This window comes from Azospirillum agricola (genome assembly GCF_020005195.1).
GTDB classification, from domain to species: domain Bacteria; phylum Pseudomonadota; class Alphaproteobacteria; order Azospirillales; family Azospirillaceae; genus Azospirillum; species Azospirillum agricola.
On record NZ_JAIFZR010000005.1, the window covers coordinates 1659852 to 1772282 of the forward strand.

Here is a 112431-nt window from a genome sequence, read left to right on the forward strand (position 1 = left end):
ACGCCCATTCCGCCCTGTTCGGCTGGCGCGAGGCGCGCCGGGGCGGCGGACGCTTCCTGCTGCGCATCGAGGACATCGACCCGAACCGCTGCCGCCCGGAGTTCGAGCGGGACCTGATCGAGGATCTGTCCTGGCTTGGCCTGGAGTGGGATGGATCGGTGCGCCGCCAGTCGGAGCATCTCGACGAGTACCGCGCGGCGCTGGCCCGGCTGGCCGGGATGGGCGTCGCCTATCCGTGCTTCTGCACCCGCAAGGACATCGCCGCCGAGATCGCGCGGGCGGGGGCGGCCCCGCACGGGCCGGACGGCCCGCTCTACCCCGGCACCTGCCGTCATCTTTCCGAGAGCGTCCGTGCCGAACGGATCGCCGCGGGCGACGCCTGGGCGATGCGGCTCGACGTCGGCGCCGCGCTGCGGCTGACCGGGCCGCTGCGCTGGCACGACCGGGCGCAAGGCTGGCAGACGGCGACTCCGGAGCTGCTCGGCGACGTGGTGCTGGCGCGCAAGGACACGCCGACCAGCTATCATCTCAGCGTCACGCTGGACGACCATCTCCAGGGGGTGACGCTGGTGACGCGCGGCGAGGATCTGTTCGTCGCCACCCACACCCACCGGCTGCTCCAGGCGCTGTCCGGCTTCGAGCCGCCGGATTATCACCACCATGGCCTGCTGCGGAACGCGGCCGGCGAGCGGCTCGCCAAGCGCGACCGCGCGCAGTCGTTGCGCTCGCTGCGCGCAGAGGGGGCCAGCGCGGCGGCGGTGCGGGCGCTGGCCGGCTTCCCGGATGAATCCAAGGATTGACGGGCTATTGCCGCAGGCCGCAGGCGATCTCCAGATAGTCGGGCTCGTTCTCCGGGGTCAGGTGGCCGTGGCGGATCAGGAAGTCGGCGATCACCAGATTGACGTTGAACTTCCAGTCGCCGGTCGTCCGCACCGAGTGCGCGACGCGGTCGAGCGTCCACAGCGCGAACTCCTCGACCTCGCCGTCGGTGTTGACCGGGGTGATGTCCGCCGGAAGCTCCAGGTCGTAGACGAACAGGCGGTCGCGCTTCAGCCCGGCCTCCGTCTCCATGGTGTAGCGGATGGCACCGACCGGAACGGCCCGCCGCGCGGTGGCGGCGTCGAGACCGGCCTCCTCCTGGGCTTCCTTGACCAGATTCTCGCCCAGGCTCAGGCCGATGGGCTGACCGCCGGCGATCATGTTGTCGAGTTGGCCGGGGGCGATCTCGCGGTCGCGGGCGCGCCGGCCGATCCACAGGGACAGGGTGCCGTCGGCCCCGCGCTGGAAGCCGTTGACGTGCAGCCCGTAGGATTCGATGCCGAAGGCGGCCACCGCCGCGCGGTCCAGCCGCATCAGCGGCTCCGCCCCCCAGCGTGGCATCACCGCGTAATGCTCGCCGCGCAGGGCCTTCACCGTGCCGCGCTCGACCAGATAATGGGCGGCGTGGTCGAGCAGGGCGGAGCGCGCTTCGAAGTCGCGGATCTCCGGCGCGATGGTGACGCGGTCCGTGGTGGTGACGAAGCCGGGATCGACGCCCGGCAACTCCTGCGCCAGCGCGTGACGGATCCAGCCGAGATGGTGACCGTCCAGTTCGAAGGGCCGGAAGCCGGACAGGTCGTGCGCGTTGCAGGCGCGGATGTGGTCGAGGAAGCTCATGCCGTCCATCCAAGCAGTGTCCGGGCCGTCCCGCAACCGCGTCGTGCGGCGTTTCCGGGCGCGGCGCCGTCGTGGCGAGAGGCTTGCGCCGCGTCGAGTGCCATCCTACACAGCAGAACTTGGATGAGGTGCGGATGTTCCGCGGCGGAAAGGGGGCGGCCATGGCGGTGGATGACGGGTTCCGCGACCGTTCGGTGCTGGTCGTCGAGGACGAGGCCTTCACCCGCATGGTGCTCGTCCGCATGCTGTCCGGGATGGGGTTCGCCGCCGTCCACCAGGCGGCCGACGGGGCGGCGGGACTGGCCGCCGTTGCCGAACACAGGCCGGACCTGATCCTCTGCGACGTCGAGATGCAGCCGATGGACGGCTTCGCCTTCGTCCGCTCGCTGCGCGCCAAGGGGGACCGCGCGCTTGCCGTCCTGCCGGTCCTGTTCATGAGCGGACGCGCCGACGCCGAGCGTCTGGCCGAGGCGCGGGCGAGCGGCGCCGACGCGATCCTTCCCAAGCCGGCGACCCCCGACGCGCTGCGCCGGGCGCTGGCGGAGCGTCTGGCGGTGCGCGCCGCCGGCTGACCCCCGACCCCGCGTGGAGCGGGTGTCCACCGTTGCGCTTCTGTTACAATTTTTCACAGCCCTGTGGCAACGCTGCCAAGTCCCTGATTCGGCGGGAGCTTTGCCGTTTTTCCCGATTCCATGCGGCGTCTTTGCCTGGAAAAGGTCCAATTTCCGCCTTGTTGACCCGGTCCAATGCGCCGCAACATTCGTTTTGGGAATGGCAGGAGCGTGCGTGTCCCGATCGGGAGGCGCCGTGACGAACCACCCCGCCGGCGTCCGTAATGGGAGCCGGTCGGGGAGACGCCGCAACGCTCCTGCGAGGTTTTGTTAAGGTTTGGAGAGCAGCATCGAGGTGTAACCGCAACGTCGGGGCGATCCTGACGTTCCGTTGGTCACTGGAGGGCGATGGCGTGACAATGGGCACCCAGTCGATCCATACCGGGCGACTTTTCCCGACTGGACGGGCATCCCGCCGCGCCGCCGGGCTCCGGCTGGTTTCGGGCCCGACCCCACGCCTCTTCCTTGTGTCCGGGCAGCACCCGCAATCAAACGCTGAAACCGCAGGCGTCATCCCGCGCCAGCCCTTCCCTCTTCTTCCGTGGGACCTAGTTCCTACGGCCGAGGCCATCCCCCCCACGGGCTTTCCGGCTATCAAACCTGAACGCCTGGAAAGCTCTAGGTCGAGCATTACATTCACATACGATGTGTTCAAACGCCGCCGCGTCGACGGTGCGGCGGCAGGCGACTCCCCCAGGAGAATTTCAGGATCCGTCCCCAGGATCCCTGTGCTGGCTTGTTTCGGTGAGCGGGGGCAGGGCGGCTCCACGGAAGCCGCGTTGTCCCTTGGACTGTCCCATGATCGCGGCGTGCGCCGCCCCCGCCGTCCGGGTTCCCCGGCGGCGCCCCCGACGCATCGGACCCGATAAGACGGAGCGACGAATGTTCCCGGCCGACGAACTGTTCACGCGCTACACGCAATCGTACGAAGGTCGCCGCGAGACCGAGATGTCCCTGACGGACTATCTCCAGCTCTGCCGCGACGATCCCATGACCTACGCCTCGGCGGCCGAGCGCCTCCTGGCCGCCATCGGCGAGCCCGAGGTCGTCGACACCGCCCGCGACCCGCGGCAGGGCCGCATCTTCATGAACCGGACCATCAAGGTCTATCCCGCCTTCTCCGAATTCTACGGCATGGAGGAGACGATCGAGCGGATCGTCGGCTTCTTCCGCCACGCCGCGCAGGGTCTGGAGGAGCGCAAGCAGATCCTCTATCTGCTGGGTCCGGTCGGCGGCGGCAAATCCTCGCTCGCCGAGCGCCTGAAGGCGCTGGTCGAGAAATGCCCGATCTACGTCCTGAAGGCCGGCAAGGAGATCAGCCCGATCTTCGAGAGCCCGCTCGGCCTGTTCAACCCGGACGAGATGGGCGACGTGCTGGAGGAGCGCTACAACATCCCCAAGCGCCGCCTGACCGGGCTGATGAGCCCGTGGGCGGTCAAGCGGCTCGACGAGTTCGGCGGCGACATCTCCCGCTTCAAGGTCGTCAAGCTGCACCCCAGCAAGCTGCGCCAGATCGGCGTCACCAAGACCGAGCCGGGCGACGAGAACAACCAGGACATCTCCTCGCTGGTCGGCAAGGTCGACATCCGCAAGCTGGAGATCTACAGCCAGAACGACCCCGACGCCTACAGCTTCTCCGGCGGCCTCAACCGCTCGACCCAGGGCCTGCTCGAATTCGTCGAGATGTTCAAGGCCCCGATCAAGATGCTGCACCCCCTGCTGACCGCGACGCAGGAGGGCAACTATGTCGGGTCCGAGAACATCGGCGCCATCCCCTTCCAGGGCATGATCCTCGCCCACTCCAACGAGGCGGAGTGGCAGACCTTCAAGAACAACAAGAACAACGAAGCCTTCATCGACCGCATCTGCGTCATCAAGGTCCCCTACTGCCTGCGGGTCCAGGAAGAGCAGAAGATCTACGACAAGCTGGTCAAGGGCTCCGACCTGGCGACGGCGCCCTGCGCGCCCTCGACGCTGGAGATGCTGGCCCGCTTCTCGGTGCTGTCGCGGCTGCGCGAGCACCCGAACTCCAGCTACTACTCGAAGATGCGGGTCTATGACGGCGAGAGCGTCAAGGAGACCGACCCCAAGGCCAAGTCCATGCAGGAGTACAAGGACCAGGCCGGCGTCGACGAGGGCATGGGCGGCATCTCCACCCGCTTCGCCTTCAAGGTCCTCGCCTCGACCTTCAACTACGACTCGACCGAGATTTCCGCCGATCCGGTCCATCTGATGTATGTGCTGGAACAGGCGATCAAGCGCGAGCAGTTCCACGAGGAGACCGAGAAGAAGTACATCGAGTTCATCAAGGCCGAGCTGGCCCCGCGCTACGCCGAGTTCATCGGCAACGAGATCCAGAAGGCCTATCTGGAATCCTACTCGGATTACGGCCAGAACCTGTTCGACCGCTACGTCGACTACGCCGACGCGTGGATCGAGGACCAGGACTTCAAGGATCCCGACACCGGCCAGCTGATGAACCGGGAGCTTCTGAACCAGGAGCTGACCAAGATCGAGAAGCCGGCGGGCATCGCCAACCCGAAGGACTTCCGCAACGAGGTCGTCAAGTTCGCGCTGCGGGCGCGCGCCGCCAACGCCGGCCGCAACCCGTCCTGGACCAGCTACGAGAAGATCCGCGAAGTGATCGAGAAGCGGATGTTCTCCCAGGTCGAGGATCTGCTGCCGGTCATCAGCTTCGGCTCGAAGAAGGACGGCGAGACCGAGAAGAAGCACACCGAGTTCGTCTCGCGCATGATGACGCGCGGCTACACCGAGCGGCAGGTCCGCCGGCTGGTCGAATGGTACATGCGCGTCAAGCAGGCGGGCTGATCAAAAGGGGTGGTGCTGCGGCGGGCTGTTGCAACGCCCCGCCGCATCCCACTTCAATAGGGTGTGCGTGACGAACGAGCTGTGCGTGAAGCAACGGGGGGGAGGGCCAGCCTCTTGATGAACATCATCGACCGTCGCCTGAATCCGCAGGGCAAGAGCCTGGCCAACCGCCAGCGCTTCCTGCGGCGCGCCAAGGAACAGGTGGTCAAGGCGGTGCGCGACGCCTCGGGCAAGCGGGGCATCCAGGACATCGAGAACGGCGAGAAGGTGACGATCTCGGCCGGCGGCGTGCGGGAACCCTCCTTCCACCGCGCCAGCTCCGGCGGCGTGCGCGACTACGTCGTGCCCGGCAACAAGGAGTATGTCGAGGGCGACACCATCCAGCGCCCCGACGGCGGCGGCGGCGGTCGCGGCAGCGAGGGCAGCGCGGACGGCGACGGCGAGGACGATTTCCGCTTCGTCCTGTCGCGCGAGGAGTTCCTCGACATCTTCCTGGAGGATCTGGAGCTTCCCGATCTGGTGAAGCAGAAGGTCAAGCAGTCGGAATCGCATTCGCTGACGCGCGCCGGCTATTCGGTGTCGGGCTCGCCGGCCAACCTCAACCTGGTCCGCACCATGCGGAACAGCCTGTCGCGCCGCATGGCGCTGCGGCGCCCCAAGCCCGCCGAGATCCAGGAGCTGGAGGAGATGCTGCGCGAGGCCGAGGAGGCCGGCGAGGACGCGACGCAGATTCAGGCGCTGCGCGAGCAGCTGGAGCACATCGTCCTGCGTTCCAAGCGCATCCCCTTCATCGACCCGATCGACGTCCGCTACAACCGCTTCGAATCGGTGCCCAAGCCGATCGCCCAGGCGGTGATGTTCTGCCTGATGGACGTGTCCGGCTCGATGACCGAGCACATGAAGGACCTCGCCAAGCGTTTCTTCATGCTGCTGTTCCTGTTCCTCAAGCGGCGCTACCGCTCGGTCGACATCGTCTTCATCCGCCACACCCACGAGGCCAAGGAGGTCGACGAGGAAACCTTCTTCTACTCGGCCGAGACTGGCGGCACCGTGGTGTCGACGGCGCTGGAGGAGATGCAGAAGGTGGTGCGCGAGCGCTACCCGGCCGAGGAATGGAACATCTACGCCGCCCAGGCGTCGGACGGCGACAACATGTCGTCGGACAACGCCAAGTCGGTGACGCTGCTGCGCGACGCGATCCTGCCGCTGTGCCAGTATTTCGCCTACATCGAGGTGGCGGCGGAGCACAACATGGGGCTGTCGGCGCTCGGCCGCGAGACCGAGCTGTGGCGGACCTACAAGCAGGTGCAGAGCCCGGAACGCCCGCTGGCGATGCGCCGGGTGCGGTCGCGCCGCGAGATCTTCCCGGTGTTCCGCGAACTCTTCGCCCGCGAAAAGGCGACCGCGTAACCGACATCCATCACGGGGACGGTGCCGCGCCAAGAGCGGCGGTGCCGGTTTGACGCCTTCCGTGCGCGGAAGGCCGGGGGAGGCCGACGATGAGCGTTGTGATCACCAAGCCCGACACGCTGCTGTACGACGGCGTCGATTGGGACTACGACAAGGTCAAGCGCGTCTACGACGCCATCGAGCGCATCGCGCTGAAGGAGATGGGCCTCGACGTCTATCCCAACCAGATCGAGGTCATCACCGCCGAGCAGATGCTCGACGCCTATTCCTCGATCGGCATGCCGCTGATGTACAAGCACTGGTCCTTCGGCAAGCATTTCGCCCGCGACGAGATGCTCTACCGCAAGGGCTACCGTGGCTTGGCCTACGAGATCGTCATCAACTCCAGCCCCTGCATCAGCTACATCATGGAAGAGAACACCATGACGATGCAGACGCTGGTGATCGCCCACGCGGCCTTCGGCCACAACCATTTCTTCAAGAACAACCAGCTCTTCCAGCAATGGACGGACGCCGAGGGCATCCTCGACTATCTGGAGTTCGCCAAGACCTTCATCAGCCAGTGCGAGGAGCGCTACGGCCACGCCGCGGTGGAGCGGGTGCTCGACGCCGCCCACGCGCTGATGAACCAGGGCGTCCACAAATACCCGAAGAAGCGCTCGCTCGATCTGCGGCTCGAGCAGAAGCGCGAGCGCGAGCGGCAGGAATACCAGGACCAGACCTTCAACGACCTGTGGCGCACGGTGCCCAAGCCGGCCGCCGGCACCCGCCCGCCCAAGTCGGTGTCGGAGCGCAAGAAGCTGCTCGGCCTGCCGGAGGAGAACATCCTCTATTTCCTGGAGAAGAAGGCTCCCCGGCTGGAGCATTGGCAGCGCGAGCTGCTGCGCATCGTCCGCCACATCGCGCAGTATTTCTACCCGCAGAAACAGACCAAGGTGATGAACGAGGGCTGCGCGACCTATGTGCATTACCAGATCATGAGCCGGCTGCACGAGACCGGGCAGATCAGCGAGGGCGCCTTCCTGGAGTTCCTGCACTCGCACACCTCGGTGGTCTTCCAGCCGGAGTTCGACGACAAGCGCTTCTCGGGCATCAACCCCTACGCGCTGGGCTTCGCGATGATGCAGGACATCGTCCGCATCGCCGAGAAACCGACCGACGAGGACCGCCAGTGGTTTCCCGATCTGGCCGGGCGGGGCGACGGCATGGCGGCGGTGCGCGACGCCTGGGCGAACTACCGCGACGAGAGCTTCATCCTGCAATATCTCAGCCCGCACCTGATGCGGAAGCTGAAGATGTTCAGCGTGCGCGACGACGCCGAGGATCCCTATCTGCTGGTGGACCACATCCACAACGAGCGCGGCTACCGCTCGATCCGCAAGATGCTGGCGCGGCAGTACGACCTGGGTTTCCTGGAACCGGACATCCAGATCGTCGACGTCGACCTCGCCGGCGACCGCAAGCTGATCCTGCACCACCGCGTCACCAACGGCGTGCTGCTGGACGAGAGCGACGCCAAGGCCGTGCTGCGCCACATCGCCAACCTGTGGGGCTACGAGGTGCAGCTGGTCGAGGTGTCGTCGATCTCCGAGGCGATCCTCAAGGAGCACGCGGTGACCGCCCCGAGCGGGGGCGGGGCGTAACGGAGGCTGGCTGATCTCCCTCTCCCGTCCCGGGAGAGGGAAGGGACCCGCCGCGAAGCGGTGGGAAGGGTGAGGGGTGATTGGGACATGGATCAATCACACGCCCGATAGCCCCTCACCCTCCCCATGCTGCCGCATGGGTCCCCTCCCTCTCCCGGGGCGGGAGAGGGAAAGCATCACTCGGTGTAGTAACCGCTGCCGACGAGGTAGTCGCCCTCGCGCACGATGTAGGAGTGCTTGTGCTCCACCTTGTTGCTGGAGCGGTTCAGCCAGACATACTCGACCACGCCGGCCGGGTTGGCGGCTGTGGCCTTCTGCATTTCCTGGACGATCGGCTTGCCCTCGGCATCCGTCAATCCGGCCGCATCCTGACCGGTCAGGGACGGGTTGCCGCCGGAGGCGACGTAGCGGCCGCTCTTGTCGAACACGAAGACGTAGAGATCCTGCCGGACGAAGCCGCCCTTGGGGTCGTTGAAGGCCTTGGCGGCCTCCGCCGGCCCCTTGGCCTTCAGATAGGCGACGGCGTCCTGCACCAGGGCCTTGGCCTGGTCGGGCGTCGAGGGGGCGGCCAGCGCCGGAACGGCGGCGGTCGAAAGCAGCGCCGCCGCCAGAAGGGCGGCGCGGGTGAAGCGGCTATGCTCCATGATGCTGGTGTCCTTGTTTTTGACGAGTGGACCTATCGGGCAGCATCAGTTCTGGGTGGGCCGGTGGTCCGGCCTCGCCCGCGCTCTTCGGTTGGAGCGGGAACATCCTAGCGCATGACAGTGGTGGAGGAAGAGGCGCGATGCCGCACCTCCTCCCAAAGTCTTACAGCGCCCTCACAGGGCCTTGACCGCCTTCAGCACGGCGGCGACATGGCCGGTGACCTTCACCTTGCGCCACACCTGCCGCACCACCCCATCCTTGTCGATCAGGAAGGTGGCGCGCTCCAGCCCCATGTATTTGCGGCCGTACATGCTCTTCTCGACCCAGACGCCGTAGGCGTCCGACACGCTGCCGTCGGTGTCCGACGCCAGCGTGAAGGTCAGCGCGTGCTTGGCCTTGAACTTGTCGTGGCTGGCGACGCTGTCCTTCGAGACGCCGATGACGGTGGCGTCGACGGCGGAGAAGTCCGGCAACTGGTCGCGGAAGCCGCAGGCCTGCGACGTGCAGCCCGACGTGTCGTCCTTCGGGTAGAAATACAGCACCACCGGCTTGCCGCGCAGGGCCGACAGCGTGACGCTGCCGCCGCCGTCGGTCGGCATGGTGAAGTCGGGGGCGGTGGTTCCGATCTCGATCGGGGCGGGGGCGGTCATGGCAGCTTCGGATCCTGCTGGGAAGCGGGCGGGGTGAGGCGGGACGCCGGTTCCTCGACCAGCGCCCGGTAACGGGCGTGGGCGCGGGCGGCGATGGCGCGGATTCTGCTGTCCAGCGCGGCGAAGTCAACCGGCGCTTCCTCGTCCGGGAAGGCGGCGCGGGCGAGGCCGGCGAACAGGGTGGGCGACACCTGCTCGGGATCGAGCACGCCGGCGGTGGTCAGCCGCAGGAATCCCTGCACCCGCCGCCACAGCCGCAGGGTCGCTTCCAGCTCCGCCGCCACCTCCAGTTCCAGCGCGCCGGTGCGCGCCGCGCTCTGGAGCGCCTTGGCGGTGCCGATGTGGAGGATCTCGGGCCGCTCATGGGCGAATCGGAGCTGGAGATACTGGGCGATGAACTCGATGTCGATCAGCCCGCCGCGCGCGTACTTGACGTTCCACGGGTTGGGCGTGCCGAACTCCTTGTCGATCCGGCGGCGCATGTCGGCGACGTCCCACAGCAGCTTGTCCGGGTCGCGCGGCGCGGTCAGCGCGTCGCACACGGCTTTTGACACGCGCTCCGCCAGGGCCGGGTCGCCGCCGATGACGCGGGCGCGGGTCAGCGCCATCTGCTCCCAGGTCCAGGCGTCGCCGGCCTGGTACTTGACGAAGGCGTCGAGCGAGGTCGCCAGCGGCCCGGCGTTGCCCGATGGGCGCAGCCGCATGTCGACCTCGTAGAGCCGGCCGTCGGCCATCGGCGCGGTGATGGCGTTGGTCAGCCGCTGAGTCAGCTTGATGTAGTACTCGTTGGGCGACAGCGGCTTGGCGCCGTCCGACATGCGGGCGCCGCCCTGGATGTCGTAGATGACGATCAGGTCGATGTCCGACGTGACGGTGAGCTGCCGGCTGCCCAGCTTGCCCATCGCCACCACCACCCAGGCGCCGCCGGGGATGCGGCCATGGCGGGCGGCGAACTCCTCCTCCACCCGGCGGGCGAGGTCGGGAACCACGATGTCGGCGAGGTCGGACAGGAACAGGCCGCAGCGGTCGCCGTCGGTGATGCCGCGCAGGATGTGAGCGCCGGCGCGGAAGCGCTGGTCGTTGGTCCAGCGCCGCGACAGGGTCAGCGCGTCCTCGAAGTCGCGGGCGGCGGCGATGACGCGGGCGTGGTCCTCGGCCAGCCCCGCGTCCTTGGTCGGCAGCGGGTCGAAGAAGTCGGGGGAGATCACCGCGTCGAGCAGCGACGGGTTGCGCGACAGGGTGGCGGCGAGCTGCGGCGCGGTGCCGAGAATCTCGGCGACCAGCGCCAGCAGCCACGGGTTGGCGACGAACAGCGAGAACAGCCCGACCCCGGCCGGCAGCCGGGCGAGGAAGCCGTCGAAATTCATCAGCGCGGTGTCGGGGGCCGGCGTCTTCGCCAGATCGGCGAGCAGGGCGGGTGTCAGCTCGGTCAGCAGCTCGCGCGCGCGGGCCGAGCGGGTGGCGCGGTAGCGGCCCCGGTGCCAGGAGGACACCACCGCGATCACCCGGCTGGGGTCGGCGTAGCCCATGCCGCGCAGCGTCTCCACCGTGCCGGGGTCGTCGTCGGTGCCGGTGAAGACGAGGTTGCCGGGGCCGGACAGCGACGGCGCCTCCTCGAACAGCTCGGCGTAGCGGTCCTCGACGCGGCCGAGCCGGGCCAGCAGGTCGGCGCGGAAGTCGGCCGGGTCGTCGTAGCCGAGGAAGGTCGCCAGATGCGCCACGCCCTCGTCGTCGGCGGGGATGCGGTGGGTCTGCTGGTCGTTGGTCATCTGGATGCGGTGCTCGACCCGACGCAGGAAGCGGTAGGCCTCGGCCAGCTCCTCCACCGTCTGCGGCGGCACGCGGCCGATGCCGCACAGCGCCTCGTTGGCCAGCAGGGTCGGGGCGATGCGCACGCGGGTGTCGCGCCCGCCGAAGATGAGCTGCTGGGTCTGGGCGAAGAACTCGATCTCGCGGATGCCGCCGCGCCCGACCTTGATGTCGTGGCCGTTGACCGTCACCTCGCGGTGGCCCTTGTGGGCGTTGATCTGGCGCTTGATCGAGTGGATGTCCTGGATCGCCGCAAAATCCAGGTTGCGGCGCCAGATGAAGGGCTCCAGGAAGCGCAGGAAGCTGGCCCCGGCCTCCGGGTCGCCGGCGATGGCGCGGGCCTTGATCATGGCCGCGCGCTCCCAGTTCTGACCGACGCTGCCGTAATAAATTTCGGCCGCCGACACGGAAACCGCCAAGGGCGTGGCTCCGGGGTCGGGACGCAGCCGCAGGTCGGTGCGGAAGACGTAGCCGTCCTTGGTGTGTTCATCCATAATGCGCACAAGATCGCGCGCGATACGGATGAACGTACGGGCGAGGTTGTCCGGCTGGGGCGTCCGCACAACGGCGTCGTCGTATAGGACGATCAGGTCGATGTCGCTGGAGTAATTGAGTTCGCGCCCGCCAAGCTTGCCCATGCCGAGAACGATCAGGCCCGACCCCACCCACGGACGCTGCGGATCCGGCAGCGTCAGCGTCCCCGCCTCGCCGGCCCGCCGCAGCAGATGCGCCGCGGCCAGCCGCACGGCCGTCTCCGCCAGCTCGGACAGGGCGCCGGTGACCTGTTCCAGCGTCCAGGCCCCGGTGATGTCGGCCAGCGCGATCAGCAGCGCCGCCCGCCGCTTGGCCAGCCGCAGCCCGGTCATCAGCCGGTCCATGGCGCGCTCCCCGGCGTACTCCGCCGCCAGCGTCGCCAGCAGGGCGTCGAAGGTCGCCTCGAAGCCATCCTCGACGATGCGCCGGACGAAGGGCAGCTCGCGCGTCAGGCTGTGGCCGAGATACGGGCTGTTGCCGCACACCGCGTCGATCAGGGTCCGTCCGGGGCTTGTGGCGGCGAAGCCCTCGGCCCATGTCCGCAGTTCGGGGTCGGCGCTGGCGGCGGCCTGTTGCAGCCAGCGTTCCACCCCGAGCGCGGCCTGGGCGGCGTCGAAGGCTTTGGGAAGGGCGGCGGACAAGACGATGGGCATGGGACCGGGCTTTCCTGCTCAAATCATGGGCAAAAACCTGCACGGCTTGGGGGATTGCGTCAATCGGGCGATTGAGCGCCCCGCCTGCGGCGTGATGGTCCGGCGGACTCTCCCTTGATCCGCCGGACCGCGAAGATTCTCGCCGTGACGCTGGGCGGTGTCGCGGTGGTGGCGGTCGCCAGCGCCGGCCTGTTCGCGTGGCGGCTGTCGGAAGGCCCGATCGCGCTCGACCCGCTGACCCCCTACGTCGAACGCGCGCTCAGCGATCCGGAGGGGCGCTTCGGCGTGCAGGTCGGCGAGCTGGTGCTGTCGCTGGAGGCCGAGGAGGCGGTGGGCGACGTTGGCGCCGGACCGCGCCGGCTCGACCTGCGGGCGCGGCGGGTGCGGGCGGTGAACGCCGACGGCGAGGAGCTGGCGGCGGTGCCGGAGATGGGCATCGGCTTCTCCGTCCCGGCGCTGTTCCTGGGCAAGCTGTCGCCGACCCGGCTCGATCTGGTGCGGCCGCGCGTGCAGGTGCTGCGGCGCGCCGACGGCAGCCTCGCCTTCGACGTGCGCACCGACAGCGCGGGCGTCGCCGAATCCGCCGCGAAGGACGGCCGGCCGGATTTGTTGCAGGAGCTGGTGGCGAGCCTGCGCAGCCCGCCCGACGTCAACCGGCCGATGGGGTTGCTGCGCCGCCTGTCGGTGACCGGGGCCGACCTGACGGTGGTCAACCGCATGCTGGATCTGTCCTGGCACGCCAAGCGGGCCGACATCCTGCTGACCCGCGACGACCAGGGCACCCAGGCACGGGCGCGGGTGGCGCTCGACGCCTCGCGGCGCGACGACATCCGGCCGGTCACGGTGGAGGCCAGCGGCAGCTACCACAACGCCGACTCCACCACCGACCTGACGCTGGCCTTCGACCGGCTGCTGCCGGCGGAGCTGGCCGACATCGGGCCGGCGCTGGCGCCGCTGGCGGCGGTGTCGGTGCCGCTGGGCGGGCGGCTGGAGGCGCGGCTCGACGAGCGGTTCGAGCCGCTGCGCATCGGCTTCGATCTGAAGGGCGGGGCGGGGAGCGTGAGCCTGCCGGAGTTGCGGCCCGAGCCGGTCGCGGTCCTCGGCCTGTCGGCGCGCGGCAGCCTGGACGTCGCCGCCCGGCGCGGCGTGCTCGACGCGCTGGCCCTGCGGGTCGCCGCCCCCGACGGCGGGGAGCCGGTCGCCCTGACCGCGCGCGGCACGCTGACCGAACGCGACGACGGCCGTTCGGGGACCGCCACCCTGTCGCTGACGGCGGGAGGACACACGGCCGGGCTCGACATCGACGGCACGCAAGGGCCGGACGGGAGCGCGCGGGCGCGGCTGCGCCTGACCGGCGTGCAGCCCTCCGCCCTGGCGCCGCTCGCCCCGGCGCTGGCGCCGCTGGCCGCCGCCGCCGTGCCGCTGTCCGGCGAGGTGGAACTGGCGGTCGATTCCGCCCTGCACCCCACCGCGCTGCGCGCGGCGCTGACCGCCGGGGCGGGGCGGATCTCGCATCCCAAAATGTTCGACGAACCCGTGCCGCTGGCCTCGGCCGAGTTGCGGGTGCGGGGCGACCGCGCCAGCGGCCGGCTGGAGGTGGAGCGGTTCGCCCTGGCGCTTGGCGACGGCCCCGCCGGCCCGCGCATCGAGGGCAAGGCGACGGCGACCGAGCAGGCCGGGCAGGTGTCGGCCGAGGCGTCGGTCGTCGCGCGCGGCGTGCCGCTGGACGATCTGCGCCGCTACTGGCCGAAGACGCTCAGCCACAATTCACGGGCCTGGGTGACGGCCAACATCTCCCACGGCACGGTGACGGAGGCGACGGCGAACGCCGCGCTGTCCCTGCCGCTCGACAATCCCGCCGCGGCGAAGCTCGGCCAGTTCCACGCCCGCATCCAGGGCGAGAACGCCACCGTCCGTTACTTCCACGACCTGTCCCCCGTCACCGGCGCCGGGATGGACGCGACGAGCGACGGCAAGACCTTCACCATCCTGACCAAGGGCGGCCGCATCGGCGACATCGAGGTCGGCGACGGCAAGGCGGTGATCGGTGGACTCGACGTCGGCAAGGAGACGATGGACATCCGCGTCCCGGTGCAGGGGCCGGTGCGCTCGATCCTGACGCTGCTCGACACGCCGCCGCTGGGCTACCCGACCAAGCTGGAGCTGGACCCCAAGCGCACCCAGGGCACGGCCGAGGCGCAGCTCCACTTCGCCTTTCCGCTGCTGGCCGACCTGAAGGTCGAGGACCTGAATCTCGACGTCACCGGCAAGCTGCGCGGCGTCGGAGTGGAGAAGGTCGCGGCCGGCCTGAACGCCACCGACGGCGACCTGTCGCTGGCGCTCGACCTCAAGGCGATGTCGATCAAGGGCAACACCAGGCTGGACGGCATTCCGGTGTCGGTCGACTGGAAGGAGTCCTTCGATTCGGCCGCCAAGGGGCCGCGCACCCGCATCGCCGTGAAGGGCGACGTGACCGCCGACGACCTGCGCGCCCACGGCATCGACCTGGAGGAACGGGTGACCGGGCCGATGGGCGCCGACATCCTGTTCACGGTGGACCGCCGCCACAAGCTGGCGCTCGCCGCGACGATGAACCTGGAGAAGACCCGCCTGTCGATCGCCGAGCTGGGCTGGGAGAAGCCGCCCGGCCAGCCGGGAAGCGGCAAGCTGACCCTGGAGTTCGACAAGGACCGCCCGACCCGGATCAGCGGGCTGACGGTCGATGCGGGCGGGCTGAAGGCGCAGGCCAACCTGGAGCTGGCCGACGGCGGGCGGCGGGTGGCGCGCGTTGTCGTGCCGTCGCTGAAGCTCGGGCAGACCGACCTGCGCGCCGACCTGCTGGTGCGGCCGAAGACCGCGTCGGGCGCGCCCGGCGGCTACGCCGGCAGCATCACCGGCGAGAGCCTCGACGCCCGCCATCTGGCCGGCAAGCCCGACCCCGCGAAAGCGGCGGCCCCGCCCTCCGATCCGGCCAAGCCGGACCCCGGCGATGGCCGCAAGACCCCGCTGGATCTGGATCTGAAGCTGAATTCGGTGGTGTTCGGCGACGGGCGGCGGCTGCGTCAGGTCGCCGGCACCATGCGCCGCGATCCCATCGCCTGGACTTGGCTGGACGTCACCGGGCGCAGCGGGCCGGGTGGAGGCGTGGCCATCACCTACAAGCCGGGGCCGCGCGGGGTCTACGACCTCGCCATCCGCGCCGACGACCTCGGCGAGGCGTTGAAGGCGATGGATCTCAACGACCGGATGCAGGGCGGCCGGCTGCGTCTGACCGGCCGGACGGTGGAGCCGCGCGCCGATGCCGCCATCGAGGGCAAGACCGAGATCCTCGACTACACGCTGATCGACGTGCCGGTGCTGGCGCGCATCCTCAACGCCATCTCCCCCTCGGGCGTCGCCGAACTGCTGGGCGGCGGCAAGGGCGTCAATTTCGGGCGGATGTCGGCGGATTTCCGCAAGGAGGGGCGCCTGTTGACCCTGAAGGACCTGCGCACCTCCGGCTCGGCGCTCGGCCTGACGCTGGAGGGCGAGGTCGACATCGAGACCGACACCGCCAACCTGCGCGGCACCATCGTGCCCATCTATGGCCTGAACCGGCTGATCGGCCAGATTCCGCTGCTCGGCGACATCCTGAGCGGCGGCGAGGGGCAGGGCATCTTCTCCGCGACGTGGCATGTGCGCGGCCCGCTGTCCGATCCGGACGTGACCGTCAACCCGCTGGCCGTGCTGGCGCCCGGCTTCCTGCGCAACCTGTTCTTCCTGGGGGATGGGAAGTCCGCGCCACCCGTCCCGCCGGACAGCAGGCCGCCGCCGGACTCGCACATGCGGTAGAACACGTGCCCCCCCTCCAGTACGCGCCGACATAAGCCCCTCTCCCTGAGGGAGAGGGGTTGGGGTGAGGGGGCAGGCAAAGCAAGCTCTTCCGCCTCCGGCGGATCCCCCTCATCCCACCCCGCGAACCCATCGGACGCCTCTGGCGTCCTCCGGGATTCGCCCCGCAAGGGGAGAAGGGCTTGGCTGGCGCCTGTAGGAAAGCCGGGGCGGGGGTACGTGCTTGAGAGTTACACCACCTTGACCAGCACGTGCCGCTTCTTGCCGGCGCTCAGCTTCACCACGCTGTCGGCGTTCAGGTCTCCGGCGGTGGCCTTGGCGGTTTCGTCGGCGATGGCGCCGTCGTTCAGCTTGGCGCCGCCGCCCTTGATCAGGCGGCGCGCCTCGCCCTTCGACGCGGCCAGCCCGGCCGACACCAGCAGGTCGACCACGGCGATGCCGGCCTCCAGGTCGGCGCGGGCGACGTCGATGGTCGGCAGGCCCTCGGCGGCGGCACCTTCCTCGAAAGCGCGGCGGGCGGTCTCGGCGGCCTCCTTGGCGGCCTCCTCGCCATGGGCCAGGCGCGTCACCTCGTTGGCGAGGATCTTCTTGGCCTCGTTGATGCCGGCGCCCTCCAGCCTCTCCAGCCGGGCGACCTCGTCGAGCGGCAGCTCGGTGTAGAGGCGCAGGAAGCGGCCGACGTCGGCGTCCTCGGTGTTGCGCCAGTATTGCCAGAAATCATAGGCGCCGAGCTTGTCGGCGGTTAGCCAGACAGCACCCGCCGCCGTCTTGCCCATCTTGGCGCCCGACGAGGTGGTCAGCAGCGGCGTGGTCAGGCCGAACAGCTCCGCCCCGTCGGTGCGGCGGCCCAGCTCGACGCCGTTGATGATGTTGCCCCACTGGTCCGACCCGCCCATCTGGAGCGTGCAGCCGAGCCGCCGCTTCAGCTCGACGAAATCGTAGGCCTGGAGGATCATGTAGTTGAACTCCAGGAAGGTCAGCGGCTGCTCGCGCTCCAGCCGCAGCTTGACCGACTCGAAGCTCATCATGCGGTTGATGGTGAAGTGGCGGCCGATGTCGCGCAGCAGCGGGATGTATTTCAGCTCGTCCAGCCAGTCGCCGTTGTTGACCATCACCGCGTCGGTCGGCCCGTCCCCGAAGGTCAGGTAGCGGCCGAAGATGCGCTTGATGCCGGCCATGTTGGCGGCGATGACCTCGTCGGTCAGAAGCTGGCGCGCCTCGTCCTTGCCCGACGGGTCGCCGATCTTGGTGGTGCCGCCGCCCATCAGGACGATCGGCTTGTGCCCGGTCTTCTGGAGCCAGCGCAGCATCATGATGGGCAGCAGGCTGCCGACATGCAGGCTGTCCGCCGTGCAGTCGAAGCCGATGTAGGCGACGATCGGCCCCTTGGTCGCGCGCTCGTCGAGCGCCGCGAGGTCGGTGCACTGGTGGATGAAGCCGCGCTCCTGAAGGGTGCGCAGGAAATCCGAGGAGGGAGTCGTCGTCATGGGGCCGCAATCCGGCTGTCGTTGGGGACCAGAAGTCGGCGTCTGTTACCATGGAACGGCGGGAGCCTCAATCCGCGCGGCCGGCCCGCGTCAAAGGGCTCGTATCAAAGGGTCCGCGTCAAAGGGGTGGCGTCAAAGGGGTGACGGGACGCATCGCCTGTCGTAGGTTGAGCGCCCACGCCTTACGGCAACGACGAGCGGTCACGAGGACACCATGTGCGAACTCCTGGGCATGAGCGCCAACGTGCCCACGGACATCTGCTTCAGCTTCGCCGGGCTGATGCGGCGCGGCGGCCAGACCGGCCCGCACCGCGACGGCTGGGGCATCGCCTTCTACGAGGGCAAGGGCTGCCGCAGCTTCCACGACCCGGCCCCGAGCAGCGAATCGGAGATCGCGGCGCTGGTCAGTCGCTACTCCATCAAGTCCTGCACCGTGATCTCGCACATCCGCCGCGCCAACCGGGGCCGCGTGTCGCTGGAGAACACCCACCCCTTCACGCGCGAGCTGTGGGGGCGGCTGTGGACCTTCGCCCACAACGGCCAGCTCAAGGGCGTCAAGGACCGGCTGCTGACCTTCTACGAGCCGGTCGGCACCACCGACAGCGAGCACGCCTTCTGCTGGCTGCTCGACCAGATCCGCATGCAGTACCCGGAGCCGCCGCGCTCCACGGCCGGGCTGATGAAGCTGATCCGCCACCTGGCCGCCGACCTCGGCACGCTCGGCGTCTTCAACATGCTGCTCAGCGACGGCAAGAACCTGTGGTGCCACTGCTCGACCAATCTGGCGTGGCTGACCCGCAGGGCCCCCTTCGGCGCCGCCACCCTGCTGGACGCCGACATGAGCGTCGATTTCTCCAAGGAGACGACGCCGGACGACGTCGTCACCGTCGTCGCCACCCGGCCGCTGACCCGCGACGAGGCCTGGACCGTGATGAAGCCCGGCGAAATGGTGGTGTTCCGGTCGGGCTTGGTGGTAGGGCGCTGACGTCATTGTTGCGGATTCCGTGACGATCTTTCGTCAACCCGTTGGCTTCCCCTTGCATTGTCCATGGAGCATGTTCGTCGGCAGAGATTGACCGGCGCCGAGCGCCGGCCGCACCAACGAAAAGGCTTCGCGTCATGACCAGGATTTTGCAGATCGACTCCAGCCCGCTCGGCGCCGCGTCGGTCACCCGCCAGCTCACCGCCTCCATCGTCGAGGCCCTGCGCAAGGCCGATCCGGCCGCCGAGCTGGCCTATCGCGATGTCGCCGCCAACCCGCCGGACCACCTGTCGGGCGAGCTGTTGCAGGTCGTGAAATTCCGCAACCTGGACGGCCTGAACGACCGCCAGAAGGCCGAGCTGGCCCTGACCGACGAGCTGGTCGAGGAGTTCCTGGCCGCCGACGTCGTGGTCATCGGCGCGCCGATGTACAACTTCTCGATCCCGACTCAGCTCAAGGCGTGGATCGACCGTCTGGCCCAGGTCGGTCGCACCTTCCGCTACACCGAGAAGGGCCCCGAGGGTCTGGCCGGCGGTAAGCGCGTCATCGTCGCCTCGGGCCGCGGCGGCGTCTATTCGAGCAACCCGGCGCTGGCCGGCCTGGACCACCAGGAGGCCTACCTGCGCACGGTGCTCGGCTTCTTCGGCATCACCGACGTGAGCTTCGTCCGCGCCGAGGGCGTCGGCATGGGCCCGGACGCCAAGGCCGCCGCCTTCGCCAAGGCCGACGAGACGATCGAGAGCCTGTTCGCCGCCGCGTGAGGTTGAACTCCCTCTCCCGTGGCGGGAGAGGGACGTCTGGCCGTTACCCCAGCGCCTCCTGGATCATCTCCACCGCCACGTCGAGCGGCAGGTCGAGGCGCTGGATGCCGTGCTGGGCGAGGAAGCGCTCCTCGTTGCGCGACAGTTCGCCCTGGATCACCGCCCAGTGGCGGTCCGACGAGCGCTTGGCGATCTGGCGCGCGTAGGTGCGCTGGATCTCGTGGTCGAAGCGGCAGCCGAGATAGAGGAAGTGCCGCCCGGCGCGGCGCTCCTGCACCGACGGCGGGATCGGCGTCTGGATGTCGATCTCGGTCAGCAGCTCGACGAAGTCGCTGTCGGACACCAGATAGTTCCCGGCCGGAGCCACGGCGCCCGACGGCTTGTAGAGCAGGGTGTCCCAGCCGGCCGCCGCCTCGGCCGTCGTCTCGGCCCCGTCCAGTCCGTAATACTTCACCCATTCCCCGGTCGATTGCGGGTGTGACAGCCCCTGGATCTGTCCCCAGTTGCGGTCGCCGAGGCCGGTCAGCAGCGCGTCCAGCACGTTGTCGTACCAGACGTCGACGATCAGCGGCGGCGCCGGAATGGCGGCGACCAGTCGGTGGACCGGCGTCGGCGGCACCGTCTGGCGGAACAGCTCGTTGAGAATCGCGTCCAGCGTCTTGCGGTGGCGCCGCGTCTCGATGAACTGGGCGACCGCCGTCAGGTTGGTGCGGAAGCGCCCCGGCGCCGTCACCCTGGCGTTCAGCCGCTGGGTCAGCTCGGCCGAGTTGCGCGGGATCGGGCACTCCTCCGGCGGCAGCAGCGCGAAGGCCCCCGATCCAAGATAGGGCACCGCCTGCCGGGCCTTCAGCGCCGCGACGATGTCGGCGATGGCGGCGGCGGTGTCGGCCACCGTGACGGAATCGGCTTCGGTTCCGGAAGCGAGAGCGGTGTCGGTCATGGGAATTCCCCTTCAGAACCTGCGTCAGAGATAGATCGCGGCACCCGCCCCGGTGTTGACCGAGGCGTCCTTCAGCGTGTCGACGATGAAGCGGACCTGATCCTCGGTGATCCCGTGGTGCAGCGGCAATGCCAGCACCCGGTCGGCCGTCTTGGTGCAGACCGGGCAGTCGGAGCGGCCGGCGCCGCGCTCCAGGTAATATTGCTGGGTGTGCAGCGGCTGGCCGTAGTCGGAGGCGTCGATGCCCTGGCCGTCGAGATCCTCGATGATCGCCCGGCGGCCCGAGGCGGTGAAGCGCGTGCCGAGATGGACGCTGTAGACCATCGGATTGACGATCTCCGCTCCGGCGCCGCGGTAGGGCGGCTTGATGCCCTCGAAGCTCGCCATCGCCGCGTCGTACCAGCCGATCACCCGGTTGCGGCGGGCGACGATCTCCGGCAGCCGCTTCAACTGGACGAGGCCGAGCGCGGCGTTGAGGTCGCTCATCCCGGCGTTCCACGGAACGGTGCGGGTGATGACCACGGTGTTGCGGTGCTCCGGCTCGCGGCGGCGCAGGTAGCGCAGGCGGTGCGCCAGATCCTTGTCGTCGGTGACGATCATCCCGCCCTGGCCGGCCAGCAGGATGCCCGGTTCCGAGAAGTCGAAGACGGCGGCCTCGCCGAAGCTTCCCACCATCCGGCCCTTGTAGGTCGAGCCGATCGCCTCGGTCGAATCCTCCAGCAGGATCAGGCCGCGCGCCTTGGCCAGCGCGGTCAGCTCGTCCCAATGGGCGGGGTGGCCGTTGACGTTGCCGGCCAGGATGGCGCGGGTCGCCGGGGTGACCAGCGCCGCCGCCTTCTCCGGGTTGATGGTGTGCTGCCAATAGTCGATGTCGACCAGCACCGGCGTCGCGCCGCTGAGCGCCACCGCCTGCTGCGCCTGGTGCCAGCCGAAGGGGCTGCACAGCACCTCGTCGCCCGGCCCGATGCCGTAGGCCTTCAACAGCAGCAGCGTGGCGATCGAGCCGCCCGACACCGCCACCGCGTGGGCGCGGCCGACATAGGCCGCGAAGGCGGCCTCGAAGGCCCGCGTCATCCGCCCGTCGCTCAGCCCCCCCGAGCCGAGGACGCGGCCGAGGACCTCGATCTCGGCGCCCGAGATGTCGGGATCGGTCAGCGCGATGAAATCGTCGAGGTCGTCGTCGCCTTGGTCGCCGCCGTTCGGAGCCGTTTCCACTCCCGCCCGTGAGCCGTCCATTCAGTCGTCCTCGTCGCGTTGGGCGATCACGACGCCGGTGGCAAGCTCCGGCTTGTCGGTGATGAGCCAGCAGTGGTTGTTGCCGTCCACCAGATGCAGGTCGAACCCGCTCCCCTCGCGGAACGGATCCTCGGCCATCACCGCCGCGTGGGCGCCGGTGACGGTCTTCAGGTCGGGGTGTGCGTCGCGCACGGCGCGCACCACCGCGTCCAGCCGGCCGCCCTCGGCGAACAGCCGGCCGGCCAGCGTGGCGATGCTCTCGATCCGCTCGGGGGACAGGGCCATGACGATCACTCCGCGCCGCGTTTCTTGGCTTCGACGGTGATGGGAAGGCGGGTGTCGGCCGGCAACTCCGGCAGGTCGAGCGTCCAGCCGTTGGCGACCTTGACCCAGCCGCCCCACAGCTCCGGCTTCTCCATTTCGACGATCGGCTCCTCGAGATCCTTCTTGGCGACGTAAATCGTGTACTGCTCGGCGACCTTGCGGATCATCACTTTCATCAACTCGACTCCAGAGCGTTGTTGTCGTTGTCGTTGTCGTGTCTCTCACGCGGCGACGAGGCGGGCGTGCAGCGCCGGCAGCTCGCCCAGCACCGCGTCGATCTCCGCCGCCGTGCTGTAGCGGCTGAGCGAGAAGCGCAGGCTCGCCGACGCCTCCGCCCCGCTCAGCCCCATGGCGGTCAGCACATGGCTCGGCTCGTTGCCGCCCGACGAGCAGGCGGCGCCCATCGACACAGCGATGCCGGCGCGGTCGAGCCGGGTCAGCAGCTCCTCGGCGTCGACTGGGCGGCCCCGGCCGTCGGCGAAGCGGATGTTGGTGGTGTTGGGCAGGCGCGCGACACGCCCGCCGTTGACCTGGGCGCCGGGCCAGCGGGCGAGGATTCCCGCCTCCAGCCGGTCGCGCAGGAAGGCGACCAGTTCGCCCCCCGGATCGCCCTCGTCCATCCACAGGGCGGCCAGCGAGGCGGCGGCGCCGAAGCCGACGATGCCCGGCACATTCTCGGTGCCGCCGCGCCGACGCCGCTCCTGGTGGCCGTGGACCAGCGGGCGGAAGGGCGCGCCCTTGCGGACGTAGAGCGCGCCGACCCCCTTGGGCCCGTGCATCTTGTGGGCTGACAGCGTCAGATAGTCGGCGATGCCGCAATCGACCGGCACCCTGCCGGCCGCCTGCGCCGCGTCGGTGTGGAACAGCGCGCCATGGGCGTGGGCGATGGCCGAGGCGCCGGCCACCGGCATCAGCACGCCCGTCTCGTTGTTGGCCCACATCATCGAGACCAGCGCCGTCCGCTCCGTCACCACCGCAGCGAGGTCGCTCAGCGAGGGCAGGCCGTCGGCGTTCACCGGCAGGATGGTGACGCGCCAGCCCTGCTGGCGCAGATCCTCGAACAGGGCCAGCGTCGAGGGGTGCTCGACCGCCGTGGCGACGATGTGGCTGCTGTGGTCGGTCTCCTCCAGCGTGCGCAGCGCGCCGAGGATGGCGGCATGGGTCGCCTCGGCGGCGCTGCCGGTCATCACGAGGTCGGCCGGCTTGGCGCCGATCAGGGCGGCGATCTGGGCGCGCGCCTCGCCGACCGCCAGCCGGGCGGCCATGCCGGGGCCGTGCGGGCTGGACGGGTTGGCGGCCGGGCCGAACAGGTGGGGCAGCATCGCCTCGCGCACCTCGGGGGCCAGCGCGGTGGTGGCGTTGTTGTCGAGGTAGATCGTCATGCCAGCACCCCCGGCGTGCCGCGCCGCGACCCGTCCGACGGGGCAATCTCCTCCTCCAGGCAGCCGACCACGGTGCCGCCGGGGAATTCGACCAGATAGACCGGGAGGTTGCCCTCCTCCGAGCGGCCGATCCGGATGATGATTCCGGGCGTGCCCTTGGGGGCCAGGATGGCGCCGGGGGCGGCGTGCGGGTGGCTGCCGTCGTTGAACAGATCCTCCTGCGCGCTGACCGGCAGGCCCCAGTCGTACAGCGGTTCGCGCGGCGGGATGAAGCCGGGCTTGGCGGGGGTGGCGGCTTCGGTCATCGCGAGGCTCCTTCCGGGTGGGTGTGGCCGGTGCGTGTCAGTCGGTCCGGTCGGCAGTCCGATCGGGGGTCCGGTCGGCGGTCATTGCGGGTCGTTGCAGCGGGCGTCGACGATCTCCAGTTCCTTGGCCCGCATGCCGACGACCACGCGCTTCTCGTAAAAATCGACGGCGTAGATGTAGTACATCTGGAGGTAGGTCCCGATCGAGATGACGTAGCCGACGTCGCCCTCGCGGATCAGGAAGTCGCCGATGGGGCGCCCCGGATAGGTGCCGTCGTTGCGGACATCCTTGAGGGCGCGGACCTTGTGGCCCTGCTCGAAGGCGGCGGGGCCTTCCAGCTCGATGCTGTCGTTGGGATCGCGGGCGCGCTCGCGGCGGACGGGCTGGGACATGCGGGCGGCTCCGTTGGCTGGGGAGTGGGGCGTCATAGCGGCGGCAGGTCGTTGGCGATGGCGCGGCCCTGGCGGCGCTGGCGGGCGATGGCGCGCACCTCGTCCTCCGGGTCGTCGAGCAGGGGATCGAGCTGGTCGATGTCGATGCGCCCGGCGACGGCGAGCCGGACCATCCAGTCGGCGTCGCGCAGCAGGACGTGCAGCTTGGCGGGGGGCAGGCGCTGCGCCACCACCAGCCGGACGCGCGGGCTGTCGTCCCAGGCGAGGCTGGGCAGCCAGTCCATGGCGACGCGGCGGGCGACCTCGACGCGGACCTCGGGATCCTCGTCGTGCATCATCGCCGGCAGCATGCCCTCGGGGATGCGGCGAACGACGCGCATCCGCACCGAGCAGTCGGGGTCGCGCATCAGCGGGGCGAGGTCGGCGTCCTCCAGCCGGGCGGCGACGGCGATCCGCACCTCGCGGTCGGGGTCGTCGCGCAGCTTCAGCAGCAGCCGGCGCGGCAGCCGGCGGGCCAGGGTGGCGCGCACCGTCTCGTCGGGATCCTCGATCAGCCGGGGAAGCTGGAAGATCGGGGCGAAGCGCGCGGCGTTGGCCCGCACCTCGAAATAGGGGTGGCCGAGATGCTCGGCGGCCAGATCCGCGTTCCACTCGAAGAAGCGCTGGATGCGCTTGGCGTAGCGGTCGTGGACACAGGCCCGGCGCGGCTGGCAGCGGCCGGCCGGTTTGCCGTCGGGATTGGAAACCGTCTCCGGCGGCGTCTCGGGATCGATCCGGCGGTCGCGGTGGGCGCAGGCGGCGCAGTCCACCATGTTGCCGCGCCAGTCGAGCGTTTCGAGGAGATCGTCGTCGCTCATGCGCCGGCCTCCTCGCGGAGGGGCTCGCGGCCGGGTTCGTACTCGTCGTCCTGCTCGTCGTCCTGCCCGGCGGCCCGCTCGCGGCGGTCGGCGACGGCCAGCAGGCGGGAGGCGCCGAAGCGGTCGCCGGGGTCGAGCGCGCGGACCAGGGTCAGGGCCTCGCGCCCCTCGGCGATGCGGCCCCGGCGCAGTTGCAGGTAGCCGATGGCGACGAGCGCGAAGAGGAACAGGCGGGGGGCGGGCTCCAGCCCGGCGAAGTCGGCGCTGGCCGGGGTGACGGCACGCCAGTCGGCGTGATTCAGGCCGATGGCGGCCATCGCGTGGCCGATCATCCGCTCGCCATAGGCCAGCGCCTCGTCGAGGTTGGCCTTGTAGAAATGGAACTTGTAGTGGCCGAGATCGACCAGCCGGTGGCCGGGGGCCGCCTCGGCGGCGCGGGCGAGGTGGTGGAGCGCCGTCGCGGAGTCGGCGTGGCTGGCGGCGGCCAGATGCAGGCACCGTTCCGCCTCGGGCGGCAGATCCCCGCCATAGTAGCGGCGGGCGAGCCAGTCTTCATCCACCTCGTCCAGCATGGCGGCGCTCCGGTTGATTCCTTTGCCCGTCGGATCGCCCCTCCGTCACGGCCCTTCTCCCACAAGGGAGGAAGGGCTCGTGGGGGCTGTTTCATCAGGCCGGGACGCAGCAGTCGGCCGGACAGACCGAGGCGCATTGCGGGCTGTCGAACTGGCCTTCGCACTCGCTGCACTTGGTCGGATCGATGATGTAGGTGCCCTTCTTGAAGCTGATGGCGATGTTCGGGCACTCGGCCTCGCAGGCGCCGCAGACGGTGCATTCGGCGGACTTGATCTTGTAGGCCATGGCTCTCTCCTTGCTGAAACGGGGATGGCTGTGGGGAAGGGGAAACGGGAAAGGGGTCAAGCGCGCCGGGCGGTCAGCGCCCCGGTGCGGATCACCGCGTCCTGGCCGGCGCGGCTTTGCACCGCGCCCCGGCCGAGACGCTCGGCGTGGTCCTTGAAGTAGGCGAGCGCCGATTCCTCGATGTACTCGAAGGCGAAGCGGTCGACCGGCTCGATGCCGGCGGCCTCCAGCGACTTGGACGGGCAGCCGCCGATCTTGGCGACCAGCACCGCCGCGCAGTCGTTGATGGCGGCCAGCACGCCGTCCAGCGTGTCGGCGTCGCCCGAGCCGCCCTCGCAATACTGGTCGACGCGGCGGTGGCCGACGAACGTGGCGCCGCTCGGGCCGACCTCGTAGATCTGGAATTCCTTGGCGTGGCCGAAATGCTCGTTGATGCGCTCGCCGCCCTTGGTGGCGACGGCGATCAGGATGGGGGCGGCCTCGGCGCCGACGGTTTCCTGCACCTCGGCCTTCGCCGCCTCCTTCGAGGCGTGGCGGCCGGCGCGCTCGGCCTCGACATGATCGCGGTAGGTGCGGCGGGCTTCCTCGTCGTAGCCGATCTCGCCCATCGCCTCGATCTTGTCGGTGGTGAACTCCTCGCCGCGGTCCTCGCCGAGCAGCCCGACCGCGTCGGCGCGGCACTGGCGGCAGTGGCGCATCAGCTTGGCGCCGCCCTCGCAGGCGTCCTGCACCACCTTCAACTCCTGCGCGGTGGGGCCGCGCTGGCCGGTCAGGCCGAAATGGGTGCCGTGCGCCGGGTCGGAGATCAGCGGCATGATGTTGTGCAGGAAGGCGCCGCGCGCCTTCACCGCCTTGTTCACGTCGAGCAGGTGCGCGTCGTTGACGCCGGGGATCATCACCGAGTTGATCTTCACCAGGATGCCGCGCGCCGTCAGCATCTCCAGCCCGAGCATCTGCTGCTCGTGCAGGATCTTCGCGGCGTCGAGCCCGGTCCAGCGCTTGTGCTTGAAGAAGATCCACGGGTAGATGTGCCGGCCGATCTCGGGATCGATCATGTTGATGGTGATCGTCACATGGTCGATGTTGTACTGGGCGATCCGCTCGACATTCTCCGGCAGCGCCAGCCCGTTGGTGGACAGGCAGAGCTTGAGGTCGGGCGCCTTCTTCTGGAGATGCTCGAAGGTCGCGAAGGTGTTCCTGGCGCCGGCCGCGAGGCTGTCGCCGGGGCCGGCGATGCCGATGACCGAGAGCTGCGGGATCTCCTGCGCCACCGCGAGGATCTTCCTGATCGCCTGGTCGGGGGTCAGCTTCTCGGAGACCACGCCCGGCCGGCTCTCGTTCGAGCAATCGTATTTGCGGTTGCAGTAGTTGCACTGGATGTTGCAGGCCGGCGCCACGGCGACGTGCATGCGGGCGAAGTAGTGGTGCGCCTCTTCCGAATAGCAGGGATGGTTCTTCACCTTCTCCCACACCGCCGGATCCATGTCGGCCGGCCCGTCGGACGAGCCGCAGGACGACGACGAGCAGCCGGACGCCGCCACGGGCGTCGATTCGGCGGGAGCCTTCAGCTCTCCCAGCCCGAGAATGCTGTCGAGCGAAATCACGTTGCCCATCATCCACTCCTTCCCTGCCGCGCCGGTTCCCGCTGCGCGGGATGGCGTTTGGCCTGCTTCGCCGGACGACACCGTTGGTCGCTTGGCTAAAAGCAAGTTCGGGGCCAACGAAGGAGTCGCAGGCTTTTCAAAGGGTTGCTTGAGGTTGTCGGGTTTCCCGGCCCTGTCGGCATTGCGACAAAGGCGGGGCGCTGTCGGGGAAGCGACACGCGGTGCCCGTGGGGTGCGGCCGCGCCGCCGGCCGCAAAGGGCGAGGGGATCAGGTCAGCTCGCCGCGGAAGGCGACGACGTGGTCCTGGCGCGCGTCGAGCGCCTCGGCGCCGAAGCCGATCAGGCCGTGACCGACCAGCCTGGTCGAATCGCGGCGCAGCACCAGCGGCGGCGAGCCGCCGCTGCGGATGAAGGTGCCGTTGCTCGAATGGTCGGTCAGCAGGAAGCTTTCGCGGCTGAAGTCGATCACCGCGTGCTGGCGCGACGCCTGGCGCGAGGCGATGCGCAGGCCGCTGCCCGCCTCGCGGCCGATGGCGACGCGGGGCAGCGTCGGGCTCATCAGGATGGTTTGGCCGCCGTAGGACAGGTGCAGCGTCGGCATGGCGGTGCCGGGAACCATGGAAAAGCCCAGCGTCGTGCTGTCCGGCGCTTCATCCGGTTCCCCGGCGGGACGGATGCGGTGGACGCGGACCGGCGCCGCCTTGCCCTTGATCGCGACGTTGCCGAGAAGCCGGGTCCGCGCCATGAGGGCGGGGGAGAGCAGGGCGGCCAGCGCCTCGGTCGCCAGGATCTCGCCGGGGCGGGCGATCTGCTGGACCCGCGCGGCGACGTTGCAGGCGTCGCCGTAGAGGTCGCCGGTCCCCGCGATCACCGGGCCGAAATGCAGGCCGGCGCGCAGCCGCAGCCCATACTCGTCCTGGACCGCCATCATCGCCAGCGCGGCCCGCACGCCGTCATCGGCCGCCGGAAAGGCGCCGAGCAGCCCGTCGCCGGAACTCTTGATCACGCCGCCGCCGTTGCCGTCGACCAGCCGGCGCAGACGGGCCAGGATCCTCTGGGTCAGACTGGCGGCGGTGGCGTCGCCGATCCGCTCGTACAGCATCACGCTGTCGGCGATGTCGACGAAGAGCAGGGCGAGGGGCTTTTCCAGGGGGGACAAGGCCGGATCCGTTCAGGCGGGCGGGGCGGCGGTCGCCACCCCCTATAGCACAAACCCCGCCAGACGCGCGCCTTCCGCCTGTCCCCGCGCTGTCAGAACTTCTTGATCTCGATGTTGTACTTGCGCAGGGCGTAGCTCACCTGTCGGGTCGTCATGCCGAGCAGGCGGGCGGCCTTGGCCTGGACCCAGCCGGTGCGTTCCATCGCCCACAGCAGGCGGTCGCGCAGCGGACCCGATTCCGGCTCGTCGGCCGGCAGGTCGGGAACGGACGCGGCGGCGGGCTGGGGCGGCGGGACCGGACGGGCCATCGCAGGCGCGGCCGCCGGTTCCGGCGTCGGCAGCGGCAGGATCGCGCTGGCGGGCATCGGCTTGCCGGCGGCACCGGCGGCGCAGACCGGCGCCGGGCCGGCCGAACAGCCGGTGGCGCAGGCCGGCCAGGAGGCGCCGTTGCCCGAAGCGTTGGCGCCGGCCGGTGCCGGAACCGCGCTGGGCATGCCGGCCGGCGGCTGCGGCAGGCGGGCGTTGGCGGGGCTGGTCGCCACGCTGCTGGTCGAAGGCGCCAGCCCGCCGACCGCCGCGCCCATCGTGCGGTACTGGAAGAGCACCGACGAGTTGCAGAGATTCATGCTGCAGGACAGGTCCGGCAGGCGGATGGTGCCGTTGCGGCACTGGGTGGCGGCGCGCTCGATGCAGTTTTCCAGCTCGCGCACGTTGCCGGGCCAGGTGCAGCGGTTCAGCACCTCCAGCGCCTCGCCGTCGATGTCGAGGTTCAGGCCGTTGTCCTTGCCGAACTTGGCGACGAAATGGCGGGCCAGCAGCGCGATGTCGCCGCGCCGCTCGCGCAGCGCCGGCAGATGGATCGTCACCACGTTGATGCGGAAATAGAGGTCGGCGCGGAACTTGCCGTGGCCGACCGCCTCCTCGAGGTTCAGGTTGGTGGCGCAGATCAGCCGCACGTCGGTCTTGATCGTCTTCGACCCGCCGACCCGCTCGAACTCCTGCTCCTGCAACACGCGCAGCAGCTTGGCCTGGAAGTTGGAGGAGATGTCGCCGATCTCGTCGAGGAACAGGGTGCCGCCGGACGCCATCTCGAAGCGGCCCTTGTGGTCCTTCTGGGCGCCGGTGAAGGAGCCCTTCTCGTGGCCGAACAGCTCCGATTCCAGAAGGGATTCCGGCAGCGCCGCGCAGTTCACCCGGATGAAGGGCGCGTCCTTGCGCGGCGACATGTTGTGGATGGCCCGCGCGATCAGCTCCTTGCCGGTGCCGCTCTCGCCGCGGATCAGCACGGTCGACTTGAAGGGCGCCACCCGGTGCACCTGGGCCAGCACGTCGACCATGTTGGGGCTGGTGCAGACCACGTCGTTGACCGGCGCCACCACCGGCCGCAGCTCCTTCTGGACGCGGAAGGTCTCGCGCATCATGAAACGGCGTTCCTCGGCGACGGTGCGGTGCAGCCGCACGGTCTGGCCGATCAGGTTGGCGACCATGGTCAGGAACCGCACATCGGCGCCGAAATGGCCGCCCGTCCCCTCGTCGGAGATGCGGTCGATGGTCAGCACGCCGACCACCGTTCCGGCCGCCTTGATCGGCACGCCGACCAGCGAGGCGACCTGCTCGTCGAGGTCGTCGCGCCCGCCGGAGCGGTTGAGGAACAGCGGCTCCTCGGCGAGGTTGGGGATGACCACCGGCATGGCGGTCTTCAGGATGCGGCCGGTGACGCCCTCGCCGGCCTCGAAATCGATCTCCTGCGCCAGCGCCTCCTTCGAGAGGCCGTGCGCGGCGACCAGCCGCAGCCTGTTGTCCTCGCCCTGGAGATAGACGCGGCCGCGCTGCATCTGGAGCTGGTAGGACAGCGCCCGCAGCACCTCGCGCAGCGTCTGTTCGAGGTCGAGCGACGAGCCGAGGATCTTGCTGACCTCGTAGATCGTCAGCAACTCCAGGCTGGAGGAGGACGCGGACTGGGATGAACGCGCGGCACTCGGCATGGGTCGATCCCCTCGCTTGGCTGAGGGCCTTGTCGGCGGGTGCCGGGTTGTGGACACCGCGTCGCAGGCCCTGGCGACAGCGCCTTGAACCTTTCCTCCCGGCGGAGCGGCAACCGTTGATCCGGCTGCCCTTTTCCCGATTGGCACGGCCGCCCGCACAGCCTTGTGTGCGAACGGCCGGTGGAAAGTTTCTGTGAGTGCTCGCGGAAAGGCAAGCCTTTTCGCATAGGATCTGCTGCGCCGCACAATGACTTTCGTGGGCTTTCGCGCCTGGCCGCAAGGCCGATGACGGAATGTCGCGCCTTTGATCCCGCTCCGCCGCGCAGGCGCCGCCGCAAGGGGAACGGCCTCGGAAGATCATCGCCGCCGCTATGGGCGTCCTCGCGCAGCGCGGCCTTGCCGCCGCCCGCCCGCCCGTGGCGGCGTCGCTGATGGATGCGGTGTCGCGGAATGCCTCGGACAGCGCGCCGGCGCCGGTCGCCGTCCGCCGGGACCATCGGCGCCGGATCCCGTGTCCGGATGGGAGCGAATCTTGAACGGATGGACCGCGAGTCCGGGCGGCGGAGGCGGGGGCGAATCCCCGGAAGGGGACGGGCGGGCCGCGGGTCGGGCCGCCGCGGCCGACTCCTGGAGATGGTCTTCATCCACCGTGTGTGCCACGGCACGGGCGCCGTCCCTCGAGGCGTCCCGGAAAAGCGGGGGGGGCGCCGGACCGCGGCGCCCCGCCGGCCTCACTCCTTCAGGGCGCTCACTCCTTCAGGGCGGAGGTGACGCCGGTGTTCTTGTTCCACTTCAGGGTCAGCTTGGAGATCTGGCAGAGGTCCAGGGCCTGCCACGTCGCGGTCTCGCCGTCGTCGTAGGCCACCTTCATGTCCCACTTGCAGGTCTTCTCGGCCTTGGCGAAGGAAACGTCGAAGGACTCGCCGTCTTCAAGAAGGTCACGGCCGAGGATGTCCTCGTCCCAATTGTTGTTGTTCGATTCGGAGACGTAGATGTGCTTCAGGGCATAGCCCGTCTTGTTGACGATGGTGAAATCCTGCTGCCCGGCCAGAGCGGCGCCGTGCATCAGGAACAGAGCGGCGGCGAAAGCGGTGCTCTTGGCGACGAAAGCCTTCACGGTGTATCTCCGGTGATAAGGAAAACGAGGTACCTCAATTTTCTCATCAAGAAATCAGTTCGTGTCAATGAACAAAGAAGAAAAATATAATAAGCGGAATGCGGATTTTTATTTCTTAATTTCCTGGGAGCGTTAACCATTGTTCCTTTGGAGGCGCGAGCGATGAGCCGCCCTGCGCCTTACGGCAGGCATGGTTAGGAAATCCATCCGGATGAGCCCCGACCGATCTTCGCCCTGAAGCGGTATCGCCGGACGCCCGGTTGAAGGGACGGCGTGGCCTCCACCATTCCTTAACCGTCCGCCCGGTATAAACCATAGCCCGGTGCGCCAGGGGCCGGCTGCGGTTGGGGGAAACCATGAAGCGTTTGGCCGTTGGGATGCTCGCGTGCGTCGTCGCGGTGGCGGCCCTGGCCGGCGGCGCCGACGCCAAGACCCGCAAGAAGCCGGTCCGCAAGGTCCCCGCCTACGCCACCAGCGTCGCCTGGGCGGCCGTCTCCAGCCCCTCGCTCGGCCTGCCGCAGTCCATCGGCGGCTACGCCGCCGGCTGCATCGCCGGGGCTCGGGCGCTGGCCGGGGAGGGCGCCGGCTATCAGGTGATCCGCCTGTCGCGCCAGCGCAACTACGGCCATCCGGTCCTGCTCGACACGCTGAGGGACATCGGCCGCAAGGTCGCCGCCGCCGGGCTCGGCACCGCGCTGATCGGCGACATGGGGCAGGCGCGCGGCGGGCCGATGCCGATGGGCCACGCCAGCCACCAGATCGGGCTCGACGCCGACATCTGGCTGCGGCTCGACCTGCCGCCGATGGGACGCGCGGCGCGCGAGCGGCTGGAGGAGATCAAGTATGTCGATTACGACCGCATGCGGGTGACGGCCGGCTGGTCGGACAAGCAGGCGCGGATGGTGCAGATCGCCGCCAGCGACCCGCGCGTCGCCCGCATCTTCGTCAACCCGGCGATCAAGCAGGCGATGTGTGAGCGCTCCTGGCCCGATCGCGGCTTTCTGAACAAGCTGCGCCCCTGGCACGGTCATGATGGCCACATGCACGTCCGCCTGAGCTGCCCGCCCGGCAGCCCGCGCTGCGAGGAGCAGGCGGCCCAGCCCGAGGGCGACGGCTGCGGCGAGGAGCTGGCCTCCTGGCTCGACCGCGCGTCGCCGGCCATCGAGCGGCCGCCGGGAGTCCGCCCGCCCCCGCGCACCGCCAACGTGCCGGCGGCCTGCGAGCCGGTGCTGCGCGCCGCCGGCACGCGCGTGGCCTCGCTGCCTGGCAACCCGTTCCCGTCCAGCCCGCAGGGCGACACGGTGACGCCGGTGCCGCGGTGACTTTCCGCTTGCGCGGCAAGAACACCCAGTTAACCTGTTGATGCAAAACTTTCTTGCGGCTGGTGTGTCCGAACGGGACGGATCAACCGCGACGGGGGAGCGCCGCCCCCGGCCGGGCGGCGTGTGATCGGCCGGCGAGGCGGCTGGCGGAGCGGGGCCGACGGGTAGGCCAACGGGGCGGGCGGTGGCGATGACGGACAAGAACGGAACTTCCTCCGGCCAGGGGCCGACCCTCAAGACACGGCTGCACGCCTGGTGGGAGGGGTACGACCTTCCCGGCCGCAAGGGCGGCAAGGCGGAGGCGCCCCCGCCTTCGCCTCCGGACGCTCCCATGGGGCACGGGCCGGGCATCAACCGCTGGGGCAAGCCCCTGTGGACGGCGACCCGCATCGAGGTGGCGGAGAAGCTGTGGGGCGAGGGCTTCAACACGCCGGGCGGGGCGGAGCACATCCCCTATCTGGTGAAGCCGCTCGGCCTGAACCCGGCGATGAGCGTGCTCGATCTGGCGGCCGGGCTGGGCGGCACCAGCCGCACCATGGCCGGCAAGTTCGGCTGCTGGGTCACCGGGCTGGAAGCGTCGGAGCTGCTGGCCAAGGAGGGCATGGTCCGCTCCTTCAAGGCGGGGCTGGAGAAGAAGGCGCCGATCGAGACCTTCAATCCCGAGCATTTCGGCTATCCCAAGCGGGTCGACGCCATCGTCTACAAGGAGGGCCTGTTCGCCGTCCGCGACAAGGAGCAGATGTTCGACGGGATCGAGGTCGTGCTCAAACCGCGCGGCCACATCCTGATGACCGACTACATCGCCGAGCCCGACAAGATCGGCGCCAAGGCGATCCAGCTCTGGTGCGACAAGGAGCCGATGCAGCCGCACCTGTGGGACAAGGACCGGATGGCCAACGCCTTCGCCCAGCGGAACCTCGACCTGCGCATCGCCGAGGACATCTCCGACACCCACCGCAACCTCATCCTGGTCGCCATCCAGGGGCTCGTCGAGCATCTGGAGAAGCATCACATGGACGTCGCCACCAAGCTGGCGGTGATGGAGGAGGTCGAGATGTGGGTGCGCCGCGTCGCCGCCATCGAGGCCGGGATGCGTGTCTTCCGCTTCTACGCGATCAAGCCGGCGGAGTGAGCGTTTCCGCCGTCCGGGGCCGCCTCCGCCCCCTTCGGGAAAAATCTTTCGGGGGATGCGTTTTTCCCTTGTGCCCGGCGTCTCCGCTGGGTACATAGAGCGCCCCGCGTGACCCCAAGTAACGCGGGATGCGCTTGTGGCGGAACTGGTAGACGCGCTAGGTTCAGGTCCTAGTGGCTGAAAGGCCGTGGGGGTTCGACTCCCTCCAAGCGCACCAAAAGGGGCCGTAGCTCAGCTGGGAGAGCGTCGCAATGGCATTGCGAAGGTCAGGAGTTCGATCCTCCTCGGCTCCACCATTTCTTCCCGCCTGGCGGGTTGGGGTGGTGTTTGGTTAGGGCAGTGTTTGTTTTTGCTTCTGCGCGGCTTTGCCGTGTCGGGGAGTTGATACCGAAGCGTTACCCCCAGGTAACGCGGATGCGCTTGTGGCGGAACTGGTAGACGCGCTAGGTTCAGGTCCTAGTGGCTGAAAGGCCGTGGGGGTTCGACTCCCTCCAAGCGCACCAAAAGGGGCCGTAGCTCAGCTGGGAGAGCGTCGCAATGGCATTGCGAAGGTCAGGGGTTCGATCCCCCTCGGCTCCACCATTTCTTCCCGCCGACCAGGGCGGGACTTCCCCGAAGTGAAAAGATTACGTCCTCAGGCTATCCTGTGGCATTGCGGCATCAGGTGGTGGCGCCCAAGGTGTTACCCCCTTGGCAACCATGGCCGGAAGAGGGGCGCGCACGGATAATCGGGGCGCAACTTCACCCCCTGTATTTTCCGGAGCCGCGCCCATGTCCACACGGATGGAGGCCGGGTTGAGGACGCTTGTTCTCGCCCTTTATGACGAAGCCGCCCTGACGGCGACGAGCAAGGGGCTCACCGGCGCCCTGGGCCAGATGGCCGCCCTGCGCGAAACCGCCTGCCTCGCTTCCGGCCCGGCCCGCCGCTCGGTGTCGGAGGAGGAGGTGATGCGCGTCCTCCTGTCGGCCCGCCGCACCCGCCGCTCCATCCTGCTGCCGCCCGATGCCTTGCTCTCCGATCCCGCTCTGCCGGGGGAGCCTGCCTCCCCGCTGCGGCTGCGGCGCGGGCGCTTGGCGGCGCGGGCCATGCGGTCGCTGGCCCGCTACGGGACGGCCGCCCTGGTGTGAGCCGGGTGTGGGCCGTCTGTGGGCCGGGCGCCGGCCCGGCGGGCCGGATCCGTGGGGCTGTGCGGATGCGGTATGGCGCGGGGCGCGCGTGCAGGGTACATACGGGCATGATGATGCGCCCGTGACCGGCGTGCGAAGCCGGAGCGTTGCGCGACCGGGCCCCCGCCCGGGTGCCGAAGCCGTTCGGAGAGGACCGTTGACCAGCCCGCAGCCCGTCGCCTTCCCGCCGCTGTCCCCAGCCTTTGGGGCGGCCCTTGGAGCGGCCTTCCGTCCCGCCTCCGTCCGAACCGCTGGCGCCCTGGCGCCGTCGCCGTTTTCCCGCTGATACGGACGGGCCGGGCCTTCGATGCGCAGAACGACGATGAAGCCGCGGGCCGACTGGCGCCCGGGGCTCCGCAAATACCCCTATGGCGTCCGCGCGATGTCGGCCGGCGCCGGCTGGCGCGAGGATGTCTGCTACGAGTTCACCGCCTCGCAGATCGACCTGATCGAGAGCGTCGCCGACGAACTCCACACCATGATCGGCGCCGCCGTCCGCCATGTCGTCGACAACAAGCTGTTCGGGGCGCTCGGCATCCGCGGCGAGGCCGTGCGGATGCTGGAGGCGTCCTGGTCCGACTACTGGTCGGCGGGCCGATGCAACGAGCGGGCCGGCGGGCTGGCCGGGCGGCTGACCCTGTCCTACGACGGGCGCGACACGGTCAAGCTGCTGGGCTGCAACTACGACACGACGGAGGGGCTGTTCGCCGCCTCGCTGATCCAGCGCAACTGGCGCGAGGCGATGGCCGCCGACGCCAACCAGTTCAACGGTCTGCACGAGGCCCTGGTCGAACGCTGGGAGGAGCTGGCGGCCGGCCAGCCGGGCCGGGGGCATGTCCACCTGACCTGCGCCACTCCCGACCCGGTGCGCGAGGGCGAACTCGTCTATCTGGCCGCGACGGCGGCCGAGGCGGGGATCGGAACGCGGCTGCTGCCCTTGCAGACGGTCGGCTGGGACGGGCGCCGCTTCCTCGACGACGAGGGGCAGGCGATCTCCTGGCTCGCCAAGCTCTATCCGTGGGACGGGCTGAGCGAGGACGTCTTCCTCCAGCGGCTGCGCAGCGGCGGCATGAGCGTGCTGTCGCCGCTGTGGTGCTGGCTGTGGTCGAACCACGGGCTGCTGGCGGTGCTGTCGCACCTCTACCCGCGCCACCCCAACCTGTGCCGCGCGGCGTTGGACGGGGCGGCGCTCGGGCCGTGCGACGCGGTGACCGCGCGCGCGCTGTTCGGGCTGGACGCCGCTCCCCAGCGGATCGTCGAGCAGGGCGTGATGGTCGCCGACGACGGCGAGGACGTGACGTCGCACGGGACGGTGTGGCTGGAAACCCCGCACGGCTTCCGCGAGGACGACACCCGCGCGGTGCTCCACGCCTGGGTCGTCGGCGACAAGTGCCTGGGCATGGCGGTGCGGGAGGCGGCGGCCCCGTGGGTCGGGCCGGAGTCGGCAATGGTGCCGCACCTGTTCCGGGGGTGAGGGGCGCGGCCCTTCCCCGCGAAGGAAAGGGCCGCCGGGGCCGCCTTACGGCGCGAAGGGGTTGCGCAGGCTGGGGCCGAAAGTGGCCTTGCGGGCGGCGCGCCAGACATGCTCGTTGGCGATGTCGTTGCCCTGGTCGGCAATGGCCATGCCGGTCACGCCCGGCTGCTGCTCCAGCCAGCCGCGCAGGCTGTCCTCGAAGCGGGTGACGGTGTGCGGGTCGTCGGAATTCAGGGTGATGGAAACGGTCAGTTCGGCGCTCATGGTCGGTTCCTCCTTGTGCCGGCGGCTGTGCCGGCCTGTCGAACCGACAACAGCGCGTGGAAGAAAACGCTGCCCCTCACCCGGCTGACGGTGCGCCGATGCCCCCGCCGGCGCAACAAAAAAGGCGGGGTATGCCCCCGCCTTCCGGTCCGCGTCCGCCCTGATGTCCGTTCACTTCGGGTCGGATTTCCCCGGTTGGGCGATGCTGGCGATCTGCTTCTGAAGGGCGTCGATCTGCTTCTGCAACTCGTCGAGGCCGCCGGCGGCCGGCGCCGGCGCGGGACGGGGCGGAGTGCCGGGGGCGGCCGGAGGCTCCTCCGACCCGGCGACGCCGAAGGGCGTGAACATGCGCATGGCCCGCTCGAACATCGCCATGTTCTGCTTGTTCACCTCGTCCAGCCGGCCGAAGGGGAACATGCCGCCCAGCGTGTTCTGGAAATAATCGCGCATCTGCTCCTGGTTGCGCGAAAAGGCCTGCATCGAATATTCCAGGTAGCGCGGCACCACCGATTGCATGTTGTCGCCGTAGAATCCGATCAACTGGCGCAGGAAGCTGATCGGCAGCAGGTTCTGGCCCTTGCTCTCTTCCTCGACGATGATCTGGGTGAGCACCGAGCGGGTGATGTCCTCGCCCGTCTTGGCGTCATAGACCACGAAATCCAGCCCGTCCTTCACCATCTGGCAGAGATGGTCGAGCGTGACGTAGCTGCTGGTCGCCGTGTTGTAAAGCCGCCGGTTGGCGTACTTCTTGATCGTGATCGGAGCGGACTTCTGGTCTTCCTTGTCGGCCATCGCGGAATCTTTCAAGAAGGGACGTTCGGCGGAAATCGTTCCGTGCTTAGGACTACTCGAAGGCGTAGCAATTTGTCCAGTGCCGCGCCGCCGCATGGCGGCTGCCGCGGACCCGGATCCAGGCCCGGTCCGGGAGCCGGCCGGCCCCTTCGTATGACGATTGCGTGGCGGCCCGATGCGGCGCTGGTCAAGCGGATGCCGCATTGCCTATACTGATGGTCATGGCCGACCCGCTCGACTCCGACCCTCCGTCCCTGGACACGCTGGCGCGCCGCTATCTCGACCTCTGGCAGGATCAATGGTCGGCGACCGTCGCCGATCCCGAGACGGCGGACATGATGGCGCGGCTGTTCCAGATGATGGGGCAGGGGGCGGCGGCGCTGGCGCCTTTCGCCTTCGGGCCGGCGGGTTTCACCGCGTCCGGGATGCCCGGAACCGGTTGGGATCCGAATCCGCCCGTCAACCCAGCGCCGTACCACGCATGGCCGCAGACCGCCTCCCGCCCCGCCTCGCCGGGCCAGACCGCTTCCGAGGGAACCGCCGCCTCCAGGGAACCCGCCGATGACGGCGCTCCGGGGGGACGGGACACCGCTGCGGCGCGGCCCGCGGCCGCTCGGGCTGCACCTGAACCTGGTGATGGCGACGCTGCTCAGCTCCTCCGCCGGATTGCCGCTCTTGAGGAGCGGCTTGCTGCCATGGAAGCCGCCGCTGGGTCCGCGGGCGGAGGATCTGCGCCGCCAGATCGCCCTGGCCGAGCGCCGGCCCGGCAACGGCCCCAACGGCGCTGAGGACCTGCGGCGGGCGGTCGACCGCGAGACGCGGCGGCGGATCGACGCCTTCCTGACCGGGGTGGAGCGCTACCGCCACCACCCCTACCGCCGCGACCTCGCCGACCCGCCGGTCCTGTGGACGGAGGGAGCCACCCGGTTGCTCGACTATGGCCACGGCGCCGGCCGTCCGGTGCTGTTCGTGCCCTCGCTGGTCAACCGCCACTACATCCTCGACCTGTCGCCGGGCAAGAGCCTGATGCGCTGGATGGCCGGGCAGGGCTTCCGGCCGCTGCTGGTCGATTGGGGAACGCCGGGGCCGCTGGAGCGCCGCTACAGCCTGACCGACTACATCGCCGGGCGGCTGGAGCGCGCGCTCGACGCCGTGGTCGAGGAGAGCGGGCGGCCGGTCCCCGTCGTCGGCTACTGCATGGGCGGGCTGCTGACCACCGCGCTGGCCCTGCGCCGGCCGAAATCGGTCGCCGGGCTGGTGCTGCTCGCCACCCCCTGGGACTTCCACGCCGAGGACGCCGCGACCGCGCGCCGCGCCGCCGCCTTCTTCCAGCCCTACGGCCCGCTGCTGGAGCGCTGGGGGGAACTGCCGACCGACGCGCTCCAGGCGCTGTTCGCCCAGCTCGACCCGCTGCTGGCCCTGAAGAAGTTCACCCAGTTCGCCCGCATGGCCCCGGACAGCCGCGCCGCCGAGGCCTTCGTCGCGCTGGAGGACTGGCTGAACGACGGCGTGCCGCTGGTCGCCGCGGTGGCGCGCGACGCGCTGGCCGGCTGGTACGGGCGCAACGACACCGCGGCGGGCAACTGGCTGGTCGGCGGGCTGCCGGTCGACCCGGCCCGCATCCGGGTGCCGACGCTGGCGCTGATTCCGGAGAAGGATCGGATCGTCCCGCCGGCGTCGGCGATGGCTCTGCCAAAAGTCATACCCAACGCGCAAATGATTGTTCCGCCCCTCGGACATATCGGCATGGTGGTCAGCGCCGGAGCGCAGACGGGAGTATGGAAACCGCTGGCCGAATGGCTCGCTGCGACAGGATAGCCGCTCTCCTTCGGGCGCCTTGCATTGGACGGGTTGTACGTCCTAAGCTGTCTTCACTCCAAGCGTCCCTCAAACGCCATAATAAAACCGTCTCATTTCGAGGAGCGTTGTCATGACCGAGGTTGTCATTGCCGGTGCCGCGCGCACGCCCATCGGCAGCTTCAACGGCGCGCTGAGCGCCGTTCCCGCCCATGTCCTGGGCGAGGTCGCGATCCGTGAGGCGCTTGCCCGCGCCAAGACCGACGCGGCGGAGGTGGATGAGGTCATCCTGGGTCAGATCCTGACGGCTGGCCAGGGCCAGAACCCGGCCCGCCAGGCCGCCGTCAACGCCGGCATCCCGGTGGAGGCGACCGCCTTCGGCATCAACCAGCTCTGCGGCTCCGGCCTGCGCGCCGTGGCGCTCGGCTACCAGGCGATCAAGAACGGCGACGCCGAGGTCATGGTCGTCGGCGGCCAGGAGAGCATGAGCCAGGCCCCGCACGTCATGCACCTGCGCAACGGCACCAAGATGGGCCCGGCGGAGATGCTGGACAGCATGCTGAAGGACGGTCTGACCGACGCCTTCAAGGGCTACCACATGGGCACCACGGCCGAGAACATCGCCCAGAAGTGGCAGCTGACCCGCGAGGAGCAGGACGCCTTCGCGGCCTCCTCGCAGCAGAAGGCCGAGGCCGCTCAGAAGTCCGGCCGCTTCAAGGACGAGATCGTTCCGGTCACCATCAAGGGCCGCAAGGGCGACGTCGTCGTCGCCGACGACGAGTACCCGAAGCACGGCACGACGGCGGAATCGCTGGGCAAGCTGCGCCCGGCCTTCTCGAAGGAGGGCACCGTCACCGCCGGCAACGCCTCGGGCATCAACGACGGCGCCGCCGCGCTGGTGCTGATGAGCGCCGAGAACGCCGCCAAGCGCGGCGTCAAGCCGCTCGCCCGCATCGTCTCCTGGGCGACCGCCGGCGTCGATCCGTCGGTCATGGGCACCGGCCCGATCCCGGCCTCGCGCAAGGCTCTGGAGAAGGCCGGCTGGACCGTCGCCGACCTCGACCTGATCGAGGCGAACGAGGCCTTCGCCGCGCAGGCCCTGTCGGTCAACAAGGATCTCGGCTGGGACGTCAGCAAGGTCAACGTCAACGGCGGTGCCATCGCCCTCGGCCACCCGGTCGGCGCCTCGGGCGCCCGCGTGCTGACCACGCTGCTCTATGAGATGGAGAAGCGCGACGCCAAGAAGGGCCTCGCCACCCTGTGCATCGGCGGCGGCATGGGCGTCGCCCTCTGCGTCCAGCGCGACTGACGGGTACGGGCCGCCTTCCCGAGGGGGCCTTCGGGCGTCTTCGGGGGCGGCGGCCCGCGCCGCGCCGGTTTTCGGGGCGTGACGAAGCGCCCGTGACGAGCCGCCGGTGCGACCTGAAGCCAAAGACCAAGAACAAAAAAGACAACCAACCAAAGCACAATTTCAACTGGGGAGAACAACAATGGCTCGTGTTGCAGTCGTCACGGGTGGCACCCGCGGCATTGGCGAAGCCGTCGCCGTCGCTCTGAAGAACGCCGGTTACTCGGTGGCCGCCAACTACGCCGGCAACGATGACGCGGCGAAGGAATTCACCGCGCGCACCGGCATTCCGGCCTACAAGTTCGACGTCTCGAACTTCGACGCCTGCAAGGAGGGCATCGCCAAGATCTCGGCCGACCTCGGTCCGGTCGAGGTGCTGATCAACAACGCCGGCATCACCCGCGACGGCGTGATGCACCGCATGACCTACGAGCAGTGGGAGGCGGTGATCCACACCAATCTGTCCTCCTGCTTCAACATGTGCCGCAACGTCATCGACGGGATGCGGGAGCGCGGCTTCGGCCGCATCGTCAACATCGGCTCGATCAACGGGCAGGCCGGCCAGTACGGCCAGGTCAACTACGCCGCCGCCAAGTCCGGCATCCACGGTTTCACCAAGGCCCTTGCGCAGGAAAGCGCCGCCAAGGGCATCACGGTGAACGCCATCGCCCCGGGCTACATCGACACCGACATGGTGCGGGCGGTTCCGGCCAACGTGCTGGAGAAGATCGTCGCCCGCATTCCGGTCGGCCGCCTCGGCCGCGCCACGGAGATCGCCAACGCGGTGCTCTTCCTGGTCAATGACGAGAACGGCTTCATGACCGGTTCGACTCTGTCGATCAACGGCGGCCAGCACATGTACTGATCCCGTCCGGCGGTTCCCGCGGAACCGTTGCGGCACGCGATCCGGAAGCCCCTCTCCGCCACGGCGGGGAGGGGCTTTTTTCTTTGCGGCGGGCGATGAGGGAAGGGTGCTGGGCTGGCGCGGAAATATCCGCATTTTCTCTAAGGATTATATTGCGAATAACTCTTATTTTCATTATGGTTTTTGTGCTGGCGCCGCTCCGAAGCCCGGCCGTCCCGCCGGTGCGGCGCATCCGCCGACAACCTCTGTCCATCGAGAGCAAGGCATGAGCATCACCATCATCTACGGATCCGATTCCGGTGCCACCAAACAGGTGGCCTCCCGCATCGCCAGGAAGATCCAGGGCAGGGCGCTGGACATCAAGGAGGCGACGACCGCCGATTTCGAGGGGTGCGACCTGCTGATCCTCGGCGCCCCGACCTACGGCAACGGCGACCTGCAATCCGACTGGGAGGCGAACATCGACACGCTGAAGTCGGCCGATCTGACCGACAAGAAGGTCGCGCTGTTCGGCACCGGCGATCAGGTGAACTACCCGGAGTCCTTCGTCGACGCCATGGGCATCCTCTACGACCACGTCGTCGCGCAGGGCGCCGTGGTCGTCGGCTTCACCGATACGGACGGCTACGACTATTCGGCCTCGGCGGCCGAACGCGACGGGCGTTTCGTCGGCCTCGCCCTCGACCAGGACAGCCAGTCCTCCAAATCCGACAAGCGGATCACCGCCTGGATTGGCGGTCTGACATAAACCCGGCGACGACGCGGCTCTTCGCGAACCGGCCGTCAAGCCGTCATTGCAGCTTGGTCGCCGCGATCTTCGCCGTGTCGACCGGCATCGCCGCGCAGCCGCCCAGCGTCGGGCCGACCGGCAGTTCCCCGAAGGCGGCGAGCGCTCCCTCGGCCTTCAGACGGCCGACATAGCCCGGCTCCAGCCCGCGCGCCACATAGGCGAAACCGAGCCATGTGGTGCGCACCGGCTGGCCTCCGGCGCGCACCATGGCGGTGAAGGCGTCGGCCTCGCTGGTGCCGGGATGGAAGACCGCCAGCATCAGCCCGTCGGTCTCCTCCGGCAGAGCCGCCTGTCGCAGCGACAGCCCCATCGCCGCCGCCCACACCGCCAGCACCACCGCGAAGAAGGCGGCGGCCAGCCCATGTCCGAAACCGCTTGGGTCGAAGCCGGGCTGGGAAGGGGGGGGAGGGGTGCCGGTCATGGAAGGAAGCTTACGCCTTCGCCTCGCTGGCCGCCAGCGACGGGGCGGGCTTTTCCGTGATCGGCCAATGGACGATGGTGGCGAACATCGCCAGCGCCACGCCCAGCCACCACACCACGTCGTAGGAGCCGGTCCGCTCGTACAGCACGCCGCCCAGCCAGACGCCGAGGAAGCCGCCGACCTGATGGCTGAAGAAGGCGAAGCCGTACAGCGTGCCCATGTAGCGGGTGCCGAACATCAGCGCGACCAGCCCGGAGGTCGGCGGCACGGTGGACAGCCACAGCAGCCCCATCACGGCGGAATAGGCGACGACCGTCACCGGGGTGACCGGCAGCAGCACGAAGACCGCCGTGGCGATGCCGCGCGAGAAGTAGTTCGCGCACAGCAGGTAGCGCTTGCTGACCTTGCCGGCGAGCACGCCGGAGCTGTAGGAGCCAATGACGTTGAACAGGCCGATCAGCGCCAGCGCCCAGGCGGCCAGCGTCGGGCTGATGCCGGCGGCGGTCAGGTAGGGCGGCAGGTGGGTGGTGATGAAGGCGAGCTGGAAGCCGCAGACGAAGAAGCCGGAGACCAGCAGCACGTAGCTGCGGTGCTGGAACGCCTGCCGCACCGCCGCGACGAAGCCGATGTCGGCGCCGGTCACCGCGGGCGCGCTGGCCGCGGAGGCGCGCGGTCCGGGGAAGACGCTGGCCAGCCCGACCGCCAGCAGCATCGAGGCGGCGAGCAGCAGCAGCGCCGTCTGCCAGCCGAAGCCGGCGATGAAGGCCTGGCTCAGCGGCGCGAACAGGAACTGGCCGAGCGATCCGGCGGCGGTGGCGAGGCCGACCGACCAGCTCCGCTTCTCGGGCGGCAGCAGCCGGGTGAAGCCGGCGATGATGATGCCGAAGGACGCTCCCGACAGCCCGAGCCCGATCAGCACGCCGGCCGTCAGGTAAAGTTCGATGTGGGTGGTGGCGTAGGGCATCAGCGCCAGCCCGGCGGCGTAGAGCACCGCGCCGCTGGCCAGCACCGGGGCGGGGCCGTAGCGGTCGGTCAGCGCCCCGGCGAAGGGCCCGCCGGCCCCCCACAGGAGATTCTGGATGGCGATGGCCAGCGCGAAGACATCGCGGCCCCAGCCGCGCGTCTCCGACAGCGGACCGATGAACAGGCCGACGCTCGACCGCGGACCGAAGGCCAGCATCGAGATCAGGCAGCCGCAGACGACGATGAGGGCCGGCGTGCGCCAGGATGGCGCCGGCTGCGTCGGGGTGGTGGTGGTCAAGGGTCCCTCCTTGGGGAGCGGCGGGATGGGGCCGCCCCGCTGGTCAGGGATGGACGATAGGTGAGTGGCAACAATCCGACAAATTCATAATCGGCAAGCGGGTCATTCCGCAGCGGAATGCACCCCGGCCGGCGGCGCCGCGAGCTGCCGCATCAAACTGTCCTCCAGCCGGTCGAACACCGGGCCGATGCGGCCGGTGACGCGCGCCCGAACCAGCCACACCGCGACGCCGAAGCGGAAGTCGGGCACCGTGACCGGCCGGATCCGCAGCGTGGCGGCGGCGTCGACCGGAGCGATCAGCCGCAGCGGCGCCAGCCCGAAGCCGACCCCGCGCGCCACCAGCGACACCAGCAGCGTCTGGTCGAAGGCCTCGACCATCACGTTCGGCCGGGCGCCCAGCGGCGCCAGCGCCAGCCCCAGGGCGTTGCGGTACTTGCAGCCGTCCGGTTGCAGCACCCAGCCGGCGGCGTTCATGTCCGACAGGCTCCAGGGGCCGGCGGCGGCCTGCTCGGCGGAGGCGATGACGCTGACCTCCTCGCGGCTCAGGCGGCGGGCCGGCAGATCCTCGGGCGGCGCCTGCCCGTCGCCCAGCAGCATCACCGCGCCGTCGAGCGCGCCGGTCCGCACCTGCTCGGTCAGCGGGGCGCTCCAGTCGGAATGGATGCGCACGGTCAGGCCGGGGAAGGCGGCGCGCAATTCGTCGAGCGGCCGTCCGGCGGCCAGCGGCACCAGCACGTGCGACACGCCGAGCCGCAGCAGCCCGCGCGGCTCGGCCGATCCGGCGAAGGCGTCGGAGAAGTCGGTGGCGGCTCCCAGGATGCGCCGGGCGTGGGCCAGCGCCACCTCGCCGTCGCGGGTCAGGGCCAGCGGTTTGGTCTGGCGGTCGAACAGGGTGACTCCCAGCTCGGCCTCCAGCCGTTGGATCAGCCGCGACACCGCCGACTGGGTCAATCCCAGCCGGTTGCCGGCCTCCTGCACCGACTGGGCCTCGGCCACCGTGACGAAGGTGCGGATCTCGTTGAGCTTCATGGCGGGCGATCGGACCGGGGTTGGCGGCTGGTGTCCAAGTGTCGGACTGCGGTAGCCTGCCGGTCAAGCAACACGAAGGAGTCGCAGCATGACCAATTTCCCCGCCGAGCGCTCCAGCCGCGAATACCCCGACCGTCCGTGGGTGGGGGTGGGGGTCGTGGTGTGGCGGGGCGACCGGGTGCTGCTGATCCGGCGCGGCAGGGCGCCCCGGCTTGGCCAGTGGGCTTTGCCGGGCGGCGCCCAGTCGCTCGGCGAGACCGTGTTCGAGGCCGCCGCCCGCGAGGTGCTGGAGGAAACCGGGTTGGTGGTCACCCCGACGGAGGTCATCACCGTGGTGGACGCCATCACCCCCGACGCCGAGGGCCGGGTCCACTACCACTACACCCTGGTCGAGGTGTCGGCGGAAAGCGCCGAGGGCGAGCCGGTCTGCGCCGACGACGCGCTGGAGGCCCGCTGGGCGACCCCCGACGAGGCCGGGGCGCTGACCGAGTGGGACGAGACCCGCCGGGTCATCCTTCTGGCGGCGGCCCGGCGTTCCGCCGGATGAAGTCCGGCACGTCATCCACCGCCAGCGGGCGCGACAGCCAGTAGCCCTGCATGCGGTCGCAGCGGTAGGCCTGGAGGAACAGCCTCTGCTCGGGCGTCTCGACCCCCTCGGCGACGACGGTCATCCCCAGGGCGTGTGCCATGGCGATCACCGCCTGGACGATGGCGGCGGCGTCGCGGTCCTCGACCATCGGCTGGATGAACTGCTTGTCGATCTTCAACGTCTCCACCGGCACCCGGCGCAGCAGCGCCAGCGAGGAATAGCCGGTCCCGAAATCGTCGAGCACCAGCCGGATGCCGGCCCCGCGCACCTGCATCAGCGTCTCGCGCGCCTGGACGCTCTGGTCGAACAGGGCGGTCTCGGTCAGCTCCAGCTTCAGGTTGGCGGCGGGCAGTCCGGTCTCGGCCAGGACGCGCAGCGCGTGGCGGGCGAAGGAGGGGTCGTCGAGCTGGCGGGCCGACAGGTTCACCGCCACCGGCACGTCGGCGAGGCCGGCGTCCATCCAGCCGGCCGCCGTTTCGCAGGCGCTGCGCAGCGCCCATTCGCCCAGCACATGGATGGCGTCGCCCGCCTCGGCCATCGGCACGAAGACGTCGGGCGGGATCATCGTGCCGTCGGCCAGACGCCAGCGCGCCAGCGCCTCGAAGCCGGTCAGCCGCCCGGTCTCGACGTCGGCCTGGGGCTGGTAGGCCAGCGACAGCTCACCATGGGCGATGGCGTCGCGGATGCGGTCGGCGAAGCCGTCGTCGGGGAGGATCGCCGTTCCGCCTTGTTGCTCGCCGCCTTGGGCCGCCTTGTTGCTTGCCGCCATGTGCCCCTCTCGAACAGGCCGGCGAACGTTGCCGGTCTCCGCCATAACACCAGAAAAGCGGGATCGTTAACCATGTCGCGAAAGAGCTTGGCGGATTTGATTTAGTTGCGAAAGGATTAACGATGCCGAAGACGGTGACAAGAAAAAGGCCGGCGCCCCCTCTGGAGGCGCCGGCCTTTTGCCGATCATTACCCGTTCGATCGGGTCAGACGTTGAAGCGGAAGTGGAAGATGTCGCCGTCCTGCACGACGTACTCCTTGCCTTCCTGGCGCATCTTGCCGGCGTCCTTCGCGCCCTGCTCGCCGCCCAGCGTGACGTAGCTGTCGTAGTCGATGGTCTCGGCGCGGATGAAGCCGCGCTCGAAGTCGGTGTGGATGACGCCGGCGGCCTCGGGGGCCTTGGCGTGGCGGCGCACGGTCCAGGCGCGCGCCTCCTTCGGGCCGACGGTGAAGAAGGTGATGAGGTCGAGCAGCTTGAAGCCGGCGCGGATCAGCCGGTTCAGGCCGGTTTCCTCCAGCCCCATCGATTCCAGGAACTCGGCCTTCTCGGCCGGGTCGGAAAGCTGGGCGACCTCGGACTCGATGGCGGCGGAGATGACGACGAATTCGGCGTTCTCGGCCTTGGCCTTCTCGGCGACCTTGGCGGTGAAGGCGTTGCCGGTGGCGGCCGACGCCTCCTCGACGTTGCAGACGTAGAGCACCGGCTTGTCGGTCAGCAGCATGAACTGCTTGAAGACGAACCTCTCGTCCTCGGCCAGCTCGACCACGCGGGCCGGCTTGCCGTCCTGGAGGACCTTCAGCGCGCGCTCCATCAGGTCGGCCTTGACCTTGCTGTCCTTGTCGCCGCCCTTGGCCTTCTTCTGGAGGCTGTTGAGCTGGCGCTCCAGGCTCTCCATGTCGGCGAGCATCAGCTCGGTCTCGACCACCTCGGCGTCGCGCAGCGGGTTGACGTCGCCCTCGACGTGGGTGATGTCGTCGTCCTCGAAGCAGCGCAGCACATGGATGATGGCGTCGACCTCGCGGATGTTGGCGAGGAACTGGTTGCCCAGGCCCTCACCCTTCGAGGCGCCGCGGATCAGGCCGGCGATGTCGACGAACTCCAACTGGGTCGGCACGGTCTTCTGCGACTTGGCGATGACGGCCAGCTTGTCGAGCCGCGGATCAGGGACGCCGACGCGGCCGACGTTCGGCTCCTTGGTGCAGAAGGGAAAATTCGCCGCCTCGGCCGCCTGGGTGGCGGTCAGCGCGTTGAACAGGGTCGACTTGCCGACGTTCGGCAGGCCGACGATGCCGCAATTGAAGCCCATGGGTTGGGTGCTCGCCGTCGGAAAATTCTGGAATCGAGCCGCTTTATCCTACGGGAGCCGGCAAAGCGCAAACGCGAAGTGGGGGAGGGCACCCCGGCGCGCCTCACCGCCCTGGCTTAGCGGCCCTGGGTCGCCACCGTCACCTTGTTCATGAACAGCTCGGGCTGGCCCTCGACCATCAGCGGCAGATGGTCGGCGACGGCGTCGACCAGCGGCTCGACCCAGCTTTGGTCGGCCTTGGCGAAGTCGTGCAGCACATAGCCGCTGACCAGGTCCTTGTTGCCGGGATGGCCGATGCCCAGCCGGATGCGCCAATACTCCTTGCCGATGTGGCTGTCGATGGAGCGCAGGCCGTTGTGGCCGCCATGGCCGCCGCCCTTCTTCACCCGGATCCTGCCGGGCGGCAGGTCCAGCTCGTCGTGGATGACGACGACGTTCTCGGGCTTCAGCTTGAAGAATTGCAGCGCCGCGACCACGGATTGGCCGGACAGGTTCATGAAGGTGCCCGGCTCCAGCGCCAGCACCTTGTCGCCGGCGACGGTGCCCTCGGCGGTCACGCCCTGGAAGCGTTTCCTCCAGGGGGAGAAGTTGTAGCGGCGGGCGATCGCCTCGGCCGCCATGAAGCCGATGTTGTGGCGGTTGCGCGCGTATTCGGACCCCGGGTTGCCCAAGCCGACCAGCAGCAGCATCGCGTCACCCTCTCGACCACAAAATCCCTTTGCACAAACGAAGCGGGGGGCCGAAGCCCCCCGCCGAACACGTCATCGAAGCGCGACCGCTCAGGCGGTGGCCTCGGCCTCCTCGGACTTCAGGCCCGACGGGGCGACGATCGTCGCGATGGTGAAATCGCGGTCGGTGATCGCCGAGACGACACCCTCCGGCAGGGTCACCGCCGAGATGTGGATCGAGGCGCCGACGTCGAAGCCCTCGCACGACACCTGGATGCTCTCCGGGATGTTGTCGGCCGGGCATTCCAGGTCCAGCTCATGGCGGACGATGTTCAGCACGCCGCCGCGCTTCAGGCCGGGCGACTTGTCCTGGGCGACGAACTCGACCGGGACATGCACGACGATGCGGGTGTCGCTGGTGACGCGCAGGAAGTCGACATGCAGGGGCACGTCGGTCACCGGGTGGAACTGCACGTCGCGCGGCAGCACGCGGTGGGCGGCGCCGTCGACGGTCACGTCGAACAGGTGCGTGAAGAAGCCCGGCTGGTGCAGAACGCGGGTGAACTCGAACTTCTCGAGCGAGATGGTGACGGGAGCCTGCTTGCCACCGTAGATGACGGCCGGAATGCGGCCGTCACGACGGGTTTGGCGGGCGGTCCCCTTGCCGGCCCGTTCGCGCCCTTCGGCGCCGAGCGGAATGATCTTGGTCATGACGATGCTCCAAAACGAAAAGGGCGCCGGCCTCCAGGGGTGCCGACGCTGTGGGGCGGGTCATAGCCGCAAGGGGCCGTGGCGTCAAGCGGGGAGTGGTCCGGCGGGCGTGAAGCCTATTTCCGCCCGTCGCCGTAGCGGCGGCAGTCGCGTTCGTCGGTGCCGCGCTCCGCCCGTCCGCCGTTGGAGGTGCGGTAACCCGGGTCGTCGCAGCGCCCGTTGTTGGCGTAGCGCCGGTCCTGGTAGGAGTTGCGGCCACCATAGGAGTCGTGGTGGTGGCGGCCCGACGACGCGTAGCGGCGGCGGTCGTAATCGTTGTCGTTGTCGTCCGACGCGGTGGCGGCCAGCACGCCAAGCCCGACCACGGCGGCGCCGATCAGCAGCGCCGTCCCCGTGTCGTCCGATCCGTTGTTGCCGGCGCAACCCGACAGCGCGATCGAGCCGGCGAGCGCCGTGACGGCGAGAAACCTGAAGCGCATGACGACCCCTCCCGCTGTACCGTTCAACCGATGAACAGCCCCGGAGCCGATTGTCATCCACACAATCGCAGTTTTGCGACCGATTTCACGGCATGAAACAAAACGACCCTTTCCGTCCGGAGATGGAAAGGGTCGAACTCTTGCGAGCCTTAGGTGCTGCCTTACGAGAACAGGCTCGACACCGAGCGCTCCTCGCTGATGCGGGCGATGGCCTCGGCGATCAGCGGGGCGATGGTGAGCTGGCGGGTGTTGCGCGAGACGCGCACCGCCTCGGTCGCCTGGATGCTGTCGGTGGTGACCAGCTTTTCCAGCGGCGACACGGCGACGCGGGCGACGGCCCCGCCGGACAGGACGCCGTGGGTGCAGTAGGCGTGCACCGACTTGGCCCCGGCCTCCATCAGCGCCACGGCGGCGTTGCACAGCGTGCCGCCCGAATCGACGATGTCGTCGATCAGGATGCAGTGGCGCCCCTGGGCGTCGCCGATGATGTTCATCACCTCCGACACGCCGGCGCGCTCGCGCCGCTTGTCGATGATGGCGAGGTCGGCGTCGAGCCGCTTGGCCAGCGCGCGGGCGCGCACCACGCCGCCGACGTCCGGCGACACGATGGTGACCTCGCCGACATGCTCGGCGAAGGACTGGCGGATGTCCTTCTCGAACACCGGCGCGGCCATCAGGTTGTCGGTCGGGATGTCGAAGAAGCCCTGGATCTGGCCGGCGTGCAGGTCCATCGTCAGCACGCGGTTGGCGCCGGCCTGGGTGATCAGGTTGGCGACCAGCTTGGCCGAGATCGGCGTGCGCGGGCCGGTCTTGCGATCCTGGCGGGCGTAGCCGTAGTAGGGGATGACCGCCGTGATGCGCCGGGCCGACCCGCGACGCAGGGCGTCGATCGTCACCAGCAGTTCCATCAGGTTGTCGTTGGCCGGGAACGAGGTCGACTGGACGACGAACACGTCCTCGCCGCGCACGTTCTCCAGGATCTCGACGAACACCTCCATGTCGGAGAAGCGACGCACGCTGGCCTTGGTCAGCGGGACGCCCAGACAGGTGGAGATCGCCTCGGCCAGCGGACGGTTGCTGTTGCCGGCAAGCACCTTCATCGGAGTCGGCTCTCTTTGCAGGGAAACGGCTCAAGTGCGCCCGCCGCTGCCGCGCCGTCGCCCCTTGAAAACGGGGCGGACCATAACAAAGGGGCGTGCCTATGTAAACGTTCCATGACGCCGGGGCCGACCCGGATGGGGAAACCCGACCTGCGCCGGTGGCATGGCCGTCGGAGCCCGCCGGTTGTCGCCGCGGATCACCGGACGGGCGCGCAGACGAGTCCCGGAATCTTCGCGAGATGGGTCTTCAGCGGCAGGTCGCCGCGGGTGAAATGGTCGAGGAACCAGAAGGGCAGCAAGTGGTCGGCCTTTTCCTTGGCGTAGCCGAAGGCGAAGGCCGATTCCCGCTCGTCGACCTGGGCGATGATGTCGTCGAGCAGCAGGACCAGCCGGCGGTGCTGCGACCGGTGGTCGGCGAGCAGCGGGTAGCGGATCGCCGCCTGCACCCGCTCTTCCTGCTCGAAATGGCGGAAGGCGAGGGCGCGCAGCCGTTCCAACAGGGCGATGGCGCGGGGGCGCTGCTCCTCTTCGCCGGGCAGGGCGACGAAATGGCGGATCAGTTCGTTCAGCCGGTGATGGTCGTCGTCGAGCGCGCCCCGGTCGATGCTCATCGTGTCGCGCCATTCCAGCATGCCACGGCCTCCCGGTTTTCGCCCTTTTGCCGCCGAATCATCGCTCGAACGTCGTCCGGCCGCAATCGCGTCAAAGGCCGAAGACTTTCGTCATAAACGATCGGGAGCCTGAAGCACCCACCGGTCGGCGGGCGGCCGGCGGCGGCAAGATCAACCCTTGGGGGAGGGTTCAGCCCTGGAGGACGATGGAGGACAGGCCGCGCCCGTAATCCGCCTCGCCCTTCAGGCAGGAACGGCGGTAGCTGAAGAAACGGTCCTCTTCGGCCACCGTGTCGTTGGGGCAGCGCTGGATCACCGCGACCCCGGCGTCGCCCAGCCGGCGGGTGACGTAGGCCGGCAGGTCGAACAGGAAATGGCCGTCGCGGCGGGCCGGGGCGAAATAGTCGCGGTTGCGCTCGTCCTCCTCCAGGAAGGGGGCAGGGAATTCCGGCCCGACCTCGTAGGAACGCTGGGCGATGCAGGGGCCGATGCAGGCGACGATGCGGTTGGGCTTGGCCCCCAGCTCGATCATGCGGGCGACGGTCGCCTCCAGCACGCCGCCCTTGGCGCCCTTCCAGCCGGCGTGCGCCGCGCCGATGACGCGGGCCTTGGTGTCGGCCAGCAGCACCGGGGCGCAGTCGGCGGTCAGGATGCCGAGCGCGATCCCCGTCTGGCGGGTCGCCATGGCGTCGGCCTTGGGCGCGGTCTCCGGAGTCCACGGCTCCTCGACCACGACGCAGGTCGGGCTGTGGATCTGGTGGCAGGTGATGAGGTGGCTGGACGGCACCTCCATCCGCGCGGCGGCGCGGGCACGGTTCTCATGCACGGCGGCCGGTGCGTCGGAGGAGCCGAGCCCGCAGTTCAGCGAGGCGTAGAGGCCGGTGGAGACGCCGCCGCTGCGGGTGAAAAAGGCGTGGCGGATGTGGGTGATGTCGTTCAGCGCGCCGAGTGTGATCACGAACGCCGTCCTTCCCTGTCTCTTGTCCCGGATCCGATTGGTTCGGACCCCTATTCGGGTTGTGCCTGCGCGGGCTCGAAGCCGGCGGGGGCGTTGCCCCCGGTGAAGGCTCCGGGTGTGGCGAGCGCAAGCGCCTTGAACAGCGTGCCCATTTGCTCCGGTCCGATCAAGCGGCCGAGCGCGGAGCGGATGTCGGCGGCCTGCGCGGGGGTGGCCTTGGCGGAGAGCATGGCGGCGCGCTGGCGGATGCCGAGCCGCTCCAGCCATTCCCCCTGGTCCACCGTGCCGAAGGCGTCGGCCCCGGCGGCCCTGGCGTCGGCGGCGAGCGCGGCGAAATCGACATGCGCGGTCAGGTCGGCCTCGCCGGGGTCGTCGAGCGCCGGGGCGTAGGCGTGGCGGCGCAGCGCCTGGAGCGTGTCGCCCACCGCCGGCCCGTGGGCGTAGCCGTAATCGACGATCAGCGCCGCGCCGGGGTGGGCGGCCAGCCGCGCCCCGATGGCCCCGGCGACGGAGAGCGAGGCGGGGGAGACCTCGACGACGCTGCCCTCCGGGGCGGTGTCGCGCAGGGACTCGGGCACTAGGCGGCTGCCGGAGCTGCCGAAGGCTTCCAGCACGAAGCGGAAGCGCGGCGCCTCCTCGGTTCCTTCAGGGGCGAGGTCGATCAGGCGCTCGAACCAGCCGTGGCTGGTCTTCTGCACCTGACGGATCGGCAGGGCGTCGAAGAACTCGTTGGCGATCAGCAGGGTGGGGCCCTCGGGAACCTCCTCCAGCCGGTCGTGCCACTGGACGGCGACGGAGTCGCCCAGCGTCTCGCGCTGGCGGGCGCGCAGCGTCGGACTGGTCTCCACCAGATGGATGGTGGCGCCGGCTGTGAAGGCCGGGACCATGGCGGCGGCGCGCAGCGCGTCGCGCATCAGGGTGCCGCGTCCGGGGCCGAGCTCCACCAGACGGAAGGGGGTGGGGCCGCCGAGCCGCGCCCATGTGTCCACGCACCACAGCCCGACCAGCTCGCCGAACATCTGGCTGATTTCCGGCGCGGTGGTGAAATCGCCGCCGGCGCCGAACGGGTCCTGGCGCATGTAGTAGCCGAAGCGGGGGTGGCCCAGCGCCTCGGCCATGAAGGCGCCGACGCTGAGCGGCCCGTCCATCACGATGCGGCGGGCCAGCAGCCGGGCGAGCGTGTCGCCGCCCCTCTCTTCGATTTCGCCTCCGCTCATGCCGGCAGCGCCGTCCGCCGCCCGCCGCGCAGCACCAGCCACAGCCCGATGGCGACCATCGGCAGCGACAGCAGCTGGCCCATGGTGGCCCCGGCGAACAGGAAGCCCAACTGCGGGTCGGGCTCGCGGAAGAATTCGACGATGATGCGCGACAGGCCGTAGCCGATGAAGAACAGCCCGCCCACCGTGCCGGGACGGCGGCGGACGGCCGGCGTGTGCATGGCGATGGCGAGGATGATGAAGAGGACCAGCCCTTCCAGCGCCGCCTCGTAGAGCTGGCTGGGGTGGCGCGGCACCTGGAGCGGGTCGCGCGGGAACACCATTGCCCAGGCGAAGTCCGGCGCCGGGCGGCCGTACAGCTCGCCGTTGATGAAGTTGGCGATCCGGCCGAAGAACAGGCCGATCGGCGCGCAGGCGGCGACGATGTCGCCGAAGACGAAGGCGGAAATCTTCCGCCGCCAGCAGAACAGCGCGATGGCCAGCAGCACGCCGATCATGCCGCCGTGGAACGACATGCCGCCGTGCCAGACCTGGAGCGCGTCCAGCGGGTTCGCCGCGTAGTAGGGCAGGTTGTAGAACAGCACGTAGCCCAGCCGGCCGCCCAGGATGGTGCCGATCACCGCCCAGGTCAGGAAGTCGTCGAAATCCTCCGGCGTCGGCCGGCTGTCGGCGTCGAGCCGTGCCAGCCGCAGGCAGTAGCGCCAGCCCAGCACGAAGCCGGCCAGATAGGCCAGCGCGTACCAGCGGATGACGACCGGCCCGACCGCGAGGGCGACCGGGTCGATGGCGGGAAACGGGATGGCCAGCATGAAATCTCCGCTCAGCGGTACGGGTCGGGGCGGGACAGGAAATCCTGCACGTAGCGCCGGACCCCCTCTTCCAGCTCGGTGAAGGGCTGGTCGAACCCGGCGGCGCGCAGACGCTCCGTCTTCGCTTGCGTGAAATATTGGTATTTGCCGCGCAGATGCTCAGGCATGTCGAAGTACTCCACTCGGGGAGCCTGCCCGAGCGCGGCGAAGGTCGCCAGCGCCAGATCCTTGAAGCTGCGGGCCTTTCCGGTGCCGACGTTGAACAGGCCGCTGACCTCAGGGTGGTCGTGCAGCCACAGCATGACCGCCACGCAATCGTCGACGAAGATGAAGTCGCGCAGCTGGCCGCCGTCCTCGAAGCCGTCCTTGTGCGCCTTGAACAGGCGCGCCGGCTGGCCGGCGGCAAGCTGGGGATGCAGCTTGGCGACGACGCTCATCATGTCGCCCTTGTGGGCCTCGTTGGGGCCATAGACGTTGAAGAACTTCAGCCCGGCCCATTGCGGCGGCGTCAGGTCGGCGCTGGCCACGGCGCGGGCGACGCGCCGGTCGATCAGATGCTTGGACCAGCCATAGGCGTTGAGCGGGCGGAGCTTGGCGAGCGCCTCGCTGGAGCCGTCGTCGTCGAAGCCGGCCGAGCCGTCGCCGTAGGTCGCGGCAGAGGAGGCGTAGATCAGCCGGCAGCCGCGCCACGCGCACCAGCGCCAGAGGTCGAGCGTCAGGGCGACGTTGTTGGCGACGATCTTGTCGACGTCGCGCTCGGTGGTGGCGGAGATGGCGCCGAGGTGGAAGATCATGTCGATCTCGGCGGCGTGCTGGTCGAGGAAGGCCAGCGTGTTCTCGGGGGCGACCAGGGTGGCGACCTCGCGCTTGGCGAGATTCTGCCATTTTTCGCCGTCGCGGAAGCGGTCGACCACCGCGACGTCGACGATGCCGCGCGCCGCCAGCGCCGCGACGAGGTTGGAGCCGATGAAGCCGGCCCCGCCGGTGACCACGATCATGCCGCTGCCCGCTGTTGCTTGACGCTGCCGGACTTATAGGCGGGGCGTGGCGTGGGGGCAAGGGCAGGCCCTCTCCCGCCCCGGGAGAGGGAAGGGGCCCATGCGAAGCATGGGAAGGGTGAGGGGCTGTCGGGACATGGATTGCGTACCACGACCGATCGCCCCTCACCCGGCCCTGCGGGTCACCCTCTCCCGGGGTGGGAGAGGGGAAAAGTTACCGAACCGCCCGGTTGGCCGCGCTGACCAGCGCCCGCAGCGAGGCCGTCACGATGTCGGCGTCGATGCCGACGCCGAACAGGGTGCGGTCGTCGCCGGTCTTGACCTCGACATAGGCACAGGCCTGGGCGTCCTCGCCCTCGCCGATGGCGTGCTCGCGGTAGTCCAGAACGTGCAGGTCCAGCCCGCAGCCCTGGCGCAGCGCGTCGACGAAGGCGTCGATCGGACCCTTGCCCGAGCCCTTGATGGTCGAGACCCTGCCGTCGCGCTCCACCACCACGTTCAGCACGCGCGGGCCGGAATTGGGGCCGCGCGGCTCGGTCGAATGCTCGATCAGGGCCAGCGGCTTGTCGGCGTCCAGATACTCGGCCTTGAAGGCGGCGTGGATGTTGGTCGGCGACAGCTCCTTGCCGGTCTCGTCGGCGACGCGCTGGACGATCTTGGAGAACTCGATTTGCAGGCGGCGCGGGATTTGCAGCCCGTAATCCTTCTCCAGCACATAGGCGATGCCGCCCTTGCCCGACTGGCTGTTGATGCGGATCACCGCCTCGTAGCTGCGGCCCAGATCCTGCGGGTCGATCGGCAGGTAGGGGACTTCCCACTTGCCGGTGTTCGACTTGGACAGCGCCTTCAGCCCCTTGTTGATCGCGTCCTGGTGCGAGCCGGAGAAGGCGGTGAAGACCAGCTCGCCGGCGTAGGGGTGGCGCGGGTGGACCGGCAGCTGCGTGCAGTATTCCGAGACGCGGACGATCTCGTTGATGTCGTCGATCGCCAGACCCGGATCGACGCCCTGGGTGAACATGTTCAGCGCCAGCGTCACCACGTCGACGTTGCCGGTGCGCTCGCCGTTGCCGAACAGCGTGCCCTCGACGCGGTCGGCGCCGGCCAGCAGGCCCAGCTCGGCCGCCGCGACGCCGGTGCCGCGGTCGTTGTGCGGGTGCAGCGAGATGATGGCGCTCTCGCGGTTCTTCATCGTCTTGCAGAACCACTCGATCTGGTCGGCGTGGACGTTCGGCATCGACATTTCGACGGTCGAGGGCAGGTTCAGGATGATCCGGCGCTCCGGCGTCGGCTGCCAGACCTCCATCACCGCCTCGCAGATCTCGACCGCGAAGTCCAGCTCGGTGCCGGTGAAGCTTTCCGGCGAGTATTGCAGGACGATCTCGGTCTCCGGCGTCTCGTCGGCCAGCTGCTTGATCAGCCGGGCGCCCTGGACGGCGATGTCGACGATGCCCTGGCGGTCCATGCCGAAGACGACGCGGCGTTGCAGCTCGGAGGTCGAGTTGTACAGGTGGACGATGGCGCGCTTGGATCCCTTGATGCCCTCGAAGGTGCGGCGGATCAGCTCCTCGCGGGCCTGGGTCAGCACCTGGATGGTCACGCCGTCGGGGATCTTGTTGCCGTCGATGATCTCGCGGCAGAAGTCGAAATCGGTCTGCGAGGCGGCCGGGAAACCGACCTCGATCTCCTTGAAGCCCATGCGCAGCAGCGTGTCGAACATGGCGCGCTTGCGGTCCGGGCCCATCGGCTCGATCAGCGCCTGGTTGCCGTCGCGCAGGTCGACCGAGCACCACATCGGCGCCTTGTCCAGCACGCGCGACGGCCATTGGCGGTCGGTCAGCTGCACGGGCGGGAAGGGGGTGTACTTGTCGGCGGACTTGGCCTGAATGGAGGGGGCGGCAACGAAGGCGGTGGTGGCGGTCATGATGGCGTCTGGCTCCTGTGGTGCCCCGGATCGCTGTCTTGCGGTTCGGATCGACGGGGCGTCTTCGCGGAAAAGGTGGGGGCCGGCGATGGTACGGCCGTCGAGCCGCCGGGTGTGGCTCAACGACCGTTGCTAAGTCGCAGCCCCGGCCTCGGCCGGGCGGAGCGGGTGCGATGATCGCTCATGATGTGGTGGAACTTCGACCAGTGACGACAGGAGGACGAACGCGCTTACCCGGACGCTTCAGAGCGCCGGGCCGGTAAGAAGGAGAGCGGTCGTGCGGTCGATGCAGGTCATGGCGCGCACTGTGCGCAGGTGCGGCATCGCTGTCAAGCGTCGGATTGCAGGTGCCGTCAACCATCACCGGAAAAGATGATACAGCGCCGGCAGCAGCAGCGCCGTCGCCAGCCCGTTCAGCCCCATGCCCAACCCGGCGAAGGCGCCGGCCACCTCGTTGACCTGGAGCGCGCGGGCCGTGCCGATGCCGTGGGCCGCCACCCCCATGCCGAAGCCGCGCGCCCGCCAGTCCTTCACCCGCACGAGGTTCAGCACCCAGGTGCCGAAGGTGGCGGCGATGATGCCTGTGATGATGACGAAGACGGCGGTCAGCGAGGGCAGGCCGCCGATCTGTTCCGACACGCCCATGGCGATGGGGGAGGTCACCGACTTCGGCGCCATCGACAGCATCGTCGCTGCCGAGCCGCCGAAGGCCCAGGCCAACGCCACCGCGCTCAGCGCCGAGGCGGCGGACCCGACCAGCAGCGCCACCAGCAGCGCCAGGGCGGAGCGGCGGACCTGGTTGAACTGGTTGTAGAGCGGCACCGCCAGCGCCACCGTCGCCGGCCCCAGCAGGAAATGCACGAACTGCGCGCCGTCGAAATAGGTGCGGTAATCGACGCCCGACAGGGTCAGCGCCGCCGCGATCAGCAGCACGGCGATCAGCACCGGATTCAGCACCGGCCGCCGGCCGAAGCGCTCGAACGCCCACAGCCCCGCCTGGTAGGCGACCAGCGTCAGCGTCAGCCCGGCGAGCGGGCTGGCCGACAGATAGACCCAGATCTCGCGCAGGTCGGCGTTCAGCCCGGCGTTCACGGCCGCGTCTCCCCATCGGTGCCACGGCGCAGCATGGCGGCCATCACCTTGGCGGTGACGGCGACGCCGAACAGGGTGCTGCCGAACAGGGCGACGGCGATGGGCAGCGCCTCGGAACCCAGCCGCTCCATGTGGGTCATGACGCCGACCCCGGCCGGGATGAACAGCAGCGAGAGGTGGCGCAGGATGCCGCCCGCCGTGTCCTGCACCGCGCGCGGCACGCCGCCGCGCAGCAGCAGCCCGGCGAAGAGCAACAGCATGCCGAGGACCGGACCCGGAACCGGCAGATGCAGGAGGCGGGCGATCAGCTCCCCCGCCAACTGGCAGAGCAGCAGGATGGTGAGGGTTCCAAGCATGGGCGGGCTCCGGAAGGGCTGTCGGTCGGGCTGTGCGTGAAGGCGGGACTATTGCACCGCGGCACGGCGCGTTGCACCGCTCGTCGTCCCGGTCTGCCATGCGGCTTGCGGCGGGCAGCCTCGGGCGTTCCGTCGGACGCGGCCGGAACCGGGAAACGAAGCCTCGGCCCGGCTGTTCTCGTTTCCGGATGCACAAGCGCGGACGCCCCTGGGGGTGTCCTTGACGAGGGAGAGGGGAATGGCGTCGAACAGTCTGGAGGCATGGAGCCGCTCGGCCAGCCGGCCGGTGTCGCCCGGACCCGGCCAAGCCGGGATGGCGGGGCGCTGGGCCGCGATGATGGGTGGAACGGCGCTGGGGCTGCTGGGCGTGCGGCGCGGCGGCTGGGGCGGCGTGGCGCTCGGCGCGGTCGGCGCCGGGCTGTTCCTGGCCGGCGCCGTTGGGGCCGGCGCCGTCGGGCGGCCGCTGGAGGCGGGGCTCGCGGCGGTGCGGCGGGGCGGCGCCCCGGCCCGCCGGCGCCCGCACCGCACGCCGGAGCGCACCCAGGCCGTCGTCACCATCGCCGCCCCGGCGGAGACCGTGTACCGCTTCTGGCGCAACTTCGCGAACCTGCCGAAGCTGATGCCGTGGCTCGACCGCGTCGAGGTGCTGTCGGCGACGGAAAGCCACTGGATCGCCAAGGGGGTGGATGGCGAGCCGGTGCGCTGGCGCGCCGTGCTCGACCGCGACGACGAGAACGCGCTGCTGACCTGGCACACGGCGGGCGAGACCCCGCTGCCGCACCGCGCCTCGCTGATGCTGAAGCCGGCGCCGGGCGGCCGCGGAACCGAGGTGCGGCTGACCCTGGTCCACCGACACCCGCCGAGCGACGTCGCCCAGTTGCTGGGGCTCGCCCCCGACCGCCAGGGCGAGGAGGCCCTGCGCCGCCTGAAGCAGCGCATCGAGACCGGCGAGCTGTCCACCCTGGAGCGCCAGCCGCACGGCGAACGCGGGCTCGGTTTCGGCTCGGGATCGGCCGGCCGGGAGGAGGGCACGCGATGAGGGCGCTCTGCTGGAACGGCGCGAACGACCTGCGGGTGGAGCGCGTGCCCGATCCCGTGCTGGTCAACCCGCACGACGTGATCGTCAAGGTGTCGCTGTCGTCGGTCTGCGGCTCCGACCTGCATCTGCTGGGCGGCTATGTGCCGACCATGCAGCCGGGCGACATCATCGGCCATGAGTTCCTCGGCGAGGTCGTCGAGAAGGGGCCGGAGGTCCGCCACCTCAACCGGGGCGACCGCATCGTCACCGTGTCGATCATCGGCTGCGGCCAGTGCGGCCATTGCCGGCACGGCGACTCCTCGTTGTGCGACAACTCCAACCCCAAGCCGGATTACGCCCGCGCCGCCTATGGCCATTGCGGCGCCGGCATCTTCGGCTACAGCCACGCCTTCGGTGGCTACGCCGGCAGCCACGCCGAATACATCCGCGTCCCCTACGCCGACTTCAACGGCTTCCGCGTGCCGGAGGGGGTGCGCGACGAGCAGGCGGTTTTCGTCTCCGACGCGGCGCCGACCGGCTACATGGCCGCCGACATGGCCGGCATCAGGCCGGGCGACGTGGTGGCGGTGTGGGGCTGCGGCGGGGTCGGCCAGATGGCGATGCGCAGCGCCTTCCTGCTGGGGGCCGAGCGGGTGATCGGCATCGACCGCGTTCCCGACCGGCTGCGCGCCGCCCAGATGAAGGCCGGGGCCGAGACGTTGGACTACACGCGGACCGACGTCTTCGACGCGCTCCAGGCGATGACCGGCGGGCGCGGCCCCGACGTCTGCATCGACGCGGTGGGCATGGAGGCCGACAGCGCGTCGAACGCGCTGGAGGATCTGTACGACCGCGCCAAGCAGGCGGTGGGCTTGCAGACCGACCGTCCGGCGGTGCTGCGCCAGATGATCGAGAGCTGCCGCAAGGGCGGCACCCTGTCGATCGTCGGGGTCTATGGCGGCGTCATCGACAAGTTCCCGATGGGGGCGGCGATGAACAAGGGGCTGACCTTCCGCATGGGCCAGCAGAACGGCCAGCGCTACGCCGAGCGGCTGTTCGGGCACATCGCCAGGGGCGAGCTCGACCCGTCCTACCTGATGACTCACCGCTGGTCGCTCGACGACGGGCCGCAGGGCTACCGCATGTTCAAGGAGAAGGCCGACGACTGCCTGCGCGTGGTCTTCGCGCCGCATTCGTGAGGGAGGGCAGCAGCATGGATCTGATCTACGCCTACCCGGCCGAGAAGGGCCGGGGCGTCGAGGCCGAGATCGTCGGCAGCCTGCGCGACCGTTTCGGGGCCGTCGCCCAGACCGGCCGGGAGGAACGAGACGCCGAACGCGGCGGGCGCACCGACGTGTTCGTCACGCTGGAGGTGCGCGACGACCGCGCCGAGGCGGCGCTCGACGCGCTGCGGGCGCACCCGCTGGTGATCGACGCCGCCGCCCGCAGCTTCGGCGAGCGGGTGTAGCGCACGGGGCCCGTCCCGCCCGGTCTCCTCGTCGTGGCCCGTCATAGTGGCCGGCATCCTTCCGCGTCCTGACCGGGCTCGTCCCGGTCATCCGCGCGGGGGCTCGATGCCCGGCCGTCGCCGCGAGTCGCCGCCCGTGCCGGGCACGGGCATGGGCGCGGCACGGGCGGCGGGGAAAAGGCGCATCGTCCAAAGGTTGTAGGGGTTTTCCCTAGGGGGTGGAGGCGCGTCGGTTCCGGTTGTGTCTCTCCTTTGAATATCTTTGAAAATATGTGGATTGTTCGAAACCGCTTCCTGTTTCGCGGCAATTTTTCGCAACGCGTCGAGAAGCTTTCCGAACATGCAACGAAAGAGGGTAACTCTTTCGAAAGAATTGGTGGGAATGATTGCGTCGTCACTACCCATTTCCGACGCGCCCCGCCGTACACCCGAAGAAATTCGGCAGGACGCGCCTGCATACGCTGGCATTCAGCGGAGGACGTCATGACGATCACCAACTGGTCCATTGCGCAGAAATTGTATCTTCTTGTTGGTGTTTTCACGGCGGTGATCGCTTTGGTCAGCGCGGTCGGGCTGAATGGCGTGGAACGGCTCGGCGACGCGACCGAGGAGATCAACTCGGCCGGGGGCGAGGCATTCCTGGGCGCCCGAATCAGCCAGAACATCCTCTCCCTCAGCCGCAACGAGTTCCGCCTCGCCCTCGACCCGACGCCCGAGCAGGTCGCCGAGGTGCAGAAGGTGATCGACGACCAGCGCAAGCAGGCGACCGACCGCATCGCCGAGCTGAAGGCGACCGCCGACTCGGCGAAGCTCGCGCAGATCGCCGCGCTGGAGACGGCATACGGCGCCTACATGCCGGCGCTGGAGGAAACGCTGCGGGTCAGCCGCCAGCTCGGCGGGCAGGTGGTGAGCAATGAGGCGCAGAAGACGATCCGCGAGGCGGCGATGCGCAGCCGGCTGCTCGCCAACGAGCTGGTGAAGGCGATGCGGGCCTACACCGACATGGCCGACAAGGCCAGCGACGCCGCCGCCGCCGCCGCCCAGACCACCGCCCGGAGCACCTTCCGCCTGATGGTGATGGTCGCCGCGCTGGGCGTGCTGGGCGGCGCCGTGATGGGCTGGCTGATCGCCCGCTTCGCCATCGCCAAGCCGATGGCCGCCTCGGTCGACTGCCTGCGCCGGCTGGTGTCGGGGGACGGCTCGGTGGCGGTCTACGGGGCCGGGCGCCGGGACGAGGTCGGCGCCATCGCCGGCGCCATGCTCATCTTCAAGGAGAATCTGGAGCGCAACCGCCAGCTCGAGGCCGAGGCCGCCGAGACCGCCCGCCGCAACGAGGCCGACCGGCGCCACCTGATGACGACGCTGGCCGACGAGTTCGAGGCGAGCATCAAGAGCATCGCCGGCACCGTCTCGGCGGCGGCGACCCAGCTCCAGGCCAACGCGGAATCGCTGTCGGCGACCGCCGAGGAAACCGCCCGCCAGTCCTCCGCCGTCGCCAGCGCGACCGAGCAGGCCTCGGCCAGCGTGCAGACCGTCGCCGCCGCGTCGGAGCAGATGAGCTGCTCGATCACCGAGATCAGCCGTCAGGTTTCCGAATCCTCGCGCATCTCGCAGGGCGCGGTGCAGGAGGTCGAGCAGACCAACAGCACGGTGGAGGGGCTGGCCGCCGCGGCCCAGCGCATTGGCGACGTGGTCAGCCTGATCCAGAACATCGCCGCGCAGACCAATCTGCTGGCGCTCAACGCCACCATCGAGGCGGCCCGCGCCGGGGACGCCGGCAAGGGCTTCGCGGTGGTCGCCAACGAGGTCAAGGCGCTGGCCGGCCAGACCGCCAAGGCCACCGAGGAGATCGCCAGCCAGGTGTCGGGCATCCAAGCGGCCACCGGCGGGGCGGTCGGGGCGATCCGCGGCATCGGCCAGACCATCGTCCGCGTCAACGGCATCGCCAACTCGATCGCGACGGCGGTCGAGCAGCAGGCCGGCGCAACGCGGGAGATCGGCCGCAGCGTCCAGCAGGCGGCGCAGGGCACCCAGGAGGTGGCCAACAACATCACCGGGGTCAGCCGCGCGGCGGAGGACGCCGGCTCCGCCTCCTCGGACGTGCTGACCGCCGCCGACAGCCTGAGCCGCGACGCCGAGCGGTTGAGCGCCGAACTGGACGGCTTCGTCGCCCGCATCCGCGCCGCCTGACCGGGCGGGGAGCGGCTCTGCCGATGTTCGCTATCGGACGGATGTTGCAAGGAAATTCGGGAGGGAGGAGGGACCGGCGCGGGTGACGCCTGTTGTCCGGGGGCCGAGGCCGAGCGGTTTGGCCGCAGCCGATTCCCCCCGAACGCAAGGTCGCATCCCGTGGCGCTTTCCCCCGCATCACCCTCCCTTTCCGGCATGCCCCGGCCGGCGGCCCGTCGCCGGCCCATCGGCGTCGAAATCCTTCCTTGTGGAACCGTGCACGCGCGGGTCTGGGCGCCGAAGGCCGGCCGCGTCGATCTGGTGGTCGAGCCGGACGGGCACGCCGTCGCGCTGACGGGCGAGGGGGACGGCTATTTTTCCGGTGCGGTCGCCGGCCTGGCGGTGGGCGGGCTGTACCGTTTCCGTCTCGACGGCGGGGAGCAGAACGGGGACCGGCGGCATCCCGATCCGGCCTCCCGCTTCCAGCCGGACGGGCCGCATGGCCCCTCGCGGCTGGTCGATCCGGAAGCCTTCGCCTGGAGCGACGGCGGCTGGCCGGGCCGCTCCATCGCCGGGCAGGTCATTTACGAAATGCACATCGGCACCTTCACGCCGGAGGGGACATGGGACGCCGCCCGGCGCGAGCTGCCGGCGCTGGCCGAACTGGGCGTGACGGTGCTGGAACTGATGCCGGTGGCCGATTTCCCCGGCCGCTTCGGCTGGGGCTACGACGGGGTCAACCTGTTCGCGCCGACGCGGCTCTACGGCGATCCCGACGCGATGCGCCGCTTCGTCGACACGGCGCACGGGCTTGGGTTGGCCGTCATCCTGGACGTCGTCTACAACCATGTCGGACCGGACGGCAATTATCTGACCTGCTTCGCCGACGGCTACTTCTCCGACCGCTACAAGAACGAGTGGGGCGAGGCGATCAACTTCGACGGTCCCGACTCCGGCCCGGTGCGCGAGTTCTTCCTCGCCAACGCCGCCTTCTGGATCGACGAGTATCACCTCGACGGGCTGCGGCTGGACGCGACGCAGCAGATCTTCGACAGCGGCACCCCGCACATCCTGACCGGGATCGCCCGCGCCGTGCGGGAGGCGGCCGGCGGCCGCGCGACCATCCTGGTCGCCGAAAACGAACCGCAGCACGCCACCATGGTCCGGCCGGCGGATCGGGGCGGCCATGGCCTCGACGCCCTGTGGAACGACGATTTCCATCATTCCGCGATGGTCGCCCTGACCGGGCGGAGCGAGGCCTACTATTCGGATTACCGGGGCACGCCGCAGGAGATCGTGTCGGCCGTGAAGCACGGCTTCCTCTACCAGGGGCAATGGTACTCCTGGCAGAGGCAGCGGCGCGGCATGCCGGCCCTCGGGCTGCCCCGGCCGGTCTTCGTCACCTTCCTCCAGAACCATGACCAGATCGCCAACTCGGGCCGGGGCCTGCGCCTGCACGCGCTCACCGGGCCCGGCCGGCTGCGGGCGATGACGGCGCTGCTGCTGCTCGGTCCGGGCACGCCGATGCTGTTCCAGGGGCAGGAGTTCGCGGCGAGCGCCCCCTTCCTCTATTTCGCCGACCACAAGGCGGAGCTGGCGGTCCTGGTCGCGAAAGGGCGGGCGGAATTTCTCTCCCAGTTTCCCAGCCTCGCCGATCCGGCGATGCGGGCGGAACTGGCCCTGCCGCACGCCGAGGACAGCTTCCGCCGCTGCACGCTCGACCATGGCGAGCGCGCCGCCCATGCCGAGGTCTGGGCGCTGCACCGGGATCTTCTGCGTCTGCGGCGCGAGGATGCGGTCTTCGCCGCGCAGGGGGCGGGCGGGATCGACGGCGCCGTGCTGGGCGAGGAGGCCTTCGTCCTGCGCTTTTTCGGGAATGAAGGGGACGATCGGCTGTTGCTGGTCAATCTCGGTCGCGATCTGACCTTGCGGGTTCTGCCCGAACCGCTGCTTGCGCCGCCGCTTGGGCGGCGCTGGTCCCCGCTGTGGTCCAGCGAGGACCCGCGCTATGGCGGGTGCGGCGTCGCCCCGCTGGCGGACGCGGCCGGGCCAGGGGCGGAACCGGGGGCGGGACCGGGGGCAGGGCCGGGGGCTGGATCGGGAGAGGGGGGCTGGCGCCTTCCCGGCCACGCCGCCCTGGTGCTGGCGCCCGGCGCCGCTTCCGATGACCGCGCCGCCACGCCGTCCACCAATCCGCAGGACCATCATGGCTGATTTCGTTCGTACCCTGACGCGCACCGTCCTGACATCCGATGCCGACGCGGCGCAGAGCCGCGAATGGCTGGTCGCCAACGGTCTGGGCGGCTACGCCTCCGGCGCCGTGTCGGGGGCGGTGACGCGGCGCTACCACGGGCTGCTCGTCGCGGCGCTGCCGGCACCGCTCGGCCGCGTGCTGATGCTCAGCCAGCTGAGCGAGATCGTGGTCGAGGCCGACGGCAGCGAATACTGGCTGAGCGGGCAGGATTCCAGCCCCGACCCGCGCGCCCAGGAGAAGCCGGCGGCGCTGCTGGAGTTCCGCATGGAATCGGGCCTGCCGGTCTGGCGGTTCCGCGCCGACGGGGCGGTGATCGAGAAGCAGGTCGTGCTGCCGCACGGCCAGAACATCGTCCACGTCACCTACCGGGTGATCGAGGCGGCCAGGCCGGTCCAACTGCGGCTGCGCCCGGTGCTGGCCTTCCGCACGCTGGAGGCGGCGGTCGACCATCCGCTCGCCCGCGACTACCGCGTCAGCGCCGCCGGCCAGCGCTACGAGGTGTCCGCCGGTCCCGACCTGCCGGTGCTGCGCATGATCATCGAGGGGGCGGATTTCCCGATGACGCTGGATGGCGGCATCCGGCGCGAGGTGTATTACAGCGTCGAGGCCGAGCGCGGCTACGCCTCGCACGGGTCGCTGTGGACCCCCGGCTATTTCAGCGGCGAGCTGGCCGCCGGCCAGAGCATCACCTTCGCCGCCGCGACCGAGGAGTGGTGGCGGCTGGAGGCGCTGCCGCCCGCCGACGTGCTGGGCTTCGAGACGGAGCGCCGCCGCCGCATCGCCCGCAACGCCCATCCCGCGCTGCGCCATGGGCCGATGGCCGAGCTGGTGCTGTCCGCCGACAGCTTCCTGTTCGTGCCCGCCGGCCGCGTCGCCGACCAGATGCGCGCGCGGGCGGAAGGCGACGAGGTGCGCACCGTCATCGCCGGCTACCATTGGTTCACCGACTGGGGGCGCGACACGATGATCGCGCTGGAGGGGCTGACGCTGTCGACCGGCCGCCACGACGAGGCCGGCTGGATCCTGCGGACCTTCGCCCATTACATCCGCGACGGCCTGATCCCCAACATGTTCCCCGACGGCAAGGACAAGGGGCTCTACCACACCGCCGACGCGACGCTGTGGTTCTTCCACGCGCTGAACCGCTACCTGCGCGTCACCAACGACCGCGACACCCTGCGGCTGCTGCTGCCCCGGCTGATGGAGGTGGTCGAGCATCACCGGCGCGGCACCCGCTTCGGCATCGGCGTCGATCCGAAGGACGGGCTGCTGCGCCAGGGGCAGGAGGGCTACCAGCTCACCTGGATGGACGCCAAGGTGGACGACTGGGTGGTCACCCCGCGCCGGGGCAAGGCGGTGGAGATCAACGCCCTCTGGTACAACGCCCTGCGGCTGATGGCCGGCTGGCTGCGGGTGGAGGACGGCGAGGCCGCCGCCCGTCCGCTCGACCAGATGGCCGATCAGGCGGAGGCCTCCTTCAACGCCCGCTTCTGGTGCGGGTCCGCCGGCCATCTCTTCGACGTGGTCGACGGCGAGCACGGCAACGACATCGCCTGCCGCCCCAACCAGATCTTCTCGGTGTCGCTCGACAACCCGGTGCTGATGCGTGAACGCTGGGAACCGGTGGTCGAGACGGTGCGCTCGCGCCTGCTGACGCCGCTCGGCCTGCGGTCGCTGGCGCCCGGCTGCCGGGACTACAAGGCGAAGTATTTCGGCGATCTCAGGGCGCGCGACGCGGCCTATCACCAGGGAACGGTGTGGGCCTGGCTGATCGGTCCCTTCGTCGATTCCTGGCTGAAGCTGCACCCGGAGGACAAGGCGGGGGCACGGCGCTTCCTGGAAGGCTTCCTGCCCCATCTCGACGAGGCCGGCATCGGCACCATCAGCGAGATCTTCGACGCCGAAGCGCCGTTCCAGCCGCGCGGCTGCATCTCCCAGGCCTGGAGCGTGGCGGAGGTTCTGCGCGGCTGGGTGGCGACCGAGCCCGGCTGATCCGGCGGCCTATGGCCGAACGGCATAGCTGGGCTCGGCGGACCCCGCGAATCCGCGCCGTTGGTGGCATGCCGTTCGCCCACAGTTGTCAACAGGGCACAGCCTGTCGCCGAATCGTCACGAACCGTCCCGTGTCACAGATTCCAATTGACACGTCTGGATGGGCCGGGGCAGGCGAAAAACGCCTTTCTCAAGTAATATCAGTGGTTTGCAATATTTGCCCATAAAATAGGCAAACCTTCCGCGACCGTTGAATCGCCTGTGTCGAATCGGACATGGCCGGGTCTTTTCAACACACTTATCCACAGACTCTGTGGAGAGTGTTCCGCTGCGACGCGTCATGCCGATGGTGGCAGGCCCTTGGGCCTAGGGCTGTGCCCATCGGGGTAAACGGTTTGGATTTTGGATCAACGCGGAAAAGCATCCTATAATTTGCCAGGGTCGACGGGGGTGGCCGCAGGGTGGACGCCGCAGGGCGTTCCGTCCCGCCCTCTCCCGAGGTCGCCGCAACGGAGGTGCCCGCATGGAGGTGCCGATGCAGAACGTCGCAGGCATGGGATGCGCGCCGGGCCGTGGCCGCCAGCCGCGTGCTGGCGCGGCCGGCGGCCGCCACGTGACGGGGGCCGTGGCGTTCGCCGGGCCGGCCCTGGCGGCGGTCGTGGCAGCCGCCCTGACGCTTCATCTGATGGCCGAGCTGGTCTTCCGCCTTCCGGACGCCGATCCGCTCGGGGTGCTGTCGCTTCTGGCCGGCATGGCGGCGGTTCTGGTCACGCTGATGCCCTTCACCCTGCTGTGGGCCTGCCGCGCGCAGCGGGCGTGGTCCGCCGTCTGGCATGCTGCGCCGCCGCCACGGGCGCCCGCCCGGATTCCATAGGCGAAATCCTAAGGCGAAATCCTACGGGCGAAACGGGCGGGGCGGCGGATCGAAACGGTTGCTCCCCACGGTGGCTTGCGGGTTTAATCCGCGGGCCGGCCGGCGCCTTGCCGACGGCGATGGCGCAGCGCTGGAGCGGACGAATGGGCCTTTTCGATTTCCTGAAGATCACGGTGCCGGCCAAGAAGCCGGCCAAGGCCCCCTCACGCCTTTCCGTCAGCATCGTCGAATTCGACGGCCGCAGCTTTCCGCTCGCCGCGCTGACGACCAAGGGCTTCGTCACCAAGAGCTTCGACGGCTCCCTGATCCCGGGCCAGAACGCCCGAGTCACCGTGCGGGTGGACGACACCGCCGGCAAGTTCACCTTTTCCGCGACGATCACCGTGGCCGACACGGCCGGCTCAAAGCTGGTCGGCACCTGGACCATGCTGCCGACCGAGGTCGATGAGGTGATTCGGAAATACGCCCAGATCCGCGGCAAGCAGGCCGGGGGGAAATAAGGCCGCCCCGCCCCGGCCTGCGGTTCAGTTCCGCGTGACGGCGACCGGTGTGGCCGGCGGCGGTGCCGCGGGCGGTGTCGGCATGCCGGCGTTGACGATCTTCGGCAGCGCCAGGGTGCGCATGCGCTCCAGCCATTCCGACAGGGTGACGAACTCGCAGCCCTTGGCGCGCAACTCGGCGATCACGCGGGGCAGCGCCTGCGCGGTGGTCGGGTAGGTCGAGTGCATCAGGAAGACGTTGCCGGTGCCGCCCGCCGTCTTGATGTGCTGGACGATCTTGTCGGCGTTGCGCACCTTCCAGTCGCGTGTGTCGACCGTCCACAGGACCGACCCCATCCGCTCGTCGCGGGCGATCGCCAGCAGCTCGTCGGAGTAGCGGCCGTAGGGCGGGCGGAACAGCACCGGGTTGGCGCCGAACTCGCGCAGGATGCGGTTGGTCTCGGCGATCTCGTAGCGCTGGCCTTCGGCATCCATGGCGCGCAGGTCGGAATGGGTCAGGCTGTGGTTGCCGATCTCATGCCCGCCGGCGATGAAGTCGCGGATCAGGTCGCCCTGGTTCTGGGCGATCTTGCCGACCGGGAAATAGGTGGCGCGCACGCCCTCGCGGTTCAGCACATCCAGCACCTGCCGGGTGACGGTGCGGTGCGGGCCGTCGTCGAAGGTCAGGGCGCAGAGGTTCCAGGCCTCCAGCTTCAGCGTCGCCGGCATCACGTCCAGCCGCGAATCGGGCATCACCGAGCGCAGGCGGCCCTTGCGGCGGCTGTGCTGCTCGATGTCGGCCATCGTGCGGGCGTCCTCCTCGGTGTAGATCACCGTGCCCTCGGTCGGCGCCACCGCCCTGGCGACCGACGCGGGCGGCACCAGCGGCGCGGCCGCCGCCGACGCGATGGGGGTCAGGACGGAGGAGGGTGCCGGATCCGCAGCGGGAGCGGCGGCGACGGCCGGAGCCGGCGGCGGGGCGACGGGAACGGTGACCGTGGTCAGGGGCGCCGCGGCGGGCGTGGCCGGGGCGGCCGTGACGACCGGCGGCTTGGCTTGAACGCCGTCCTGGGCGATGGAGGCGGCGATGGAGGCGGTGGCCGCAGCGGTGGCGGCCGGAGCGCTGGCCGTGGCGGGCGGCTGATCGATGAGCAGGCAACCGAAACCGGCGCCGACGATGCGCCGGCACAGGCGCTGCGCGTCGCTTCCGTCGGTGACGGTGGCGCGCAGCACGGCGCCGCCGGCCTCGGTCTTGCCGTCCAGGAAGGAGACGGTGGCGCTCAGGCCCTTGGTCAGCTCCGGCTGGCGGCGTTGCAGGGTTTCCCAGGCCCAGCGCGCGTCGCTCTCGCGCGGGAACAGGCCGAGTTGAAGGGCCGGTCCCTTCACGTCGCCGGCCGGGGGCTTGGCGGCGGCCGTCTTCGCGTCGGCGGCCTTCCGGTCGGCGGTCTTGGTGGCCGCCGGCTTCGCGGACGGCTGGACCTGGGCCTGCTTCCTGTCGGTTTCGCGCGTCTGCGCGGCGGCGGGCGGGAGGGGGAGGGCGATCAAGCTTCCCAGCACCGTGGCCGCGACCGTGCGCCACAGGGCGGCCCGGCCGGAGAGGGGCCGGCGCATCGGGGCGGGCAGGATGGGAATACTCAACATATCGTGTCCCGTTTGCTCGCCCAGCCACTAGCCGCAGGGCCGCTCGTAAGGTTTCGCTGCAATACCACCCCGTTGGTACTAATTCAAATGACAAGGGGCAAAAGAAGGCGCGGGCGGCGATTTCCCGGACGGGCGTTGCCTTTGTGAAACGCTGCCGGTGCATTGTGATCGGGGGAACCAAGCGTCACGCCGCCGGTTGAGCGGACGAGGCCGGACGGGCACTGCCCGCCGCCGCAACCGAGGAGACGAACCGGATGGCCGATGATTTGGAAAGCCGCATCCGCGCGCGCGCCCACGCGATCTGGGAGCGGGAAGGCCGTCCCGAGGGCCGCGAGGCGGCCCACTGGGAACTGGCCAGTGAGGAGATTGCGATCGAGGACAATTATCGCGACACGCTGAAGCCCAATCCGTCGCGCGGTCCCGACGACACGGTCGACCGGACGGAGCCGGTCGAGCCGGCGCTCAGCGTGGCGAATCAGGGGGAGCAGCCGGGCCTGACCGATCAGGGCGATGATTTCCGCATCCCCGGCGCCGCCGACCAGGATCCCTGGCCGGAGCCGGCCGAGGCGACCGCCGCCGCGACCCCGCCGCCGGCCCGCGCCCGGCGTGCCCGGCGTTGAGTCCGCCTGTCAATCGGATCCGCCTGCCGGTGAGCCTGTCCGTCCCCGAGGGCGGATCACCCAGGAACGGCCGGGCGCCCGACGAAGTGGCCGCGCCTCAGGCGCGCGACCCGCTGGTCGCGGCGACGGTCTCGTCGCCGCGGTCATACACGTCCGGGTGCAGGCGGACGGCGCCGTCCTCCTCGACCGTCGCCGTCCAGTAGACGAACTGGACAGGCACCGGCCGCGCCAGCTTGACCCATTGCGGTTCCGGCCTGTCGAGCATGCGGGTGATGCGTTCCGGCGTGACGTGGGCATCCGCCAGCAGCACCTCCGCCATCTGGCGGGCATCCTGCAACCGCACGCAGCCGGAGCTGATCGTCCGCACCTCGCGGTCGAACAGGCGCGGCTCGTTGGTGCCGTGCAGATAGATGTTGTAGGGGTTGGTCAGGTTGAAACGGAAGCGCCCCAGCGCGTTGTGGTCGCCAGGCTGCTGGACGATGCGCACCCGGCCGGGCGTCACGCCGTTCCAATCGACGGTTTCCGGCGCCACCTCCGCCCCGTCGAGATAGACCACCGCGTTCTGGATGCCGGGCGTGCCCTTGGTCCGCAGCAGCGGGAGCTTGTCCTCCTTCAGGATGGTCGGCGGCACGGTCCAGGTCGGATTGACGATCACATGGGTGATCTGGTCCTGGAGGAGCGGCGTCTCGCGCGACGGACGGCCGACGATGGCGCGCATGGTCAGCGCCTCCTCGCCCGAGCGCACCAGGGTGGTGGTCTGGTTCGGCAGATTGACCAGCAGCACGGTGTCGGGGGCGGTGTCGCGGAATCCGCGCATCGCGGCGGCGCTGTGGCGCATCTGCGCCGCGGCTTCCGCCGGGGTGCGGTCGAGCGCCGCGCGGGTGCCGCCGCCGACCAGCCCGTCTGGCTTCATCCGCTGGCTGATCTGGAAGGCGCGCACGGCGGTGTCCACCGCCTCGGTGAACTGGTCGGTCGCCTGCTCCGGCGCCAGCAGGCCCAACTCGATCAGCCGCTGGGCCAGCCGCCCGACGCGTTCGCCCGAACCGCCCCGTTTCAGCAGCGCCCCCTCGCCGATCCGCGGCGACAGGGGAGGAGCGATCGTGTCCAGTTGCGCCGCCGTCGCGTCGAGCCGCTCGGCCCATTGGGTCAGGGTGTCGCGGTAGGGGGCGGCCTCCGCCGGGTCGGCCAGGGCGTGGGCCGTTCCCGCAAAGGCGGCTGCCGCGAGCAGAAGGGCGGCGAGGCGGGAGCGGTTGGCGGGGGCACTGGCGGTCATGCGGATGGTCCTCATCGTCAGGGCTTTCGGTTGCGAAAACCCGGATAACTTTTCCGTTCACACAATTTATGCATCGAACCTCGCGATAGCGAGACGCGCAACGCGAAAGGGCGGCAAACATTCGTCTTGTGTGACCTTCCTGCCAGTCCGCCTATGCGCGCCTATGCAATTCGAACACAGTCAGAAAATTTTTCGATTGCCTAGGGCCTAACCCTTCCCTATACGGTTATCCGTCCGGCGAAGATTCGCAAAATCGGAACGCTCCGGACCAACGTTTGGCGGTTGGCCTCCACGGCCGGCACGAACGCCATACAGCTCGCCAAAACGCAGAACAAGAGGTTCGGGGATGCTTTTGGGGGATGATGAGCGTGCCGCTCCGGCGATGGGGCGGCGCGGGTTCCTGGGTTTTGCCGCGGCGGCTCTTTCGGCGGCGGTGCCCGTGGTTACGGGGGCGGTGACGGCGGCTCCGGTCCTGCTGGGATCGTCAGCGGCGGAAGCGGCGCCTCTCGCCGGTCCGATTCGCCGGATCGCGCTCCACAACATCAACACCAACGATCGGTTCGACGGCGTCTATTGGGCGGACGGCAACTACAAGGCCGACGCGCTGCGCAAGCTGGACGTCCTGTTGCGCGACCATCGCGCCAAGCAGGTCTGCCGTTACGACCCGCGCCTGTTCGATCTGCTGGCGAGGGTCCACCAGAGCGTCGGCTCCGACGATCCGTTCGAGGTGATCTGCGGTTTCCGTTCCCGCCGCACCAACGCGATGGCGCGCCGCCGGTCGCGCGGCGTGGCCAAGGAGAGCTATCACACCCGCGGTATGGCCATCGACATCCGGCTGCCCGACGCCCAACTGCGCGGCATCGCGGAGACGGCCAAGGCAATGCATGTCGGCGGGGTCGGCTACTACCCGCGCAGCGGCTTCGTCCATCTTGACGTCGGACCGGTGCGGAGCTGGTGACGCGGAACGGGTGATCGCGCACCCGTTGGCGGTTGGCCCGCGCCGGTCGGGCCGGCGCGGACGGTCCCGTTGAATTCACCCCTCGCGCGACGGAGTCTTCGTGGCGCGCGCGATGTCGGTCGGATCCCAGACCGCGCCATGCCGACGCCGGGGCTTGGAGCCGCCACCGCCGTCCTTCAGCGGCTTGAGGCGCGGCATTGTCTCGCTGCGGCTTTGACGGGGAACGACGCGGGGGGCGCTTTCGCCGACGGCCTGGCCGTTGCTTTCCGATGCCGGCTCCTCTCCGTTCCAGTGCCCATCCAGTCCATCGTCGGGCTGCTCGTCCAATCCGTCAGCCGATCCGTCGAGCGTTTCGTGCAGGGCGGGGGACAGCGACGACAGCAGGGACAGCAATTCATCCGAAACATGGGGTGGCGCGGCGCGCCACAGGCGCAGCAGGCGGGCTTCGCGCCGGCTGATCTGGCTGCCGGCCGTCGCCGATGCGTCGTCGGCCCGCGCGCCTTGGGCTGGTGCGTTCGGATCCCCGTAGCAATCGAAGAAGAAGCTGACCGGAACGTCGAGAACCTGTCCAAGCCGGTACAGCGTGCCGGCGGAAATCCGGTTGGAGCCCCGTTCGTATTTCTGGACTTGCTGAAAGGTCAGGCCGATCGCTTCACCCAGCTTCTCCTGGCTCATGCCCAGCAGGGTGCGCCGCATGCGCACGCGCTGGCCCACATGGGCGTCCACAGACCAGGATTCCGGCGATCCGCGTCGCCCTCTCTTGCGCGCCGTCGGGCCACTCATTTTCCGGGGTCTCCAATGCTTTGAAACCAAACGCCTTCTCTTTACGAGAGTCAAATGATTGTTTGCACGTCCTTTGTTGCCTTTCAAGAGGAAACTTTTAAATATTGGCGACGAAAGGTCATATTCCGATAGGGTGTCGGCAGGACGGCAACATTCGGTGGTCGCTCGTCTGTTACAGAATTGAATTATTCTGCCCGCATCCGGCCGGCTGCCAAGTCCGGAATGTTGGCCGTATCCTTTGTAAGGAAAGTTTTTTTGCGACGACTTGTGACATCATTCGTTACCGCTTTGAAGTTTAACCTTTGTGAAAAAATATGAGAGCACTGTTCGATTCGGTCGCCGGGTGTCTGCGGGTCGTTAAAATTCATTTCGCGAGAAACAAATATTCGATCTGCCCGTAAGTAATTTTCATTGGCGAGCGAGGGCGATATATGGCGTCACGCGTCGGGTGTCCCGCCATCGACGGATGGATTCGTTCGTCCGATCACCATTAATCAATCATTAACCATGATTCCCGCCCTTCGCGGCGGGGGTTGCCGGGGCGTCGCGGCGGGATTCGGCAGGGATGCGTGACGGTCTGTATCGGCCTTTCATGACCCGCCGCGCTCCCCGGCGGTCAGCCGGGGGAACGATCGTGCCAAGGACCGCCGGGGGCCGCGAACCCCTCGACATGGTCGCGCAGTTTCTGAACCTGCGGCGGGGTCAGTGTCCGGCCGAAGCGCGACCGCAGCATCGCCGCCATGGCGCCCCGCGTCGGCCGCGCGCCATCCTCCGCCAGCGTCCGGTAGACCGCGAAGGCTTCGGCGTAGGCGCGGATGCGTTCGGGCCGCCGCCGCAGCTGGACGGCCTGGGGCGAGGTCGTCCGGACGAGGTGGTCGGCCAGCCGCTGCGCCGCCTCATCGACGGTCAGGTCGGGCAGGGCGGCGGCGGGGGCGTCGGGCGGCTCGGCGCGGCCGATGGCGGCACGGGCCCGCCGCCGCCGCTGGCGCTCGCGGTCGGCCCGCCGCAGCCGCTCGGCGTAGGCGGGGTCGCTGCGGCGCCGTTCGGTCCGGGCGAGGTTGGCGCGCTCGGCGCGCTCGGCCTGCCGGGCCCGCTCGGCCGGATCGCGCAGAAGGAAGGCCAGCTCGTCGGCGGTCAGCCGCGACGCGTCGTCGGGCTCCTTCCCGATCGCGGGATCGTCGATGTCGGGGGCGGGGGGCGGCTTGCGGGTCATGGCGCGGAAACGCTCCTTCTTGCGCTTTGCTCCCCGGCCCCGTGGCGGCTCCGCGGAATCCGGCCTGGCGAATTCCTGCCCGAAGGACGGGCGGCTCGTGCTAGAGAGGGCGCGACCTTCAGCCGAACCTTTTCCCGAACCATGTGGGACGACCGCCGGCCATGACCCCCAGGCAAGCCCTTCAGCAGCGCCTCGCGGCTTTGGACGCGCATCTGCGCGCGGAAAACCCGAACCTGCTGCCGGTCCTTCCGACCTTCCGCGCCTTCGACCGGCTGCTGGCCGGGCTCGGCCTGATCGGCCGCTACGATTCGCTGACCACCCGCATTCCCTGGTGGCCGATGGTCGCGGTGCTCGGCACCTTCTCGGCCGGCAAATCGACCTTTCTCAACGGCTATCTCGGCGAGCCGCTCCAGAACACCGGCAACCAGGCGGTCGACGACAAGTTCACGGTGATCTGCCACGGCCCGCAGTCCCGCCGCGAGGCGCTGCCGGGCACCGCGCTCAACGCCGACCCGCGTTTTCCCTTCTACCGCATCTCCGACGAGATCGAGAAGGTGGCGGCCGGCGAGGGCAAGCGCATCGACAACTACCTCCAGCTCAAGACGCTGAGCGGCCCGCGCGCCAAGGGCAAGATCTTCATCGACTCGCCTGGCTTCGACGCCGACGACCAGCGGCGCTCGGTGCTGCGGCTGGTCGACCACATCGTCGAGCTGTCCGATCTGGTGCTGGTCTTCTTCGACGGCCGCCACCCGGAGCCGGGGGCGATGCAGGACACGCTGCGTCATCTGGTCGCCAAGACGGTGAACCGGGCCGACGCCCGCAAGGTCTGCTACATCCTGAACCAGGTCGACACCACCGCCAAGGAGGACAATCTGGAGGCGGTGTTCGGCGCCTGGCAGCGCGCCATCGCCCAGGCCGGGCTGGTGTCGGGCCGCTTCTACGCGATCTACGATTCCAAATCGGCCGTCGCCATCGAGGACGACGCCCGCCGCGCCCGCTACGAGGCGCGGCGCGACCACGACCTCGCCGAGATCCACGCCCGCATCGCCGAGGTCGAGGTCGCCCGCGCCTACCGCATCGTCGGCTCGATCGACAGCCTCGTGAAGGAGTTGGAGGGCGAGGTGGTGCCGACGCTGCGCGCCGCGATCGCCCGCTGGCGCCGCCGCGTGCTGATCGGCGACGGGGTGCTGGCGGCATTGCTGGCCGTGCTGTTCGTCGGGGCGGGCGTGTCGCTGTTCGACGGGGTGGGCGGCTTCGCCGACTGGCTGACCGCCTCGCGGCCGCTGTGGTTCGGCGAGCAGCCGGTGCGGCTGGCGGGGGCGGCGGTGCTGTTCGGCGGGCTGTTCCTGGCCGGGCATTTCTGGCTGCGCGCGCTGTTGGCCCGCCGGGTCGCGGCCGGGCTGCCCGAACGCTTCGGCGACGTCGAGCTGAACCTGCGCCACGCCTTCCTGAAGAACACCCGCTTCTTCCGCAGCATCTTCGCCAAGCGTCCCGCCGGCTGGAGCTCACGGGCCAAGAAAAGGATCTTCGGCATCCGCGAGGCGTTGGCCGAGCATGTGCAGCGCATCAACGACCTCTACACCGACCCCGCCGGGCGCCGCGCGAGGACGGGCGCCCCGGCCGATCCGGTGTCGTAGGACGACGCTTCGTGGGGCGGAACAGGGACTGGTCCGGCAGCGGGCGCGCCGCGCTCAACGCCGGGCTGAACATCCCGCCCCATGGCGGCGTTTCCGGCGAGGCGCCGGCCTCCAATGCGGCTGTTGCGCCGCAACAGGCGGTTTTCCGTGGCCGGCGCCCCCCGTCGCCATGGACAGCGCGTGGGGTCGTGCTATAAACGCGCGGTTTCGATCTTGGAAAGGGGCGCGGGGCTTGGCCATCGACGCGTCGATTCTGGTCCTCAACGGGCCGAACCTGAACATGCTGGGCGTGCGCGAGCCACAAATCTACGGCTCGACGACGATCGACGAGCTGGAGGCCGCCTGCCACGAGCGGGCGGAGCAGATCGGCCTGACCGTCGATTTCCGGCAGTCGAACCACGAGGGCGAGCTGGTGTCCTGGATCCAGCAGGCGCGGACGGAGAATGACGGCATCATCATCAACGCCGGCGCCTACACCCACACCTCGGTCGCCATCATGGACGCCCTGATCCTGTCGGAGCTGCCGGTGGTCGAGGTTCACCTGTCCAACATCTTCAAGCGCGAGCCGGTCCGCCATCATTCCCACATCTCGCCGGTGGCGAGTGGCATGATCTGCGGGTTCGGGCCGCACGGCTATCTTCTGGCGCTCGACGCCATCGCGAACATCATCGACCGCGACTAAGGAAACGGGAACGACTGACATCATGGCGAGCTTCGACATCGACGGCGATCTGGTCCGCAAGCTGGCGGAACTCCTGCGTGAGACGGGCTTGAGCGAGATCGAATTCGCCGAGGGCGAGAAGCGCATCCGCGTCACCCGCCCCACGGCCCCGCAGGCGGTCGCGGTCCACGCCGCTCCGGCCGTCGCGGCGGTCCCGGCGCCGGCCGCCGCCGCCGCTCCGGCGGCGCGCCCCGGCAACCATCCGGGCGCGGTGACCTCGCCGATGGTCGGCACCGCCTACACCGCGCCGGAACCGGGTGCGGCTCCCTTCGCGCGTCCCGGCGACGTGGTCAAGGCCGGCCAGACCGTGCTGATCATCGAGGCGATGAAGGTCATGAACCCGATCAAGGCGCCGCGCGGCGGCACCGTGACCGAGGTGCTGGTTTCCGACGCCCAGCCGGTCGAGTTCGGCGAAGTCCTTCTCATCATCGAGTAACGGGGCAACCTTGGCGATGTTCGAAAAGGTCCTGATCGCGAACCGTGGTGAGATCGCGCTGCGCATCCACCGCGCCTGCCGCGAAATGGGGATCCAGACCGTTGCGGTGCATTCCACCGCCGACGCCGACGCCATGCATGTCCGCCTCGCGGACGAGAGCGTGTGCATCGGACCCGCGTCGGCCCGTGAAAGCTACCTCAACATCCCGGCGATCCTCTCGGCGGCGTCGATCACCAACGCCGACGCCATCCATCCCGGCATCGGCTTCCTGTCCGAGAACGCCACCTTCGCCGAGATGGTGGAGGAGCATGGCTTCACCTTCATCGGCCCCACCCCGGAGCACATCCGGGTCATGGGCGACAAGGTGACGGCCAAGAAGACGGTGATGGAGCAGGGGCTGCCGGTGGTGCCCGGCTCCGACGGCCCGGTGACGACGCTGGAGGAGGCCGAGCAGGTCGCCCACGAGGTCGGCTATCCGGTGCTGATCAAGGCGGCGGCGGGCGGCGGCGGCAAGGGCATGAAGGTCGCCCGCAACCCCGACCAGCTCAAGGAGGCCTACCAGTTCGCCCGCGCCGAGGCGCGCGCCGCCTTCGGCAACGACGAGGTCTATCTGGAGAAGTATCTCGGGCGGCCCCGCCACATCGAGATCCAGCTGCTCGCCGACACCCACGGCCACTGCGTGCATTTCGGCGAGCGCGACTGCTCGGTCCAGCGCCGCCACCAGAAGGTCATCGAGGAGGCGCCGAGCCCGGCGCTGAACGCCGAGCAGCGCCGCTTCATCGGCGAGCTGGCGGCCAAGACCACGGCGGCCATCGGCTACCGCGGCGTCGGCACGATGGAGTTCCTCTACGAGGACGGGCAGTTCTACTTCATCGAGATGAACACCCGCCTCCAGGTCGAGCACACGATCAGCGAGATGATCACCGGCATCGATCTGGTGCGCGAGCAGATCCGCGTCGCCGCCGGCGCGCCGCTGGGCTACGGGCAGGACGCCATCCGCTTCGAGGGCCATGCCATCGAATGCCGGGTGAACGCCGAGCATCCGGAGACCTTCATCCCGTCGCCGGGCAAGATCGACGGCTACCACGCGCCGGGCGGCCTCGGCGTGCGGGTGGACTCGGCGCTCTACGACGGCTACCGGGTGCCGCCGCACTACGACAGCCTGATCGCCAAGCTGGTCGTCCACGGCACCACCCGCAACGAGTGCCTGATGCGTCTGCGCCGCTCCATCGAGGAGTATGTCATCGGCGGCATCCAGACGACGCTGCCGCTGCACGAGCGCATCATCGCCGAGCAGGCCTTCATCGACGGCAACTATGACATCCACTGGCTGGAACAACTGATGGCGAAGTCCTGAGCGGGGCCGTCCGGCCACGCCCGATCGGAAACCCTCCGCCCCCTCGGGGCGGAGGGTTTTTCTTTGCGCCGGAAAAGAACCCCGCCCTTACCGGCCGGGTTCCGCCGGGAACACCAGCGCCACCCGCAGGCCCGGCCCGTTGTCGGACAGCTCCAGCCGGGCGCCATGCAGCGTCGCCACCGCGTCCACCAGGCTGAGCCCCAGCCCGTTGCCTGGCGAGGCCCGCGACGCGTCGAGCCGGACGAAGCGTTGCAGCACCTTCTCGCGCTCCCCGGCCGGAATGCCGGGGCCGTCGTCGGCCACGACGATGCGCCCCGCCTGACCCGGTCCGGCGCCGTCGAGGGTCAGCGTGATGCGGCCGCCCTCCGGGGTGTACTTGATCGCGTTGTCGAGCAGGTTCGACACCGCCTGCGCCAGCAGCTGCCCGTTGCCGCGCACCGTCGCCGGCTTGTGGATCTCCATGGTCAGGCTCTGGCCGCGCTCCTCGGCCACCGGCTCGTAGAGATCGGCGGCGAGCTGCACCACCTCGGCCAGATCGACCGGCACGAAGTCGCGCCGCTTGGCGCCGGATTCGGCCTCGGCGATGGAGAGCAGCGCGGTGAAGGTGGCGAGCAGCCGGTCGGCCTCGGCGATGGTGTCCTGCAACACGCCGCGATAGACCTCGGGATCCTCGGTGTCGTGGATCAGGGCCAGCTCGATGCGCGAGCGCAGGCGGGTCAGCGGCGTGCGCAGGTCGTGGGCGACGCTGTCGGTGACCTGCCGCATCCCGGTCATCAGCCGCTCGATGCGGTCGAGCATGGCGTTGAGGTTGCCGGCCAGCCGGTCCATCTCGTCGCCGCCGCCGAAGCGCGGCACGCGGTCGCTGAGATCGCCGGCCATGATCTGGCGGGTGGTGCGGTTGATCGCCTCGATCCGCCGCATGGCCCCCCGGCTGAGCAGCAGCCCGCCGCCCAGCCCCAGCATGGCGGTGACGCCGAGGATCCAGCCGAGCGAATGCACCATGCGGTCGCGGAGCTGGTCGATCTCGCTCATGTCGCGGCCGACCAGCAGGCGGAACTGCCCCGGCAGCGTGAAGGTGACGGCCTGCGCGGTGGAGGGGCGGTCGGTGACGCCGCCGTAGTCGGCGACCTTGAAATGGGTCCAGCCGCTGGCGCTCGGCACGGCCCCCGGCCAGCCCGAGAGGTTGCCGGCCAGGATGACCCCCTGCGGCGTCGTCAGCAGATAGATGGAGTTGTTGCCGGCCACGGCGCTGCGACCGCGCACCACATCGATCAGCCCCGACAGGCCGTAGCCGCGGTAGTGGTCCTGGAGGCTGGACACCTCCAGCGCGATGGTCTCGCCGATCTCCTGCTCCAGGAAGCCGGCGGTGGTGCGGTAGACCACCAGCAGGATGACCCCGACCGACAGCACGAACATGCCGAGATAGAGCACCGCGAGCCGGAAAGCCGTGGTCCGCAGCAGCCGCGTCCCCACGGCGACGCAGGCTTCCAGGCGGGTCTGCTGGTGGGGCTCGGCGGGAGGGGCGGCTGCGTCCCCCGCGCTCATCCGGGCGCCCTCACTCGGGCGCCCGCAGGCTGTAGCCGGCGCCGCGCACGGTGTGGATCAGCGGCGTCGGAAAATCCTTGTCGATCTTCTGGCGCAGCCGCGCGATGTGGACGTCGATGACGTTGGTCTGCGGGTCGAAATGATAGTCCCAGACATTCTCCAGCATCATGGTGCGGGTCACCACGCTGCCGGCGTTGCGCATCAGGTATTCCAGCAGGGCGAACTCGCGGGGCAGCAGTTCGATCGGCTTGCCCGCCCGCTTCACCCCGCGCGTCAGCAGGTCCAGCTCCAGGTCGGCGACGGCCAGCTTGGTCTGCGGCTGCGCGGCGCCCCGGCGGCGGACCAGCACCTCGATGCGGGCCAGAAGCTCGGAGAAGGCGAAGGGCTTGGTCAGGTAGTCGTCGCCACCGGCCTTCAGCCCCTTCACCCGGTCGTCGACGCTGCCGAGCGCCGAGAGGAACAGCACCGGCGTGTCGTTGCCGGCGGCGCGCAGCACCTGGACCAGCGACAGCCCGTCGCGCCCCGGCAGCATGCGGTCGACCACCATGACGTCGTAATGCTCCCCACCGGCGAGGTAGAGGCCTTCCTTCCCGTCGTTGGCGACGTCCACGACGTGGCCGGCCTCCTTCAGCCCCTTGGCGAGGTAGCTGGCGGCCTGGCGGTCGTCTTCGATGACAAGAACTTTCATGTCCATGAGTGTAGCCTCCCGGAACGGCCCGGCCAAGCGCGGGGGCTCATGCCTGGCCGGGCCCGCCCGTCCGTTCAGGCGTGACCCAGCTTCAGGGCGACGAAGGTCTCGTTGCCCTGGCGGCTGATCAGCACCAGAACGGCTTTCTGCCCCGCCTTTTCGGCCTCCGCCACCTTGCGGGAGACGTCGGCGGGGGTCTTCACCGTCTCGTCGCCGACGCGCAGGATGACGTCGCCGGGACGGATCGGGGTTTCCGCCTTGGGCGACAGGCCGGTGACGACCACGCCCTTGACCGACTCGTCGACCCCCAGCCGCTTGCGCGCGGCCTGGTCGAGCGGCGCCAGCTTCAGCCCCTTGACCGCCTCGCCCGACGCGGCCCCGTCCTTGCCGGTGTCGGCGGCGGCGACCTGGGTGGTGTCGGCGAGGCGGTCGATGTGGACCGCCACCGTCTTCTCGCGGCCCTGGTGCAGGATCTTCAGGTCGATGCTGTCGCCGGCCTTGGTCTCGGCGACGCGGCGGGTCAGGTCGCGCAGCGTCTCGACCGGCTGGCCGCCGTAGGAGAGCACGACGTCGCCCTGGCGCAGGCCGGCGCGGGCGGCCGGGCTGTCGGGCGTCACCTCGGCGACCAGCGCGCCCTTGGCGGCCGGCAGGCCGACGCTGTCGGCGATCTCCGGCGTCACCTCCTGGATCTTCACGCCGAGCCAGCCGCGCTCGACCTTGCCGTTCTCCTTGAGCTGGGCCACCACGTCCTTGGCGAGGTTGGACGGGATGGCGAAGCCGATGCCGACCGAGCCGCCGTTGGGCGAATAGATGGCGGTGTTGATGCCGATCACCCGGCCGGACAGGTCGAAGGTCGGACCGCCGGAGTTGCCGCGGTTGATGGCGGCGTCGAGCTGGAAGTAATCGTCGTAGGGGCCGCTGTGGATGTCGCGCCCGCGCGCCGAGACGATGCCCTTGGTGACGGTGCCGCCGAGGCCGAACGGGTTGCCGACCGCCATCACCCAGTCGCCGACGCGGGTCTTGGCGCTGTCGGCCCAGTCGACCGCCGGCAGCGGCTTCTCCGATTTGACCTTCAGCAGCGCGATGTCGGTCTTGGCGTCGCGGCCGACCAGGGTCGCCGGCAGGGCGGTGCCGTCCTGCAAGGTGACGGTGATCTCGCTGGCGCCGTCGATGACGTGGTTGTTGGTCACCACGAAGCCGGCCGGGTCGATGATGAAGCCGGAGCCGAGCGCCCCGCTCTTGCCGCGCGGACCGCCGCGCGGCGCGCCGTCCTCGTCGTCGTCCGGCGCGTTCTGGCCCCCCTGCTGGCCCCCCTGCTGGCCCCCTTGCAGGCCCTGATCCTGGAAGCGGCGGAAGAACTCCTCGAAGGGCGAGCCGGGCGGGAAGGCCGGCAGGCCGGGCATGCGCTGGACGCGCTCGGGCTTGGCCTCCTGGGTCGCGGCGATGTTGACGACGGCCGGGCTGACCCTGGCGGCGAGGTCGGCGAAGGTCGAGGGCGTGTCCTGCACCATGGTGACGGCCGGCGGGGCGGCGGACGCTTGCGCGTTGGACGCGGCGAGCCCCGTCAGAGCCGGTCCCGTCAGCACCGTCGTGCCGAGCAGCACGGCGGCGATCGTCCGGCGCAGACGGCGCCCGCGGGACGGGCGGACGGTGGAGAGAGCGGTGGTCATGCGAAGGCACTCCATAGCGGACGTTCCGGAAAGGACGGGCCGGGAGGCGTTGTGTGGATGCCTCCCGGCGACGCTGCCCACTCTAGGGAACGGCCGCTCACCGGCGCCTTGCGGATGGATGAAAAGTTTGTAGGGATAGGGGCACCGGCGGGAGGGGCGGGGGCGCCGTCATTCCCCCAGCAGGTGCAGGGCCAGCGCGCGGCGGTGCGGCCGGGCGCGGTGCTCGAACAGATAGATGCCCTGCCAGGTGCCGAGCGCCGGCTCCCCCTCCATCACCGGGATCGACAGGCTGACGCCGGTCAGGGCCGAGCGGATGTGCGCCGGCATGTCGTCCGGCCCCTCGGCGCCATGGTCGTAGAGCGCGGGATCCTCGGCGACCAGCCGGCGGAAGAAGCGGACCAGATCGGCTTGCACGTCGGGATCGGCGTTCTCCTGGATGGTCAGGGAGGCCGAGGTGTGCCGGCAGAAGACCGTCAGCAGGCCGGTCTCCATGCCCTGTTCCGCGACCCAGCGGCGGACCGGCGCGGTCACCTCGACCAGCCCGGTTCCTTGCGTCGCCACGCTCAGCGTCGTCGCGGCCTGTCTCATCGGCGTCTCCCTCCGGGCTTCGTGGTTGCTTGGCGGCGCCGGTCCGGCATACCAGATGTGGAGCGGAGAGGGAGGACAATCCATGGAGCTGACCGGCACCCACAGCGTTCCCGGACCGCGCGACCGCGTGTTCGCCGCCCTGTGCGACCCGGAGATCCTGCTGCGCTGCATCCCGGTGCTTGAGGAGATCGACCGGGTTTCGCCCACCGACTATGTGGCGCGGGTGCGGGCCACGGTCGGCCCGCTCAAGGCGCGCTTCTCCGGCCGGCTGACGCTGGAGCCGGACGACGCCCCCCGCCGATACCGGCTGCACGCCCAGGGCAACGGCGGGCTGGCCGGCGCCGTCAAGGGCGTCGCCCTGGTCACGCTGGACGAGGCGGACGGGCGCACCGAGCTGACCTACCGCCTGTCGGTGGCGCTCGGCGGCGCGGTCGGGCGGCTGGCGGCGCCGCTGGTGCAGGGCAAGGCCGACCGGGTGCTCGCCGCCTTCTTCGAGCGCTTCGCCGCCGAGATCGCCGAAACCTGCGGCGACATGCCGCAGTCCGGGTGAGGGTCGCGTCCCTTCGCAGACGCAGCATCGTGAGTCACCATACGGCCACACCGATCCCCTCCCGTCGGAGCGCGCCATGACCGAGCCTCCCACGCCCTCCCGTCCGGTGCTGCTCGACCGGGTCGGCGCGGCCATCGACCGGATCATTTTCGACCGCATCCTGGATTGCGCCGCGTCCGATCCGCAGCGCGCCCTGCCGCAGGCCCTGGCCCTGGCGAAAGCCGATCTCGGTGCCCTGACCGCCCGCCACGCCCCCGCCCACGCCCCCGCCGTGTCCGCCCTGACCGGGGAGGGCACCGGCGAGGAGGCCATCGAGGAGCCGGACCTGCGCGATTTCCTGGTCGAGCACGGCGCCCGGCGGACCGAGGAAGAGCGCTGGCTGGCCGCCATCCTGGCGCGGCGCTCGCTGGAGCCCAACCATCTCTGGCAGGACATGGGCTTTCACGACCGCCGCGAGCTGAACGTCATGTTCCGCCGGCATTTCCCGGCGCTGGTGGCGTTGAACGCCAACGACATGAAATGGAAGAAGTTCTTCTACCGCCAGCTTTGCGAGCGCGAGGGGATGATGCTGTGCAAGTCCCCCAACTGCGAGGTGTGCGACGACGTGGCGACCTGCTTCGAGGCGGAGGACGGCGACCCGTTGAGCCGGCTGTCCCGGATGGCGCGCAGCGAGGCGGCGTAGGCGGGGCGCGCGTGAAGGCGGGGCCGCGTCAACGTGGCTGAGCTCCGAGATCCTCGAAGACGAGCCCCTTGTCGCCCGTCTCGCTCTTGCCGAAGCGGCCCTTGCCGTTGACCGTCAGCGGCGGCTGGCCGGGCTGCGGCACGAAGGTCGCGGCGTAGTAGCAGTCGTACTGGCCGGGCTTGCCGCCGGACTTGCTCTTCGCGGCGACGCAGCCCTGCTTGCGGAAGACGTCGAAGGCGCGGAAACCGCCCTGTCCCTGACGCTCAAGAGCGCGGCGGGTGTGCGCCTCGACCAGACGGCGCATGTCGGCCTCCGACGGCTCGCCGGAGCAGCCGGCGAGAAACGGCAGCAGCGCCGCCAACGCCAGGACGTGCCTGTTCGTCACCGGCGTCACCGGCCGCCGAGCAGGCGGTCGACCCGCTCCTTCAGCGCGGCGAAGGAGGGCGGCTTGACGACGAAGCCGTTCACGCCCAGCGCCATCGCCTGCTTCACGATTTCCGACTCGGTGTGGTTGGTCAGGAAGACCACCGGCGCCCGCGGGTTGGCCGCCTCGGCGCTGGTGCGCAGCCGCTCCAGGAATTGCAGGCCGGACACCGGCTTCATGTCGATGTCGCAGACGATCAGGTCGGGGTTGGTGCGGATGCATTCCTGCATGCCGCTCTCGCCGTTGTCGGCCTCGGCGACGCCCTGGAACCCGATCTGCGCCATGATCTGGACGATGGTGCGGCGGACGAAGGGCTGGTCCTCGATCACGAGGATGCGGTACCGCGCGTAATCGACCGGCTGCTTGTCCATCCCCGTTCCCCGCCCGGCCGAAGCCTTGCCATCCCGCCCACGCCGGCCGCAAGATTCCCGCGACCGTTCCCCGCGACCACAGATACCGTCTGGCGGTGCCAGCGGCAACCGCAACCGGGTTACAGCCGGCGGGAATGTGGTTTGCCGGCTGTAAGCCGCGCGTCAGCGAGGCAACGGAGCGGTCTCGGGAAGCGGTCTCAGGCGGCGACGTCCAGCGGCCGCAGCCCCTTGGTGACGGACTGGATGGCGTGCGCGAAGTCCGCCGACAGCCCGCCATCCTGGTCGAAGGCGAGATGGAGGCGGTTGTGCTCCATCGCCTTGATGACGACCGCAGCCTCGGCGCCGAGACGGTCGAGCCGCAGCACGCCGGGCGAACTCGCCGGCAGGCCGCCCTTCAGCGCCGGCACCGGGTCGATCAGCGCGCCGCCGAGTGACAGGTTGCGCACGGTCACCGAGTAACGGCCACCGCCGACCAGCAGGGTCCCGGCCTCATCGACCTGGAAGCGCGGCTTGCGGCGGCGGTCGGCGTCGCTGGTCGAGGTGCGGACGACCCGCACCAGCACCTGCCGCAGATTCTCGATGGCGCGGGCGACGTCGCCGGAGCCCTGCTTGACGTGGACGGCCTGCTCGCCGGTGTGGTCGGCCTCCTCGGACACGGCGGCGATGCGGCGCGACACCTCCAGCGCGGCGGTCGAGGTTTCGACGACGTTGCGGCTGATCTCCTGGGTGGCGGCGGTCTGCTCCTCCATCGCGGCGGCGATGGAGCCGGAGATGTGGTCGATCTCGGCGATGGTGCGCCCGATCTCCTCGACCGCCGCGACGGCCTGGCCCGTCACCTCCTGGATGGCGGCGATCTGGCGGGTGATCTCCTCGGTCGAGGCTGCGGTCTGGTTGGCGAGGTTCTTCACCTCGCTGGCCACCACGGCGAAGCCCTTGCCGGCCTCGCCGGCGCGCGCCGCCTCGATGGTGGCGTTGAGCGCCAGCAGGTTGGTCTGGCCGGCGATGTTCTGGATCAGGTTGACCACTTCGCCGACCTTGGCGACGGTTTCCGACAGCGAGCGGATGGTGACCTGGGTGTGGGCGCCGCTCTCCACCGCGCGGCGGGTGACGGCGCTGGAATGGGCGACCTGCGACGAGATCTCGCGGATCGAGGCCGCCAGCTCCTCGCTCGCCGCCGCCACGGTCTGGGCGTTGGCCAGCGCGATCTCCGCCGCCGAGGACACGGTCTGGGCGTTGGCGCTGACGCGCTCGGCCGCCCCCGCCATGCCTTCGGCGTCGCTTGCCATGCCGCCGGTCCGGGTGGCGACCTCCTCGACGGCGCGGCCGGCCTCGCGCTCCACGGTGGAGGCCATGGCTTCCAGCGCGCGGCGGCGGTCCTCGTCGGCCTGGCGGGCGCGCTCGACGCGCTCCTGCACCGCGTAGCCGAGCCGGGCCTTGAGGCCACGGAGCTGCGCCGTCAGCGCATGGAATTCGGTGGCCACCGGCAGCGCGATGATGTGGCTCTGATCGTTGCGGGCGATGGCGTCGAAATCGAGGGTGAAGCGGTCGAGCGGCTTGCGCACCGTCCGCAGAAGCAGGACTCCGAAGGCCGCCGCCATCAGCAGCACGGCGAGTCCGGCGGCCAGCGCAAAGCCGAGATGCCAGCGGAAGTCGGCCGCCGCGCCCTCATACTCCGTGCGGGCGACCGTGACCTGGAGCGTCAGGAGTTCCCGGTTGGTGGCGTGGGCGGCGTCGAACAGCGGCGTCGCCTTGTCGCGGATCAGCGTTTCCAGCCGCAGCGAATCGCCGGCCTTCGCCAGTTCCAGGGCCGGGGCGAGGGCGTCGCGCTGGAAGGCCGTGCGCTGGGCGGCGAAGCGGTCGGCGAGCGTCTTCTCCTCCGGTGTCATGGCGGAGGCGAGATACTGCGTCCACTGGCTGTCCATGGTCGCGCTGTTGGCGGCGATGCGGGCTTCGCGCGCCTCCATCGCCTTGCGGTCGGTGCCGTCGCGGGCGTCGATCACCAGCCGCTGGAGGGTCTGCACCTGATCGCGCATGTGGTCGAGGATGTCGCCGACCTGCACCGCCGGAATCGTCCGGTTCTCGTAGACCGTCTTCAGCGAGGCGTTGGAATCGGCCATGCCCTTCAAGGTCACGCCGCCGACCGCCGCCATCGCCACGATCATCACGGCGAAGACGCCGGTCAGCCGCCCGGCGACGCTGACCGACCAGCGCCCCAGCCGGGCCGGCATGCCCTTGCGCACCGCCTGTCCGTCGCGGACGCTGAGATGCGGGGCGCGGCCCTCGCGGATGTCGGCGTAGAGCCGCTCCGCCGCGGCGATCTGGTCGCGGCACGGCTTGGTGCGGATGGAGATGTAGCCGGTGACCTTGCCGTCCTCGATCACCGGCGTGACGTTGGCGCGCACCCAGTAGAAGTCGCCCGTCTTGGTGCGGTTCTTCACCAGCCCTTCCCAGGGCCGCCCGTCCTTCACCGTCGCCCACAGATCGGCGAAGGCCGCCTTCGGCATGTGGGGGTGGCGGATCAGGTTGTGGGGGGAACCGATCAGCTCCGACTCCGCGAAGCCGCTGATGTCGACGAAGGCCTTGTTCACGAAGGTGATGCGGCCGCCGGTGTCGGTGCGCGACACCAGCAGGACCCCGTCCTCCATCTCGATTTCACGGTTGGTGATCGGTTCGTTGAGGCGCATGGCGAGTCTCGCAGATCGATGGAGGGCGAACGGCGCATGCCGGACGGAAGCGGGCTTTCGTCAGGATTGGCGCCTTGCCTAGGACAGACGAGATCGTCATGCACTGATGCAAATCAAATTTTAGCAAAAATCGTTCAGACTCAATCCGAAGGACTGGTTGCCCGGATTCCCTCCGAGGGATTGAACAGAAACCGGCCGGCAGCGGGCGCCGATGAGGCGCCTGCCGTCGGTGATGCCGATTTCCTTGGCGGCTCCTGCTCCGGACAATGACGGCCAGGCCGAACCCGAGCCGGAATCCGCACGCGACCAGGCTGGTTCTTGAACCATTGAAGTTCTCAAGCGCTCCGGCGCGCCAAGAACGCCGGATGCCCGCCACAATGCTCGGGCGCGGACGCCCGAGCGCTCGGCGCGACAGGATCGGCCGACGCGGTTACTCGACGGTGACGGATTTCGCCAGGTTGCGCGGCTGGTCGACGTCGGTGCCCTTCAGCACCGCCGTGTGGTAGGCGAGGAGCTGAACCGGGATGGCGTAGAGCAGCGGGGCGATCAGCGGGTCGCAGCTCGGCAGCTCCACCGACCAGCGGACCTTGTCGCCCAGCTTGTCGATGCCCTTCTTGTCGGCGAGCAGCAGCACCTTGCCGGACCGCGCGCAGACCTCCTGCACGTTCGACACCACCTTCTCGAACAGCGCGTCGGACGGCACCAGCACGATCACCGGCACGTTGTCGTCGATCAGCGCGATGGGCCCGTGCTTCAGCTCGCCGGCGGCGTAGCCTTCGGCGTGGATGTAGCTGATCTCCTTCAGCTTCAGCGCGCCCTCCAGGGCCAGCGGGTACATGGCGCCGCGGCCGAGATACAGCACGTCGCGCGCCTCCGCCACCTCCTGGGCCAGCTCCTTCAGGCGCTCGTCGTGGGCCAGCACGTCGGCGGCGCGGGCCGGAACCTCGCGCAGCGCGTGGGCGATCTGCTGCATGCGCTCCGGCCCGATGGCGCCGCGGGCACGGGCGACCGTCACCGCCAGGCAGGCCAGCGTGGTGAGCTGCGTGGTGAAGGCCTTGGTCGAGGCGACGCCGATCTCCGGCCCGGCCATCGTGTAGAGCACGGCGTCGGATTCCCGCGCGATGGTGCTTTCCGGCGCGTTGACGATGGACAGGATCTTCTGGCCCTGGCGCTTGCAGTAGCGCAGCGCCTCCAGCGTGTCCAGGGTCTCGCCCGACTGCGAGATGAAGATGGCGACGCCACCCTCCGGCAGCGGGGCCTCGCGGTAGCGGAACTCCGAGGCGATGTCGACCTCGACCGGGATGCGGGCCAGCGTCTCGAACCAGTATTTGGCGACGAAGCCGGCGTAATAGGCGGTGCCGCAGGCGACGATGGTCACCTTGGTCGCCTTCGCCACGTCGAAGGGGAACTCCGGCAGCGCGATGAAGTTGGTCTCGGGGTTGATGTAGGCGTTCAGCGTGTCGCCGATGACCTGCGGCTGCTCGTAGATCTCCTTGAGCATGTAGTGGCGGTAGCCGTCCTTGCCGATCAGGGCGCCGGACACGGCGGTCGTCCGCACCGCGCGCTCGACCACCGCGTCGCTGGCGTCGTGGACGACGGCGGCCGAGCGGCTGACCTCGACCCAGTCGCCGTCCTCCAGATAGCAGATGCGGTTGGTCAGCGGCGCCAGCGCGAAGGCGTCCGACGCCAGATACATCTCGCCGTCGCCGTAGCCGAGCGCCAGCGGCGTGCCGTGGCGGGCGCCGATCATCAGCTCATGCTCGCCGGAGAAGATCAGGACCAGCGCGAAGGCGCCGGTGAAGCGCTTGAAGGACGCGGCCGACGCCTCGACCGGCGTCATCCCCTGTTCCATGTAGTGGGTGACGAGATGGACGATCACCTCGGTGTCGGTCGCGCTTTCGAAGGCGTGGCCGTGGCCGATCAGCTCGTCCTTCAGCTCCTGGTAGTTCTCGATAATGCCGTTGTGGACGACGGCAACGCGCGGCGTGGCGTGCGGGTGGGCGTTGGCCTCGGTCGGGCCGCCGTGGGTCGCCCAGCGGGTGTGGCCGATGCCGACGGTGCCCGACAGCGGGGTGTCGCGCAGCTTCATGTCCAGGTTCAGCAGCTTGCCCTCGGCGCGGCGGCGCTCGATGCCGCCATTCACCAGGGTGGCCACGCCGGCGCTGTCATAGCCGCGGTATTCGAGCCGGCGCAGGCCCTCCACCAGCCGGGGGGCCGCGTCATGGATGCCGATGATGCCGATGATGCCGCACATGGGCCGATACTCCTGAAAAGATCCCGCCGACCGATAGAGAAGGGCGGAGGAAGACGCAAGGCCGGAAAAGGAGAGCCGGGAATATGGGCTATCTTAAGCCTTTTTCGCCTTCTCGCTCCGCTTCCGCTCGCGGAAGCGGGCGGCCCAGCCGGCGTACGCCTTCTGGGGACCGCGCGCGACGACCAGCGCGTCGGCCTCGACGTCGGTGGTCACCACGCTGCCGGCCCCGACGATGGCGCCGTCGCCGATGCGAACCGGGGCGACCAGCGCGCTGTTGGAGCCGATGAAGGCCCCGGCCCCGATGTCCGTGTGGTGCTTGCCGAAGCCGTCGTAGTTGCAGGTGATGGTGCCGGCCCCGACGTTGGCCTTGGCGCCGACCCGCGCGTCGCCGATGTAGGTCAGGTGGTTGACCTTGGCGCCGGCCTCGATCACCGCGTTCTTGATCTCGACGAAGTTGCCGATGTGGGCATCGGGGCCGATCTCCGCGCCCGGACGCAGGCGGGCGTAGGGGCCGATGCTGGCGCCGGACTCGACGCGGGTCTGCTCCAGGTGGCAGAAGGGCTTGATCTCGACGTTGTCGCCGACGGTGACGCCGGGGCCGAACACCACATGGGCGCCGACGATCACGTCGCGGCCGAGCCGGGTGTCGACGCTGAAGATCGTGCTGTCGGGATCGCTGAGCGTGGCGCCGTTGTCCATCGCCGCCTTGCGCAGGCGGCGCTGCATCAGCCGCTCGACCTCCGACAGCTCGGCGCGGGAATTGACGCCGACCACCTCGGCCGGGGCGGCCTCGACCACGGCGCAGGCCATGCCGGCGCGCCGGGCGATCTGCACGACGTCGGTCAGGTAGAACTCGTTCTTGGCGTTGTCGTTGCCGACGCGGCCGATCAGGTCGAACATGCGGGCGCCGTCGAAGGCCATCAGCCCGGCGTTGCACAGGCCGACCGCGCGCTCCTCCGCGCTGGCGTCGAGATATTCGACGATCTTCTCCAGGCCGCCGCGCGCGTTCAGGATCAGCCGGCCGTAGGCGCCGGGGTCGTCGGGCCGCATGCCGAGCACGACCACCGCCGGGTCGGCGGCCTGTCGCCGCGCCGCCACCATGGCGCGCAGCGTGTCGGGCGTGACCAGCGGCGTGTCGCCGTACAGCACCACCACGTCGCCGGTGAAGCCCTCCAGCAGGCCGAAGGCGGCGCGGACGGCGTCGGCGGTGCCGCGCTGCTCGTGCTGGACGGTGGTGGGGTAGGGGGCGACGGCGGCGGCCACGCTCTCCATGCCGGGGCCGACGACGACGACGACATGGTCGGGGTCGAGCGCCTTCACGGCGGCCAGCACATGGCCGACCATCGGCCGGCCGGCGACGCGGTGCAGGACCTTCGGCAGATCGGACTTCATGCGGGTGCCCTTGCCGGCGGCGAGGATCACGCAGGCGAGTGGACGATGGGCCATGGGGGTCTTCCTGGTCGTGCCTGTGGCGGGTCGGCGGGATATGGCGTGGTGACGATGGGAACCGGAGGGCCGCCGCACGTGACGGTGGCGCCTGCCAACGCTGATGTGCCACAGGCGGAGGGGGAAGCCCAAGTCAACTTTTGTGTCACGGTGTCATAGATGCCACGGCCTAAAACCGCCGGCCGGGGCGGGGTGCCGAAAGGTGGGGAGGGGCTGGCATGATGGGGTGGGCGTGGTGGGGGGGGCGGTCCCATGCTATCGAGGCTGCCGTCTCCCTTCGCCTTCGATCCAGGATATGGGGCTTCCGATGACCTTTCCCTTCGCCGCGCTCGTGTTCGACCTCGACGGCACGCTGATCGACAGCGCGCCCGACATGACCCGCGTGCTGAACCGCACGCTCTCGCGCTTCGGCCGCCCGTCCCTGACCGAGGCGCAGGTGCGGACGATGGTCGGCGACGGTTCGGCCATGCTGGTGCGGCAGGCCTTCGCCGCGACCGGGGAGCCGCTGGCGGACGAGGCGGCGGTGCAGCCGGTCCTGCGCGACTACCTCGACCGCTATTTCGACGACGAGGAGCCCTCGGCCCTCTACCCCGGTGTGGTCGGGACGCTGGCGGGGCTGGCGGAGCGCGGGGTCCGGCTCGGCCTCTGCACCAACAAGCCGGAGCGCATCAGCCGCAAGCTGCTCGACCGGCTGGGGCTGGCGCCCTTCTTCGCGGCGGTGGCCGGCGGCGACACGCTGCCGGTGAAGAAGCCGGACGGCCGCCACCTGACCTGGGTGCTGGAGCGGCTGGGCGAGCCGGCGTCGGGCGCCCGCGCCGCGATGATCGGCGACAACGGCAACGACGTGAAGGCGGCGCGCGCCGCCGGGGTGCCGGTGGTGGCGATGAGCTACGGCTATCCCCGCATGCCGGTGGCGGAACTGGGCGCCGATCTGGTGCTGGATCATTTCTCCGAGCTTCCCGAAGCGCTGGAGCGGCTGGCGCGGACCTGCCCGGTGGCATAGCGGACCACCTGTCTTTCGGATGGGACGGACTATCCCCCGATATCCCTTTGACGAGCTCCCTTATCCGTCCGGACGGAGGACGGCGCGCCGCATTGCCCCTACTATGCGTGGGTCGATGCGGCGCTTCACCGTCGCGACGCCCGGCTGAGGGGGAACGCGATGATGCAGAGCGGCGAGACGGCGGTGGAACTGTCGGTGGTCACCGTTCTCGCCCTGCTTCTGGCGCGGGCCGCATCCGACGGTATGACCCACCAACGAAAAGCCTGTCGGGTGCGGACCCGGCGGCGGCGCCCGCCGTCGCCCGGCGATCCGCGCGACGGCGGCCAGCCGGAAGGAAACACGCCATGGCCGTTCGCATCGCTCGAATCATTCACATGGGAAAAGTGGGCGGCTACGCCGCGCGGATTGATGGCGCGCTGCTGGAGGTGGATGGCCGCATGCTGTGGCCGTCGTCGGCTGCCCTGATCATGGACGCGCGCCGGATCGGCGTGGAGGTGTCCACCCACGTCATCGACACCAGTTCGATCATCGGGGACGAGGCGCGGCCGGATTTCCAGCCGATGGGGACCCCGCGGGCGGAGTCCCAGTGGACGGAGTTCCGTCGGGCGGCGTGACGCCGGTCAGGTGGATGACGACGGCGCCGAGGTCGCTGTCGGTTTCCAGCCGCACCGGCAGCGGCGGCTGGCCGGGGACGACCGGCGCCAGCCACAGGTCGGCCGGCGGGCGTTCGGCGGCAGCGCCATTGCGCTGCCAGAAGCCGTTGCCGGGCGCGGTGCGGGCGTAGCCGGCGACCGGCCGGTAGGACACCCGGCACTGCCGCGCCGTTCCGGAGAAGATCGAATAGCGCGACGCCCCCACCAGCCGCGGCCCGACGTCCTGGAACTGCATGTCGTAGCGCCGCCGGCCATCGAAGACGGGCAGGCTGCGGGTGCAGGCCTCCCCCCGCGCCGACGCCGCCAGCACGGTCAGGAAGGCGCTGAGCGGGTCGTAGGTGGCCTGCCGCTCGGCATCCGGCACCGGCTCGCGCCCGTCCTCCTGCGGTGTCGGCAGGACGGTGGCCGCGACGTTTCCCTGGCCGTCATACTCCAGCGTCACGCTGCGCGGCTTTTCGCGGAACACGCTGCTCTGGCTGTGATGGGCGGGGACGAGCCGGCCGCCGCGCACCGCACCGTCGCTGCGCGAGACGGTCTGCCAGGGGAACAGCCGGTTCAGGAATCCCTCGGTCTGCGCCTTCACCTCCATCCGGTAGCTCTGGTCGCCCATCTCCAGCGTTGCGACGATGTCCAGTACGGCGAGGCCGCCGATGTGGAGCCGGTAGGTGGCGGCCAGCGGCTCGGCGGCGCGGGCCGGAGCGGAGGCGCCGAGCAGCCCGGCGGAGGGCAGGGCGAGCAGCGCGACGGCGAGGGCCGCGGCGCGGGGCCGTCGGACGGGGAGCGGACTGGTCACGGCGGGGTGTGCTCCGTCGGTTGGCGGCGGTCGGACGATTTCTTTCATATTGGGATGAAACTCATGCTTGACACCCATCCGCCGAGGGCTTAGAAACCCGCCCACCGCAGCGGCGGGGCCGACGAAAGACGGCGACGACGCATCCACCGGGGGAGAGCCCGGACCGGTTTTCAAGGATCGGGCGCGTAGCTCAGCGGTAGAGCATTCGCTTCACACGCGAAGGGTCACAGGTTCAATCCCTGTCGCGCCCACCATCACGAAAGGCTCCGAGGTCCTCCTCGGAGCCTTTTGCTTTTCCGGCCCGGCCCGGCTCGGGCCGGTGTCTTTGCCGGCCGCGAAGAATATTTTCAGGAGAAACCACATCTTTGGCGAGCATTCCTGCGGCTGTTGCCCGCCGCCAGGAATCAACGGTTGCTAATGTGGTGCTTCCGTGTGGTTGATTGACGCAGATCAGCCCCAAACCGGGTTGCGATGGTCTAGGAAGGGGCATCCTTCTCCATCGATCCGGATGACATTCCATGGAAGACACCCGCATTTCCCTGATGGCCGTCGGCGCCCTGCTCGTCGCGCTGGCCATCATCATCGGCTCGGCCGTTCTGGCGCCGTCGTTCCTGGTGGTGCTCGCCACCCTGGGCGCCTGGGCGAACCTGACCTATCTGGTTGCCGTCACGCTGCTGCGCTGACCGCCAGCTCCCGCCCGGTGGAGAAGGGGGCGGCCTTCTCCGTCGCGCGCCCGCCCTGCGGCCCGCCTCCGGGATGACCGGAGTCACCGCGGGAAACACTCTGTCGTCTGGAAAGCATCTCTGGACAGGAACGGTCTGGCGGTTTATCCAGCGCGCGGTTTTCGACGCGCGCGAGGGACGACGCCATGACGACGCCGACGGTTGCTCCGACCGACCATTCCAGCGCCGGGCAGGACGACGCCCTGCCGGTTCTGCGCACGGTCGCCGATCTGCGGGCCCAGGTCGCCGCGTGGCGCGCCGAAGGCCGGACGGTGGCCCTGGTGCCGACCATGGGCGCCCTGCATGACGGGCATCTGGCGCTGGTCCGCCGCGCCCGCGAGCTGGCCGACCGCGTGGTCGCCAGCGTCTTCGTCAACCCGACCCAGTTCGCCCCCCACGAGGACTTCGACCGCTACCCGCGCGACGAGGCCGGCGATTCCGCCAAGCTGCTGTCGGCGGGCTGCGACGCGCTCTACGCCCCCACGGCGCGGGGGATGTACCCGGAGGGCTTCGCCACCGCCATCTCCGTCGGCGGCCCGTCCGAGGGGCTGTGCGGCACCTTCCGTCCGCAGATGTTCGGCGGCGTCGCCCTGGTGGTGACCAAGCTGTTCCTCCAGGCGCTGCCCGACGTGGCGGTGTTCGGCGAGAAGGATTACCAGCAGCTCATGGTCATCCGCCGCTTCACCCGCGACCTCGACATCCCGGTGCGGGTCGAGGGGCTGCCGACGGTGCGCGAGGCCGACGGGCTGGCGCTGTCCTCGCGCAACGCCTATCTCGGCGCCGACGAGCGGGCGCGGGCGCCGGAGCTGAACCGTGCCCTGACGGCCGCCGCCGCCGCGCTGGCGGGCGGGGCCGATCCCGACGCCACCCTGACGCGGGTGCGCGGCCGGATCGCCGAGGCCGGTTTCGGCGACATCGACTATGTCGAACTGCGCGATGCGGAAACCCTGGCTCCCGTCACCCGTGTCGAACGCCCGGCCCGCCTGCTGGCCGCCGCGTGGCTGGGCAAGGCCCGCCTGATCGACAATGTTCCGGTCCTGCCCGCCTGATTCGCTCCCGCCGGCTCGCCGAAGGTGCGTTTGACCAATTTGTCGGGCTTGTCTAAAATGTTGGCAGGTTGAACGGTTTCAGAGCCCGGCACCGGGGTCGGAAAGGCGGTCTTGCGACTGGTCCATCGAAACCGCAACGGCGAGACGGTGTCCCTGATGCCGTTCGTCCTCACCGGCCTCATCCTGGCGCTGGGCGGGCTCGGCGCGGCCGGCGCCGTCCTCGCCTCCAAGAATCGGTCGCCGGTGCCGGCGGCCTCCGAAAAGGCGAAACCGGCGAAGCACTATGCCGCCCTGCCGCAGATGACCTTCACGCTCGGTGGCGGCGACGCCCGGCTGATCGACGTGAAGGTGCTGCTGGAGATCGACCCGTCGGTCGATGGCAAGGTCGCCGACCCCTATGTGCCGCGCATCGCCGACCAGCTTTCGGACAGGCTGCGCCAGATCGATCCGCAGCAGCTGTCCGGGGCCGAGGGCGCCAGGCTGATGAAAAGCACCATCGGCAGCGTGCTCGACCGTGAACTGCGCGGGGTGCGCATCCGCGAGGTTCTGCTGGACCGGATGGTCGTGCGCTGAAAAAACCGGGCTGTGCCGATTTCGTCCCCCACGTCATGACCGGGCCTGTCCCGGTCATCCACGAGCGCGCTTGAGATTTGCGCGTGGATGCCCGGCTCAAGGCCGGGCATGACGGAAGGCCGAACGAAGGTGGCTGCCCGCGCGATCCCTTACTCCGCCGCGACCGAGGCGCGGCGCCGGGCGTCGCGCTCGCCGCGGCCGCGCTTCAACTCGCCGGCCAGCAGGAAGGCCAGCTCCAGCGATTGGCTGGCGTTGAGGCGCGGATCGCAGGCGGTGTGGTAGCGCTGCGCCAGCTTGTGGTCGGTGATCGCCTGGGCGCCGCCGGTGCATTCCGTGACGTCCTGGCCGGTCAGCTCGAAATGCACGCCGCCGGCGTGGGTGCCCTCGGCCTGGTGCACGTCGAAGAAGCCGCGCGCCTCGGCCAGCACTTTCTCGACCGGGCGGGTCTTGTAGCCGGTGGTCGATTTGATGGTGTTGCCGTGCATCGGGTCGCAGGACCACACCACCGTGCGGCCCTCGCGCTGGACGCGCCGCAGCAGGGGCGGGAACTTCTCCGCCACCTTCTCCGCGCCCATGCGGACGATCAGGGTCAGCCGGCCGGCCTCGTTGGCCGGGTTCAGGATGTCGATCAGGCGGATCAGCTCGTCCGGATCGGTGGTCGGGCCGCATTTCAGGCCGATCGGGTTCTTCACGCCGCGCAGGAACTCGACATGGGCGCCGTCGGGCTGGCGGGTGCGGTCGCCGATCCACAGCATGTGGGCCGACACGTCGTACCAGTCGCCGGTGGTGCTGTCGATGCGGGTCAGCGCCTGCTCGAAGGGCAGCAGCAGCGCCTCGTGGCTGGTGAAGAAGTCGGTCTCGCGGATCTGCGGGGTGGTCTCCGCCGTGATGCCGCAGGCGGCCATGAAGGCCAGCGTCTCGTCCAGCCGGTTGGCCAGCTCCTGGAAATGCTCGCCGGCCGGCGAGCGCTCGACGAAGCCGAGCGTCCACTGGTGGACCTTGTGCAGGTCGGCGTAGCCGCCCTGGGCGAAGGCGCGCAGCAGGTTCAGCGTCGCCGCCGCCTGGGTGTAGGCCTGCATCATGCGTTCCGGATCGGGAACGCGGGCGTCGGCGGTGAAGTCGAAGCCGTTGATGATGTCGCCCCGGTAGGAGGGCAGCTCGACCCCCTCCAGCGTCTCCATGTCGGCCGAACGCGGCTTGGCGAACTGGCCGGCCATGCGGCCGACCTTGACCACCGGGATGGCGGCGCCGAAGGTCAGCACGACCGCCATCTGCAACAGCACGCGGAAGGTGTCGCGGATGTTGTTCGGGTGGAACTCGGCGAAGCTCTCGGCGCAGTCGCCGCCCTGCAACAGGAAGGCGTTGCCGGCGGCGGCGTCGGCCAGCTTGGCCTTCAGCCGGCGGGCCTCGCCGGCGAAGACCAAGGGCGGGTAGGCGGCGAGGCGCTGTTCGACCGACTCGACCTTGGTCTGGTCGGGATAGACCGGCATCTGCTTGACCGGTTTCGACCTCCAACTGGCGGGTGTCCAACGCTCGACCATGACGCGCCTGCTCTTCCTTAGACGTACGGGATCCCCTCTATGCCCGATTCGCCGCAACTTTTCCACAGTTTCGGGGGGCGCTTCCGCAACGCTGCGCCGCCCGAGCCCGGCATGGAGCGCGCCGGCCGGGCCGGAAACGTTCTTTTCGCGCCGGCGGCCCGGCCTGCGGCGTAGGGATGCATTGACGGAGATAGGTTGCAAACGTACGAATCGGTCATCTTGCGGGGGTGTAGACCGTCAACGGTTCTGACCTTTTTAGAGTGTGAACGAAACCATTCAATTCTGGAGGACCGATGTTCGGTCGTATGTTCAAGGGCGCGATGGTGTGCGGCGCGGTGATGACTCTGGCGGGCTGCGTGTCCTCCGGCGGCGGCACGGGGGGAATGAGCGGTTCGGCGGCCGGGTCGACCAGCGTGAACGCGGCCTCCAACCTGCCGCGCTGCGACCAGCCGCTCGGCACGCTGGCCGTGGACGACGGCCGCTCGGCGGATTGGTGGGGCCCCTTCTCCCGCGCGACGCAGATCACCACCGTCGAGCCGATGATCCGCCTGATCGTCGCCCAGTCGAACTGCTTCGTCATCACCTCGGTCGGCAACAGCCGCCTTGATTCGCGCATGCAGGGCATCACCGACCAGCAGCGCAACGGCGAGTACCGGGCGGGCTCGAAGCAGCAGAAGGGGCAGCGCGTCGCCGCCGACTACTTCATGGAGCCGGCGATCCTGTTCGCCTCGGCCAACACCGGCGGCCTCGGCGCCGCGGTCGGCGGGGCCCTGCTGGGGCCGGTCGGCGGCGCCCTCGGCGGCATGATGAACCAGAAGAGCACGGCGGTGACGCTGTCGCTGTTCGACATCCGCTCGTCGGTGCAGATCGGCATCTCCACCGGCAACGCGACGGCCACCGATTTCGGCGCGGCGCTCGGCGCGCTGGGCGGCAGCGCCGGCGGCGTGCTCGGCGGCTACAAGAAGACGCCGGAAGGCGAGGCGACGGTGGTTGCCTTCGTCGACGCCTACAGCGAAATGGTCGCCGGGCTGAAGAACTACAAGGCGCAGACCGTCAAGGGCGGCCTCGGCACCGGCGGCACGCTGAAGGTCCAGTAACGGGCCCGGGCGGTTTCCGGCATGAACTCTCGCCGGAAGCCGCCCGCCCGTCCCCCTTCGCGACCGGCGCGCCCGTCCCGGCGCCCGCACCCCCATCGACCGGGAGCCTCCATGCGCACGCATCGCATCACCCGCGTACTGGCGTTGCTGGCTGTGCTCGCCAGCGCCGCCGGCTGCAACGCCACCCGGACCGGCGAGGTTTCGCCGACCATCCGGATATGCGACACCAGCGGTTGCTCCGAACGGGATCGGGCGACCGCCAGCTTCGTGCCGGGCGACTCCGGCAAAAGTCCCCTGCTTCAGGATCCCGACCGCTACGCCGGGGAGAGCGCACAGGAGTTGCGGGCGGCGGCGGAGACCGGATCGGCGGCCGCGGCCGAAAAGCTGGGCCAGATGCATCTCTACGGCCTGGGCGGCACGCCCAAGTCTGCGGCGCGGGCGGCCGGCTGGTTCCGGAGCGCCGCCGACGCCGGCCATCCCTGGGCCCAGTACCGGCTGGGCCAGATGCTCGCCGACGGCAAGGGGGTGACGGCGGACCGCCGGCGTTCCCTGGAGCTCATGGAGGCCGCCGCCGCCCAGGGGCACCCGCTGGCGGCCCATCATCTCGGCCTGCGCGCGCAGGGAGGGAAGGGCGTTCCCGCCGATGCGGCGACCGCCGCGCGCTGGTTCGCCGTGGCCGCCGAGGGCGGGGTCGCCGACGCGCAATACAACCTCGGCCTGCTGATGCACCGCGGACAGGGCGTCGAACGCGACCTGTACCAGGGCCTGCAATGGATGCGGCGGGCGGCGGAGAACGGGAACCTCCAGGCGCAGACGGCGGTGGGGCGGCTCTACCTGACCGGCCTCGACACCATGGGGCAGGACGTGGCGGAGGCCGAGACCTGGCTGGGCATCGCGGCCGGACGGGGCGACGCGGCCGCCAAGTCGCTGCTGGCGCAACTGCGCAAGCAACGCGAGAAGGACGAGGATTTCCGCCGCAAGCTGATGCTGCTCCAGGCCGAAACCGAACGGGCCTGGGCCAACGCGGTGCTGGCCAGCTGGCTGACCGCCCCCCGGATCGACTATGTCGTTGTCTGGTAGGGCGTCGGGCCGGGCGATTTGATCGCTGGCGGGGACCGGAGGCGCCTTTTATAAGGCAAGCGGTCGAGTCCCATGGAAGGCGTTTCCGGTGATGGCATCCTCCTGGCGCGACGCTGCGTCCGTCTATCTCGATCGCCGGGTGCTGGCGATCCTGTTTCTCGGCTTCTCCGAAGGGCTGCCGCTGGCGCTGACCGGCGCGACGCTGAATGTCTGGCTGCGCGAGGCGGACGTCAGCAAGACCAGCATCGGCCTGTTCGCGCTGGTCACCATGCCCTACGCGCTGAAGTTCCTGTGGGCGCCGCTGATCGACCGTCTGCGCCTGCCGGTGATGACCCGGCTGTTCGGCCGGCGGCGCGGCTGGGCGCTGACGGCGCAGGCGGCGCTGGCGGCGGCGCTGCTCGGTCTGGGGACCACCGATCCGGGGACCGACCTGTGGTGGACGGCGCTGTTCGCGGTGATCGTCGCCTTCTGCTCGGCCAGCCAGGACATCGTCGTCGACGCCTTCCGCGTCGAGGTGCTGGAGGAGAAGCAGCAGGCGGCCGGGGCGGCGGTGCTGGTGCTCGGCTACCGTTTCGGGATGATGGCGGCGGGGGCGGGAGCGCTCTACATCGCCGACTTCCACGGCTGGCGCGCCGCCTACGAGGCGATGGCGGCGCTGGTGCTGGTCGGCATGGTGACGATCCTGCTGAACCGCGAGCCGAAAATCGCGGAGTCCGCGGAATCCGTTGCGCGCGAGCGGCATGTCGCTGACTGGCTGGCGGCGCGCCCGCACCTGTCGGGCCGCATGGCGGAGCTGCTGTCCTGGCTCTACGGCGCGGTGGTGGCGCCCTTCGCGCAGTTCATGGGGCGGCAGGGCTGGATCGTCATCCTGGGATTCATCGCCAGCTACAAGCTGGGCGAGGTGCTGGCCGGCGTAATGTCGGCGCCCTTCTACGTCGATCTCGGCTTCACCAAGAGCGAGATCGCCACGGTGACCAAGCTGTTCGGCCTGTGGGCGACCATCGCCGGGGGCCTGCTCGGCGGGCTGCTGGTCGGACGGGTCGGCACCCTGCGCGGGCTGATGATCGGCGGCATTCTTCAGATGGTGTCGAATCTCGGCTACGTCGCGCTGGCCTGGGCCGGGCACGACGTCACCATGCTGGCGGTGACGGTGGCGGTGGACAATGTTTGCGGCGGCATCGCCACGGCGGCCTTCGTCGCCTACCTGTCGGGCCTGTGCAACGCCGCCTACACGGCGACGCAATACGCGCTGCTGTCGAGCTTCTACAAGCTGGGCGGCGACCTGTTCGGCGCCTCGTCGGGCTGGCTGGCCGACCGGATGGACTGGGTCAGCTTCTTCCTGCTGTCGATGGCCGGGGCGCTGCCGGCGCTCTACCTGCTGACCCGTCTGATGGGCCGGGAGCGGCGGGGTGGGGCCGCCGTCCCGGCCGAGTAGGGACGGCGGCCCGGAGCAGGGATTACGCCTTGCTCTTGGTCTTGGTCGTCGTCTTGCCGGCACCCGGTCCGGCGCCGAGGTCGGCGCCGGTGACCGGATCGGCTGCGGGGTTGGACATGGTGCGGGCGGCGACCGCGTTGACGGCGGCCATCTCCTTGGCGGCCAGCTTCACCGACGGGGTGCCGTCGCCGCCGTTGACCGGGGCGTCGGTCGGCTTGACGTCGACATACTCCCACTGCGCGCCCTGGTTCCAGGGGCCGCGCGTGTCACCCTCGCCCTGGCTCGTGTTGTAGTACTTGTCGGTGTATTCCGGCATGCCCGGCAGCTTGCCCGGCGGGAAGTTGTTCTCGATGGAATAGAGCGCCTTCTCGAAGCTTTTCTGGTGCGCGATCTCACGGGTCATCAGGAAGCCCAGGGCGTCCTTGACGCCGGGATCGGTGGTCAGGTTGATGAGCCGCTCATAGACGATCTTGGCGCGCGATTCGGCGGCGATGTTGGAGCGCAGGTCGCAGGTCGGGTCGCCGATGCTGTCGATGTAGCCGGCCGTCCACAGCTGCCCGGCCGAGTTCACCAGGGCCGGGCCGCCGCCGTAGAGCAGCGACAGGGTGTGGCTGCCCGACCCCTGCGTGATGGTGGCGTAGAGGTCGGCGGTCTCCTCCGACGCCTCGGCCAGCTTGCCCTTCACGCCCTTGGTCAGCATGGCGACGATCGAGCCGATGATCTCCAGATGGCTCAATTCCTCCGTCGCGATGTCGATCAGCATGTCCTTGCGGCCCGGATCCTCGTCGGCCAGCCCCTGCGTGAAGTAGCGCATGGCGGCGGCCAGTTCGCCCTGCGGTCCGCCGAACTGCTCCAGCATCAGGCTGGCCAGCTGCGGGTTGGGCTCCGACACGCGGACCGTGTACATCAAATTCTTGTTGTGCATGAACATACGGAAAATCCCCCCTCTCATGGGCATCGAGGATGCGGAGGATCCGGGACCGGACGGGCCGGCGGGCCAGTGGGCGGGCCGTTCCAGGATGCGCTTCCGGGGCCATCAACACGGCCCCTTTAGAAGCGTTCCAGAAAAGCGGCCCGCCCCGTTGCCTTATACCTTAAGGGGTATTGTCAGAGGCTTTTCGTCTCCGGCGCCTTCTCGCGCATCAGCACGAATTCCTCGGCGGTGGAGGGGTGCAGCGCGATGGTGCGGTCGAAGTCGCGCTTGGTGGCGCCGACGTTCAGCGCGATGCCCAGCGCCTGCATCATCTCCGGCGCGTCCATGCCCATCATGTGGCAGCCAAGCACGCGGTCGCTCTCGCCGTCGACCACCAGCTTCATCAGCACCCGCTCGTCGCGGCCGGACATGGTGTGCTTCATCGGGCGGAAGCCGGCCTTGTAGATGTCGATCTTCGGGAACCTGGCGCGGGCTTCCGCCTCGGTCAGGCCGACGGTGCCGAGCGGCGGGATGGAGAAGACGGCCGTCGGCACGTTGTCGTAGCTGATCCGCGTCGGGTTGTCGTTGTAGAGCGTTTCGGCCAGCGCGCGGCCCTCGGCGATGGCGATCGGGGTGAGCGCCATGCGGTCGGTGACGTCGCCGATGGCGTAGATGTTGTCCACCGACGTGCGCGACTGGTCGTCGACCGGGATGGCGCCCTTCCCGTCGAGCGCGATGCCGACCGATTCGAGGCCGAGGTCCTTGGTGTTGGGCCGGCGGCCGGTGGCGGCCATGACGAGGCCGGCGGAATGCTGGCGTCCCATATGGTCGGTCAGGGTGTAGCCGCCCGGCCCCTGCTCAAGCTTCACCGGCTTGCAGCGGGAAATGATGGTGATGCCGCGCTTGCGCATCTCCTGGGCCAGCGCGATGCGGATGTCGTCGTCGAAGCCGTTCAGCAGTTCGTCGCCGCGGATCATCAGCGTCACCTCGGCGCCCAGCCCGCGGAAGATGCCGGCGAACTCGACCGCGATGTAGCCGCCGCCGAGAATCAGCACGGAATGCGGCAGCGTGGGCAGATGCAGCGCCTCGTTCGAGGTCGCGGCGTGCTCGATCCCCTCGATGGGCGGCAGCGACGGCCAGCCGCCGGTGGCGATCAGGATGTTGCGGGCGGTGTGGCGCCGGCCGGCCACCTCGACCGTGTGCCGGTCGATGATCCGGCCGTTGCCCTCGATCAGGGTGACGCCGGAATTCTTCAGCATGCTGATGTAGATGCCGTTCAGCCGGTCGATCTCGGCGTCCTTGCGGGCGATCAGGGTTTCCCAGTCGAAGGCCGGCGCGTGCGCGTCCCAGCCGTAGCCGCGCGAATCCTCGAAGCCGTCGCGGAACTGGGCGGCGTAGACCAGCAGCTTCTTCGGCACGCAGCCGCGGATCACGCAGGTGCCGCCGACCCGGCTGCCCTCGCAGATCGCCACCTTGGCGCCGTAGGACGCCGCGCGCCGGCTGGCGGCGACGCCGCCGGACCCCGCCCCGATGGTGAAGAGGTCGAAATCGAACTCGGCCACTGCCGTCTCCTTCCGCTCCGCAAAGTCTGGCGCCCCGGCTTGGGCTCTCTGGCGGGGCGGGCGGAGTGTTCCGCATTCCGCCGGGCCTGTCGAGGGGGCGGGGAGGGATATGGGGTGCGGTGCCGTGGATGCGAAGCGGCGGATCAGCGCAGCAGCATGTCCTGGACGAGCACTTGACGCACCTTCAGCGGCCGCATCGCCTTGTCGGCGGCGAAGCGCAGGGCGTCCTTGATGTAGTGCGTGCCGTCCGGACCGCGCAGCTCGTCGGGCGCGACGTCGAGCATCCGCAGATTCATGGCGTCGGCGATGCGCGGCAGGTGGGGCTTGACGCTGTCGAGCGGGATGGAGGGATCCAGTTCCAGCACGGCGCGGACGCGCAGCTCGCGCAGGCGCCTGCCGTCGCTCAGGGTGAAGTTCATCGTCGGCAGGGTGGCGTAGGTGGCGACCGCCGCCTCCGCTCCGGCCGGGGGCCGTGCGGCGGAGCCGGTGCCCGTGTGGGCGGTGGCCGGCTTCAGCATCAGGGCGCCGCCGGCCCCGGCGGCGGCCAGCGTCACCAGCAGACCAAGCAGGACAACGACGATCTTGCTGCCGATCCGGTCGGGTTCCGACGCGGGGTCGGCTGTCGCACCGCTGGCCATGTCACTCGTCGCCGCCTTCGCCATGACGCCCACCACCCTCTTTCGGATGAGGGTAGAGGGCCGAAGGTGGGGCGTCAAATATCGGTATTTTACGCTGTTTCGATGCGCCGGGAGCCTGTCGGCGACCCACGCCGCCGGCGCAACCCTGCCATCCGCCCACGGTCGTTCCGGGTGGAAGCCTCTTCCACAGCGGAGCCCGGCCGTATAATGCTGGCTGTCCATTCAGTTCGGCATTCTCCGTACCTGATCGGGTGCGGGCGGCGCCGGCGTTCACGCGGTGACGGGCAGGGGCGGAAGGCGAGGGCATCGGTATGAGCGACAGCAGCAAGCGGCCAGCGGCCGTCCACCCCTCGACGGCGGCGATCGGCGACTGGACCGATACCTATTTCCGCCGCACCAAGGAGGCCGTCGGCAAGTTCGGCGACAAGCAGGTGACCTACGCCATCTTCATGCGCCGCCCGGTGGTCTGCGCCCCCCGGCTGGCGCTGGAATGGCTGGAGGCGGTGGCGCGCGAGCGCGGCTTCACGGTCGACATCCAGCTCAACTTCCCGGAGGGCAAGTGGGTCGGCGCCGGCGAGCCGATCCTCTACGTCACCGGCTCCTTCTATCATCTGGTCGACACCGAGACGATCCTGCTTCAGAAGCTGGGGCCGGCCTGCGTCGCCGCCTACAACGCCTTCACCATGTGCGCCGACCTGCCCAAGGTCGCCTTCCTCGCCATGGACGCCCGCCATTGCGCCGGCACCGAGATGGCCGAGACGATGGCCTACGCCGCCTCGGTCGGCTCCGACCGCGCCAAGCGCAAGGTCGGCGCCAAGGGCTTCGTCGGCAACGCCACCGACGCCACCGCGCATTTCTTCGGGCAGGCCAAGGGCATGGGCACCATGCCGCACGCGCTGATCGGCTACGCCGGCTCCACCGTGCGCGCGGCCGAGATGTTCCACGAGACCTTCCCCGACCTGCCGCTGACCGTGCTGGTCGATTATTTCGGCCGCGAGATCACCGACGGTCTGGAGGTCTGCCGCCGCTTCCCCGAACTGGCCGCGGCGGGCAAGCTGACCCTGCGGCTCGACACGCCGGGCGGCCGCTTCGTCGAGGGGCTGGATCCGCCGGGTTCCTACGCGGTGCTGGAGCGCCACGCGCCGCATTCGATCCGCGGCTACCGCGACGAGACGCAGCTCCGCTACCTGATCGGCACCGGCGTGTCGGCGGCGGCGATCCATTACGTCCGCGAGCGGCTGGACGAGGCCGGCTTCCCGGCGGTGAAGATCGTCGCCAGCAGCGGCTTCGGCCCGGCGAAATGCCGCCTGATGGCGGAAGCCAATGCCCCCGTGGACATCATCGGCACCGGCAGCTATCTGCCCGAACGCTGGACCGAGACCTACGCCACCGCCGACATCATCGAGTATGACGGCGAGAAGCGCGTGAAGGTCGGCCGCGAGTTCCTGTTCCGGCGGTGATCGAAAGCCCCTCTCCCGCAGGGAGGGGAGAGGGGCTTGAACCGATGCCCATCCCAGGAGGTCGGGCACAGGAGGTGGGGCGTGGCCGGGATTCTACCGGCTCAGCACCATCACCAGCCGCTCCACCGGGGCGTTGTCGACCAGATGCTGATCGACGATCTCGTCGATGTCCTCGGGCGTTTCCGGGCGGTACCAGATGCCTTCCGGATAGACCACCATCAGCGGCCCGGCGGCGCAGAAGCCGAGGCAGCCGGTCATCGCCATGCCGACGTCGACCAGCCCGCGGGCCTGGATCTTCTGGTCGAGCCGCTGCCACAGCGGGTGGGCGTTCTTGGCCCCGCAGCTTCCGCGCGGATGGCCGGGCGGGCGCTGCTGGGCGCAACAGAAGACGTGGTGCCGGAAGGTCGGCGGCAGGTCGAGCGGCATCGGGCATGCTCCATAGCCATAATATTTTTATGGATAATGCCCGATTTGTGCGTTGCGGCAAGCCTTTTGTAATCGTTCCAAATCCGACGGGAGCGCCTCTCAGGCATCCTCGGCGAGCCGGAACCCGGTGAAGGACAGGCGCATGTCCGGCCGCAGGTAATGGCGCGTCCATGGTCCGGCATGGTCGAAGGGCGTGACGCAGCTTCCGCCGCGCAGCACCATGCGGTCGCTCATGAAGCGGCCGTGGACGGCTTCGTCCAACCCCTCGGGCTGGCGGTAGCCGGGGTAGGGCGCGAAGGCGCTGCGCGTCCACTCCCACACGTCGCCGCACATCTGCCACGGCCCCTTGCCGTGGTAGGAGCCGGCGCGCGGGTGGCGGTAGCCGGTGCCGAGCAGATTGCCCATTCCCTCGCAACGGGCGGCGACGGTCTCCCATTCGGCCTCGACCGGGAGGCGCTTGCCGGCCCAGCGGGCGAAGGCGTCGGCCTCGTACCAGCTCACATGGCAGACCGGTTCGTTGGGGTCGAGCGGGCGCTGGCCGTGCAGGGTGAAGATCTGCCACGCGCCCTCGCGCCGCTCCCAATAGAGCGGGGCGCTCCAGCCCTCGGCGCGCAGGGTCTCCCAGCCGTCGGCCATCCACAGCGACCGTTCGCCGTAGCCGCCGGCCTCGACGAAGGCGCGGAACTCACCGCAGGACACCGGGCGGGCGGCCAGCCGGAAAGGCTTGAGGAAGACCTGGTGGCGGGGGCTTTCATGGTCGAAGCCGGGCTGGGGCTCGGCCCGGCCGACCTCGACCAGCCCGCCGGAATGCTCGACCCAGGCGTCGGGCGGGGCGCCGCCGCCGACATGGTCCGGCGCGCTCTCGTAGGCCGGGTGCAGCGGGTTGCACCAGAAGGCGTGCTTGAGGTGGGTCAGCAGCCGCTCCTGGTGGCGCCGCTCGTGGGCGATGGCGATGTTGGTGTGCTCGGCGACGCTGTCGAACAGCCCGTCCTCGGCGGCGTCGATCAGGTGGAGCACGGCGCCGTTCACATGGTCGCGGTAACGCATGATGTCGGCGGCCGACGGCCGCGACAGCAGCCGCAGGGCGGGGGCGTGGACTCGCCCGCCGCCTCCCTCGATGCGCTCGTCGCGGGCCTGGAACAGGTCGAGGAAGTGGGGGTCGTAGGGTCGGTAGCCGGGGCTGAACGGAATGAGGACGGTCGTCTCGAACAGCCATGTGGTGTGGGCGAGATGCCATTTGGCCGGGGCGCCGTCGGCCACCGACTGGATCATCAGATCCTCGGGCGACAGCGGGGCGACGAGTTCGGCGGTGCGGCCGCGCGCCTTCTGGAACCGGCTGGTCAAGGACCGCCGGCGGTCGCTTCCGGCGTCGAGCGAATCGGCGAGATGGGTGTCGGGCACGGGCGGATCCCTCCAGGATCAAGGCGTTTTCCCCAGTGTGACGCAACAGTGCGCCGCAACCGCGCACAGGGGGAATGCACGCTTTGGGGGAGGCCGCTACGCCGCAATTGCGCGGCGTCCTCCCCTCCGCCGGGGCTTTCGCCCTCCGGTCAGACCCGTTCGCGCAACACCGGACCGGCGCCCTCCTCGGTCAGGGCGCGGGGCAGCTTGAAGGTGATGCTCTCGGTCGCCGTGCGCAGCTCCTCCACCGTCACCGAGAAGCGGGCGCGGGCGGCGTCGAGGACCTCCTCGACCAGCACTTCCGGGGCCGAGGCGCCGGCGGTGATCCCCAGCCGGGCGATGCCCTCCAGCGCCGTCCAGTCGATGTCGGCGGCGCGCTGGACGAGTTGCGCCCGCGGGCAGCCGTGGGTCTTCGCCACCTCGACCAGCCGCTTGGAGTTCGACGAGTTCGGCGCGCCCAGCACCAGCAGCGCCTCCACCTTGGGGGCGATCGCCTTGACCGCCGCCTGCCGGTTGGTGGTGGCGTAACAGATGTCCTCCTTCTTCGGCCCGGCGATGGCGGGGAAACGGGCCTGGAGCGCGGCCAGGATCTCGGAGGTCTCATCGACCGACAAGGTGGTCTGGGTGGCGAAGGCGAGGTTGCCGGGGTCGGCGACCTCCAACGTGGCGACGTCGGCGACCGTCTCGACCAGCACGACGGCGCCCTCGGGCAGTTGGCCCATGGTGCCGATGACCTCCGGGTGGCCGGCGTGGCCGATCAGCACGATCTGGCGGCCCTCGTCGTGGTGGCGCTCGGCCTCGCGGTGGACCTTGCTGACCAGCGGGCAGGTGGCGTCGAGGTAGAACAGCCCGCGCGCCTCGGCCGCCTGCGGCACCGATTTCGGCACGCCGTGGGCCGAGAAGACCACCGGCACGCCGTCGGGCACCTGGGTCAGCTCGTCGACGAAGACGGCGCCCTTGGATTCCAGGCTCTGCACGACGAAGCGGTTGTGGACGATCTCGTGCCGCACGTAGACGGGCGGGCCGTAGCGGTCGAGCGCCGTCTCGACGATCTGGATCGCGCGGTCGACGCCGGCGCAGAAGCCGCGCGGCGCGGCGAGGAGGATCGTCAGGGGTGCTGGGTTCGTCATGCCGGTTCAAATCCGCGGTTGCGAAAATCTGTCACAAGAAACAAAGCCGTCGCACGGCCTTGTGCCGGTTAAGCTGGATCTCTAAAGTCGCGGACCAACAATCCGATAACCGATCAGGCCGAACCGATGGACCGCCGCGACCGTAATATAGGAACCCCCGCCTGGAAAGGCCCGCTGTCCGTTGCCGCCCTGGCGCTGGCCGGGCTGACGCTGGCCGGCTGCGGCGGCATGGGGCTGGGACCGAAGGATCCGGCGGAGTCGGCGCTCGCCTGCCCGAAGGTGTCGATCGTCCGCGACCTGTCGGAGGTGACCGCCTTCCGTCCCGGCGGGCGCGACCTGACCGACCTGGAATCGCGCGCGGCGCTGGTCGATTTCACCGGCAACTGCGAGTACGCCAGCGACGGCGTGACGGTGAACGTCAACGTCTATCTGGTGGCCGAGCGCGGCCCGGCGCTGAAGGGCGACACCGCCAAGTACACGTATTTCGTCGCGCTGGCCAAGCCGGACGACACGCTGGTGTCGAAGGTCTATTTCGACACCGACGTGACCTTCCCCGGCGGCCAGCCGCGCGCCGGCACCAAGGAGGAGCTGGCGCCGAAGATCCCGCTCCCCAAGGACGCCAACGCCAAGGACTGGAAGGTCTATCTGGGATTCCAGCTCACCCCGGAGCAGTTGACCTTTAACCGCGCCCAGATGAAGCGGCAGTAAGGCATCCGCCAAAAAAGGCGCCCGCGATGAGCGGGCGCCCTGCCTTCCAGGAATTCCGAACGGGTTTACGACATCAGGACCGCGTTGAAGAAGGTTGCCTCCGTCGAACCGGACAGGGTGCCGGGGGATGCGGTGTTCTGATAGACATACAGCTCCAGATAGTCGGTCGTGCCGTTCAGATAAACGATGTCGTCGGCACGGGAGCTGATGTTGAGCGTTGCCGACGTTTGCGCGGTGCCAAGCGAGTAAAGGACGCCGTTCTTCCTGATCGCAGCAAGAAGATGCCGGTCAATTCCGGTGCTCATGTAAGCCTGGAACGTGACGGCATAATGGCCGGCGACCGTAGGCTGGAAGACGCCGGTCGTTGTGTTGAAGCCGTCGCCGATGTTGATGTGGGCCGTGGTGAGCATGATTTTTGTGCTGTTCTGATTGACCAGCCCCGTCTGGTCCACACCACCGCGCGTCACCCGGCAGATCACGCGATTGGCGGCCGGCGGCGTCTGGTCGAACAATGCCCGCTCATCCACGATCAGATCGTTGCCGATCGCATCGGTCGTCACCTGGAGCATCACGCGCGCCACCGGAAGGGTGCCGACCGGGATCGCCGGCGGGGTCAGGCTGTTGGCCGCACCCGTTACGATGCTCGCGGCGCCGGTCGCACGGTCGATCACCACGCGGTCGATGCGGAAACCCGAAGCCGGCGGGACGAAGGGGCCGACATTCTGCGCGTTGACCTCGGTCAGGGTCGTGCCGCTCAGCAGATGGCCCGGATCCAGCGCCAGCGTCAGGTTGGGCGTCACCTGCGCGTGGGGGGCGAAGGGGCCGACGATGCGCTGGGCCACCGCCCAGTTGGCGGCGGACTCCGACAGGTCGGTGGGGTTGAAGGTCTGGACGGCCATGAACGACTCTCCGCTTCTGCGATGATGAAACAGCACGCGAGGGACGAAGGCCGGCCGGCTCCACGAAACGCGTGAGGGGATGATTGGCCGGTTGTTGGTCGATGAAAAGAAAAAAATCCTAAAAATAGGACTTTCAAACACTTAAGCCTGCTGGCCTTCCTGTGACCGCCCGTCGATCCCCGGATTGACAATCGCCGGCCGCCGCGACAGTGTGGCCCATCACGCCGATGATCCCTCGCGGGAGAGATCGCCACGGACCGCGCCTGGAAAGGCACGCGCCCGATGGCGGCGCCGAAGGAGCAACCGCCCCCGGAAACTCTCAGGCAAAAGGACCGCAAGGGGACAGGCACCTCTGGAAAGCAGCCTCGGCGCTCACCCGTCGCGGCTCACCGAAGGAGTAAACCGACGCGGACGGCTCGGCCGTCGCGCGGTGAATCTCTCAGGTCCAAGACAGAAGGGGGCAGACTCCCGCACCGAATCCGGTGCGGGCGCTGCGACCCATGTCGGAGGACCCGCGTGACCGAGGCCAACGCACCGCTCAAGATCACCCCGCTGCACGCCCTGCACGTCGAACTCGGCGCCCGCATGGTGCCGTTCGCCGGCTATGACATGCCGGTGCAGTACCCGCTGGGCATCCTGAAGGAGC

At 69.6% G+C, this 112431-nt stretch carries 104 protein-coding genes, 5 tRNA genes and 1 riboswitch (2 of these 110 running past the window's edge); of the genes, 49 read left to right on the plus strand and 60 right to left on the minus strand.

All coding sequences use genetic code 11. From position 1 onward, the window contains the following. Nucleotides 1–800 carry the 3' portion of a tRNA glutamyl-Q(34) synthetase GluQRS gene (gluQRS, locus tag JN22_RS22945; protein WP_085556103.1) on the plus strand. It extends 58 nt beyond the left edge of the window, so only the last 800 of its 858 coding nucleotides appear in the window; its start codon lies beyond the left edge, outside the window; it ends in the stop codon at nucleotides 798–800. 4 nt (nucleotides 801–804) lie between these two features. Here gluQRS and JN22_RS22950 read toward each other — a convergent pair whose 3' ends face one another. Next, nucleotides 805–1656, minus strand: a complete 852-nt coding sequence (locus JN22_RS22950; protein WP_085557310.1) for a DUF4743 domain-containing protein — start codon at nucleotides 1654–1656, stop codon at nucleotides 805–807. A 134-nt stretch (nucleotides 1657–1790) separates the two neighbouring features. On the opposite strand from JN22_RS22950, the gene JN22_RS22955 reads away from it, so the two are divergent. From JN22_RS22955 to JN22_RS22970, 4 genes are all read left to right on the plus strand, one after another. Further along, complete coding sequence (locus tag JN22_RS22955) at nucleotides 1791–2228, plus strand: response regulator (protein ID WP_085556104.1); 438 nt, start codon at nucleotides 1791–1793, stop codon at nucleotides 2226–2228. A gap of 921 nt (nucleotides 2229–3149) precedes the next feature. Continuing rightward, nucleotides 3150–5096: a PrkA family serine protein kinase gene (locus JN22_RS22960; protein ID WP_085556105.1), complete on the plus strand. Its 1947-nt coding sequence runs from the start codon at nucleotides 3150–3152 to the stop codon at nucleotides 5094–5096. Nucleotides 5097–5213: 117 nt separating this feature from the next. After that, complete coding sequence (locus JN22_RS22965; protein ID WP_085556106.1) at nucleotides 5214–6506, plus strand: YeaH/YhbH family protein; 1293 nt, start codon at nucleotides 5214–5216, stop codon at nucleotides 6504–6506. Nucleotides 6507–6595: 89 nt separating this feature from the next. After that, nucleotides 6596–8149 (plus strand): SpoVR family protein, encoded by a 1554-nt coding sequence (locus tag JN22_RS22970; RefSeq protein WP_085556107.1) that lies wholly within the window; start codon nucleotides 6596–6598, stop codon nucleotides 8147–8149. A 176-nt stretch (nucleotides 8150–8325) separates the two neighbouring features. On the opposite strand, the gene JN22_RS22975 is transcribed toward JN22_RS22970, so the two are convergent. From JN22_RS22975 to JN22_RS22985, 3 genes are all read right to left on the minus strand, one after another. Next, nucleotides 8326–8793 carry a cache domain-containing protein gene (locus tag JN22_RS22975; protein WP_085556108.1) on the minus strand — a complete coding sequence of 156 codons (468 nt, stop codon included), beginning with the start codon at nucleotides 8791–8793 and terminating at the stop codon, nucleotides 8326–8328. Between the two features lie 174 nt (nucleotides 8794–8967). Next, the gene (gene bcp / locus JN22_RS22980; RefSeq protein WP_085556109.1) at nucleotides 8968–9444 is read right to left on the minus strand and encodes a thioredoxin-dependent thiol peroxidase; all 477 of its coding nucleotides are present in this window, start codon (nucleotides 9442–9444) and stop codon (nucleotides 8968–8970) included. Then, entirely contained in the window at nucleotides 9441–12440 is a 3000-nt protein-coding gene (locus JN22_RS22985) for a bifunctional [glutamine synthetase] adenylyltransferase/[glutamine synthetase]-adenylyl-L-tyrosine phosphorylase (RefSeq protein WP_085556110.1), read from the minus strand. Before JN22_RS22985 ends, bcp begins: the two co-directional genes overlap by 4 nt. Before the next feature lie 114 nt (nucleotides 12441–12554). Between JN22_RS22985 and JN22_RS22990 the strand changes: the two genes are divergently transcribed. Beyond that, nucleotides 12555–16271 carry a YhdP family protein gene (locus JN22_RS22990; RefSeq protein WP_085556111.1) on the plus strand — a complete coding sequence of 1239 codons (3717 nt, stop codon included), beginning with the start codon at nucleotides 12555–12557 and terminating at the stop codon, nucleotides 16269–16271. A 230-nt stretch (nucleotides 16272–16501) separates the two neighbouring features. On the opposite strand, the gene tyrS is transcribed toward JN22_RS22990, so the two are convergent. After that, on the minus strand, nucleotides 16502–17758 hold the full coding sequence (gene tyrS / locus JN22_RS22995; protein ID WP_085556112.1) for a tyrosine--tRNA ligase: 1257 nt from the start codon (nucleotides 17756–17758) through the stop codon (nucleotides 16502–16504). A 214-nt stretch (nucleotides 17759–17972) separates the two neighbouring features. Between tyrS and JN22_RS23000 the strand changes: the two genes are divergently transcribed. Beyond that, the gene (locus JN22_RS23000) at nucleotides 17973–18743 is read left to right on the plus strand and encodes a class II glutamine amidotransferase (protein ID WP_085556113.1); all 771 of its coding nucleotides are present in this window, start codon (nucleotides 17973–17975) and stop codon (nucleotides 18741–18743) included. 134 nt (nucleotides 18744–18877) lie between these two features. After that, nucleotides 18878–19501, plus strand: a complete 624-nt coding sequence (locus JN22_RS23005) for an FMN-dependent NADH-azoreductase (RefSeq protein ID WP_085556114.1) — start codon at nucleotides 18878–18880, stop codon at nucleotides 19499–19501. Between the two features lie 43 nt (nucleotides 19502–19544). On the opposite strand, the gene JN22_RS23010 is transcribed toward JN22_RS23005, so the two are convergent. The 14 genes from JN22_RS23010 to JN22_RS23075 all read right to left on the minus strand — a co-directional run bounded on the left by JN22_RS23010 (nucleotide 19545) and on the right by JN22_RS23075 (nucleotide 31661). Next, the gene (locus tag JN22_RS23010) at nucleotides 19545–20441 is read right to left on the minus strand and encodes an SIR2 family protein (RefSeq protein ID WP_085556115.1); all 897 of its coding nucleotides are present in this window, start codon (nucleotides 20439–20441) and stop codon (nucleotides 19545–19547) included. 24 nt (nucleotides 20442–20465) lie between these two features. Next, a complete protein-coding gene (locus tag JN22_RS23015) occupies nucleotides 20466–21677 on the minus strand; it encodes a DegT/DnrJ/EryC1/StrS family aminotransferase (protein WP_085556116.1) in 1212 nt (403 codons plus the stop codon). Further along, nucleotides 21678–21962: a hypothetical protein gene (locus tag JN22_RS23020; protein ID WP_085557311.1), complete on the minus strand. Its 285-nt coding sequence runs from the start codon at nucleotides 21960–21962 to the stop codon at nucleotides 21678–21680. A gap of 5 nt (nucleotides 21963–21967) precedes the next feature. Continuing rightward, nucleotides 21968–22177 (minus strand): putative nitrogen fixation protein NifT, encoded by a 210-nt coding sequence (nifT, locus tag JN22_RS23025; protein ID WP_085556117.1) that lies wholly within the window; start codon nucleotides 22175–22177, stop codon nucleotides 21968–21970. A 45-nt stretch (nucleotides 22178–22222) separates the two neighbouring features. Continuing rightward, nucleotides 22223–23383 carry a cysteine desulfurase family protein gene (locus JN22_RS23030; protein WP_085556118.1) on the minus strand — a complete coding sequence of 387 codons (1161 nt, stop codon included), beginning with the start codon at nucleotides 23381–23383 and terminating at the stop codon, nucleotides 22223–22225. Then, complete coding sequence (locus JN22_RS23035; RefSeq protein WP_085556119.1) at nucleotides 23380–23688, minus strand: nitrogen fixation protein NifZ; 309 nt, start codon at nucleotides 23686–23688, stop codon at nucleotides 23380–23382. Before JN22_RS23035 ends, JN22_RS23030 begins: the two co-directional genes overlap by 4 nt. Nucleotides 23689–23769: 81 nt before the next feature. Then, complete coding sequence (locus tag JN22_RS23040) at nucleotides 23770–24081, minus strand: nitrogen fixation protein NifZ (RefSeq protein ID WP_085556120.1); 312 nt, start codon at nucleotides 24079–24081, stop codon at nucleotides 23770–23772. Between the two features lie 32 nt (nucleotides 24082–24113). After that, nucleotides 24114–24938 (minus strand): 4Fe4S-binding leucine-rich repeat protein, encoded by an 825-nt coding sequence (locus JN22_RS23045; RefSeq protein WP_085556121.1) that lies wholly within the window; start codon nucleotides 24936–24938, stop codon nucleotides 24114–24116. Next, nucleotides 24935–25510 (minus strand): hypothetical protein, encoded by a 576-nt coding sequence (locus JN22_RS23050; protein ID WP_223677852.1) that lies wholly within the window; start codon nucleotides 25508–25510, stop codon nucleotides 24935–24937. Before JN22_RS23050 ends, JN22_RS23045 begins: the two co-directional genes overlap by 4 nt. Before the next feature lie 94 nt (nucleotides 25511–25604). Further along, nucleotides 25605–25796, minus strand: a complete 192-nt coding sequence (locus JN22_RS23055; protein ID WP_085556122.1) for a 4Fe-4S dicluster domain-containing protein — start codon at nucleotides 25794–25796, stop codon at nucleotides 25605–25607. 56 nt (nucleotides 25797–25852) lie between these two features. Continuing rightward, nucleotides 25853–27412, minus strand: a complete 1560-nt coding sequence (gene nifB / locus JN22_RS23060) for a nitrogenase cofactor biosynthesis protein NifB (RefSeq protein ID WP_085556123.1) — start codon at nucleotides 27410–27412, stop codon at nucleotides 25853–25855. Nucleotides 27413–27668: 256 nt separating this feature from the next. Further along, nucleotides 27669–28559 carry an adenylate/guanylate cyclase domain-containing protein gene (locus JN22_RS23065; RefSeq protein ID WP_223677853.1) on the minus strand — a complete coding sequence of 297 codons (891 nt, stop codon included), beginning with the start codon at nucleotides 28557–28559 and terminating at the stop codon, nucleotides 27669–27671. Nucleotides 28560–28651: 92 nt separating this feature from the next. After that, nucleotides 28652–30544 carry a nif-specific transcriptional activator NifA gene (gene nifA, locus JN22_RS23070; RefSeq protein ID WP_085556124.1) on the minus strand — a complete coding sequence of 631 codons (1893 nt, stop codon included), beginning with the start codon at nucleotides 30542–30544 and terminating at the stop codon, nucleotides 28652–28654. 748 nt (nucleotides 30545–31292) lie between these two features. Then, nucleotides 31293–31661 carry a hypothetical protein gene (locus JN22_RS23075; protein WP_085556125.1) on the minus strand — a complete coding sequence of 123 codons (369 nt, stop codon included), beginning with the start codon at nucleotides 31659–31661 and terminating at the stop codon, nucleotides 31293–31295. Between the two features lie 356 nt (nucleotides 31662–32017). On the opposite strand from JN22_RS23075, the gene mepA reads away from it, so the two are divergent. The 8 genes from mepA (at nucleotide 32018) to JN22_RS23115 (ending at nucleotide 36756) form a co-directional block, all read left to right on the plus strand. Beyond that, nucleotides 32018–32983: a penicillin-insensitive murein endopeptidase gene (mepA, locus tag JN22_RS23080; RefSeq protein ID WP_085556126.1), complete on the plus strand. Its 966-nt coding sequence runs from the start codon at nucleotides 32018–32020 to the stop codon at nucleotides 32981–32983. 190 nt (nucleotides 32984–33173) lie between these two features. Next, the gene (locus JN22_RS23085; protein WP_085556127.1) at nucleotides 33174–34115 is read left to right on the plus strand and encodes an SAM-dependent methyltransferase; all 942 of its coding nucleotides are present in this window, start codon (nucleotides 33174–33176) and stop codon (nucleotides 34113–34115) included. A gap of 130 nt (nucleotides 34116–34245) precedes the next feature. After that, nucleotides 34246–34332, plus strand: a tRNA-Leu gene (locus JN22_RS23090). Between the two features lie 3 nt (nucleotides 34333–34335). Continuing rightward, nucleotides 34336–34411: transfer RNA gene (locus JN22_RS23095), tRNA-Ala, on the plus strand. 120 nt (nucleotides 34412–34531) lie between these two features. After that, nucleotides 34532–34618 (plus strand) — tRNA-Leu (locus tag JN22_RS23100). 3 nt (nucleotides 34619–34621) lie between these two features. Further along, nucleotides 34622–34697: transfer RNA gene (locus JN22_RS23105), tRNA-Ala, on the plus strand. A 189-nt stretch (nucleotides 34698–34886) separates the two neighbouring features. Next, on the plus strand, nucleotides 34887–35243 hold the full coding sequence (locus JN22_RS23110; protein ID WP_085556128.1) for a hypothetical protein: 357 nt from the start codon (nucleotides 34887–34889) through the stop codon (nucleotides 35241–35243). 361 nt (nucleotides 35244–35604) lie between these two features. After that, the gene (locus tag JN22_RS23115) at nucleotides 35605–36756 is read left to right on the plus strand and encodes a glutathionylspermidine synthase family protein (RefSeq protein WP_223677854.1); all 1152 of its coding nucleotides are present in this window, start codon (nucleotides 35605–35607) and stop codon (nucleotides 36754–36756) included. Between the two features lie 45 nt (nucleotides 36757–36801). Here JN22_RS23115 and JN22_RS23120 read toward each other — a convergent pair whose 3' ends face one another. Together JN22_RS23120 and phaR are read right to left on the minus strand one after the other, a co-directional pair. Then, on the minus strand, nucleotides 36802–37020 hold the full coding sequence (locus JN22_RS23120) for a hypothetical protein (protein ID WP_085556130.1): 219 nt from the start codon (nucleotides 37018–37020) through the stop codon (nucleotides 36802–36804). 171 nt (nucleotides 37021–37191) lie between these two features. Continuing rightward, complete coding sequence (phaR, locus tag JN22_RS23125) at nucleotides 37192–37812, minus strand: polyhydroxyalkanoate synthesis repressor PhaR (RefSeq protein WP_085556131.1); 621 nt, start codon at nucleotides 37810–37812, stop codon at nucleotides 37192–37194. 561 nt (nucleotides 37813–38373) lie between these two features. Between phaR and JN22_RS23130 the strand changes: the two genes are divergently transcribed. From JN22_RS23130 to fldA, 4 genes are all read left to right on the plus strand, one after another. Continuing rightward, nucleotides 38374–39630 (plus strand): alpha/beta fold hydrolase, encoded by a 1257-nt coding sequence (locus JN22_RS23130; protein WP_085556132.1) that lies wholly within the window; start codon nucleotides 38374–38376, stop codon nucleotides 39628–39630. 112 nt (nucleotides 39631–39742) lie between these two features. Then, a complete protein-coding gene (locus JN22_RS23135; RefSeq protein WP_085556133.1) occupies nucleotides 39743–40918 on the plus strand; it encodes an acetyl-CoA C-acetyltransferase in 1176 nt (391 codons plus the stop codon). A 181-nt stretch (nucleotides 40919–41099) separates the two neighbouring features. Then, nucleotides 41100–41822 carry an acetoacetyl-CoA reductase gene (gene phbB, locus JN22_RS23140; protein ID WP_085556134.1) on the plus strand — a complete coding sequence of 241 codons (723 nt, stop codon included), beginning with the start codon at nucleotides 41100–41102 and terminating at the stop codon, nucleotides 41820–41822. Between the two features lie 265 nt (nucleotides 41823–42087). After that, entirely contained in the window at nucleotides 42088–42570 is a 483-nt protein-coding gene (fldA, locus tag JN22_RS23145) for a flavodoxin FldA (RefSeq protein WP_085556135.1), read from the plus strand. 43 nt (nucleotides 42571–42613) lie between these two features. On the opposite strand, the gene JN22_RS23150 is transcribed toward fldA, so the two are convergent. The 3 genes from JN22_RS23150 to JN22_RS23160 all read right to left on the minus strand — a co-directional run bounded on the left by JN22_RS23150 (nucleotide 42614) and on the right by JN22_RS23160 (nucleotide 45323). After that, nucleotides 42614–43033 (minus strand): hypothetical protein, encoded by a 420-nt coding sequence (locus tag JN22_RS23150; protein WP_085556136.1) that lies wholly within the window; start codon nucleotides 43031–43033, stop codon nucleotides 42614–42616. 10 nt (nucleotides 43034–43043) lie between these two features. Next, the gene (locus tag JN22_RS23155) at nucleotides 43044–44294 is read right to left on the minus strand and encodes an MFS transporter (protein ID WP_085556137.1); all 1251 of its coding nucleotides are present in this window, start codon (nucleotides 44292–44294) and stop codon (nucleotides 43044–43046) included. 102 nt (nucleotides 44295–44396) lie between these two features. Further along, the gene (locus JN22_RS23160; protein WP_085556138.1) at nucleotides 44397–45323 is read right to left on the minus strand and encodes a LysR family transcriptional regulator; all 927 of its coding nucleotides are present in this window, start codon (nucleotides 45321–45323) and stop codon (nucleotides 44397–44399) included. Nucleotides 45324–45411: 88 nt separating this feature from the next. On the opposite strand from JN22_RS23160, the gene JN22_RS23165 reads away from it, so the two are divergent. Continuing rightward, entirely contained in the window at nucleotides 45412–45870 is a 459-nt protein-coding gene (locus JN22_RS23165; protein WP_085556139.1) for an NUDIX hydrolase, read from the plus strand. Here JN22_RS23165 and JN22_RS23170 read toward each other — a convergent pair. The 14 genes from JN22_RS23170 to JN22_RS23235 form a co-directional block, all read right to left on the minus strand. After that, entirely contained in the window at nucleotides 45833–46681 is an 849-nt protein-coding gene (locus tag JN22_RS23170; protein WP_085556140.1) for a putative bifunctional diguanylate cyclase/phosphodiesterase, read from the minus strand. The two genes, JN22_RS23165 and JN22_RS23170, sit on opposite strands and share 38 nt — an antisense overlap. 205 nt (nucleotides 46682–46886) lie before the next feature. Then, complete coding sequence (ychF, locus tag JN22_RS23175; protein ID WP_085556141.1) at nucleotides 46887–47987, minus strand: redox-regulated ATPase YchF; 1101 nt, start codon at nucleotides 47985–47987, stop codon at nucleotides 46887–46889. A gap of 116 nt (nucleotides 47988–48103) precedes the next feature. Then, nucleotides 48104–48676: an aminoacyl-tRNA hydrolase gene (pth, locus tag JN22_RS23180; protein ID WP_085556142.1), complete on the minus strand. Its 573-nt coding sequence runs from the start codon at nucleotides 48674–48676 to the stop codon at nucleotides 48104–48106. Between the two features lie 90 nt (nucleotides 48677–48766). Further along, on the minus strand, nucleotides 48767–49366 hold the full coding sequence (locus JN22_RS23185) for a 50S ribosomal protein L25/general stress protein Ctc (RefSeq protein ID WP_085556143.1): 600 nt from the start codon (nucleotides 49364–49366) through the stop codon (nucleotides 48767–48769). Between the two features lie 116 nt (nucleotides 49367–49482). After that, nucleotides 49483–49845, minus strand: a complete 363-nt coding sequence (locus tag JN22_RS23190; RefSeq protein ID WP_085556144.1) for a hypothetical protein — start codon at nucleotides 49843–49845, stop codon at nucleotides 49483–49485. 161 nt (nucleotides 49846–50006) lie between these two features. Next, nucleotides 50007–50945 (minus strand): ribose-phosphate pyrophosphokinase, encoded by a 939-nt coding sequence (locus JN22_RS23195; RefSeq protein ID WP_085556145.1) that lies wholly within the window; start codon nucleotides 50943–50945, stop codon nucleotides 50007–50009. A 197-nt stretch (nucleotides 50946–51142) separates the two neighbouring features. Further along, complete coding sequence (locus JN22_RS23200) at nucleotides 51143–51577, minus strand: bacteriohemerythrin (protein WP_085556146.1); 435 nt, start codon at nucleotides 51575–51577, stop codon at nucleotides 51143–51145. A gap of 169 nt (nucleotides 51578–51746) precedes the next feature. After that, nucleotides 51747–52514, minus strand: coding sequence for a peptidoglycan editing factor PgeF (gene pgeF, locus JN22_RS23205; protein ID WP_085556147.1), 768 nt, complete (start codon nucleotides 52512–52514; stop codon nucleotides 51747–51749). A 50-nt stretch (nucleotides 52515–52564) separates the two neighbouring features. Next, nucleotides 52565–53731: a class I SAM-dependent methyltransferase gene (locus JN22_RS23210; RefSeq protein WP_085556148.1), complete on the minus strand. Its 1167-nt coding sequence runs from the start codon at nucleotides 53729–53731 to the stop codon at nucleotides 52565–52567. After that, nucleotides 53728–54540, minus strand: coding sequence for a prolipoprotein diacylglyceryl transferase (lgt, locus tag JN22_RS23215; protein ID WP_085556149.1), 813 nt, complete (start codon nucleotides 54538–54540; stop codon nucleotides 53728–53730). Before lgt ends, JN22_RS23210 begins: the two co-directional genes overlap by 4 nt. An 11-nt stretch (nucleotides 54541–54551) precedes the next feature. After that, a complete protein-coding gene (gene rfaD / locus JN22_RS23220; RefSeq protein WP_085556150.1) occupies nucleotides 54552–55538 on the minus strand; it encodes an ADP-glyceromanno-heptose 6-epimerase in 987 nt (328 codons plus the stop codon). A 214-nt stretch (nucleotides 55539–55752) separates the two neighbouring features. Then, a complete protein-coding gene (gene leuA / locus JN22_RS23225) occupies nucleotides 55753–57423 on the minus strand; it encodes a 2-isopropylmalate synthase (protein ID WP_396022008.1) in 1671 nt (556 codons plus the stop codon). Between the two features lie 396 nt (nucleotides 57424–57819). Further along, nucleotides 57820–58539 carry an LrgB family protein gene (locus tag JN22_RS23230; protein WP_085557313.1) on the minus strand — a complete coding sequence of 240 codons (720 nt, stop codon included), beginning with the start codon at nucleotides 58537–58539 and terminating at the stop codon, nucleotides 57820–57822. A gap of 8 nt (nucleotides 58540–58547) precedes the next feature. Continuing rightward, nucleotides 58548–58907 carry a CidA/LrgA family protein gene (locus JN22_RS23235; protein WP_085556152.1) on the minus strand — a complete coding sequence of 120 codons (360 nt, stop codon included), beginning with the start codon at nucleotides 58905–58907 and terminating at the stop codon, nucleotides 58548–58550. Between the two features lie 238 nt (nucleotides 58908–59145). On the opposite strand from JN22_RS23235, the gene JN22_RS23240 reads away from it, so the two are divergent. The 8 genes from JN22_RS23240 to JN22_RS23275 all read left to right on the plus strand — a co-directional run bounded on the left by JN22_RS23240 (nucleotide 59146) and on the right by JN22_RS23275 (nucleotide 69182). Next, the gene (locus tag JN22_RS23240; protein WP_085556153.1) at nucleotides 59146–59946 is read left to right on the plus strand and encodes an SRPBCC family protein; all 801 of its coding nucleotides are present in this window, start codon (nucleotides 59146–59148) and stop codon (nucleotides 59944–59946) included. Next, the gene (locus tag JN22_RS23245) at nucleotides 59943–61124 is read left to right on the plus strand and encodes a zinc-dependent alcohol dehydrogenase (RefSeq protein WP_085556154.1); all 1182 of its coding nucleotides are present in this window, start codon (nucleotides 59943–59945) and stop codon (nucleotides 61122–61124) included. Before JN22_RS23240 ends, JN22_RS23245 begins: the two co-directional genes overlap by 4 nt. A gap of 14 nt (nucleotides 61125–61138) precedes the next feature. Further along, nucleotides 61139–61393, plus strand: coding sequence for a hypothetical protein (locus JN22_RS23250; RefSeq protein WP_085556155.1), 255 nt, complete (start codon nucleotides 61139–61141; stop codon nucleotides 61391–61393). Nucleotides 61394–61876: 483 nt separating this feature from the next. After that, the gene (locus JN22_RS23255; protein ID WP_085556156.1) at nucleotides 61877–63583 is read left to right on the plus strand and encodes a methyl-accepting chemotaxis protein; all 1707 of its coding nucleotides are present in this window, start codon (nucleotides 61877–61879) and stop codon (nucleotides 63581–63583) included. 255 nt (nucleotides 63584–63838) lie between these two features. Then, complete coding sequence (treZ, locus tag JN22_RS23260) at nucleotides 63839–65776, plus strand: malto-oligosyltrehalose trehalohydrolase (protein ID WP_223677855.1); 1938 nt, start codon at nucleotides 63839–63841, stop codon at nucleotides 65774–65776. Beyond that, complete coding sequence (locus tag JN22_RS23265; protein ID WP_085556158.1) at nucleotides 65769–67808, plus strand: amylo-alpha-1,6-glucosidase; 2040 nt, start codon at nucleotides 65769–65771, stop codon at nucleotides 67806–67808. Before treZ ends, JN22_RS23265 begins: the two co-directional genes overlap by 8 nt. 535 nt (nucleotides 67809–68343) lie before the next feature. Continuing rightward, nucleotides 68344–68682 carry a hypothetical protein gene (locus JN22_RS23270; protein WP_143268387.1) on the plus strand — a complete coding sequence of 113 codons (339 nt, stop codon included), beginning with the start codon at nucleotides 68344–68346 and terminating at the stop codon, nucleotides 68680–68682. A 143-nt stretch (nucleotides 68683–68825) separates the two neighbouring features. Continuing rightward, complete coding sequence (locus tag JN22_RS23275; protein ID WP_085556160.1) at nucleotides 68826–69182, plus strand: hypothetical protein; 357 nt, start codon at nucleotides 68826–68828, stop codon at nucleotides 69180–69182. Between the two features lie 24 nt (nucleotides 69183–69206). Here JN22_RS23275 and JN22_RS23280 read toward each other — a convergent pair whose 3' ends face one another. Beyond that, nucleotides 69207–70802, minus strand: coding sequence for a polysaccharide deacetylase family protein (locus JN22_RS23280; RefSeq protein WP_085556161.1), 1596 nt, complete (start codon nucleotides 70800–70802; stop codon nucleotides 69207–69209). A gap of 254 nt (nucleotides 70803–71056) precedes the next feature. On the opposite strand from JN22_RS23280, the gene JN22_RS23285 reads away from it, so the two are divergent. Next, a complete protein-coding gene (locus tag JN22_RS23285; RefSeq protein WP_085556162.1) occupies nucleotides 71057–71422 on the plus strand; it encodes a DUF2934 domain-containing protein in 366 nt (121 codons plus the stop codon). 97 nt (nucleotides 71423–71519) lie between these two features. Here the strand turns inward: JN22_RS23285 and JN22_RS23290 are convergent, their stop codons facing one another. Further along, entirely contained in the window at nucleotides 71520–72695 is a 1176-nt protein-coding gene (locus JN22_RS23290) for a L,D-transpeptidase family protein (protein WP_143268388.1), read from the minus strand. A 346-nt stretch (nucleotides 72696–73041) separates the two neighbouring features. Between JN22_RS23290 and JN22_RS23295 the strand changes: the two genes are divergently transcribed. Then, nucleotides 73042–73653 carry a DUF882 domain-containing protein gene (locus tag JN22_RS23295; RefSeq protein ID WP_085556164.1) on the plus strand — a complete coding sequence of 204 codons (612 nt, stop codon included), beginning with the start codon at nucleotides 73042–73044 and terminating at the stop codon, nucleotides 73651–73653. Nucleotides 73654–73728: 75 nt separating this feature from the next. On the opposite strand, the gene JN22_RS35380 is transcribed toward JN22_RS23295, so the two are convergent. Both JN22_RS35380 and JN22_RS23305 read right to left on the minus strand, forming a co-directional pair. Beyond that, on the minus strand, nucleotides 73729–74379 hold the full coding sequence (locus JN22_RS35380; protein WP_396021964.1) for a helix-turn-helix domain-containing protein: 651 nt from the start codon (nucleotides 74377–74379) through the stop codon (nucleotides 73729–73731). 673 nt (nucleotides 74380–75052) lie between these two features. Next, complete coding sequence (locus JN22_RS23305) at nucleotides 75053–75649, minus strand: hypothetical protein (RefSeq protein ID WP_085556166.1); 597 nt, start codon at nucleotides 75647–75649, stop codon at nucleotides 75053–75055. Between the two features lie 161 nt (nucleotides 75650–75810). Here JN22_RS23305 and JN22_RS23310 point away from each other — a divergent pair, with 161 nt between their 5' ends. The 4 genes from JN22_RS23310 to accC all read left to right on the plus strand — a co-directional run bounded on the left by JN22_RS23310 (nucleotide 75811) and on the right by accC (nucleotide 79800). Then, on the plus strand, nucleotides 75811–77286 hold the full coding sequence (locus JN22_RS23310; protein WP_085556167.1) for a dynamin family protein: 1476 nt from the start codon (nucleotides 75811–75813) through the stop codon (nucleotides 77284–77286). Between the two features lie 232 nt (nucleotides 77287–77518). After that, nucleotides 77519–77968, plus strand: coding sequence for a type II 3-dehydroquinate dehydratase (gene aroQ / locus JN22_RS23315; RefSeq protein WP_085556168.1), 450 nt, complete (start codon nucleotides 77519–77521; stop codon nucleotides 77966–77968). Nucleotides 77969–77990: 22 nt separating this feature from the next. Further along, entirely contained in the window at nucleotides 77991–78443 is a 453-nt protein-coding gene (accB, locus tag JN22_RS23320; RefSeq protein WP_085556169.1) for an acetyl-CoA carboxylase biotin carboxyl carrier protein, read from the plus strand. Between the two features lie 16 nt (nucleotides 78444–78459). Beyond that, nucleotides 78460–79800 carry an acetyl-CoA carboxylase biotin carboxylase subunit gene (gene accC / locus JN22_RS23325; protein WP_085556170.1) on the plus strand — a complete coding sequence of 447 codons (1341 nt, stop codon included), beginning with the start codon at nucleotides 78460–78462 and terminating at the stop codon, nucleotides 79798–79800. 87 nt (nucleotides 79801–79887) lie between these two features. Here the strand turns inward: accC and JN22_RS23330 are convergent, their stop codons facing one another. From JN22_RS23330 to JN22_RS23345, 4 genes are all read right to left on the minus strand, one after another. Further along, entirely contained in the window at nucleotides 79888–81345 is a 1458-nt protein-coding gene (locus JN22_RS23330) for a HAMP domain-containing sensor histidine kinase (protein ID WP_085556171.1), read from the minus strand. Between the two features lie 10 nt (nucleotides 81346–81355). Next, nucleotides 81356–82033 carry a winged helix-turn-helix domain-containing protein gene (locus JN22_RS23335; protein ID WP_085557314.1) on the minus strand — a complete coding sequence of 226 codons (678 nt, stop codon included), beginning with the start codon at nucleotides 82031–82033 and terminating at the stop codon, nucleotides 81356–81358. Nucleotides 82034–82107: 74 nt separating this feature from the next. Further along, the gene (locus JN22_RS23340) at nucleotides 82108–83703 is read right to left on the minus strand and encodes a DegQ family serine endoprotease (RefSeq protein ID WP_085556172.1); all 1596 of its coding nucleotides are present in this window, start codon (nucleotides 83701–83703) and stop codon (nucleotides 82108–82110) included. 168 nt (nucleotides 83704–83871) lie between these two features. Further along, the gene (locus tag JN22_RS23345; protein ID WP_085556173.1) at nucleotides 83872–84291 is read right to left on the minus strand and encodes a secondary thiamine-phosphate synthase enzyme YjbQ; all 420 of its coding nucleotides are present in this window, start codon (nucleotides 84289–84291) and stop codon (nucleotides 83872–83874) included. An 82-nt stretch (nucleotides 84292–84373) separates the two neighbouring features. Between JN22_RS23345 and JN22_RS23350 the strand changes: the two genes are divergently transcribed. Next, the gene (locus JN22_RS23350; protein WP_085556174.1) at nucleotides 84374–84841 is read left to right on the plus strand and encodes a CoxG family protein; all 468 of its coding nucleotides are present in this window, start codon (nucleotides 84374–84376) and stop codon (nucleotides 84839–84841) included. A 76-nt stretch (nucleotides 84842–84917) separates the two neighbouring features. After that, nucleotides 84918–85523 carry a nitrogen fixation protein NifQ gene (locus JN22_RS23355; protein WP_085556175.1) on the plus strand — a complete coding sequence of 202 codons (606 nt, stop codon included), beginning with the start codon at nucleotides 84918–84920 and terminating at the stop codon, nucleotides 85521–85523. Nucleotides 85524–85551: 28 nt separating this feature from the next. Here the strand turns inward: JN22_RS23355 and JN22_RS23360 are convergent, their stop codons facing one another. The 5 genes from JN22_RS23360 to glmU form a co-directional block, all read right to left on the minus strand. Further along, the gene (locus tag JN22_RS23360; RefSeq protein ID WP_085557315.1) at nucleotides 85552–85908 is read right to left on the minus strand and encodes a hypothetical protein; all 357 of its coding nucleotides are present in this window, start codon (nucleotides 85906–85908) and stop codon (nucleotides 85552–85554) included. A gap of 5 nt (nucleotides 85909–85913) precedes the next feature. Then, nucleotides 85914–86318 carry a response regulator gene (locus tag JN22_RS23365; protein ID WP_085556176.1) on the minus strand — a complete coding sequence of 135 codons (405 nt, stop codon included), beginning with the start codon at nucleotides 86316–86318 and terminating at the stop codon, nucleotides 85914–85916. Nucleotides 86319–86515: 197 nt separating this feature from the next. Continuing rightward, on the minus strand, nucleotides 86516–89002 hold the full coding sequence (locus JN22_RS23370; RefSeq protein ID WP_085556177.1) for a methyl-accepting chemotaxis protein: 2487 nt from the start codon (nucleotides 89000–89002) through the stop codon (nucleotides 86516–86518). A gap of 430 nt (nucleotides 89003–89432) precedes the next feature. Beyond that, nucleotides 89433–91256: a glutamine--fructose-6-phosphate transaminase (isomerizing) gene (gene glmS, locus JN22_RS23375; protein WP_085556178.1), complete on the minus strand. Its 1824-nt coding sequence runs from the start codon at nucleotides 91254–91256 to the stop codon at nucleotides 89433–89435. Between the two features lie 93 nt (nucleotides 91257–91349). Further along, the gene (gene glmU, locus JN22_RS23380) at nucleotides 91350–92702 is read right to left on the minus strand and encodes a bifunctional UDP-N-acetylglucosamine diphosphorylase/glucosamine-1-phosphate N-acetyltransferase GlmU (protein WP_085556179.1); all 1353 of its coding nucleotides are present in this window, start codon (nucleotides 92700–92702) and stop codon (nucleotides 91350–91352) included. Between the two features lie 307 nt (nucleotides 92703–93009). Here glmU and gph point away from each other — a divergent pair, with 307 nt between their 5' ends. After that, nucleotides 93010–93705 (plus strand): phosphoglycolate phosphatase, encoded by a 696-nt coding sequence (gene gph / locus JN22_RS23385; RefSeq protein WP_085557316.1) that lies wholly within the window; start codon nucleotides 93010–93012, stop codon nucleotides 93703–93705. Between the two features lie 344 nt (nucleotides 93706–94049). After that, nucleotides 94050–94319, plus strand: a complete 270-nt coding sequence (locus JN22_RS23390) for a hypothetical protein (protein ID WP_085556180.1) — start codon at nucleotides 94050–94052, stop codon at nucleotides 94317–94319. On the opposite strand, the gene JN22_RS23395 is transcribed toward JN22_RS23390, so the two are convergent. Further along, nucleotides 94231–95151, minus strand: coding sequence for a DUF3108 domain-containing protein (locus tag JN22_RS23395; protein ID WP_223677856.1), 921 nt, complete (start codon nucleotides 95149–95151; stop codon nucleotides 94231–94233). The genes JN22_RS23390 and JN22_RS23395 overlap by 89 nt on opposite strands. A gap of 179 nt (nucleotides 95152–95330) precedes the next feature. Here JN22_RS23395 and JN22_RS23400 point away from each other — a divergent pair. The 4 genes from JN22_RS23400 (at nucleotide 95331) to JN22_RS23415 (ending at nucleotide 97495) form a co-directional block, all read left to right on the plus strand. Next, nucleotides 95331–95405 (plus strand) — tRNA-Val (locus JN22_RS23400). A 264-nt stretch (nucleotides 95406–95669) separates the two neighbouring features. Continuing rightward, complete coding sequence (locus JN22_RS23405) at nucleotides 95670–95834, plus strand: sugar tyrosine-protein kinase (protein WP_085556182.1); 165 nt, start codon at nucleotides 95670–95672, stop codon at nucleotides 95832–95834. A gap of 185 nt (nucleotides 95835–96019) precedes the next feature. Further along, nucleotides 96020–96922, plus strand: coding sequence for a pantoate--beta-alanine ligase (gene panC / locus JN22_RS23410; RefSeq protein ID WP_085556183.1), 903 nt, complete (start codon nucleotides 96020–96022; stop codon nucleotides 96920–96922). A 111-nt stretch (nucleotides 96923–97033) separates the two neighbouring features. Further along, a complete protein-coding gene (locus JN22_RS23415) occupies nucleotides 97034–97495 on the plus strand; it encodes a flagellar basal body-associated FliL family protein (RefSeq protein ID WP_223677857.1) in 462 nt (153 codons plus the stop codon). Nucleotides 97496–97644: 149 nt separating this feature from the next. On the opposite strand, the gene JN22_RS23420 is transcribed toward JN22_RS23415, so the two are convergent. Then, the gene (locus JN22_RS23420; RefSeq protein WP_085556184.1) at nucleotides 97645–99036 is read right to left on the minus strand and encodes a class II 3-deoxy-7-phosphoheptulonate synthase; all 1392 of its coding nucleotides are present in this window, start codon (nucleotides 99034–99036) and stop codon (nucleotides 97645–97647) included. A gap of 293 nt (nucleotides 99037–99329) precedes the next feature. Here JN22_RS23420 and JN22_RS23425 point away from each other — a divergent pair, with 293 nt between their 5' ends. From JN22_RS23425 to JN22_RS23435, 3 genes are all read left to right on the plus strand, one after another. Then, nucleotides 99330–100133 (plus strand): hypothetical protein, encoded by an 804-nt coding sequence (locus tag JN22_RS23425; RefSeq protein WP_085556185.1) that lies wholly within the window; start codon nucleotides 99330–99332, stop codon nucleotides 100131–100133. 111 nt (nucleotides 100134–100244) lie between these two features. Beyond that, nucleotides 100245–101213, plus strand: a complete 969-nt coding sequence (locus JN22_RS23430; protein WP_085556186.1) for a tetratricopeptide repeat protein — start codon at nucleotides 100245–100247, stop codon at nucleotides 101211–101213. 91 nt (nucleotides 101214–101304) lie between these two features. Then, a complete protein-coding gene (locus JN22_RS23435) occupies nucleotides 101305–102648 on the plus strand; it encodes an AmpG family muropeptide MFS transporter (RefSeq protein ID WP_085556187.1) in 1344 nt (447 codons plus the stop codon). 22 nt (nucleotides 102649–102670) lie between these two features. On the opposite strand, the gene JN22_RS23440 is transcribed toward JN22_RS23435, so the two are convergent. The 3 genes from JN22_RS23440 to JN22_RS23450 form a co-directional block, all read right to left on the minus strand. Further along, nucleotides 102671–103579 carry a manganese catalase family protein gene (locus tag JN22_RS23440; protein ID WP_085556188.1) on the minus strand — a complete coding sequence of 303 codons (909 nt, stop codon included), beginning with the start codon at nucleotides 103577–103579 and terminating at the stop codon, nucleotides 102671–102673. A gap of 176 nt (nucleotides 103580–103755) precedes the next feature. Further along, nucleotides 103756–105123, minus strand: coding sequence for a glutathione-disulfide reductase (gene gor, locus JN22_RS23445; protein WP_085556189.1), 1368 nt, complete (start codon nucleotides 105121–105123; stop codon nucleotides 103756–103758). 143 nt (nucleotides 105124–105266) lie between these two features. After that, the gene (locus JN22_RS23450; RefSeq protein WP_085557318.1) at nucleotides 105267–105761 is read right to left on the minus strand and encodes a flagellar basal body-associated FliL family protein; all 495 of its coding nucleotides are present in this window, start codon (nucleotides 105759–105761) and stop codon (nucleotides 105267–105269) included. Between the two features lie 311 nt (nucleotides 105762–106072). Here JN22_RS23450 and JN22_RS23455 point away from each other — a divergent pair, with 311 nt between their 5' ends. Then, nucleotides 106073–107221: a nicotinate phosphoribosyltransferase gene (locus JN22_RS23455; RefSeq protein ID WP_085556190.1), complete on the plus strand. Its 1149-nt coding sequence runs from the start codon at nucleotides 106073–106075 to the stop codon at nucleotides 107219–107221. 93 nt (nucleotides 107222–107314) lie between these two features. Here the strand turns inward: JN22_RS23455 and JN22_RS23460 are convergent, their stop codons facing one another. The 3 genes from JN22_RS23460 to ispH form a co-directional block, all read right to left on the minus strand. Next, nucleotides 107315–107647 (minus strand): (2Fe-2S) ferredoxin domain-containing protein, encoded by a 333-nt coding sequence (locus tag JN22_RS23460; protein ID WP_085556191.1) that lies wholly within the window; start codon nucleotides 107645–107647, stop codon nucleotides 107315–107317. A 99-nt stretch (nucleotides 107648–107746) separates the two neighbouring features. After that, on the minus strand, nucleotides 107747–109048 hold the full coding sequence (gene egtB / locus JN22_RS23465; RefSeq protein ID WP_085556192.1) for an ergothioneine biosynthesis protein EgtB: 1302 nt from the start codon (nucleotides 109046–109048) through the stop codon (nucleotides 107747–107749). Nucleotides 109049–109197: 149 nt separating this feature from the next. Beyond that, a complete protein-coding gene (gene ispH / locus JN22_RS23470; RefSeq protein WP_085556193.1) occupies nucleotides 109198–110178 on the minus strand; it encodes a 4-hydroxy-3-methylbut-2-enyl diphosphate reductase in 981 nt (326 codons plus the stop codon). A gap of 126 nt (nucleotides 110179–110304) precedes the next feature. Between ispH and JN22_RS23475 the strand changes: the two genes are divergently transcribed. Continuing rightward, nucleotides 110305–110886, plus strand: coding sequence for a hypothetical protein (locus JN22_RS23475; RefSeq protein WP_085556194.1), 582 nt, complete (start codon nucleotides 110305–110307; stop codon nucleotides 110884–110886). A 65-nt stretch (nucleotides 110887–110951) separates the two neighbouring features. On the opposite strand, the gene JN22_RS23480 is transcribed toward JN22_RS23475, so the two are convergent. After that, entirely contained in the window at nucleotides 110952–111821 is an 870-nt protein-coding gene (locus JN22_RS23480) for a complement C1q domain-containing protein (RefSeq protein WP_143268390.1), read from the minus strand. A gap of 192 nt (nucleotides 111822–112013) precedes the next feature. After that, a riboswitch (glycine riboswitch) is annotated at nucleotides 112014–112130 on the plus strand. Between the two features lie 171 nt (nucleotides 112131–112301). Between JN22_RS23480 and gcvT the strand changes: the two genes are divergently transcribed. After that, on the plus strand, nucleotides 112302–112431 hold the 5' end (the start) of the coding sequence (gene gcvT, locus JN22_RS23485; RefSeq protein ID WP_085556196.1) for a glycine cleavage system aminomethyltransferase GcvT. It continues 983 nt past the right edge of the window; 130 of the gene's 1113 nt are visible here — the first part of the coding sequence; it begins with the start codon at nucleotides 112302–112304; its stop codon lies beyond the right edge, outside the window.

Bases quoted from the DNA above. Each gene is read 5' to 3' on its own strand.
- phaR (WP_085556131.1), bottom strand. From the start codon at position 37,812: ATGGCCGACAAGGAAGACCAGAAGTCCGCTCCGATCACGATCAAGAAG.
- nifT (WP_085556117.1), bottom strand. From the start codon at position 22,177: ATGAAAGTGATGATCCGCAAGGTCGCCGAGCAGTACACGATTTACGTC.
- JN22_RS22970 (WP_085556107.1), top strand. From the start codon at position 6,596: ATGAGCGTTGTGATCACCAAGCCCGACACGCTGCTGTACGACGGCGTC.
- JN22_RS23475 (WP_085556194.1), top strand. From the start codon at position 110,305: ATGGACCGCCGCGACCGTAATATAGGAACCCCCGCCTGGAAAGGCCCG.
- JN22_RS23440 (WP_085556188.1), bottom strand. From the start codon at position 103,579: ATGTTCATGCACAACAAGAATTTGATGTACACGGTCCGCGTGTCGGAG.
- JN22_RS23135 (WP_085556133.1), top strand. From the start codon at position 39,743: ATGACCGAGGTTGTCATTGCCGGTGCCGCGCGCACGCCCATCGGCAGC.
- JN22_RS23010 (WP_085556115.1), bottom strand. From the start codon at position 20,441: ATGACCGACACCGCTCTCGCTTCCGGAACCGAAGCCGATTCCGTCACG.
- JN22_RS23305 (WP_085556166.1), bottom strand. From the start codon at position 75,649: ATGACCCGCAAGCCGCCCCCCGCCCCCGACATCGACGATCCCGCGATC.
- JN22_RS23420 (WP_085556184.1), bottom strand. From the start codon at position 99,036: ATGGTCGAGCGTTGGACACCCGCCAGTTGGAGGTCGAAACCGGTCAAG.
- JN22_RS23460 (WP_085556191.1), bottom strand. From the start codon at position 107,647: ATGCCGCTCGACCTGCCGCCGACCTTCCGGCACCACGTCTTCTGTTGC.
- JN22_RS23000 (WP_085556113.1), top strand. From the start codon at position 17,973: ATGTGCGAACTCCTGGGCATGAGCGCCAACGTGCCCACGGACATCTGC.
- JN22_RS23340 (WP_085556172.1), bottom strand. From the start codon at position 83,703: ATGACCACCGCTCTCTCCACCGTCCGCCCGTCCCGCGGGCGCCGTCTG.
- JN22_RS22985 (WP_085556110.1), bottom strand. From the start codon at position 12,440: ATGCCCATCGTCTTGTCCGCCGCCCTTCCCAAAGCCTTCGACGCCGCC.
- JN22_RS23455 (WP_085556190.1), top strand. From the start codon at position 106,073: ATGAGCGACAGCAGCAAGCGGCCAGCGGCCGTCCACCCCTCGACGGCG.
- JN22_RS22965 (WP_085556106.1), top strand. From the start codon at position 5,214: ATGAACATCATCGACCGTCGCCTGAATCCGCAGGGCAAGAGCCTGGCC.
- JN22_RS23200 (WP_085556146.1), bottom strand. From the start codon at position 51,577: ATGCTGGAATGGCGCGACACGATGAGCATCGACCGGGGCGCGCTCGAC.
- JN22_RS23435 (WP_085556187.1), top strand. From the start codon at position 101,305: ATGGCATCCTCCTGGCGCGACGCTGCGTCCGTCTATCTCGATCGCCGG.
- JN22_RS23275 (WP_085556160.1), top strand. From the start codon at position 68,826: ATGGGCCTTTTCGATTTCCTGAAGATCACGGTGCCGGCCAAGAAGCCG.
- nifA (WP_085556124.1), bottom strand. From the start codon at position 30,544: ATGCCGAGTGCCGCGCGTTCATCCCAGTCCGCGTCCTCCTCCAGCCTG.
- pth (WP_085556142.1), bottom strand. From the start codon at position 48,676: ATGCTGCTGCTGGTCGGCTTGGGCAACCCGGGGTCCGAATACGCGCGC.
- JN22_RS23295 (WP_085556164.1), top strand. From the start codon at position 73,042: ATGCTTTTGGGGGATGATGAGCGTGCCGCTCCGGCGATGGGGCGGCGC.
- accC (WP_085556170.1), top strand. From the start codon at position 78,460: ATGTTCGAAAAGGTCCTGATCGCGAACCGTGGTGAGATCGCGCTGCGC.
- JN22_RS23235 (WP_085556152.1), bottom strand. From the start codon at position 58,907: ATGCTTGGAACCCTCACCATCCTGCTGCTCTGCCAGTTGGCGGGGGAG.
- JN22_RS23030 (WP_085556118.1), bottom strand. From the start codon at position 23,383: ATGACGATCTACCTCGACAACAACGCCACCACCGCGCTGGCCCCCGAG.
- JN22_RS22960 (WP_085556105.1), top strand. From the start codon at position 3,150: ATGTTCCCGGCCGACGAACTGTTCACGCGCTACACGCAATCGTACGAA.
- JN22_RS23355 (WP_085556175.1), top strand. From the start codon at position 84,918: ATGACCGAGCCTCCCACGCCCTCCCGTCCGGTGCTGCTCGACCGGGTC.
- JN22_RS23120 (WP_085556130.1), bottom strand. From the start codon at position 37,020: ATGAGCGCCGAACTGACCGTTTCCATCACCCTGAATTCCGACGACCCG.
- phbB (WP_085556134.1), top strand. From the start codon at position 41,100: ATGGCTCGTGTTGCAGTCGTCACGGGTGGCACCCGCGGCATTGGCGAA.
- JN22_RS23265 (WP_085556158.1), top strand. From the start codon at position 65,769: ATGGCTGATTTCGTTCGTACCCTGACGCGCACCGTCCTGACATCCGAT.
- JN22_RS23280 (WP_085556161.1), bottom strand. From the start codon at position 70,802: ATGTTGAGTATTCCCATCCTGCCCGCCCCGATGCGCCGGCCCCTCTCC.
- mepA (WP_085556126.1), top strand. From the start codon at position 32,018: ATGAAGCGTTTGGCCGTTGGGATGCTCGCGTGCGTCGTCGCGGTGGCG.
- bcp (WP_085556109.1), bottom strand. From the start codon at position 9,444: ATGACCGCCCCCGCCCCGATCGAGATCGGAACCACCGCCCCCGACTTC.
- JN22_RS23085 (WP_085556127.1), top strand. From the start codon at position 33,174: ATGACGGACAAGAACGGAACTTCCTCCGGCCAGGGGCCGACCCTCAAG.
- JN22_RS23115 (WP_223677854.1), top strand. From the start codon at position 35,605: ATGAAGCCGCGGGCCGACTGGCGCCCGGGGCTCCGCAAATACCCCTAT.
- JN22_RS23245 (WP_085556154.1), top strand. From the start codon at position 59,943: ATGAGGGCGCTCTGCTGGAACGGCGCGAACGACCTGCGGGTGGAGCGC.
- JN22_RS23430 (WP_085556186.1), top strand. From the start codon at position 100,245: ATGCGCACGCATCGCATCACCCGCGTACTGGCGTTGCTGGCTGTGCTC.
- JN22_RS23330 (WP_085556171.1), bottom strand. From the start codon at position 81,345: ATGAGCGCGGGGGACGCAGCCGCCCCTCCCGCCGAGCCCCACCAGCAG.
- rfaD (WP_085556150.1), bottom strand. From the start codon at position 55,538: ATGATCGTGGTCACCGGCGGGGCCGGCTTCATCGGCTCCAACCTCGTC.
- JN22_RS23195 (WP_085556145.1), bottom strand. From the start codon at position 50,945: ATGAAGGTGCTTGCCGGCAACAGCAACCGTCCGCTGGCCGAGGCGATC.
- JN22_RS22955 (WP_085556104.1), top strand. From the start codon at position 1,791: ATGTTCCGCGGCGGAAAGGGGGCGGCCATGGCGGTGGATGACGGGTTC.
- JN22_RS23165 (WP_085556139.1), top strand. From the start codon at position 45,412: ATGACCAATTTCCCCGCCGAGCGCTCCAGCCGCGAATACCCCGACCGT.
- ychF (WP_085556141.1), bottom strand. From the start codon at position 47,987: ATGGGCTTCAATTGCGGCATCGTCGGCCTGCCGAACGTCGGCAAGTCG.
- JN22_RS23170 (WP_085556140.1), bottom strand. From the start codon at position 46,681: ATGGCGGCAAGCAACAAGGCGGCCCAAGGCGGCGAGCAACAAGGCGGA.
- JN22_RS23250 (WP_085556155.1), top strand. From the start codon at position 61,139: ATGGATCTGATCTACGCCTACCCGGCCGAGAAGGGCCGGGGCGTCGAG.
- JN22_RS23310 (WP_085556167.1), top strand. From the start codon at position 75,811: ATGACCCCCAGGCAAGCCCTTCAGCAGCGCCTCGCGGCTTTGGACGCG.
- gph (WP_085557316.1), top strand. From the start codon at position 93,010: ATGACCTTTCCCTTCGCCGCGCTCGTGTTCGACCTCGACGGCACGCTG.
- JN22_RS23045 (WP_085556121.1), bottom strand. From the start codon at position 24,938: ATGAGCGACGACGATCTCCTCGAAACGCTCGACTGGCGCGGCAACATG.
- JN22_RS23405 (WP_085556182.1), top strand. From the start codon at position 95,670: ATGGAAGACACCCGCATTTCCCTGATGGCCGTCGGCGCCCTGCTCGTC.
- lgt (WP_085556149.1), bottom strand. From the start codon at position 54,540: ATGCTGGCCATCCCGTTTCCCGCCATCGACCCGGTCGCCCTCGCGGTC.
- JN22_RS23390 (WP_085556180.1), top strand. From the start codon at position 94,050: ATGGCCGTTCGCATCGCTCGAATCATTCACATGGGAAAAGTGGGCGGC.
- JN22_RS23055 (WP_085556122.1), bottom strand. From the start codon at position 25,796: ATGGCCTACAAGATCAAGTCCGCCGAATGCACCGTCTGCGGCGCCTGC.
- panC (WP_085556183.1), top strand. From the start codon at position 96,020: ATGACGACGCCGACGGTTGCTCCGACCGACCATTCCAGCGCCGGGCAG.
- tyrS (WP_085556112.1), bottom strand. From the start codon at position 17,758: ATGACGACGACTCCCTCCTCGGATTTCCTGCGCACCCTTCAGGAGCGC.
- JN22_RS23160 (WP_085556138.1), bottom strand. From the start codon at position 45,323: ATGAAGCTCAACGAGATCCGCACCTTCGTCACGGTGGCCGAGGCCCAG.
- JN22_RS23210 (WP_085556148.1), bottom strand. From the start codon at position 53,731: ATGAGCGGAGGCGAAATCGAAGAGAGGGGCGGCGACACGCTCGCCCGG.
- fldA (WP_085556135.1), top strand. From the start codon at position 42,088: ATGAGCATCACCATCATCTACGGATCCGATTCCGGTGCCACCAAACAG.
- JN22_RS23005 (WP_085556114.1), top strand. From the start codon at position 18,878: ATGACCAGGATTTTGCAGATCGACTCCAGCCCGCTCGGCGCCGCGTCG.
- JN22_RS23285 (WP_085556162.1), top strand. From the start codon at position 71,057: ATGGCCGATGATTTGGAAAGCCGCATCCGCGCGCGCGCCCACGCGATC.
- glmS (WP_085556178.1), bottom strand. From the start codon at position 91,256: ATGTGCGGCATCATCGGCATCATCGGCATCCATGACGCGGCCCCCCGG.
- JN22_RS23015 (WP_085556116.1), bottom strand. From the start codon at position 21,677: ATGGACGGCTCACGGGCGGGAGTGGAAACGGCTCCGAACGGCGGCGAC.
- JN22_RS23185 (WP_085556143.1), bottom strand. From the start codon at position 49,366: ATGACCAAGATCATTCCGCTCGGCGCCGAAGGGCGCGAACGGGCCGGC.
- JN22_RS23290 (WP_143268388.1), bottom strand. From the start codon at position 72,695: ATGACCGCCAGTGCCCCCGCCAACCGCTCCCGCCTCGCCGCCCTTCTG.
- JN22_RS23240 (WP_085556153.1), top strand. From the start codon at position 59,146: ATGGCGTCGAACAGTCTGGAGGCATGGAGCCGCTCGGCCAGCCGGCCG.
- glmU (WP_085556179.1), bottom strand. From the start codon at position 92,702: ATGGCCCATCGTCCACTCGCCTGCGTGATCCTCGCCGCCGGCAAGGGC.
- JN22_RS23350 (WP_085556174.1), top strand. From the start codon at position 84,374: ATGGAGCTGACCGGCACCCACAGCGTTCCCGGACCGCGCGACCGCGTG.
- JN22_RS23335 (WP_085557314.1), bottom strand. From the start codon at position 82,033: ATGAAAGTTCTTGTCATCGAAGACGACCGCCAGGCCGCCAGCTACCTC.
- JN22_RS23130 (WP_085556132.1), top strand. From the start codon at position 38,374: ATGACGGCGCTCCGGGGGGACGGGACACCGCTGCGGCGCGGCCCGCGG.
- JN22_RS23450 (WP_085557318.1), bottom strand. From the start codon at position 105,761: ATGGCCAGCGGTGCGACAGCCGACCCCGCGTCGGAACCCGACCGGATC.
- JN22_RS23110 (WP_085556128.1), top strand. From the start codon at position 34,887: ATGTCCACACGGATGGAGGCCGGGTTGAGGACGCTTGTTCTCGCCCTT.
- JN22_RS23370 (WP_085556177.1), bottom strand. From the start codon at position 89,002: ATGCGCCTCAACGAACCGATCACCAACCGTGAAATCGAGATGGAGGAC.
- JN22_RS23050 (WP_223677852.1), bottom strand. From the start codon at position 25,510: ATGCTGGACGAGGTGGATGAAGACTGGCTCGCCCGCCGCTACTATGGC.
- JN22_RS23255 (WP_085556156.1), top strand. From the start codon at position 61,877: ATGACGATCACCAACTGGTCCATTGCGCAGAAATTGTATCTTCTTGTT.
- JN22_RS23365 (WP_085556176.1), bottom strand. From the start codon at position 86,318: ATGGACAAGCAGCCGGTCGATTACGCGCGGTACCGCATCCTCGTGATC.
- JN22_RS22975 (WP_085556108.1), bottom strand. From the start codon at position 8,793: ATGGAGCATAGCCGCTTCACCCGCGCCGCCCTTCTGGCGGCGGCGCTG.
- ispH (WP_085556193.1), bottom strand. From the start codon at position 110,178: ATGACGAACCCAGCACCCCTGACGATCCTCCTCGCCGCGCCGCGCGGC.
- JN22_RS22950 (WP_085557310.1), bottom strand. From the start codon at position 1,656: ATGAGCTTCCTCGACCACATCCGCGCCTGCAACGCGCACGACCTGTCC.
- JN22_RS23190 (WP_085556144.1), bottom strand. From the start codon at position 49,845: ATGCGCTTCAGGTTTCTCGCCGTCACGGCGCTCGCCGGCTCGATCGCG.
- JN22_RS23040 (WP_085556120.1), bottom strand. From the start codon at position 24,081: ATGTCCCAGCCCGTCCGCCGCGAGCGCGCCCGCGATCCCAACGACAGC.
- JN22_RS23150 (WP_085556136.1), bottom strand. From the start codon at position 43,033: ATGACCGGCACCCCTCCCCCCCCTTCCCAGCCCGGCTTCGACCCAAGC.
- nifB (WP_085556123.1), bottom strand. From the start codon at position 27,412: ATGATGGGCAACGTGATTTCGCTCGACAGCATTCTCGGGCTGGGAGAG.
- JN22_RS23270 (WP_143268387.1), top strand. From the start codon at position 68,344: ATGCAGAACGTCGCAGGCATGGGATGCGCGCCGGGCCGTGGCCGCCAG.
- JN22_RS23425 (WP_085556185.1), top strand. From the start codon at position 99,330: ATGTTCGGTCGTATGTTCAAGGGCGCGATGGTGTGCGGCGCGGTGATG.
- JN22_RS23020 (WP_085557311.1), bottom strand. From the start codon at position 21,962: ATGGCCCTGTCCCCCGAGCGGATCGAGAGCATCGCCACGCTGGCCGGC.
- accB (WP_085556169.1), top strand. From the start codon at position 77,991: ATGGCGAGCTTCGACATCGACGGCGATCTGGTCCGCAAGCTGGCGGAA.
- JN22_RS23345 (WP_085556173.1), bottom strand. From the start codon at position 84,291: ATGAGACAGGCCGCGACGACGCTGAGCGTGGCGACGCAAGGAACCGGG.
- JN22_RS23035 (WP_085556119.1), bottom strand. From the start codon at position 23,688: ATGACCGAAGCCGCCACCCCCGCCAAGCCCGGCTTCATCCCGCCGCGC.